104 protein-coding genes and 2 tRNA genes (2 of these 106 cut by a window edge) are annotated in these 112,069 nt (G+C 69.0%); 50 read left to right on the top strand and 56 right to left on the bottom strand.

The genetic code is table 11. The features are described 5' to 3' along the window. The 3 genes in view from egtB to HHL11_RS23820 are tightly spaced (at most 14 nt apart) and all read left to right on the top strand, a layout consistent with a single transcriptional unit that may run on beyond the window. On the top strand, window positions 1–1,024 hold the 3' portion of the coding sequence (egtB, locus tag HHL11_RS23830; protein ID WP_169421040.1) for an ergothioneine biosynthesis protein EgtB. The gene continues 239 nt to the left of window position 1, outside the view; 1,024 of the gene's 1,263 nt are visible here — the last part of the coding sequence; the start codon falls outside the window, past its left edge; it ends in the stop codon at window positions 1,022–1,024. Continuing rightward, window positions 1,018–2,001 (top strand): L-histidine N(alpha)-methyltransferase, encoded by a 984-nt coding sequence (gene egtD / locus HHL11_RS23825; protein ID WP_169421039.1) that lies wholly within the window; start codon window positions 1,018–1,020, stop codon window positions 1,999–2,001. Before egtB ends, egtD begins: the two co-directional genes overlap by 7 nt. 14 nt (window positions 2,002–2,015) lie before the next feature. After that, the gene (locus tag HHL11_RS23820) at window positions 2,016–2,294 is read left to right on the top strand and encodes a DUF427 domain-containing protein (protein WP_169421038.1); all 279 of its coding nucleotides are present in this window, start codon (window positions 2,016–2,018) and stop codon (window positions 2,292–2,294) included. On the opposite strand, the gene HHL11_RS23815 is transcribed toward HHL11_RS23820, so the two are convergent. Continuing rightward, on the bottom strand, window positions 2,291–2,761 hold the full coding sequence (locus HHL11_RS23815) for a bacteriohemerythrin (protein WP_169421037.1): 471 nt from the start codon (window positions 2,759–2,761) through the stop codon (window positions 2,291–2,293). The genes HHL11_RS23820 and HHL11_RS23815 overlap by 4 nt on opposite strands. A 96-nt stretch (window positions 2,762–2,857) precedes the next feature. On the opposite strand from HHL11_RS23815, the gene HHL11_RS23810 reads away from it, so the two are divergent. Beyond that, entirely contained in the window at window positions 2,858–3,586 is a 729-nt protein-coding gene (locus HHL11_RS23810; RefSeq protein ID WP_169421036.1) for a 2OG-Fe dioxygenase family protein, read from the top strand. Between the two features lie 5 nt (window positions 3,587–3,591). Here HHL11_RS23810 and HHL11_RS23805 read toward each other — a convergent pair whose 3' ends face one another. Both HHL11_RS23805 and HHL11_RS23800 read right to left on the bottom strand, forming a co-directional pair. Beyond that, on the bottom strand, window positions 3,592–4,350 hold the full coding sequence (locus HHL11_RS23805; RefSeq protein WP_169421035.1) for an SDR family NAD(P)-dependent oxidoreductase: 759 nt from the start codon (window positions 4,348–4,350) through the stop codon (window positions 3,592–3,594). 32 nt (window positions 4,351–4,382) lie between these two features. Then, window positions 4,383–5,021, bottom strand: coding sequence for an RluA family pseudouridine synthase (locus tag HHL11_RS23800; protein WP_169421034.1), 639 nt, complete (start codon window positions 5,019–5,021; stop codon window positions 4,383–4,385). On the opposite strand from HHL11_RS23800, the gene HHL11_RS23795 reads away from it, so the two are divergent. The 3 genes from HHL11_RS23795 to HHL11_RS23785 are packed head-to-tail and all read left to right on the top strand — an operon-like array spanning window position 5,020 to window position 7,102. Beyond that, window positions 5,020–5,382 carry a DMT family protein gene (locus tag HHL11_RS23795; RefSeq protein ID WP_169421033.1) on the top strand — a complete coding sequence of 121 codons (363 nt, stop codon included), beginning with the start codon at window positions 5,020–5,022 and terminating at the stop codon, window positions 5,380–5,382. The genes HHL11_RS23800 and HHL11_RS23795 overlap by 2 nt on opposite strands. A gap of 51 nt (window positions 5,383–5,433) precedes the next feature. Continuing rightward, window positions 5,434–6,081, top strand: a complete 648-nt coding sequence (locus HHL11_RS23790; RefSeq protein WP_169421032.1) for a DUF47 domain-containing protein — start codon at window positions 5,434–5,436, stop codon at window positions 6,079–6,081. Between the two features lie 10 nt (window positions 6,082–6,091). Next, entirely contained in the window at window positions 6,092–7,102 is a 1,011-nt protein-coding gene (locus tag HHL11_RS23785; RefSeq protein WP_169421031.1) for an inorganic phosphate transporter, read from the top strand. Between the two features lie 17 nt (window positions 7,103–7,119). Here HHL11_RS23785 and HHL11_RS23780 read toward each other — a convergent pair whose 3' ends face one another. The 4 genes from HHL11_RS23780 to HHL11_RS23765 form a co-directional block, all read right to left on the bottom strand. Continuing rightward, window positions 7,120–8,364 (bottom strand): hypothetical protein, encoded by a 1,245-nt coding sequence (locus tag HHL11_RS23780; RefSeq protein WP_169421030.1) that lies wholly within the window; start codon window positions 8,362–8,364, stop codon window positions 7,120–7,122. A gap of 108 nt (window positions 8,365–8,472) precedes the next feature. Then, on the bottom strand, window positions 8,473–10,752 hold the full coding sequence (locus tag HHL11_RS23775; RefSeq protein WP_169421029.1) for an SdiA-regulated domain-containing protein: 2,280 nt from the start codon (window positions 10,750–10,752) through the stop codon (window positions 8,473–8,475). A gap of 81 nt (window positions 10,753–10,833) precedes the next feature. Beyond that, window positions 10,834–11,280: an NINE protein gene (locus HHL11_RS23770; RefSeq protein WP_169421028.1), complete on the bottom strand. Its 447-nt coding sequence runs from the start codon at window positions 11,278–11,280 to the stop codon at window positions 10,834–10,836. Beyond that, window positions 11,277–11,801 (bottom strand): GNAT family N-acetyltransferase, encoded by a 525-nt coding sequence (locus HHL11_RS23765; RefSeq protein ID WP_169421027.1) that lies wholly within the window; start codon window positions 11,799–11,801, stop codon window positions 11,277–11,279. Before HHL11_RS23765 ends, HHL11_RS23770 begins: the two co-directional genes overlap by 4 nt. 131 nt (window positions 11,802–11,932) lie before the next feature. Here HHL11_RS23765 and rpsP point away from each other — a divergent pair, with 131 nt between their 5' ends. The 7 genes from rpsP to HHL11_RS23730 all read left to right on the top strand — a co-directional run bounded on the left by rpsP (window position 11,933) and on the right by HHL11_RS23730 (window position 16,982). Further along, complete coding sequence (gene rpsP, locus HHL11_RS23760; protein WP_169421026.1) at window positions 11,933–12,196, top strand: 30S ribosomal protein S16; 264 nt, start codon at window positions 11,933–11,935, stop codon at window positions 12,194–12,196. 5 nt (window positions 12,197–12,201) lie between these two features. Beyond that, window positions 12,202–12,798: a ribosome maturation factor RimM gene (gene rimM / locus HHL11_RS23755; protein ID WP_169421025.1), complete on the top strand. Its 597-nt coding sequence runs from the start codon at window positions 12,202–12,204 to the stop codon at window positions 12,796–12,798. Window positions 12,799–12,854: 56 nt separating this feature from the next. Further along, window positions 12,855–13,883 carry an acyltransferase family protein gene (locus tag HHL11_RS23750; RefSeq protein WP_169421024.1) on the top strand — a complete coding sequence of 343 codons (1,029 nt, stop codon included), beginning with the start codon at window positions 12,855–12,857 and terminating at the stop codon, window positions 13,881–13,883. A gap of 18 nt (window positions 13,884–13,901) precedes the next feature. Continuing rightward, entirely contained in the window at window positions 13,902–14,645 is a 744-nt protein-coding gene (gene trmD / locus HHL11_RS23745) for a tRNA (guanosine(37)-N1)-methyltransferase TrmD (protein ID WP_169421023.1), read from the top strand. Window positions 14,646–14,742: 97 nt separating this feature from the next. Continuing rightward, complete coding sequence (rplS, locus tag HHL11_RS23740; RefSeq protein ID WP_169421237.1) at window positions 14,743–15,123, top strand: 50S ribosomal protein L19; 381 nt, start codon at window positions 14,743–14,745, stop codon at window positions 15,121–15,123. 66 nt (window positions 15,124–15,189) lie between these two features. Continuing rightward, window positions 15,190–15,903, top strand: a complete 714-nt coding sequence (locus HHL11_RS23735; protein WP_169421022.1) for a CoA pyrophosphatase — start codon at window positions 15,190–15,192, stop codon at window positions 15,901–15,903. Window positions 15,904–15,980: 77 nt separating this feature from the next. Continuing rightward, window positions 15,981–16,982: a CobD/CbiB family protein gene (locus HHL11_RS23730; protein WP_169421021.1), complete on the top strand. Its 1,002-nt coding sequence runs from the start codon at window positions 15,981–15,983 to the stop codon at window positions 16,980–16,982. On the opposite strand, the gene trxC is transcribed toward HHL11_RS23730, so the two are convergent. The 4 genes from trxC to HHL11_RS23710 all read right to left on the bottom strand — a co-directional run bounded on the left by trxC (window position 16,979) and on the right by HHL11_RS23710 (window position 20,003). Further along, window positions 16,979–17,431, bottom strand: a complete 453-nt coding sequence (trxC, locus tag HHL11_RS23725) for a thioredoxin TrxC (protein ID WP_169421020.1) — start codon at window positions 17,429–17,431, stop codon at window positions 16,979–16,981. The two genes, HHL11_RS23730 and trxC, sit on opposite strands and share 4 nt — an antisense overlap. An 80-nt stretch (window positions 17,432–17,511) precedes the next feature. Beyond that, window positions 17,512–18,438, bottom strand: a complete 927-nt coding sequence (rsgA, locus tag HHL11_RS23720; protein ID WP_169421019.1) for a ribosome small subunit-dependent GTPase A — start codon at window positions 18,436–18,438, stop codon at window positions 17,512–17,514. A gap of 9 nt (window positions 18,439–18,447) precedes the next feature. Then, complete coding sequence (locus tag HHL11_RS23715; protein ID WP_169421018.1) at window positions 18,448–18,744, bottom strand: 4a-hydroxytetrahydrobiopterin dehydratase; 297 nt, start codon at window positions 18,742–18,744, stop codon at window positions 18,448–18,450. Beyond that, on the bottom strand, window positions 18,741–20,003 hold the full coding sequence (locus HHL11_RS23710; protein ID WP_169421017.1) for a M48 family metallopeptidase: 1,263 nt from the start codon (window positions 20,001–20,003) through the stop codon (window positions 18,741–18,743). The genes HHL11_RS23715 and HHL11_RS23710 overlap by 4 nt, the downstream gene beginning before the upstream one ends. A 34-nt stretch (window positions 20,004–20,037) precedes the next feature. Here HHL11_RS23710 and orn point away from each other — a divergent pair, with 34 nt between their 5' ends. The 3 genes from orn (at window position 20,038) to HHL11_RS23695 (ending at window position 24,559) form a co-directional block, all read left to right on the top strand. Continuing rightward, window positions 20,038–20,622 carry an oligoribonuclease gene (gene orn / locus HHL11_RS23705; RefSeq protein ID WP_169421016.1) on the top strand — a complete coding sequence of 195 codons (585 nt, stop codon included), beginning with the start codon at window positions 20,038–20,040 and terminating at the stop codon, window positions 20,620–20,622. Window positions 20,623–20,803: 181 nt separating this feature from the next. Beyond that, the gene (locus tag HHL11_RS23700) at window positions 20,804–22,429 is read left to right on the top strand and encodes a DEAD/DEAH box helicase (protein WP_169421015.1); all 1,626 of its coding nucleotides are present in this window, start codon (window positions 20,804–20,806) and stop codon (window positions 22,427–22,429) included. 117 nt (window positions 22,430–22,546) lie between these two features. Then, window positions 22,547–24,559 (top strand): PAS domain-containing hybrid sensor histidine kinase/response regulator, encoded by a 2,013-nt coding sequence (locus HHL11_RS23695; protein ID WP_169421014.1) that lies wholly within the window; start codon window positions 22,547–22,549, stop codon window positions 24,557–24,559. Window positions 24,560–24,568: 9 nt separating this feature from the next. Here the strand turns inward: HHL11_RS23695 and HHL11_RS23690 are convergent, their stop codons facing one another. The 3 genes from HHL11_RS23690 to glgC form a co-directional block, all read right to left on the bottom strand. Next, complete coding sequence (locus HHL11_RS23690) at window positions 24,569–25,798, bottom strand: multidrug effflux MFS transporter (protein ID WP_169421013.1); 1,230 nt, start codon at window positions 25,796–25,798, stop codon at window positions 24,569–24,571. Window positions 25,799–25,862: 64 nt separating this feature from the next. Continuing rightward, window positions 25,863–26,030: a hypothetical protein gene (locus tag HHL11_RS23685; RefSeq protein WP_169421012.1), complete on the bottom strand. Its 168-nt coding sequence runs from the start codon at window positions 26,028–26,030 to the stop codon at window positions 25,863–25,865. Between the two features lie 75 nt (window positions 26,031–26,105). Then, complete coding sequence (glgC, locus tag HHL11_RS23680; RefSeq protein WP_169421011.1) at window positions 26,106–27,422, bottom strand: glucose-1-phosphate adenylyltransferase; 1,317 nt, start codon at window positions 27,420–27,422, stop codon at window positions 26,106–26,108. Window positions 27,423–27,660: 238 nt separating this feature from the next. On the opposite strand from glgC, the gene HHL11_RS23675 reads away from it, so the two are divergent. Beyond that, window positions 27,661–28,827: a methyl-accepting chemotaxis protein gene (locus HHL11_RS23675; protein ID WP_169421010.1), complete on the top strand. Its 1,167-nt coding sequence runs from the start codon at window positions 27,661–27,663 to the stop codon at window positions 28,825–28,827. On the opposite strand, the gene selD is transcribed toward HHL11_RS23675, so the two are convergent. Together selD and senB are read right to left on the bottom strand one after the other, a co-directional pair. Further along, window positions 28,814–29,884: a selenide, water dikinase SelD gene (gene selD / locus HHL11_RS23670; protein WP_169421009.1), complete on the bottom strand. Its 1,071-nt coding sequence runs from the start codon at window positions 29,882–29,884 to the stop codon at window positions 28,814–28,816. The genes HHL11_RS23675 and selD overlap by 14 nt on opposite strands. Continuing rightward, window positions 29,881–30,858: a selenoneine biosynthesis selenosugar synthase SenB gene (gene senB / locus HHL11_RS23665; protein ID WP_169421008.1), complete on the bottom strand. Its 978-nt coding sequence runs from the start codon at window positions 30,856–30,858 to the stop codon at window positions 29,881–29,883. The genes selD and senB overlap by 4 nt, the downstream gene beginning before the upstream one ends. On the opposite strand from senB, the gene senA reads away from it, so the two are divergent. Then, window positions 30,846–32,084, top strand: coding sequence for a selenoneine synthase SenA (gene senA / locus HHL11_RS23660; protein ID WP_169421007.1), 1,239 nt, complete (start codon window positions 30,846–30,848; stop codon window positions 32,082–32,084). The genes senB and senA overlap by 13 nt on opposite strands. A gap of 68 nt (window positions 32,085–32,152) precedes the next feature. Here the strand turns inward: senA and HHL11_RS23655 are convergent, their stop codons facing one another. Together HHL11_RS23655 and HHL11_RS23650 are read right to left on the bottom strand one after the other, a co-directional pair. Next, entirely contained in the window at window positions 32,153–32,536 is a 384-nt protein-coding gene (locus tag HHL11_RS23655; protein WP_169421006.1) for a nitrate reductase associated protein, read from the bottom strand. A 70-nt stretch (window positions 32,537–32,606) separates the two neighbouring features. Then, on the bottom strand, window positions 32,607–33,509 hold the full coding sequence (locus HHL11_RS23650) for a LysR family transcriptional regulator (protein ID WP_169421005.1): 903 nt from the start codon (window positions 33,507–33,509) through the stop codon (window positions 32,607–32,609). A gap of 52 nt (window positions 33,510–33,561) precedes the next feature. On the opposite strand from HHL11_RS23650, the gene HHL11_RS23645 reads away from it, so the two are divergent. The 3 genes from HHL11_RS23645 to HHL11_RS23635 are packed head-to-tail and all read left to right on the top strand — an operon-like array spanning window position 33,562 to window position 38,149. Next, window positions 33,562–36,471 carry a molybdopterin oxidoreductase family protein gene (locus HHL11_RS23645; RefSeq protein WP_169421004.1) on the top strand — a complete coding sequence of 970 codons (2,910 nt, stop codon included), beginning with the start codon at window positions 33,562–33,564 and terminating at the stop codon, window positions 36,469–36,471. After that, a complete protein-coding gene (locus HHL11_RS23640; RefSeq protein ID WP_169421003.1) occupies window positions 36,468–37,226 on the top strand; it encodes a 4Fe-4S dicluster domain-containing protein in 759 nt (252 codons plus the stop codon). Before HHL11_RS23645 ends, HHL11_RS23640 begins: the two co-directional genes overlap by 4 nt. Further along, window positions 37,223–38,149: a dimethyl sulfoxide reductase anchor subunit family protein gene (locus tag HHL11_RS23635; protein ID WP_169421002.1), complete on the top strand. Its 927-nt coding sequence runs from the start codon at window positions 37,223–37,225 to the stop codon at window positions 38,147–38,149. The genes HHL11_RS23640 and HHL11_RS23635 overlap by 4 nt, the downstream gene beginning before the upstream one ends. Window positions 38,150–38,152: 3 nt before the next feature. Here HHL11_RS23635 and HHL11_RS34875 read toward each other — a convergent pair whose 3' ends face one another. Beyond that, entirely contained in the window at window positions 38,153–39,565 is a 1,413-nt protein-coding gene (locus HHL11_RS34875; RefSeq protein WP_169421001.1) for an AMP-binding protein, read from the bottom strand. A 170-nt stretch (window positions 39,566–39,735) separates the two neighbouring features. Here HHL11_RS34875 and HHL11_RS23625 point away from each other — a divergent pair, with 170 nt between their 5' ends. From HHL11_RS23625 to HHL11_RS23610, 4 genes are read left to right on the top strand one after another with little or no spacing between them, the layout of a single operon-like run. Next, a complete protein-coding gene (locus HHL11_RS23625; RefSeq protein ID WP_169421000.1) occupies window positions 39,736–40,698 on the top strand; it encodes a tripartite tricarboxylate transporter substrate binding protein in 963 nt (320 codons plus the stop codon). A gap of 8 nt (window positions 40,699–40,706) precedes the next feature. Beyond that, the gene (locus HHL11_RS23620) at window positions 40,707–41,708 is read left to right on the top strand and encodes an ABC transporter substrate-binding protein (RefSeq protein ID WP_169420999.1); all 1,002 of its coding nucleotides are present in this window, start codon (window positions 40,707–40,709) and stop codon (window positions 41,706–41,708) included. A 5-nt stretch (window positions 41,709–41,713) separates the two neighbouring features. After that, window positions 41,714–42,514: an ABC transporter ATP-binding protein gene (locus tag HHL11_RS23615; protein WP_169420998.1), complete on the top strand. Its 801-nt coding sequence runs from the start codon at window positions 41,714–41,716 to the stop codon at window positions 42,512–42,514. Further along, window positions 42,507–43,385, top strand: coding sequence for an ABC transporter permease (locus HHL11_RS23610; protein WP_169420997.1), 879 nt, complete (start codon window positions 42,507–42,509; stop codon window positions 43,383–43,385). Before HHL11_RS23615 ends, HHL11_RS23610 begins: the two co-directional genes overlap by 8 nt. An 8-nt stretch (window positions 43,386–43,393) precedes the next feature. On the opposite strand, the gene HHL11_RS23605 is transcribed toward HHL11_RS23610, so the two are convergent. From HHL11_RS23605 to HHL11_RS23580, 6 genes are all read right to left on the bottom strand, one after another. Continuing rightward, on the bottom strand, window positions 43,394–44,137 hold the full coding sequence (locus tag HHL11_RS23605) for an IclR family transcriptional regulator (protein ID WP_169420996.1): 744 nt from the start codon (window positions 44,135–44,137) through the stop codon (window positions 43,394–43,396). A gap of 68 nt (window positions 44,138–44,205) precedes the next feature. After that, window positions 44,206–45,222, bottom strand: coding sequence for a glycine/sarcosine/betaine reductase selenoprotein B family protein (locus tag HHL11_RS23600; protein ID WP_169420995.1), 1,017 nt, complete (start codon window positions 45,220–45,222; stop codon window positions 44,206–44,208). Further along, window positions 45,219–45,809, bottom strand: a complete 591-nt coding sequence (locus HHL11_RS23595) for a cysteine dioxygenase family protein (protein WP_169420994.1) — start codon at window positions 45,807–45,809, stop codon at window positions 45,219–45,221. Before HHL11_RS23595 ends, HHL11_RS23600 begins: the two co-directional genes overlap by 4 nt. Then, a complete protein-coding gene (locus tag HHL11_RS23590) occupies window positions 45,806–46,525 on the bottom strand; it encodes an enoyl-CoA hydratase/isomerase family protein (protein ID WP_169420993.1) in 720 nt (239 codons plus the stop codon). The genes HHL11_RS23595 and HHL11_RS23590 overlap by 4 nt, the downstream gene beginning before the upstream one ends. Continuing rightward, window positions 46,522–47,676, bottom strand: a complete 1,155-nt coding sequence (locus tag HHL11_RS23585; protein WP_169420992.1) for a CaiB/BaiF CoA transferase family protein — start codon at window positions 47,674–47,676, stop codon at window positions 46,522–46,524. The genes HHL11_RS23590 and HHL11_RS23585 overlap by 4 nt, the downstream gene beginning before the upstream one ends. Window positions 47,677–47,766: 90 nt before the next feature. Then, window positions 47,767–48,726: a Bug family tripartite tricarboxylate transporter substrate binding protein gene (locus HHL11_RS23580; protein WP_169420991.1), complete on the bottom strand. Its 960-nt coding sequence runs from the start codon at window positions 48,724–48,726 to the stop codon at window positions 47,767–47,769. Between the two features lie 188 nt (window positions 48,727–48,914). Here HHL11_RS23580 and HHL11_RS23575 point away from each other — a divergent pair, with 188 nt between their 5' ends. Then, window positions 48,915–50,138 carry a CaiB/BaiF CoA transferase family protein gene (locus HHL11_RS23575; RefSeq protein WP_169420990.1) on the top strand — a complete coding sequence of 408 codons (1,224 nt, stop codon included), beginning with the start codon at window positions 48,915–48,917 and terminating at the stop codon, window positions 50,136–50,138. A gap of 6 nt (window positions 50,139–50,144) precedes the next feature. After that, window positions 50,145–52,439: a molybdopterin-dependent oxidoreductase gene (locus tag HHL11_RS23570; protein ID WP_169420989.1), complete on the top strand. Its 2,295-nt coding sequence runs from the start codon at window positions 50,145–50,147 to the stop codon at window positions 52,437–52,439. Window positions 52,440–52,479: 40 nt separating this feature from the next. Here the strand turns inward: HHL11_RS23570 and HHL11_RS23565 are convergent, their stop codons facing one another. Both HHL11_RS23565 and HHL11_RS23560 read right to left on the bottom strand, forming a co-directional pair. Continuing rightward, window positions 52,480–53,460 (bottom strand): tripartite tricarboxylate transporter substrate binding protein, encoded by a 981-nt coding sequence (locus HHL11_RS23565; RefSeq protein WP_169420988.1) that lies wholly within the window; start codon window positions 53,458–53,460, stop codon window positions 52,480–52,482. A 25-nt stretch (window positions 53,461–53,485) separates the two neighbouring features. Further along, window positions 53,486–55,813, bottom strand: a complete 2,328-nt coding sequence (locus HHL11_RS23560) for a molybdopterin-dependent oxidoreductase (RefSeq protein ID WP_169420987.1) — start codon at window positions 55,811–55,813, stop codon at window positions 53,486–53,488. 182 nt (window positions 55,814–55,995) lie between these two features. Here HHL11_RS23560 and HHL11_RS23555 point away from each other — a divergent pair, with 182 nt between their 5' ends. Genes HHL11_RS23555 through HHL11_RS23545 form a run of 3 tightly spaced genes read left to right on the top strand, consistent with a single transcriptional unit; the run spans window position 55,996 to window position 59,074 of the window. Beyond that, entirely contained in the window at window positions 55,996–56,955 is a 960-nt protein-coding gene (locus HHL11_RS23555) for a tripartite tricarboxylate transporter substrate binding protein (RefSeq protein WP_169420986.1), read from the top strand. 14 nt (window positions 56,956–56,969) lie between these two features. Continuing rightward, window positions 56,970–58,334: a glutathione-disulfide reductase gene (gene gorA / locus HHL11_RS23550; protein ID WP_169420985.1), complete on the top strand. Its 1,365-nt coding sequence runs from the start codon at window positions 56,970–56,972 to the stop codon at window positions 58,332–58,334. Beyond that, window positions 58,331–59,074, top strand: a complete 744-nt coding sequence (locus HHL11_RS23545; protein WP_169420984.1) for a class II aldolase/adducin family protein — start codon at window positions 58,331–58,333, stop codon at window positions 59,072–59,074. The genes gorA and HHL11_RS23545 overlap by 4 nt, the downstream gene beginning before the upstream one ends. 8 nt (window positions 59,075–59,082) lie before the next feature. On the opposite strand, the gene HHL11_RS23540 is transcribed toward HHL11_RS23545, so the two are convergent. Beyond that, entirely contained in the window at window positions 59,083–60,480 is a 1,398-nt protein-coding gene (locus HHL11_RS23540; protein WP_169420983.1) for an MmgE/PrpD family protein, read from the bottom strand. Between the two features lie 140 nt (window positions 60,481–60,620). On the opposite strand from HHL11_RS23540, the gene HHL11_RS23535 reads away from it, so the two are divergent. Both HHL11_RS23535 and HHL11_RS23530 read left to right on the top strand, forming a co-directional pair. Continuing rightward, window positions 60,621–61,592 carry a tripartite tricarboxylate transporter substrate binding protein gene (locus HHL11_RS23535; protein WP_169420982.1) on the top strand — a complete coding sequence of 324 codons (972 nt, stop codon included), beginning with the start codon at window positions 60,621–60,623 and terminating at the stop codon, window positions 61,590–61,592. A gap of 22 nt (window positions 61,593–61,614) precedes the next feature. Further along, entirely contained in the window at window positions 61,615–62,658 is a 1,044-nt protein-coding gene (locus HHL11_RS23530; RefSeq protein ID WP_169420981.1) for a TauD/TfdA family dioxygenase, read from the top strand. Between the two features lie 19 nt (window positions 62,659–62,677). Here HHL11_RS23530 and HHL11_RS23525 read toward each other — a convergent pair whose 3' ends face one another. Continuing rightward, window positions 62,678–63,574: a LysR family transcriptional regulator gene (locus HHL11_RS23525; RefSeq protein WP_169420980.1), complete on the bottom strand. Its 897-nt coding sequence runs from the start codon at window positions 63,572–63,574 to the stop codon at window positions 62,678–62,680. A gap of 123 nt (window positions 63,575–63,697) precedes the next feature. Here HHL11_RS23525 and HHL11_RS23520 point away from each other — a divergent pair, with 123 nt between their 5' ends. Genes HHL11_RS23520 through HHL11_RS23505 form a run of 4 tightly spaced genes read left to right on the top strand, consistent with a single transcriptional unit; the run spans window position 63,698 to window position 67,653 of the window. Further along, entirely contained in the window at window positions 63,698–64,810 is a 1,113-nt protein-coding gene (locus tag HHL11_RS23520; protein WP_169420979.1) for a TauD/TfdA family dioxygenase, read from the top strand. A 26-nt stretch (window positions 64,811–64,836) separates the two neighbouring features. Then, window positions 64,837–65,793 carry a tripartite tricarboxylate transporter substrate binding protein gene (locus HHL11_RS23515; RefSeq protein WP_169420978.1) on the top strand — a complete coding sequence of 319 codons (957 nt, stop codon included), beginning with the start codon at window positions 64,837–64,839 and terminating at the stop codon, window positions 65,791–65,793. Window positions 65,794–65,805: 12 nt separating this feature from the next. Next, window positions 65,806–66,777: a tripartite tricarboxylate transporter substrate binding protein gene (locus HHL11_RS23510; RefSeq protein WP_169420977.1), complete on the top strand. Its 972-nt coding sequence runs from the start codon at window positions 65,806–65,808 to the stop codon at window positions 66,775–66,777. A 12-nt stretch (window positions 66,778–66,789) separates the two neighbouring features. Beyond that, entirely contained in the window at window positions 66,790–67,653 is an 864-nt protein-coding gene (locus HHL11_RS23505; RefSeq protein ID WP_169420976.1) for an isocitrate lyase/PEP mutase family protein, read from the top strand. Window positions 67,654–67,682: 29 nt separating this feature from the next. Here the strand turns inward: HHL11_RS23505 and HHL11_RS23500 are convergent, their stop codons facing one another. Then, window positions 67,683–69,278, bottom strand: a complete 1,596-nt coding sequence (locus HHL11_RS23500; protein WP_169420975.1) for an MFS transporter — start codon at window positions 69,276–69,278, stop codon at window positions 67,683–67,685. 142 nt (window positions 69,279–69,420) lie between these two features. Between HHL11_RS23500 and HHL11_RS23495 the strand changes: the two genes are divergently transcribed. Beyond that, window positions 69,421–69,714: a hypothetical protein gene (locus tag HHL11_RS23495; protein WP_169420974.1), complete on the top strand. Its 294-nt coding sequence runs from the start codon at window positions 69,421–69,423 to the stop codon at window positions 69,712–69,714. 418 nt (window positions 69,715–70,132) lie between these two features. Here the strand turns inward: HHL11_RS23495 and HHL11_RS23490 are convergent, their stop codons facing one another. Further along, window positions 70,133–71,158: a hypothetical protein gene (locus HHL11_RS23490; protein ID WP_169420973.1), complete on the bottom strand. Its 1,026-nt coding sequence runs from the start codon at window positions 71,156–71,158 to the stop codon at window positions 70,133–70,135. A 148-nt stretch (window positions 71,159–71,306) separates the two neighbouring features. Here HHL11_RS23490 and HHL11_RS23485 point away from each other — a divergent pair, with 148 nt between their 5' ends. The 5 genes from HHL11_RS23485 to HHL11_RS23465 all read left to right on the top strand — a co-directional run bounded on the left by HHL11_RS23485 (window position 71,307) and on the right by HHL11_RS23465 (window position 79,198). Continuing rightward, window positions 71,307–71,981 (top strand): heavy metal response regulator transcription factor, encoded by a 675-nt coding sequence (locus HHL11_RS23485; RefSeq protein WP_169420972.1) that lies wholly within the window; start codon window positions 71,307–71,309, stop codon window positions 71,979–71,981. Further along, window positions 71,978–73,483: a heavy metal sensor histidine kinase gene (locus HHL11_RS23480; RefSeq protein WP_169420971.1), complete on the top strand. Its 1,506-nt coding sequence runs from the start codon at window positions 71,978–71,980 to the stop codon at window positions 73,481–73,483. Before HHL11_RS23485 ends, HHL11_RS23480 begins: the two co-directional genes overlap by 4 nt. Window positions 73,484–73,557: 74 nt before the next feature. Further along, window positions 73,558–74,940 (top strand): efflux transporter outer membrane subunit, encoded by a 1,383-nt coding sequence (locus HHL11_RS23475; protein WP_169420970.1) that lies wholly within the window; start codon window positions 73,558–73,560, stop codon window positions 74,938–74,940. Continuing rightward, entirely contained in the window at window positions 74,937–76,106 is a 1,170-nt protein-coding gene (locus HHL11_RS23470) for an efflux RND transporter periplasmic adaptor subunit (RefSeq protein ID WP_205964537.1), read from the top strand. The genes HHL11_RS23475 and HHL11_RS23470 overlap by 4 nt, the downstream gene beginning before the upstream one ends. Then, window positions 76,103–79,198, top strand: coding sequence for an efflux RND transporter permease subunit (locus tag HHL11_RS23465; RefSeq protein ID WP_169420969.1), 3,096 nt, complete (start codon window positions 76,103–76,105; stop codon window positions 79,196–79,198). The genes HHL11_RS23470 and HHL11_RS23465 overlap by 4 nt, the downstream gene beginning before the upstream one ends. Before the next feature lie 47 nt (window positions 79,199–79,245). Here the strand turns inward: HHL11_RS23465 and HHL11_RS34185 are convergent, their stop codons facing one another. From HHL11_RS34185 to HHL11_RS23415, 11 genes are all read right to left on the bottom strand, one after another. After that, window positions 79,246–79,353, bottom strand: a complete 108-nt coding sequence (locus tag HHL11_RS34185) for a YfeK family protein (RefSeq protein ID WP_205964630.1) — start codon at window positions 79,351–79,353, stop codon at window positions 79,246–79,248. A 202-nt stretch (window positions 79,354–79,555) separates the two neighbouring features. Further along, on the bottom strand, window positions 79,556–80,521 hold the full coding sequence (locus HHL11_RS23455) for a Bug family tripartite tricarboxylate transporter substrate binding protein (protein WP_169420967.1): 966 nt from the start codon (window positions 80,519–80,521) through the stop codon (window positions 79,556–79,558). 45 nt (window positions 80,522–80,566) lie between these two features. Continuing rightward, a complete protein-coding gene (locus HHL11_RS23450) occupies window positions 80,567–81,475 on the bottom strand; it encodes a fumarylacetoacetate hydrolase family protein (RefSeq protein ID WP_169420966.1) in 909 nt (302 codons plus the stop codon). 229 nt (window positions 81,476–81,704) lie between these two features. Further along, entirely contained in the window at window positions 81,705–82,187 is a 483-nt protein-coding gene (locus tag HHL11_RS23445; protein WP_169420965.1) for a hypothetical protein, read from the bottom strand. Further along, a complete protein-coding gene (locus tag HHL11_RS23440) occupies window positions 82,175–82,993 on the bottom strand; it encodes an FAD:protein FMN transferase (RefSeq protein ID WP_169420964.1) in 819 nt (272 codons plus the stop codon). The genes HHL11_RS23445 and HHL11_RS23440 overlap by 13 nt, the downstream gene beginning before the upstream one ends. Beyond that, a complete protein-coding gene (locus tag HHL11_RS23435) occupies window positions 82,990–83,553 on the bottom strand; it encodes an FMN-binding protein (protein ID WP_169420963.1) in 564 nt (187 codons plus the stop codon). Before HHL11_RS23435 ends, HHL11_RS23440 begins: the two co-directional genes overlap by 4 nt. A gap of 4 nt (window positions 83,554–83,557) precedes the next feature. Continuing rightward, on the bottom strand, window positions 83,558–84,892 hold the full coding sequence (locus tag HHL11_RS23430; protein ID WP_169420962.1) for a hypothetical protein: 1,335 nt from the start codon (window positions 84,890–84,892) through the stop codon (window positions 83,558–83,560). Between the two features lie 33 nt (window positions 84,893–84,925). Then, entirely contained in the window at window positions 84,926–85,960 is a 1,035-nt protein-coding gene (locus HHL11_RS23425; protein WP_240980373.1) for a cytochrome-c peroxidase, read from the bottom strand. Between the two features lie 7 nt (window positions 85,961–85,967). Further along, a complete protein-coding gene (locus HHL11_RS34945; RefSeq protein ID WP_425355220.1) occupies window positions 85,968–86,426 on the bottom strand; it encodes a ChbG/HpnK family deacetylase in 459 nt (152 codons plus the stop codon). 13 nt (window positions 86,427–86,439) lie between these two features. Further along, the gene (locus tag HHL11_RS23420; protein WP_169420961.1) at window positions 86,440–89,526 is read right to left on the bottom strand and encodes an efflux RND transporter permease subunit; all 3,087 of its coding nucleotides are present in this window, start codon (window positions 89,524–89,526) and stop codon (window positions 86,440–86,442) included. Window positions 89,527–89,551: 25 nt separating this feature from the next. Further along, on the bottom strand, window positions 89,552–90,265 hold the full coding sequence (locus tag HHL11_RS23415; protein WP_169420960.1) for a COG4705 family protein: 714 nt from the start codon (window positions 90,263–90,265) through the stop codon (window positions 89,552–89,554). A 262-nt stretch (window positions 90,266–90,527) separates the two neighbouring features. Here HHL11_RS23415 and fur point away from each other — a divergent pair, with 262 nt between their 5' ends. Next, the gene (gene fur / locus HHL11_RS23410; protein WP_169420959.1) at window positions 90,528–90,983 is read left to right on the top strand and encodes a ferric iron uptake transcriptional regulator; all 456 of its coding nucleotides are present in this window, start codon (window positions 90,528–90,530) and stop codon (window positions 90,981–90,983) included. Between the two features lie 184 nt (window positions 90,984–91,167). Here the strand turns inward: fur and HHL11_RS23405 are convergent, their stop codons facing one another. From HHL11_RS23405 to HHL11_RS23375, 7 genes are all read right to left on the bottom strand, one after another. Then, complete coding sequence (locus HHL11_RS23405) at window positions 91,168–91,782, bottom strand: 1-acyl-sn-glycerol-3-phosphate acyltransferase (protein WP_169420958.1); 615 nt, start codon at window positions 91,780–91,782, stop codon at window positions 91,168–91,170. 274 nt (window positions 91,783–92,056) lie between these two features. Further along, entirely contained in the window at window positions 92,057–93,094 is a 1,038-nt protein-coding gene (gene pstS, locus HHL11_RS23400; RefSeq protein ID WP_342593263.1) for a phosphate ABC transporter substrate-binding protein PstS, read from the bottom strand. A 610-nt stretch (window positions 93,095–93,704) separates the two neighbouring features. Beyond that, a tRNA-Lys gene (locus HHL11_RS23395) sits at window positions 93,705–93,780 on the bottom strand. 414 nt (window positions 93,781–94,194) lie between these two features. Then, window positions 94,195–94,270 (bottom strand) — tRNA-Ala (locus HHL11_RS23390). A 47-nt stretch (window positions 94,271–94,317) separates the two neighbouring features. Continuing rightward, window positions 94,318–95,655 (bottom strand): NAD(P)H-dependent oxidoreductase, encoded by a 1,338-nt coding sequence (locus HHL11_RS23385; RefSeq protein ID WP_169420957.1) that lies wholly within the window; start codon window positions 95,653–95,655, stop codon window positions 94,318–94,320. A 2-nt stretch (window positions 95,656–95,657) separates the two neighbouring features. Continuing rightward, window positions 95,658–96,539 carry a phytanoyl-CoA dioxygenase family protein gene (locus HHL11_RS23380; protein WP_169420956.1) on the bottom strand — a complete coding sequence of 294 codons (882 nt, stop codon included), beginning with the start codon at window positions 96,537–96,539 and terminating at the stop codon, window positions 95,658–95,660. A 28-nt stretch (window positions 96,540–96,567) separates the two neighbouring features. Next, window positions 96,568–97,251 carry a GntR family transcriptional regulator gene (locus HHL11_RS23375; RefSeq protein WP_169420955.1) on the bottom strand — a complete coding sequence of 228 codons (684 nt, stop codon included), beginning with the start codon at window positions 97,249–97,251 and terminating at the stop codon, window positions 96,568–96,570. A gap of 105 nt (window positions 97,252–97,356) precedes the next feature. On the opposite strand from HHL11_RS23375, the gene HHL11_RS23370 reads away from it, so the two are divergent. Further along, window positions 97,357–98,208 (top strand): alpha/beta hydrolase, encoded by an 852-nt coding sequence (locus HHL11_RS23370; RefSeq protein WP_169420954.1) that lies wholly within the window; start codon window positions 97,357–97,359, stop codon window positions 98,206–98,208. Window positions 98,209–98,275: 67 nt separating this feature from the next. Here the strand turns inward: HHL11_RS23370 and HHL11_RS23365 are convergent, their stop codons facing one another. Then, on the bottom strand, window positions 98,276–99,253 hold the full coding sequence (locus tag HHL11_RS23365) for a GMP reductase (RefSeq protein ID WP_169420953.1): 978 nt from the start codon (window positions 99,251–99,253) through the stop codon (window positions 98,276–98,278). A 136-nt stretch (window positions 99,254–99,389) separates the two neighbouring features. Continuing rightward, window positions 99,390–100,043, bottom strand: a complete 654-nt coding sequence (locus HHL11_RS23360) for a hypothetical protein (protein WP_205964535.1) — start codon at window positions 100,041–100,043, stop codon at window positions 99,390–99,392. Window positions 100,044–100,071: 28 nt separating this feature from the next. Here HHL11_RS23360 and HHL11_RS23355 point away from each other — a divergent pair, with 28 nt between their 5' ends. Then, window positions 100,072–102,456, top strand: a complete 2,385-nt coding sequence (locus HHL11_RS23355) for a UvrD-helicase domain-containing protein (RefSeq protein WP_169420952.1) — start codon at window positions 100,072–100,074, stop codon at window positions 102,454–102,456. Between the two features lie 33 nt (window positions 102,457–102,489). On the opposite strand, the gene HHL11_RS23350 is transcribed toward HHL11_RS23355, so the two are convergent. The 5 genes from HHL11_RS23350 to HHL11_RS23330 form a co-directional block, all read right to left on the bottom strand. Then, window positions 102,490–102,948, bottom strand: coding sequence for a hypothetical protein (locus tag HHL11_RS23350; RefSeq protein ID WP_169420951.1), 459 nt, complete (start codon window positions 102,946–102,948; stop codon window positions 102,490–102,492). Between the two features lie 215 nt (window positions 102,949–103,163). Beyond that, entirely contained in the window at window positions 103,164–103,883 is a 720-nt protein-coding gene (locus tag HHL11_RS23345; protein WP_169420950.1) for a FecR family protein, read from the bottom strand. A 13-nt stretch (window positions 103,884–103,896) separates the two neighbouring features. Next, the gene (locus tag HHL11_RS23340; RefSeq protein WP_169420949.1) at window positions 103,897–104,661 is read right to left on the bottom strand and encodes a BPSS1780 family membrane protein; all 765 of its coding nucleotides are present in this window, start codon (window positions 104,659–104,661) and stop codon (window positions 103,897–103,899) included. A gap of 124 nt (window positions 104,662–104,785) precedes the next feature. Further along, a complete protein-coding gene (locus HHL11_RS23335) occupies window positions 104,786–105,760 on the bottom strand; it encodes a homoserine kinase (protein WP_169420948.1) in 975 nt (324 codons plus the stop codon). 1 nt (window position 105,761) lies between these two features. Next, complete coding sequence (locus HHL11_RS23330) at window positions 105,762–106,079, bottom strand: hypothetical protein (protein WP_169420947.1); 318 nt, start codon at window positions 106,077–106,079, stop codon at window positions 105,762–105,764. 60 nt (window positions 106,080–106,139) lie between these two features. On the opposite strand from HHL11_RS23330, the gene polA reads away from it, so the two are divergent. The 4 genes from polA to HHL11_RS23310 form a co-directional block, all read left to right on the top strand. Then, window positions 106,140–108,971 carry a DNA polymerase I gene (gene polA / locus HHL11_RS23325; RefSeq protein ID WP_169420946.1) on the top strand — a complete coding sequence of 944 codons (2,832 nt, stop codon included), beginning with the start codon at window positions 106,140–106,142 and terminating at the stop codon, window positions 108,969–108,971. 98 nt (window positions 108,972–109,069) lie between these two features. Continuing rightward, complete coding sequence (gene paoA, locus HHL11_RS23320) at window positions 109,070–109,723, top strand: aldehyde dehydrogenase iron-sulfur subunit PaoA (protein ID WP_240980372.1); 654 nt, start codon at window positions 109,070–109,072, stop codon at window positions 109,721–109,723. Then, window positions 109,720–110,703: an FAD binding domain-containing protein gene (locus tag HHL11_RS23315; protein WP_169420945.1), complete on the top strand. Its 984-nt coding sequence runs from the start codon at window positions 109,720–109,722 to the stop codon at window positions 110,701–110,703. The genes paoA and HHL11_RS23315 overlap by 4 nt, the downstream gene beginning before the upstream one ends. An 11-nt stretch (window positions 110,704–110,714) precedes the next feature. Then, window positions 110,715–112,069: the 5' portion of a xanthine dehydrogenase family protein molybdopterin-binding subunit gene (locus tag HHL11_RS23310; RefSeq protein WP_169420944.1), read on the top strand. The gene runs 874 nt beyond the window's last position; only the first 1,355 of its 2,229 coding nucleotides appear in the window; its start codon is at window positions 110,715–110,717; the stop codon falls past the right edge of the window.

Genomic DNA, 112,069 nt, shown 5'->3' with positions numbered 1-112,069 from the left:
CTTCGACGAGCGCTTCTTCTTCCTCTTCAACTCCTACTACGAGTCGCTGGGCCCGCGCCATCCGCGGCCGCAGCGCGGGCTGCTGACGCGCCCCGGGCTGGACGAGGTGCATCGCTATCGCGCGCACGTCGATGCCGCGATCGCGCAACTGATCGAACGCGCCGGCGCTGAACTCTGGGCTACGCTGCAGCCTTTGATGGAGCTCGGCCTGCAGCACGAGCAGCAGCACCAGGAGCTGATCCTCACCGACATCCTGCACGCGCTGTCCTGCAACCCGCTGTTGCCGGCCGCGCAGCCGCAAGCCGCGGCGCCGCTGCATCTTGCCGAGAGCGTGCCGGCGCTGGGCTGGCTGGAGCTGGCCGAGGGCGCGGTGGAGATCGGGCATGCGGGCGCGGACTTCGCCTTCGACAACGAGACGCCGCGCCATCGCGTGTGGCTGCAGCCCTGCCGCATCGCCGACCGCCTGGTGACTTGCGGCGAGTACGCGGAGTTCATCGCCGATGGCGGTTACCGGCAGCCGGGCCTGTGGCTGTCCGATGGCTGGGCGCAGGTGCAGGCGCAGGGCTGGCAGCACCCGGTCTACTGGCTCGCGCCGGACGACCCGCGCGCGCCGGCGCCGCACTGGCAGGTGTACGGCCTGCATGGCGTGCGGCCGCTCGACCCGGCCGCGCCGGTGGCGCAACTGAGCTTCTACGAGGCCGCCGCCTATGCGCAATGGGCCGGCGCCCGCCTGCCCACCGAAGCCGAGTGGGAAGCGGCCAGCGCGCTGCCCGGCATGCGCCAGGCGACCGGCCACGTGTGGCAGTGGACGCGCTCTTCCTACGACCCGTACCCGGGCTTCCAGCCCTGGAGCGGCGCCGTCGCCGAATACAACGGCAAGTTCATGGTGGGCCAGCTCGTGCTGCGCGGTGGCAGCGTGGCGACGCCGCCGGGCCATGCCCGCGCGACCTACCGCAATTTCTTCCCGCCGGCCGCGCGCTGGCAATTCACGGGCCTGCGCCTGGCCAGGGACGCTGCATGCTGATCTCCTCGTTCGTCCAACGCACCGGCGAAGCGCCGGTCGCGCCCACGCTGCGCCGCGCCGCCGACACGGCCTTCGGCCGCGACCTGGCGGGTGCGCTGGCGCACCGGCCCCGCACGATTTCGCCCAAGTACTTCTACGACGCGACCGGCTCGCACCTGTTCGACCGCATCTGCGAGTTGCCGGAGTACTACCCGACGCGCACCGAGTTGCGCATCCTGCAGCAGTGCGTGCCGGAGATCGCGCGGCTGGCCGGCCCGCGGGCGGAGATCGTGGAGTTCGGCGCCGGCTCGCTGCGCAAGGTGCGGCTGCTGCTGCAGGCCTTCGAGGCGCCGGCGCGCTACCTGCCCATCGACATCTCGGGCGAGCACCTGGCCGAGGCCGCCGTGCTGCTGCGCGCCGAATTCCCGAAGCTCGACGTGCAGCCGGTGGTGGCCGACTACACGCAGGGGCTGGCACTGCCCGCCTCGACGACGGGCCGGCGCATCGGTTTCTTCCCCGGTTCGACGCTGGGCAACTTCACGCCCGAAGAGGCGCTGGCCTTCCTGCAGGGCGCGGCCGAAGTGCTGCGCGGCGGCGCGCTGCTGCTGGGCGCGGACCTGGTGAAGGATCCGGGCGTATTGCACGCCGCCTACAACGACGCGCAGGGCGTGACGGCGGCCTTCAACCTGAACCTGCTGGCGCGCGCCAACCGCGAGCTCGGGGCCAGCTTCGACCTCGACCAGTTCGCGCACTACGCCTTCTACAACGCGCCGCAGCAACGCATCGAGATGCACCTGGTCAGCCGCGTGCGCCAGGCCGCCACGGTCTGCGGCGAGCGCTTCGAGTTCGACGAGGGCGAGAGCCTGCACACCGAGAACTCCTACAAGTTCACCATCGACGGCCTGCGCGAGCTGGCGCGCCGCGCCGGCTTCCGCCCGGGCCCGGTGTGGACCGATCCCGAACGCCTGTTCAGCGTGCACTGGCTGCACGCGCCCTGAACCGGAGAAAAGAGATGAAGGCAATGTGGAAAGGCAAGGTCATCGCCGAGAGCGACGACACCGTCGTGGTGGAAGGCAACCACTACTTCCCCGCGGCTGCGCTGAAGCGCGAGTACGTGAGCTTCAGCAACCACCACACGACCTGCCCGTGGAAGGGCGAGGCCAGCTACTACTCGCTGCTGGTCGATGGCGACCTGAACCAGGACGCGGTCTGGTACTACCCCGACCCGAAGCCGGAGGCGCAGATGGTGAAGGACCGCGTCGCGTTCTGGAAAGGTGTGCAGGTCGTCTAGCTGCAGGCCATGCTGCCGCAACCGGCGATGGCCTTCTCGGGCAGCGCATCCGGCGCCAGCACCTCGCCGCTTTCGATGTCGTAGCCGACGCCGCGCAGGTGCAGCGCCAGCGCCGCATCCATGGTCTGCGCATGGTGCGGGAACCAGACGGCGAGCTCCTGCACCATCTGGCGCACCGGCGCCAGGTCACCCGCCGCGGCGCGCACCGCGCCTTCGCGCAGCACCTGCAGCACCACCTTGTGCTGCATGCTGTGGCAGTTGCCGGTGGAAAAGCCGGTGGCCTTCATCCACTCGTCCTCGCGGCCGAAATGGTCCACGGTGTGGGCGACCAGCGCGTTCCACAACGCGGGCAGGGCGGCGTCGTCGCTGGCTTCGCAGAGCGCCAGCAGGTCCACGAATTCGCGGTGGGTGTCGTCCATGAAGGACAGGCCGAGTTCCAGGCCTTCGGTCCAGGTCAGTGCGGGCATCTTTGGTTCCTCTGCGCGCAGTCTCCGCACTTTGCCGCCGGAGGGTCTTGATGCAGGTCATGCTTTGGGCGCCCGCCGATTCGCTATGCTGGCGCGGTGCTACTCAGTCCCGCCTACAACGATCCCGGCCAGGTTCGCACGCTGCTGCGGCAGCAGGGCTATGCCGTGCTCTCGCCCGCCGGCGTCGCCGCCTGGAGCGGCTGCCCGCTGCCTGAACTCCAGCGCTTGTTCGATTCCTGGAACAGCCTGCCCCCCGACAACTACCTGAAGGACGGCGGCCACTACCGGCGCCGCCGCCATTCCTGCTACGTCGCCGGGGAAGGTCGTGTCGACCCGGTGCCGCATCGCGCGCACTGGCAGCCGGTGGAATACAACGCGCTGCATGGCGGCATGCAGCGCTGGTTCGAGCCGGTGGAACCGGCCGTGGCGGAGTCGGCCGGCTGGCAGTGCCTGCTGCGCGGCCTGGCGGCCACGGCGAGTGAACTGCGCGGGCCGCGGCCCTGGTCCATCGAGGCGCACCAGTTCCGCATCGACACCGAAGGCGGCATCGGCAGGCCGACGCCCGAAGGCGCGCACCGTGACGGCGTCGACCTGGTCGCCGTGTTCCTGGTGGGACGCGAGAACATCAAGGGCGGCGAGACGCGCGTGTTCCAGGCAGACGGCCCGAACGGCCAGCGCTTCACCTTGACCGAGCCCTGGAGCCTGCTGCTGCTGGACGACGAGCGCGTGATCCACGAGACCACGCCGATCCAGCCGGCCGGCGGGGCAGGGCACCGCGATACGCTGGTGCTGACCTGCCGCGCGGGCGGTTTCCAGGGCGACTGACAGCGTCAGTCGCGGACGTCGGCGACCGGCTTGCTGCCGAAGTCGGGGCGCGCCAGGTAAGCCAGCACGCGTGCCGCCGCGTCCTTGGGCGTGGCGAGCGCGCCCTTGTCCTTCATGCCCTGGAAGTTGGCGAGATTGGGGAAGTCGCGCGGCTCCGCGCTGCGCAGCTGCACCTGCATGTCGGTGTCGATCACGCCGGGCGCCAGTGAGCAGACGCGCGCGCCGTTGCGCTTCTGTTCTTCCTCCAGCGCGACGCAGCGGGTGAAGTGGTCCATGCCGGCCTTCGCCGCGCAGTAGGCGGCCTGCGAGGCCATGGCATTGCGGCCCATGCCCGAAGAAATGTTGAGGACCTTGCGCGCGGCGGACCAGCCCGCCGTGGCGCGCAGGAAGGCGCCCGTGAGCAGCATGGGCGCTTCCAGGCCCACCCGCAGCGCGTCCGCCAGGTCGGCCGCTGCGATGTCGCCCAGCGGCGCGATGCGCGGGATCAGCCCGGCGTTGTTGATCAGGGTGGCCGACGCGTAGCCTTCGCCCGCGCGCTCCTGCAGCCAGAACGCGAGGTTGGCCGCGGCCGTGTCGGCGCGCGCCAGGTCCTGCGCCCACTGCTCGCAGTGCAGGCCCGACGCCTTGGCCTGGGCCGCCAGGGCTTCGTTGGGCTTGCGCGAGATGCAAAGCAGGTCGTGGCCGGCGTCCAGCAGTTGCTGCGCCATGGCCAGGCCCATGCCGCGGGAAGCGCCGGTGAGGATGGTGAGGTGTCGGGTGCTCATCCCTCGATCCTAGCCTCTGCGGCCGCCGGCTCCTAGAACGGCGCCGCGCTCTCCAGCGCCAGCCGCTCGCCGCTGGCCGGATGCCGGAAGGCGAGGGCGCTGGCGTGCAGCAGCAGGCGCGCAGCGAGCGCCTGCACCTCCGGCGGCGCATAGAGCGGGTCGCCCAGGATCGGATGGCCGATGGCCTGCAGGTGCACCCGCAGCTGGTGGGTGCGGCCGGTGAGTGGCTCCAGGGCCACGCGGGTGCGGTCCGCCTCCTGCCCCAGCATGCGCCAACGGGTGCTGCTCGGGCGCCCCTGTTCCAGATCGACCTTCTGCAAGGGCCGGTTCGGCCAGTCGGCGCCCAGCGGCAGGTCGATTCGCCCCTCGCTGCCGACGGCTCCAAGCTGGCCGTGCACCACGGCCAGGTACTGCTTTTCCACCTCGCGCTGCTCGAAGGCGCGGCTCAGGAGCCGTTGCACGTGCAGCCCGCGCGCCATCAGGAACAGCCCGGAAGTGGCCATGTCCAGGCGGTGCACCACCCGGGCGTCGGGCCAGAGGGCCTGGGCGCGCGCGGACAGGCAGTCCTGCTTGTCCTCGCCCCGGCCCGGCACGGCCAGCAGGCCCGCGGGCTTGTCCAGGACCAGCAAATGCTCGTCGACATAGACCAGGCCTTCGCATAATTGCGGCATGTTCTCTTCCATCCCCTTCACGGCGCAGACCATCCTGCTGCTCATCGCCTCCAACGTCTTCATGACCATGGCCTGGTACGGGCACCTGAAATACCTGCACGACTCGCCCTGGCTCACCGCTGCCCTGGTGAGCTGGGGCATCGCCCTGTTCGAGTACCTGCTGCAGGTGCCGGGCAACCGGATCGGCGCGCAGCAGGCGAACATGAGTTTCGGCCAGCTCAAGATCATGCAGGAAGTGATCACGCTGGCCGTGTTCGCGCCGATCGCGGTCTACGTGCTGAAGCAGCCGCTGAAACTGGACTTCCTGTGGGCGGCCCTGTGCATGTGCGGCGCCGCGTATTTCATATTCCGCAATGGCTGACGGAGGCCGGCAGTTACACTCCACGCCGGCCCAGACATCTAGATCTCCCCCATGCTCTTCAAGAAACTGCTGCCGAAGGAGGGTAACTTCTTCGAAATGTTCAACCAGCATGCGGAGCGCATCGTGGAAGCCGCCCATGCGTTCTCGAACCTTGTGGCGAACTACGCCGACACGAACCTGCGCGAGCAGTACAACCGCGAGGTCGACCACGCCGAGCGCTCCGCCGACAAGGTGACGCAGGAAGTCAACCGCCTGATCCACTCCACCTTCATCACGCCGATCGACCGCGAGCAGATCCACACGCTGATCAACACGATGGACGACGTGGCCGACCTGATCCAGGATTCGGCCGAGACCATGGCGCTGTATGACGTGCGCCACATGACCGAGGAAATCACCCGCCTCACGGACGTCAGCGTCCGCTGCTGCGAGCGTGTGAAGGAAGCCGTGGCGCTCCTGAGCAAGCTGTCCGACAGCGACACCGCCGCGGCGGCGCTGAAGACCTGCGAGGAGATCGACAAGCTCGAATCGGACGCCGACCGCGTCATGCGCTCCGCCCTCAGCAAGCTGTTCCGCGAGGAGCCGGACGTGCGCGAGCTGATCAAGCTGAAGGCCATCTACGAGCTGCTGGAACGCATCACGGACAAGTGCGAAGACGTCGCCAACGTCGTCGAGGGCATCGTCCTCGAGAATTCCTGAGGCCTGGCGCATGGCCGTGACCCAAGCCAGTCTCTGGTTCGTCGTGCTGCTCGTGGTGGTGGCGCTGCTGTTCGACTTCATGAACGGTTTCCACGACGCCGCCAATTCCATCGCCACCGTCGTCTCCACCGGAGTGCTGAAGCCGGGGCAGGCGGTGGTGTTCGCCGCCTTCTTCAACGTGATGGCGATCTTCGTGTTTCACCTGAGCGTGGCGGCCACCGTCGGCAAGGGCATCGTCGACACGGGGGTGGTCGACGTGCACGTGGTGTTCGGGGCGCTGGCGGGAGCCATCGCCTGGAACTTCATCACCTGGTGGTACGGCATCCCCAGCAGCTCCTCGCACGCGCTGATCGGCGGCATCGCCGGTGCCGTGATCGTCAAGGCGGGCGCCGGCGCGCTGGTGGCCGAGGGCATCTGGAAGACGGTGATCTTCATCTTCGTCTCGCCGGTGCTGGGCTTCATCCTCGGCTCGCTGATGATGGTGGTGGTGTCCAACATCTTCCGGGCCAGCCGCCCGTCCAAGGTGGACAAGTGGTTCCGCCGGCTGCAGCTGGTTTCGGCCGGCGCCTACAGCCTGGGCCACGGCGGCAACGACTCGCAGAAGACCATCGGCATGATCTGGATGCTGCTGATCGCCACCGGCTACGTGGCCGCCGGCGACACGGCGCCGCCTATCTGGGTGATCGCCGCCTGCTACACCGCCATGGGCCTGGGCACCATGTTCGGCGGCTGGCGCATCGTCAAGACCATGGGCCAGAAGATCACCAAGCTGAAGCCGGTGGGCGGCTTCTGCGCCGAGACCGGTGGCGCGCTGACGCTGTTCCTGGCCACCGGGCTGGGCATCCCGGTGTCGACCACGCACACCATCACCGGCGCCATCGTCGGCGTCGGCTCCACGCACCGCATGAGCGCGGTGCGCTGGGGCGTGGCCGGCAACATCGTCTGGGCCTGGATCTTCACGATCCCGGCCAGCGCTTTCGTCGCGGCCATCGCCTACTGGGTGAGCCTGAAGATTTTCTGAAACCGGCCGGGGCGCGTTCAGTGCCCCGCCTTCCAGGTCATGCGCGCCTCCTGCCGCTGCCAGTCGTAGGCCCAGACCTGGGTGACGCGCCCGCCGGCGATCGCGACCAGCGCGAGCTGTTCACCGTGCGGCGCCAGCGTCAGGCGCGGCGGCTGCGCGTTGCCGCGGTCGTAGAGCGCGCCGTAGCCGCGCAGCAGCGGCAGCAGCTTGTGCTGGCCGAGCGCCTCGCCCTTGCGCGAGATCAGCAGCAGGCTGCCTTCGGAGGTCCACGCCACGTAGCGGTGCCCTACCGGGTCGAAGGCAAGCGCGTTGATGTCGATGTTGTTCAGCGAGCGCACGTCCAACCAGCGCTCGTTGCGCGTGTCGTAGCGGTACAGGAAGCCCTCGCCGCCCAGCGTGACGATCGTGAGCACGCCCAGTTGCGGGTCGAGCGCCAGGTCCATCGCCCACGAGAAGCTCGGGAAGTCGGGCGGCAAGGGGATGGCGCGCGCCGCCGTCTCGCCGCGCCGCAGCGCCTCCAGCCCGTCACCACGCAGGCGCCAGATGCGCTCGCCGTCCGGCGACAAGGCGACCTTTCCCTCCCCCAGGTACGGCCCGCCGCCCTCGACCGGCCCCGTCAGCGTCCACCTCACGGGTCGCAGGTCGCGGGCCAGCAGCGTGAATCCGAAGTTGCGCCGCGGCGCTTCCGGTTGTTCGCCGGCCAGCGTGAGCGGCGCCCGGGGCGGGTCGGGCTGGCGGAACTCGTTCTCGGCCGCCAGCGTATAGGCGCCGCGCACGCCGTCGATCCGTTCCACGCCGAACGCGGTGTTCAGTCCCGCCAGGAGCTGGCGAAAGTTCGCGTTGTCCACTTCGTAGGCGTAGGGCAGCTTCACGCCGAAGGCCGGGGTGCCGGGCGGCGCCTGCAGCGCGCCCTGGGCGGAATAGCTGGCGACCAGCACGCCGGCGAGCTCGGTGCCGGGCGTGGGCAGCACCTGCCAGAAGACCTTGTCGTAGCTCGTGAGCACCAGCAGTACGCGCTTGCCCGGCCGGTCGATCCGCACCGCGGTGCGCGGCGTCCCGGGTTCGTAGCCGGACACCAGGTACACCTCCGCGCCCTGGGCCAGTTCGCGTGGCGGCGGGGCATCGGACAGCGGCAGCGTGGGCACGGCCAGCGGCTCGCGCGACGCCCCGAATTCGACTTTGGGTTGCGCGAGCGCCCGTAGCGCCGCGGCCAGCGGCAGCATGAACAACAGGCGCCGCGGCGCTGAAGGGGAACGGACCATGCGACATACCTCCCTGCGCGGCACTCTAAACCAGACGGGTGTGGCGGAAGTGGAGGGGCAAAGAAGAAGCCCCCGGCAAGGCGCCGGGGGCTTCTCGCGCGGCGCGGTTTACTGGCCCGGCGAGCCGATCGACACGGCCTTGGACGGCTCGGACTTGCCGCCGTTGACGCCGACCACGGCCAGGACGTAGTTGGGCGTGGAGGTCGAAACGGTGTCCCACACCGCCGACGCCTTCGCGTTGCCGCCGGCGAAGACGGCGCCCGCGTGGTTGCTGGCGGCCACGAGGGTGGCATCGGCGCCCTTGGCCGTCGGGACCGCCACCAGCGTGCCGTCCCCCTGCGTGGCGTTGATCGTCGCGCCGTAGTTCATCGAAGCCACGACCTTGCCGTTGGCGTCGTAGACGATGACGGCGTCGCCCTTGCCCAGGCCGATCGGGTTCGCGGGATCGTTGTTGGCGTTCAGCATCGCGACCACCGGCACCGTGCCGGCCAGGCCCCAGGTCGCGCGGAAGGTGGCTTCGTCGGTGCCCGGCACGCCCGGAACGACGACCAGGTGCTCGCCCGGCGCCAGCATCGTGCCGGCCACGAAGCCCGCGCTGTTGTTGGCGTCGTTGACGTCGGCATGGTTGTCGCCCCACTTCCAGCCGGTCAGGTCGATCGCGGTGGGGCCGTAGTTATGGAGCTCGAAGAAGTCCTGGCCGCCGTCGGCATTGGAGTTCACCTCCGAGATCAGCACGGTCGGCGCCGGCGCCCCGGCGGCGGCAGTGGTGAAGCTTTGCGTCGTGCCGGCATAGGCGTTGCCGGACAGGTCGGTGATCACGCCGCTGGCCAGTTGCACCGTGTAGCGGGAGTTGTCCTGCAAGGCCGTCGCCAGGGTGATGCTCACGCGGCCGCCGTTGAACTTGACCTGCGTCGTATCGGCCGCCGACACATTGCGCACATCGGTGCCGTTGCTGATGACGATGTTGCCCGTGCCGGCCTGCACCACTTCGCTGAAGGACAGCGCGAGGTGGCTGCCGACGATGCCGGTGGCGCCATCGACCGGGGCCGTGGCCAGCAAGGTCGGGGCGGTCTTGTCGGCGGTGCCGATCGTCGTGAACGAGAAGGTCGTCGCATCGGACACGGCAGGGGTGGTGCCGCCCGCGACGGTCTTCACGACGCCGGCCGGGTACGTGATGTTGTAGGTGGTGTTGGGCACCAGGAAGAACTTCGGATGGATCTTCATCACGCTGCCGTTGAACGTCACCTGCGCGGTGTCGGCCACGGAAATCGTGCGCGTGTCGCCTGCGCCGTTGCTGAGGACGACGTTGCCCGCGCCAGCCGCCACCGCCTGGTCGAAGCTCAGGTACAGGTTGCTGCCGACGCCGACGTTGGCCTTGCCGGTGGTCGGCTTGAAGACGGTCAGGCCCGGCAGGCTCGCGCCCGCGGCCTGCTCGCCGACTGCATAGATGGTGCCGTCCGCGCCCATGGTCACGCCCTCGTTTTGGGCGGTGGCGCTCATGTACAGGCTGCTGACGACGCGGCCGCTGCGATCCGCCTTGACGATGCGCCCATCCGGCGCGCCGATGATGAGGACGTTGTCGTAGTCGGGCGCGCTGCTCGCCAGGATGTTCGACACCGAGAAAACATCGTTGAACGCGGACAGGCCGGTCTTGGCCGCATCGAACAGCACGGGCGGGTTGTCCGTCGTCGCCAGGATGGGCGTGCCGTCCGACGCCACTGCCGTGCCGCCCGCGAAATTGATCGCGGCCTGGAAGATGCTGGTCGGCTGCGACTGGCGCACGGCGATGTAGCCGCCCGTCCTGGCGTCGAAGGAAATGCCTTCGATGCCGACGTTGCCGACCGTCGTGCCCAGCTTGACGGCCTGCACGTCGGCCCGGCGCAGCGTGCCGCCGGCAACATAGGTGAACTGGCTCACCTGGCGCAGGCGCTCTTCGACCAGCACGAACTTGCCGCCGCCGGTGTAGGTGATGCCTTCGGTGTCGACGAAGTCGCCGGCATTGAGCGTCATCGAGTCGATGACATGGCCGTCGCTCCTGGCGACCTGGACGACCGCCGTGCCGCCGTCGCCGACGACGAACAGCGAATCGGTGTCCTTGTCGTACGCCACGCCGGAGGCTTCGGCGTTCAGCAGGTTGGTGCCGCTGGTGGCGTATTGCAGCGCGAAGCTGCCGACCTGCGTGTAGTTGTTCAGGTCGTAGGTGCTTTGCGGATCGGTGAATGCCAGCACGGGCAGCTTGCTGTCCGCCGGGTTGGTGCCGCTACCGCCGACGGTGCCGCCGCCGGTGCCGTCACTGCCGCCCCCGCCATCGTCGCCGCCGCCACAGGCGGCGAGGCTGGCAGCCAGGATCACGCAAAGCAGGAAGGAGTGAGGGCGGGAAGGGCGCATGGACGTCACGATGTTGTAGAGAAATGGAAGATCACGAAAGCCGCGACGCTATCGGCCTTCCATTTCAACTTCGTGACGCTGCTACTCGCTGATCTTCCGTCCTTCTTCCACCTGGTTCTGGAAGTAGCCCTGGAAGCTGATGGCGATGCTGGCCATGAGGACGATGGCGCCGATCATCAGCGCCAGCACGACCGCCCAGATCGTCGCCCAGTTCGTGCGGCCCGCGGCTGCGTCGGGCGCGGCCTGCGGGTTGAAGCGCGCGTTCCACTCCTCCGGCTTCTTCAGGCCATAGACGATGGCCGTCAGGCAGCAGCCGGCCACGGTGAAGCCCAGGATCGGGATCAGCACCCAGCTCAGGCCGTCGTCCTGGCCCAGCGACCACATGCGCAGCACGCCGTAGGCGCCGGCCAGCGTCGGCAGGGGCAGCAGCCAGCCGAGCCAGTCGCGCCAGCCGTGCAGGTAGAAACGATGCAGCCCCACCGGGCCGCCCAGGAAGGCCAGCCAGGCCGCGAAGGTCTTGCTTTTCATTCTTGCGGAGGCGTGCGGTCGCCCTGGCCGACGGACTTTTCCATCATCACGATGTCCAGCCACTTGCCGAACTTCCAGCCGCAGGAGGAGATGGTCCCCACGTGGCGGAAGCCCACTGCGCGGTGCACGCCGATGGAGCGCACGTTGCCGGAGTCGCCGATCACGGCGATGAGCTTGCGCACGCCGGCGGCCTCGGCCTGCTTTTCCAGTTCAGTCAGCAGCTTGTTGCCCAGGCGCTGGCCGGCGGCATCCGGGTGCAGGTAGATCGAGTCTTCGGCGGAAAAGCGGTAGGCGGGCCGCGGCTTGAACCACTGGCAGTAGGCGAAGCCGATCACCTTGCCGGCGTTCTCGGCCACCAGGTAGGGCAGGCCCTTGGCCAGCACGTCGGCGCGGCGGGCGGCCATCTCGGTTTCGGTGGGCGGCGTGGTCTCGAAAGTGCCGGTGCCATGGAGCACGTGGTGGCCGTAAATGGCGGCTATGGCAGGGACGTCCTGGTCCGAGCTGGCGCGGATGGTGAGCATAAGGTGAGAAAACGTTATAATCGTCGGCTTTTCAGCGTGTCGCTGGCCGGGTGGCCAGTCGCGTGTCTCAACGCCGGAAGAACAAATGCGCGTTCTGTGAACGTGCTTCATCCCCACCCGAAGGATAAATCATGGTCGTCATTCGACTCTCCCGCGGCGGTTCCAAGCACCGTCCTTTCTTCAACATCGTCGTCGCCGACAAGCGCGTGCGTCGCGACGGCCGCTTCATCGAGCGCCTGGGCTTCTACAACCCCCTGGCCAAGGACGGTGAAGAGAAACTGCGCATCGCGCAGGATCGCCTGACCTACTGGAAGGGCGTCGGCGCCCAGGCTTCCCCCACCGTGGAACGCCTGGTGAACTCCGCTCCCGCCGCCGGCGAAACCGCGCAGGCGTAAAAAGCATGGCTGCGCCCGGCCGCGCGGCAGCCCCCGCGCTGCCGGCAGGAATCGATGCCACGGAATTGCCCGCGGATGCCATCGAAATCGGGCGCATCGCCGATGCCTGGGGCATCAAGGGCTGGTTCAAGGTCCTGCCCCACAGCGCCGACCCGCAGGCGCTGTTTTCCTCCAAGCGCTGGTACCTGCAGCCGCCGGAAAGAGGCCCCAAGGCCTTCTCCGGCACGGTGCTGCTGAAGATCCGCGAAGCCAAGGACCACTCCGATTCCATCGTCGCCCGCTGCGACGAGGTGGATGACCGCGGTGGCGCCGAGGCGCTGAAGGGCGCGCGCGTGTTCGTGCCGCGCTCCTCCTTCCCCACCGCCTCCGACGACGAGTACTACTGGGTCGACCTGCTGGGCCTGGACGTCTTCAACCGCGAAGGCGTGCACCTGGGCAAGGTCAAGGACCTGCTTTCCACCGGCCCGCAGACGGTGCTGGTGCTGGAATACGAAGAGGACGGCAAGGCGCAGGAGCGCATGCTGCCTTTCGTCTCCGCCTACGTCGACGGCGTGGACCTCCCCGGCAAGCGCATCAACGTCGACTGGCAGCTGGATTACTAGCGCGGGCGCAACACCTGCCTCGACAGCTGCCGCCATCTTCGGCAGCATTCCCCGCAATGAATTACAACCCCGCGCTGGATGGCCTGCGGGCCGTGGCCGTCCTGGTGGTGATGCTGTTCCACGCCCGGGCGCCGCTGGCGCCGGCCGGCTACCTGGGCGTCGACGTGTTCTTCGTCCTGAGCGGCTTCCTCATCACCTCGCTGCTGCTGGCGGAAATGGATGCCAGTGGCCGCATCGACCTGGCGGGCTTCTGGCGCCGGCGCCTGCTGCGGCTCGCCCCGGCTTTGCTGGCGATGCTTGCGGCCTATGTGCTCATCGCGCCCTACCTCTGGCCGGAAGTCGCCGACCATGGAACGCAGGCGGCGCTGGCGGCCGTCTACCTCTCCGATTACGGCGTGGCGTTCTGGGGCACGCCGCACTTCCTGAGCCACACCTGGTCGCTGGCGGTGGAGATGCACTTCTACCTGCTCTGGCCGGTGCTGCTGTGGGCGGCCTGCCGGCGCTGGACGCGCGCTTCGCTGCCGGCCGTCCTGGCCTTCGCCTGGGTGCTTGCAACCCTCGTGCGCTGGGTCTGGCTGGTGCGCGGCCAGGACTGGATCGAGGTCTACTACCGCACCGACACGCGCCTGTCCGGCCTGCTGCTGGGGGCCTGCCTGGCCGCCGCGCTGCGCGACCCGCGCTGGCGCCTCGCGCTGCGCCGCTGGCTGCCCTGGGCCTTGTGGCTGCCGCTGCCGGCGCTGCTGCTCATCGCCCATTTCCATTGGGGCGACCTCTGGGTGCTGACCTGGGGCATGGGCCTGGTGGAGCTGGCCACCGCCGCGGTGATCTTCGGCGCGCGCGACCGCTCTTCCCAGCTGGCGAAGATGCTTTCGCGCCCGCTGCTGGCCTGGGTGGGGCGCATCTCCTACGGGCTGTACCTGTGGCACTATCCCGTGTTCTGCTGGCTGCGCGAAACGCGCCGCTGGGAAGACGTGCTCCTGGTGGGCATCCCGCTCAGCGTGGCGCTGGCCGCCGGCTCCTTCCATACCCTGGAGGCCTGGGCCACCCGCCGGCGCGCGGCCCGGGCGCCGGCGCTGGCGCGCTAGCCCTTCCTGGATTCCTGCATGCGCTTCGACGTCATCACGCTGTTCCCCGAGCTGTTCGCCCCCTTCCTCACGGCCGGCGTGACGCGCCGCGCCTACGAGACGAAGCAGGTCGACGTGCGCCTGTGGAACCTGCGCGATTTCGCCGAGGGCAATTACCGGCGCGTGGACGACCGGCCCTTCGGCGGCGGCCCCGGCATGGTGATGCTGGCCGAGCCGCTGGCGAAGTGCCTGGCGGCCATCAAGGCCGATCGCGATGACGACGCGCCGGTCGTGCTCTTTTCCCCGATCGGCCAGCGCCTGGACCACGGCCAGGTGGAACGCTGGTCCGCCAGCGAAGGCGCCGTCCTGCTGTGCGGCCGCTACGAAGGCATCGACCAGCGCTTCATCGATGCGCATGTCGACGTGCAGCTGAGCCTGGGCGACTTCGTGCTTTCGGGCGGCGAGATTGCCGCGATGGCGCTGCTGGACGCGGTGGCGCGGCTGCAGCCCGGCGTGCTGAACGACGCCGGCAGCCACCAGGAGGACAGCTTCAACCCCGCGCTGGACGGCCTGCTGGATTGCCCGCACTACACCCGGCCCGAGGAATGGGACGGCCGGAAGGTGCCGGAGGAACTGCTGTCCGGCCACCATGCCCGCATCGAGGCCTGGCGGCGCCAGCAGCGCCTGGCGCTGACGGCCCGCGAGCGGCCGGACCTGATCGCCGCGGCCCGCCAGGCCGGCCGGCTGACCCGGGCCGACGAGGCTTTCCTGGCCGGGTTATAATCTTCGGCTGTCCGATCCTCTGCCCGGCCGCTTCCGCCATTTCCGTGCGGCAGCCTTGCGTAGCTTGCGTAGCGCGGTCACGATCGACGAGGAAACCATGAACCTGATCCAGACCCTCGAGCAAGAGGAAATCGCCCGCCTGGGCAAGAACGTTCCCGAATTCGCCCCCGGCGACACCGTGATCGTTTCCGTGAACGTCGTCGAAGGCACCCGCAAGCGCGTGCAGGCCTACGAAGGCGTCGTGATCGCCAAGCGCAACCGCGGCCTGAACAGCGCGTTCACCGTGCGCAAGATCTCCAGCGGCGAAGGCGTCGAGCGGACCTTCCAGACCTACAGCCCGCTGATCGCCGGCGTCGAAGTCAAGCGCCGCGGCGACGTCCGCCGCGCCAAGCTGTACTACCTGCGCGAGCGTTCCGGCAAGTCGGCCCGCATCAAGGAAAAGCTGGCCCACCGCGTGAAGGACGTCGCCGCCGAATAAGCGGAGCGACACCTTCCGAACAAGCCGCCGCAAGCCCCGAGCTCGCGGCGGTTTTTCTTTTGCACCATGACATCCAACGCTTCCCACCTGCCCCCCGAAACTGCGCTGTCCAAGATCCCCGGCTTCGACCCGCGCCGGGCGCCGGTGGTCGGCATCGACAGCCAGCTGCCGGAAGTGCGGGCGGACCGCCTGCTGCCGGCCGCCCTGCGCGCCCGCTTCGCGGCGCCGCCGGCCTGGGAGCCGGAGATCGTCCTGGAGCGCCGCTTCACCGACCGCCAGCCGGCCCAGGCCTCGGTGCTGGTGCCCATCGTCACGCGCGAGCGCCCGATGGTGCTGCTGACGGAGCGCACGGCGCACCTCACCACGCATTCGGGCCAGGTGGCCTTCCCCGGCGGCAAGCGCGACGAGACCGACATCGACGCGGCCGACACGGCGCTGCGCGAGGCGCAGGAGGAGATCGGCCTGGCGCGCGAGGAGGCCGAGGTGCTGGGCATGTTGCCCACCTACACCACGGGCACGATGTTCATCGTCACGCCGGTGATCGCGCTGGTGCGCCCGGACTACCACGCGACGCTGAACGCGAACGAGGTTGCCGACGCCTTCGAGGTGCCGCTGGACTTCCTGATGAACCCGGCGCACCACCACCGCCACGCCATCGACATCGGCGGGGTGCGGCGCGAGTGGCTGTCGATGCCGTACTACGACGGCACCCGCGAGCGCTTCATCTGGGGCGCGACGGCGGCGATGCTGCGCAATTTCTACCGGTTCCTGGCTGCGTAAGGGCTTGTCATTGCGGCCTCGAGCCGCAATCCATGGCCCCGGGCAGGCCCGGGATGACATGCCTTTATGATCTCCCCATGAGTTTCTTCGCCATCCTGTTCGCGTTCTTGATCGAACAGGTGCGGCCGCTGGGCAGCCACAACCCGATCCACACCGGCCTGCGGGTGTGGGCGCGCTGGGTCAGCCGCAACTTCGACGCCGGCAAGCCGCACCACGGCTGGGTCGCGTGGTCGCTGGCCGTGGTCGGGCCCGCGCTGGTGGCGCTGGGCATCCACTGGCTGTTGATGGCCGCCATCGGCTGGCCGGCCGCGATGCTGTGGAACGTGGCCGTGCTTTACACGACGCTGGGCTTCCGCCAGTTCAGCCACCACTTCACCGAGATCCGCGACGCGCTCGATGCCGGCGACGAAACGCTGGCGCGCCAGCTGCTGGCGCAATGGCAGCGGGTGGATGCCAGCGAGCTTCCGCGCAGCGAAATCGTGCGGCACGTGATCGAGTATTCCGTGCTGGCCGCGCACCGCCATGTGTTCGGCGTGCTGGCCTGGTATTCGGTGCTGGCGGCCTTCGGCCTCGGGCCGGCGGGCGCGGTACTGTACCGCATGGGCGAATTCGTGGCGCGCTACTGGAAGTACCGCAACCGCATCCACGCGCAGCCGGCCAGCCAGGCGCTGCAGGATTCCGCGGGTCGGGCCTGGGGCGTGATCGACTGGGTGCCCGCGCGGCTGACCGCCATCGCCTTCGCAGTGGTCGGCAGCTTCGAGGAAGCCATCGACTGCTGGCGCAACTACGCGCAGCGCTTTCCCAACGACAACGACGGCGTGATCCTGGCCGCGACCTCCGGCGCCGTCAACGTGCGCCTGGGCGGCGAGGCCCTCAAGCCCGCTTTCGCGCCGAACAGCACGCAGCCTTTCGCCAGCACCGGCGGCCTGGGCCTGGAGCCGCCGCTGGACACCGCGTCGACGCCCGGCCGCGAAGCCGAGCCCCAGCACCTGCGCAGCATCGTGGGGCTGGTGTGGCGCTCGGTGGTGTTGTGGATGGTGTTGCTGGCGCTGTTGACGCTGGCGCGTTTGCTGGGCTAAGCCGCCGCCGGCACGCGGGCCAACTGCGCCTGCGTCCAGCGCACGATGTCATTGGCGCCCATCGCGCCGGCCTGCCGCGCGATTTCCTTGCCACCGGCGAACAGCGCCAGGGTCGGGATGCTGCGGATGTTGAGCCGCGCACCGAGGCCTTGCGCCTCGTCGGTATTGACCTTCACCACCTGCACCTTCGGCTCCAGCACGCTCGCGGCCTGCTCGAAGGCGGGCGCCATCATCCGGCACGGGCCGCACCACGGCGCCCAGAAATCCACCAGCACCGGCAGGTCGCCGCGCGTGATGTGGCGCTCGAAGTCGGTGGCGTTCAGGTTCTCCGGATGGCCGTTGAAAAGCGCCTGGTGGCAGCTGCCGCAATCGGGCGATTTGTCGAGGTCGGCGGACTGGATGCGGTTGGTGGTGTGGCAGTGCGGGCAGACGACGTGCAGCTGGCTCATGGTGGTCAAGTCTCCTGCCACCAAGATGAGGCCGAGGCGCCAGGTTCACAAGAGCCACGCCCCGGCTTTACCCATCCGCTTCAGTACTTTGGCTGAGACAGCTCTTCGAACAGCTGCCGGTAGATGCGGTAACGGTTGGGTTGGATGCGCTCCAAGCTCGGGTCGCCTTCCTCGGCCACGGCCGCACGCACGCCGCAGCTGGGCTCGTGCATGTGCGTGCAGTTGTAGAAGCGGCAATGCGCCACGTGCGGCTTCAGGTCGGGCATCAGCGCGGCGAGCTGGGTGGCTTCGATGTGGTGCAGGCCGAATTCCTGGAAGCCCGGCGAGTCGATGAGCGCCGTCGTGCGCTCGGGATCGACCCAGTACCACGTGGTGGCCGTGGTCGTGTGCTTGCCCGAGTTGAGCGCCTGCGAGATCTCGCCGGTGAGCACGCGCGCCTCGGGCACCAGCAGGTTGATCAGCGTGCTCTTGCCGGCGCCCGAGGGGCCCAGCACCAGCGTCGTCTTCGCCTGCAGGTGCTTGCGCAGGCTCTCGCGGTCCGCTTCCTTGGACACGCGCAGCGACAGCGGCAACACGCCGTAGCCCATGTGCTGGTAAGGCAGCAGCCGCCGCCAGGCGCGCTCGAAAGGCTCGACCAGGTCGCTCTTGTTCAGGGCCACCAGCGGCGTGATGTGCTGCGCTTCCGCGGCGATCAGCGCGCGCGCCAGTTGCGTCTCGGAGAACTCGGGCTCGGCCGCGATCAGCACCAGCACCGTGTCGAGGTTGGCGGCGAAGGACTTGGTGCGGATCTCGTCCTGCCGGTAGAACAGGTTGCGGCGCGGCTGCACCTTGCTCACCAGGCCTTCGTCGCCGGTGACGCGCCACTCCACGCGGTCGCCCACGACCGACTCGCTGCGCTTGCCGCGCGAATGGCAGATGCGGCGCGTGCCGTCCGCGGCCTCCACCAGGCAGTGGCGCCCGTGGCTGGCGACGACGAGCCCCGCCTGCGGCGGGCCCAGATCAGCCAAGATGGAACCTCATGCGAGCAGGGCGTCGGCGCGCGCGGCGCAGGCGAAATCGGTGTCGGAGATGCCCTGCACGTCGTGCGTGCTGAAGCGCACCACGCAGCGATTGAAGTGCACGGACAGGTCGGGGTGGTGGTCCGCCGCGTGGGCGATGAAGGCAAGCGCGTTCACGAAGGCGATGGTCTCGTAGTAGTTCGCGAAGGTGTAGGTGCGTTCGATGGCAACGTCGGCGCCGTCGCCACTGAGCTTCCAGCCCGGAAGCTCCGCGAGCCGCGTGACGATCTGCGTGGGCGTCAGCGCACGGCTCATGCCGCCGCCCCCAGCCGTGCGAGGCGTTCGGACGCCGGCGGATGCGAGTAGTAGAACTTCACGAACACCGGGTCGGGCGTCAGCGTGGAGGCGTTGTCCTCGTAGAGCTTCAGCAGCGCGTTGCCCAGGTCCTGGCCATTGGTCTGCTGCACGGCGAAGGCATCGGCTTCGAACTCGTGCCGGCGCGAGAACTGCGCCATCAACGGCGAGATGAAGTAGCTCACCAGCGGCACGGCCAGCAGGAACAGCAGCAGCGCCAGCGCGTCGTTGGGCGCGTTGAGGCTGGGCCGCACGCCGAGGCCCGTGTAGAACCAGAGCTGCGTCGCCAGCCAGCCGAGCAGCGCGAAGCCCGCCAGGCTGATCGCAAACATCGCCACGATGCGCTTGACGATGTGCTTGTGGCGGAAGTGGCCCAGTTCGTGCGCGAGCACGGCGTCCACTTCGCCCGGCGAGAGCTTGGCCAGCAGCGTGTCGTAGAACACCACGCGCTTGGCTGCGCCGAAGCCGGTGAAGTAGGCGTTGGCGTGGGCGCTGCGCTTGCTGCCGTCCATGACGAACAGGCCCTTGGCCGCGAAGCCGCAGCGCTGCATGAGGGCGGTCACGCGCGCCTTCAGCGCTTCGTCTTCCAGCGGCTGGAACTTGTTGAACAGCGGCGCGATGAAGGTGGGGTAGATCACCAGCAGCAGCAGGTTGAACCCCATCCAGACCGCCCAGGCCCACAGCCACCACCAGCTGCCGGCCGCGCCCATCAGCCACAGGATCAGCGCGGCGATCGGCAGGCCGATCAGCGCGCCCAGCACGATGCCCTTGATCGCATCGCCCAGCCACAGCTTCCACGTCATCTTGTTGAAGCCGAAATGCTCCTCGACGACGAAGGTGTGGTACAGCGAGAAGGGCAGTTCCAGCAGGCCGCCGATGGCGGCGAAGCAGGCCAGCAGCGCCAGCTGCTGCCACATGCCCGGGCCGAGCCAGGCGAGCAGCGCGTAGTTCAGGACGTCCAGGCCGCCCAGCAGGGTCCAGCCAAGCAGCACCGCGCTGGACCAGGCTATTTCGACCATGCCCAGGCGCGACTTGGCGACCGTGTAGTCGGCGGCCTTCTGGTGCGCTGCGAGCGACACGGTGCCGGCGAAAGCAGGCGGCACCTGCTCGCGGTTGCGGGCCACGTGGCGCAGCTGGCGGCTGGAGAGCCAGAACTTCACCACCAGGTTGGCCAGCAGGAAGGCGGCGAAGCCCAGCGTCAACGCTTCGGAAGGATTCATCCTCGAATGGTAGCCCTTCGGCGAAAATCGCTGCATGTCAGAACAAACCGTTCCCCTGGCCAAGAGCGACCAGAACCTCGTGTGGCTGGACTGCGAGATGACGGGGCTGGACCCCGAGCGCGACCGCCTGATCGAGATCGCGGTGGTGGTCACCGGCCCCAACCTGGAGCCGCGCATCGAAGGGCCCGTCCTCGCCATCCACCAGAGCGACGCCCAGCTGGACCTGATGGACAACTGGAACAAGGGCACGCACGGCAAGAGCGGCCTCACCGACCGGGTGCGCGCCAGCACCATGACCGAAGCCCAGGCCGAACAGCAGGTGCTGGCCTTCGTCCAGCAGTACGTGCCCAAGCAGTCCAGCCCCATGTGCGGCAACAGCATCAGCCAGGACCGCCGCTTCCTGGTGAAGTACATGCCCAAGCTGGAAGCCTGGTTCCACTACCGCAACCTGGACGTCAGCACCCTCAAGGAGCTGGCCAAGCGCTGGCGGCCCGAGGTCTATTCCTCGTTCAAGAAGCGGCAGCTGCACACGGCCCTGGCCGACGTCCATGAATCCATAGCCGAACTGGTGCACTACCGCGAGCATTTCCTGAAGGCGGAGCCCCCCTCCACCCCGTGATCTAGGGGCTTTGTGCGGGAAAACCCGAAACCTGCGATAATTCGACTTTCGCCGCATCGCCTTCTTGCACCGCTTCAAGAGAAGCACACGGGTTTCATCCGTGTAGTCGTTGGAATGGTTGATGTCTCCCAACCTTTCCAATGACGGCCGTCCCGCCTGGTGACGCGCCGGTGGATGATTCATGACCAACGAAACCTCTCAAACCGAGGTGGCCAACGGCTTTGCCGCGCTGGGCCTCGCCCCCGAACTCCTGGCCGCCGTGGCGGACCTGGGCTTCACCCAACCGACTTCCGTGCAGCAGCAGGCCATCGGCCTCGCGATGGCCGGTGAAGCGGGCTACAACGACCTGATGGTCTCCAGCCAGACCGGCAGCGGCAAGACCGCGGCCTTCCTGCTGCCCGTGCTGCACACGCTGATCGCGCAGAAGGCCGAAGAGGTCGCCGCCGAGAAGCAGGCTTACGAGCAGGCGCTCGCCTCCGGCGATGCGCCCGCGAAGAAGAAGCGCACCAACCCGCTGTCGGCTCGCAACTTCAAGGCCGCCGTGCCCGGCGCGCTGATCCTGTGCCCCACGCGCGAGCTGGCGCAGCAGGTGGCGCACGACGCCATCGACCTGGTGAAGCACACGCGCGGCCTGCGCATTGCCTGCGTGGTGGGCGGCATGCCTTACCAGATGCAGATCGCCCGCCTGCAGAACGCCGACCTCGTGGTCGCCACGCCCGGCCGCCTGCTGGACCTGCAGCGCTCGCTGCAGATCAAGCTGGACAAGGTGCAGTTCCTGGTCGTCGACGAAGCCGACCGCATGCTGGACCTGGGCTTCTCCGAAGACCTGGCCGAAGTGCACCAGCTGACGGCCAACCGCCACCAGACGATGATGTTCAGCGCCACGTTCGCGCCGCGCATCCAGCAACTGGCCACGCGCGTCATGCGCCAGCCGAAGCGCATCGAGGTCTCCTCGCCGCAGGAAAAGCACGCCAACATCGAGCAGAAGCTGTTCTGGGCCGACAACGCCTCGCACAAGCGCCAGCTGCTGGACCACTGGCTGCGCGACACCAAGATCGACCAGGCCATCGTGTTCGCTTCGACCAAGATCGAATGCGATGGGCTGGCCGAGGACCTGCAGCAGGCCGGCTTTGCCGCCGTTTCGCTGCACGGCGACCTGTCGCAAGGCCTGCGCAACCGCCGCCTGATGGCGCTGCGCCAGGGCCAGGTGCAATTCCTGGTGGCGACCGACGTGGCCGCGCGCGGCATCGACGTGCCGACGATCACGCACGTGTTCAACTATGGCCTGCCGATGAAGAGCGAGGACTACACGCACCGCATCGGCCGCACCGGCCGCGCGGGCCGCGACGGCCTCGCCGTGACTTTCGCCGAGTTCCGCGAGCGCCGCAAGATCGGCGACATCGAGCATTACAGCAAGCAGCGCTTCGACGCCGAGACCATTCCCGGCCTGGAGCCGAAGTCGCGCTTCGAACCGCGTCCGGCCCGCACGGGCTTCGGCGGCAAGCCGGGTCGCCCCGGCGAGCGCCGCGGCGGCGGCTTCGGTGACCGCAACGGCTACGGCAAGCACTCGGGCTTCGGCGCCAAGTCCTTCGGCCCGCGCGATGGCCGCGGTTTCGGCGGCCAGGCCGACGGCCGTGGCTTCAGCGGCCAGGGCGATGCCCGTGGCTTCGGTGGCCAGGGCGATGCCCGCGGCTTCGGTGGCCAGGCCGACCCGCGCGGCGCCGTTGGCGAGCGTGACCGCGGTTTCGGTTCGCGTGACCGCAGCTTCGGCTCCCGCGACGGCGGCCGCGGTCGGCCCTCGCGCTGATCTCCAGCTGACAGCAAAGCGGCCTCCGGGCCGCTTTTTTCTTGGCGGCACGCGAATTCCTGTACGCTCGTTCGCGTGACCCAGGCTGCCCCGTCAACGCCCCCGCATCCCCTGCTCATGGGCAGCAGCAACGCCGCCGGCGAAGCGGGGCGCCTGCTGCTCGCGACCGACTGGTCGGCCACGCCGCTGGGCCCCATGGATCGGTGGCCACAGGCGCTGCGCATCGCCGCCAGCATCTGCCTCAATTCGCGCTTCCCCATGTTCGTGTGGTGGGGCCCGGACGCGATCAACATCTACAACGACGCCTACATCCCCATGCTGGGCAAGCGGCATCCCGCGGCCTTCGGCAAGCCTGCCCACGACAGCTGGAGCGACATCTGGGCCGTCGTCGGGGCGCAGCACAAGGCCGTGATGGATACCGGCGAGCCCACCTGGAACGAGCGCGTGCTGCTCGTGATGGAGCGCAACGGCTTTCCCGAGGACACCTGGTTCACCTGGTCGTACAGCCCGATCCACGACGACGATGGCGGCATTGGCGGGATGTTCTGCGCCGTGACGGAGGAGACCGGCCGCGTGCTCGCCGAACGCGAACGCGACCGCCTCATGCGCGAGGCGCAGGACGCCGCGCGCACCCTGCGCACCTGGTTCGACAACGCGCCCGGCTTCGTCGGCCTGTTGCGTGGCCCGGACTTCGTCTTCGAGCTGGTGAACGAGGCCTACCGGCAACTGGTGGCGCATCGGAGGCTGGAAGGCCTGGCGCTGCTCGATGCCTTGCCCGAACTCACCAGCCAGGGCTATTTCGAACTGCTGCAGCAGGTCTACGAGTCCGGCGAGCCCTTCGTCGGCCGCGGCGCGCGCGTCGTCCTGCAGCAGGCGCCCGGCGCGGCGCCCGAAGAGCGCTTCGTCGACTTCCTCTACCAGCCGGTGCGCGATGGCAGCGGCGCGGTGGTCGGCATCTTCGTGCAGGGCCACGACGTCACCGACCAGGTGCAGGCGGCCGCGGCGCTGGAGGAGGCCAACCAGCGCAAGGACGAATTCCTGGCGACCCTGGCGCACGAGTTGCGCAACCCGCTGGCGCCGATCCGGCAGGCCGCGCGGCTCGCGCGCACCTCGCCCGACCCGCAGCAGCAGCAGTGGGCGCTGAACGTGGTGGAGCGCCAGGTGGGCCACATGGCGCTGCTGCTGGACGACCTGCTGGACGTGTCGCGCATCTCGCGCGGCAAGCTGGAACTGCGGCTCGCGGCGGTGGACCTGAAGGCTGTCGTCGATTCCGCCGTCGAAATGGCCGCGCCGCTGATCGAGTCCGGCGGCCACCGGCTGGACGTGCAGCTGCCGGACCATCCCGTGCAGTTGACGGTCGATCCGGTGCGGATTGCGCAGGTGCTGACCAACCTGCTGTCCAACGCCGCGAAGTACACGGACCCGGGCGGGCGCATCCGCCTGTCCGCCGAGGAAGACGGAGGCTGGCTGCGGCTGCGCGTGCGGGACAACGGCATCGGCCTGTCGCCCGAACACGTGGACGCGATCTTCGGCATGTTCTCGCAGGTCACGGCCGCGGCCGAACGCGCGCAGGGCGGCCTGGGCATCGGCCTCGCGCTGAGCCGCGGGCTGGCGGCCCTGCACGGCGGCAGCCTCGAAGCCCGCAGCGAAGGGCCGGGGCGGGGCTCGGAGTTCACGGTGTCGCTGCCGCTGCCGCTGCCGGCGCGCGCTTCCGAGCCTGCGGCGCCGGCCGGCGAAATGGCGCCGGCCGCCGCGAGCGACGCCGCGCACCCGCGCCGCATCCTGATCGCGGACGACAACGCCGACGCCCTCACCACCATGACGCTGCTGCTGGAGATGGAGGGCCACGAGGTGCATGGCGCGGCCGACGGCGAACAGGCGCTGGCCCGGGCCGAGGCGCTGCGGCCGGACATAGTCATCCTCGACATCGGCATGCCGCGCCTGAGCGGCCACGAGGTGGCGACGCGCATCCGCGCGACCGAGTGGGGCCAGCACGCGCGGCTGATCGCCCTCACGGGCTGGGGCCAGGCGCACGACCAGGAGCGGGCGCGCGCGGCGGGCTTCGACCACCATTGCACCAAGCCGGTGGACCTGGGCGAACTGCTGGCGCTGCTCGGCCCGCGGCCCTGAAAGCGCGCCTCAGGCGATGGCGCCGCGCCCGGTCTCGGGCCACATCCGGCGCAGGAACACCCAGGCCACGAGGCCCACGCTCATCATCAGCAGCGAGGACAGCGCGAGCGCCTGCGTCGAGTGCATCACCAGCGGCGCGATCGCGCCGGCCACGACGCCGTTGGCGGCCGAACCGACGCAGGCCTGCAGCGAGGACGCCATGCCGCGCCGCTGCGGATAGAGGTCCAGCACCAGCAGCGTGACCACCGGCACCATCAGCGCCCAGCCGAACGCGAACACCGCGATGGGCAGCAGCGCCCAGCTGGCGCGCGGCTCGAACAGGAAGTTGGCGATGACGTTGATGACGGAGATGGTCACCATCACCGCGAAGCCCCAGCGGATCTGCTGTTGCGGCTCGATCTTGCCGGCCAGCCGCCCGCTGGCGAAGGAGCCGGCCATGATGCCGCCGATGGACAGCAGGAAGAACCAGAAGAACTCGGTGGGCGCCAGGTGCAGGTGCTCGCCCAGGAAGGCCGGCGCCGACAGCACGTAGAGGAACATGCCGTTGAAGGGGATGCCGCTGGCCAGCGCCAGCAGCAGGAAGCGCGGGTTGGCGCCCAGCTGCCAGTAGCCGCGCAGCAGGTTGCGCAGGTTGAAGGGCTGGCGATGCGTAGGGTGCAGCGTCTCCGGCAGCAGCTTGTAGTTGGCGCTCCACAGCAGCACGCCCACGAGCACCAGGAACCAGAAGATCGAGTGCCAGCCCAGGTGCACCAGCAGCCAGCCGCCGACGATGGGCGCGACGGCCGGCGCCACGCCGAAGTAGATGGTGATCTGGCTCATCACCTTCTGCGCCTGGTCCGCCGGGAACATGTCGCGCACCACCGCGCGCGAAACCACGATGCCGGCGCCGGTGGACAGCCCCTGCAGCAGCCGGAAGAACACCAGCTGCGCGATGTTCTGCGACAGCGCGCAGCCGGCCGAGGCGAGCGTGAACACCGCGATGCCCCACAGCACCACGGGCCGGCGACCGAAGCTGTCCGCCAGCGCGCCGTGGATCAGGTTCATGAAGGCGAAGCCGAACAGGTAGGCCGACAGCGTCTGCTGCATCGCCGCCGGGCTGGCATCCAGCGCCTGGGCGATGCCGGAGAAGGCCGGGATGTAGGTGTCGATGGAGAACGGGCCCAGCATGCCCAGCAGGGCAAGCAGGGCGGCCAGCGCCCACCGGGGCGCGGTCCAGATTTCCTGGGCTTGGGGATTCATTGTTCTTCTGCGGGGAGCGTCGCCAGGCGTTTTACCAAAACGCCGCCCGCGAGGCCGAAAGAGTTCAGGTGGCGGAAGGCTTGTCGTCCTGCTCCGGCTGCAGCGGCCGCGAGCGCCGCTCCTCCCACTCGTGCAGCTGCTTAATGGCGCTGTCCGCGCCGTGGCCACTGTGGCCGCTCGGATGCGAGCTGCCCGTGTCCTCGTTTTCCGGTGAAGTTTCCTCGTTGTTCACGTTCCCGAGATTAACGGCCGAGCCAGTGCGGCCGCGTAGGACCCGCAGGAGCGCCGGCTGTAGGCGGCCGGCGCGTCAGGGCTTGGCCAGCATTTCCTTGGTGACCAGTACGACACCGCTCGGGCTGCGGTAGAAGCGCTGGCTGTCCGCCTCGGCGTCCTCGCCGATCACCGTGCCTTCGGCCAGCTCGACGCCGCGGTCGATGACCACCTTGGTCAGGCGGCAGCCGCGGTTGATGACGCAGTCCGGCATGATCACCGCTTCGTGGATGGTGCAGGACGACTGCACGCGCACGTTGGAGAACAGCACCGCGTGCCGGATGTTGGAGCCGACCACGACGCAGCCGCCGGAAATCAGCACGTTGGCCGTTTCGCCGTTCATGCCGCGCTCGTCCGGCACGAACTTCGCGGGCGGCAGCTGCTCCTGGTAAGTCCAGATCGGCCACTCGTTGTCGTACAGGTTCAGCTCCGGCATGTCGCCGGCCAGGTCCAGGTTGGCCGACCAGAAGGCGTCGACCGTGCCGACGTCGCGCCAGTACGGGTTCTCGCGGCTCGCGCGCGGCACGCTGGACAGGTTGAGCGGATGCGCGATGGCGCCGCCTTCCTTCACCACCAGCGGGATGATGTTCTTGCCGAAGTCGTGGTCGCCGTCGGCGCCCAGGTCGGCTTCCAGCAGCGAATACAGGTAGTCCGCATGGAACACGTAGATGCCCATGCTGGCGAGTGCGCGGTCCGGCTTGCCGGGCATCGGCGGCGGGTCGGCCGGCTTCTCCAGGAAGTCGGTGATGCGCCGGCCGCCGTCGACGTGCATCACGCCGAAGCCGGTGGCCTCCATGCGCGGCACCTCGATGCAGCCCACCGTGCACTTGGCGCCGCTGCGCACGTGGTCCAGCAGCATCAGCGAGTAGTCCTGCTTGTAGATGTGGTCGCCGGCCAGCACCAGGATGTACTCGGGGCCGTAGGCCTTCAGGATGTCCAGGTTCTGCGTGATCGCGTCGGCGGTGCCGCGGTACCAATAGGCCTCGTTCACGCGCTGCTGCGCCGGCAGCAGGTCGATGAACTCGTTGGCCTCGCCGCGCAGGAAGTTCCAGCCGCGCTGCAGGTGACGCAGCAGCGAGTGCGACTTGTACTGGGTGAGCACGCCGATGCGGCGGATGCCCGAGTTGATGCAGTTCGACAGCGCGAAGTCGATGATGCGGAACTTGCCGCCGAAGTACACGGCCGGCTTGGCGCGCCGGTCGGTCAGGTCCATCAGCCGCGAGCCGCGGCCGCCGGCCAGCACCAGCGCGATCGTGCGCTTGGGCAGCTGGCGGCTGAGGATCAAGCGGTCGGTCTGGGCGTCGTCCAGGGCGAGCCCTTCGACGGCGTCGAGCACGTGGTTCTGCTCCTTCATCTGGCACCCCCGGGTGGTCGTTGTCCGAATGCACTGTGGATTAACGCCGGGTTCGCCCCTGTAGGACCATTTCGATTTCCAGCCCGGCGGCCAGCGCCAGCCCCGCACGTCAACCCGACCTCGGCAGCGCTAACACGGCGTCCGTTTGAGGCGCCGGCGCGACGTGGCGGCCGCAGAACAGGGGCGCAGCTTGCCCACGGCCGGGCTGCGTGGCATTCTGCAACCGCCAGTCAGACGAATGGGTGCCACCACTGTGTTCCAGCGCTTCCACAAACTCCGTGTCCCCCACAAGCTCACGCTGCTGGTGGCCTTGCAGACCATCGCGCTGCTCCTGGCTTGCGGCTGGGGCCTGGCCGCGGTGCAGGCGCAGCCCGAGGCCTGGCAGCAGCTGGCCGGGGTCTATGCCGTGCTGGCGCCAGTCGCCATCCTGCTGGCTGTCGCGATCGCGATTTCTACCCAGCGCGGGCTGCTGAACGCCCTGCGGCACGCCGCCTCGGCGGCCCGCAGCGTCGCCGACGGCGACCTCGGCATCGAGGTGCGTGGGGGCGGCCAGGGCGAGATGGGCAAGATGCTGCGCGCGCAGGGCGAGATGCTCGGCCACCTGCGCACGCTGGTCGGCGACGTGATGGTGTCCGCGCACACGGTGGCCGACACCAGCGCGCAGCTGGCGCAAGGCAGCCAGCACCTGTCGGAGCGCACCGAGGAACAGGCCAGCACGCTGGAGGAAACGGCCGGCGCGCTGCAGGAACTGACCTCCACGGTGGCGCGCAACGCGCAGGACGCGCAGAAGGCCGCGCAGCTGGCCAGCGGCGCCTCGGACGTGGCGCGCCGCGGTGGCGGCGTGGTGGGCGAGGTGGTGAGCACCATGGACGGCATTTCCGCCGCGTCGCGCCGCATCGCCGACATCACCAGCGTGATCGATGGCATCGCCTTCCAGACCAACATCCTCGCGCTCAACGCCGCGGTCGAAGCGGCGCGTGCCGGCGACCAGGGCCGCGGCTTCGCGGTGGTCGCCGCCGAAGTGCGCAGCCTGGCGCAACGCAGCGCCACGGCCGCGCGCGAGATCAAGGAGCTGATCGCCGACTCCACGCAGAAGGTGGAAGCCGGCACGGCGCGCGTAGCCGCCGCCGGCCGCACGATGCACGAAGTGGTGGCCGCGGTGGCGCAGGTGAACGAACTGGTCGCCGGCATCGCCACCGCGAGCACGCAGCAGAGTGCGGGCATCGAGCAGGTCGGCGCGGCCGTCAGCCGCATGGACCAGGCCGTGCAGCACAACGCTTCGCTGGTGGAAGAGGCCGCGGCCGCCGCCGAGGCGATGCGGCAACAGGCCGCCGTGCTGGTGCGCTCGGTCAGCCGCTTCCGGCTGGGCGGCGGGACCCAGCCCGCTGCGCTCAGCGGATCGTGAGCGGCTTGCCGCCGGCCTGCGCCTGCACTTCGCCGATCACCGCGGCCTGGCCGAAGCCGTGGCGGCGGAAGATGGCCAGCACCTGGTCGACGCTTTCCTTCGTGCAGGACACCAGCAGGCCGCCGCTGGTCTGCGGATCGGCCAGCAGCGCCTGGTCGGCGTCGGCGAAGCCAGCGGGCAACGCCACCTCCGCACCATAGCCGGCCCAATTACGGCCGGATGCGCCGGTGATGAAGCCAGCCTGCGCCAGTTCACGCACGCCTTCCAGCACGGGCACCTTGGCCCAGTCGATGACGGCCGCCAGCCTGGCGCCGCGCGCGAGTTCGAGGCCGTGGCCGGCGAGGCCGAAGCCGGTGACGTCGGTCAGCGCATGCACGCCGTCCAACGCGGCCAGCTCGGGGCCGGGCGTGTTCAGGCGCGTGGTGGTGGCGATCATGCGCTCGTAGCCGGCGGCATCGAGCTTTTCCTTCTTCAGCGCGGCGGAGAGCACGCCGACGCCCAGCGGCTTGCCCAGCACCAGCACGTCGCCGGCGCGCGCGTCGGCATTGCGCTTGACGCGCTTCGGATGCACCAGGCCCAGCGCCACCAGGCCGTAGATCGGCTCGACCGAATCGATGGTGTGGCCGCCGGCGATGGGAATGCCTGCCGCGCGGCAGACCGACTCGCCGCCTTCGAGGATGCGGCCGATGGTGGCGGTGCTCAGCACGCTGATCGGCATGCCGACCAGGGCCAGCGCCATGATCGGCGTGCCGCCCATGGCGTAGACGTCGGAGATCGCGTTGGTGGCGGCGATGCGGCCGAAGTCGAAGGCGTCGTCGACGATCGGCATGAAGAAGTCGGTGGTGGCGATCAGCGCCTGTTCGTCGTTCAGCTGGTAGACGGCGGCATCGTCGGCGGTCTCGATGCCCACCAGCAGCTGCGGCGGGATCGGCATCTTGTTCGTGCCGCGGAGGATCTCGGACAGCACGCCGGGGGCGATCTTGCAGCCGCAGCCGCCGCCATGCGACAGCGAGGTGAGGCGGGGTTCGGCGGCAGTGGGTTTCAGCGGTGCGTTCATGGGGCTTCCAGCAGGTCTTGGGCCAGGCGCAGCACGGCGCTGCGCTCGGCGGCGGGCGCGAACAGGGGCGCGCGCAGGGCGCATTGTGCAGCCAGCCGCGCGAGCAGGCCGGATGCGGGGTCTTGGCAGGCGCGCAGCAGCGCAGCCAGCGCCGGCGCGTCGCCGGCAGGGAAGTAGCCGGCGTAATCCGCGCCCAGCATGCCGACGTTGCCCGGCACGCGCGAGGCCAGCACCGGCGTGCCGCAGTTGACGGCCTCCAGGATCGCGTGGGCGCCGCCTTCCAGCGTGCTGGTGTGGACCAGCACGTGGGCGGCGCGGATGCGCTCCAGCGTCTGCGCATGCGGCAGCGCGCCGAGCCAGCGGTAGTGCGGGCAATCGCGCGCAGTGGCCGTCGCTTCGTCGCGCAGCGTCGCGTCGCCGCTGGCGTCGCCGATGTGGGTGAACGTGATGCCTTCGCTGGTGCGCAGCAGGTGCGCGGCGGCCCACAGCGTCTGCGGCGCCTTCACCGGTCGCAGGTGGCCCACCATCACGGCCTGCAGCGCGCCGCCGGGCTTGGCCAGGGGCGGCTGCGCGGGGCTCGACTGGTAGATGGTGCGGGCCTTGGAGCGCTGCGCGGGCGGCAGCGCCTCGGCCCCGCATTCCTGCAGCGCCACCAGCTGCTGCGCGAATTCGAGCGAGCGCTGCGCGTCGGCGTCGACCGCGATGTCCTGGTAGAGGTCGGTGCCGGTCAGCACCACGGCCAGCCCGCGCCCCGGATGGGCCTGGGCCCAGGCGCGGATCGCCGGTGCGCTGCGGCGCGCATGCAGGGCGATCATGGCGGCGTCGCCCGCGGCCGCCTCGTCGGGCCAGCGCTGCACGATGCGCACGGCACAGCCGTCGGCGAGGAAGCCGGCCCAGCGCTCCGCCGTGCGCGCATTGCCGTTGTTGGCGTTGGCCGCCGCCGGGCTTACGATCACGAGCGATGGAAGCGACATGGCGCGGTTATAGCGCGGATGGACCTTCGCCTGCCCAGGCCCTGCGCCGCGGCCTGGCGGCGGATGTGCGCGCGGCCTTGCTGGCCGCGCGCGAGCGTACTTTGGCATTGGCCGACGACTGGCAGGCGGCCCTGGGCCGCAGCTGGCCGGGCGTGCCTTACGCGGCGGAACGCAATCCGCCGCTGTGGGAGCTGGGCCACCTGGCCTGGTTCCAGGAATACTGGATCGCGCGCAACCGGCAGCGCGCGCTGGGCACGCGTTGCGATCCGGCGCATGCGCGCGCGCCTTCGCTGTTGCCGCGCGCGGACCAGTGGTACGACTCGAGCCGGGTGGCGCACCGCACCCGCTGGGAGCTGGCGCTGCCCGATGCCGCGGGGACGCGCGACTACCTCGCGCGCACGCTGGAGCGCACGCTGGCGCTGCTGTCCGACCTGCCGCCCGACGCCGGCGACGACGCGCTGTACTTCTATCGCCTGGTCACGCTGCACGAACTGATGCACGCCGAAGCCTTCCAGTACATGGCCGAAGGCCTGGGGCTGGCGGTGCGTGCGCCCGCGGTGCCGGACGTCGATGAGGCGGTGGAGCTGGCCGTGCCTGCGCAGAGCTTCCGGCTGGGCCCGGAGCAGGGCGGCTTCGCCTTCGACAACGAGCTGCAGCCGCAGGCGCTGGAGGTGGACGCCTTCCGCATCGATGCACAGCCCCTGAGCTGGGCCCGCTACCTGCCCTTCGTGGAGGCGGGCGGCTACGAGGACCTCGCCTGGTGGAGCGAGGAAGGGCGGCGCTGGCTGGCGGCGCAGCGCGTGCGCTTCCCGCTGTACCTGCGCTGGGGGCCATCCGGCTGGGAGCAGGCCGCGGGCGGACGCTGGCAGCGGCTGCGCCTGCAGCAGGCCGCGCAGCACCTGAGCGCGCACGAGGCCGAGGCCTGGTGCCGCTGGGCCGGCCGGCGCCTGCCGACCGAGCCCGAATGGGAATGCGCCGCGCGCCACCAGCCCGGCTTCCTGTGGGGCCAGGCCTGGGAGTGGACGGCCAGCGTGTTCGCGCCGCATCCGGGCTTCGCGCCACATCCTTATCGCGACTACTCGGCGCCGTGGTTCGGCACGCGGCGCGTGCTGCGCGGGGCCTGCCAGGCGACTTCAGCCTTCCTGGCGCATGCGTGCTATCGCAATTTCTTCGAGCCGCACCGGCGGGATGTCTACGCCGGCTTGCGGTCCTGCGCGCTGCCCTGAGAGCGCAGGTCGAGCGTCGGCGCCCGCAGCGCGGCCACCGCGCGGCCGCAAAAAGGGAAGGAGCCCGTTCAGGCTGCTTGCTGATGTGCCAGCTTCTTGTGCACGAGCTTGCGCAGGACGTAGCGCGCGAAGGGCGTGGAGCGGGCCAGCCAGTCCTGGCTGGCGACCCCTTCGACGTTGCCGTCGGTGCGCTGTCCTCCCGCATCGTCGCCCGCGCCGCAGGCCCGGGCCAGCTGCTCGAAGCCGGTCGTGCCGGGAACGAGCGGCGTGCGCACCAAGGCGGCGCGCTCGGCGAGGGCCAGCTGCTGCCAGTCGCGCAGGGACAGCGTCAACCCGCATTCGTCGAGCTTGAAGCGCACCGCGTAGGGCAGCCAGGCCAGGTCGCGGGCCGACGCCGAGTCGACGTCCAGGCAGGCGGTGGGGGACAGGTCGGGACTCAGGTCGAACTGCATGCGGACAGCATAGGCGCGCGCGTGAACGGCCGATGCCCATAATTCCGATCGGCCTGAGCAGAAAAAGCGATCAGGCCGCAGTGCTCATGCAGTGCTCCAGGAAAGCCTGGGCCGCCGCGCCCAGCCGCTTGGCCCGGTGCGTCACGATGGACAGCGGGCGCTGCGTGGGCGGCAGCGCCGTGGCGATCTCCGCCAGCCAACCCTCCTGCACGGCATCGCGCACCGCCAGCCGCGACAGGCAGCCGAGCCCCATGCCGGCGGCCACGGCGCGCTTCACCGCCTCGTTGCTGCCAAGCTCCAGTTCCACGTCGATCTGCGGCAGGTGCCGGATCAGCCAGCGGTCGGCCGCTTCGCGCGTGCCGGAGCCTTCTTCGCGCAGCACCCAGGTGGCCTGCTGCAGCTGGCGCGCGGTCACGCGCCGGCGCGCCAGCGGGTGGTCCGGCGCCGCCACGATCGCCAGTTCGTCGCTGCGCCAGCGGCGCACCGTCACTTCCGGGTGGGTGTGCGTGCCTTCGATGAAGCCAAGGTCCGCGGTGTACGAGGCGACGGCATCGAACACGTCGTGGGTGTTGGCGATCTTGAGCTTGACGTTGCTGCGCGCATGCGTCGCCTTCCAGCCGGCGATCAGCCCGGGCAGCAGGTATTCGCCGATGGTGTAGCTGGAGGCCAGGCGCAGGGGCGCCGCGTGTGCCGTGGTGAACAGCAGTTCGGTCTCCAGCGCTTCATCGAGGATGCCGGCCGCCTTGGGCAGCAGCGCGCGCCCGTTCTCGTTGATGACCAGCTTCTTGCCGACGCGGTCGAACAGCTGGACGCCCAGCACCGTCTCCAGCTCGCCCAAGGCATTGCTGGCCGCCGACTGCGAGCGCGAGATCTCGTCGGCGGCCGCGCGGGTAGTGCCCCCGCGCGCCACGGCGGCAAACACCTCCAGCTGGCGCAGGGTGAGCTTGAGTCGTTGATCGGTTTTTCGGGTCACTGCAAACGGAATTATGCGACTGGACTCTTTAGATCGTCCTTAGCATGAGCATATGCTCAAGTTCCTCTCTGGCGAGCCCCTGCACGATCCCACCCGGAGTTCGCTGGCCGGGACCGAGGTCAAGACCACCACCTGCTACATGTGCGCCTGCCGCTGCGGCATCCGCGTGCACCTGAAGGACGGCCAGGTCCGCTACATCGACGGCAATCCGGACCACCCGATCAACAAGGGCGTGATCTGCGCCAAGGGCAGCTCGGGGATCATGAAGCAGGTGTCGCCCGCCCGCCTGACGCAGCCGCTGCTGCGCAAGCAGGGCGCCGACCGTGGCGACGGCGAGTTCGAAACCATCTCCTGGGAGCGCGCCTACTCCATCCTGGAAGAGCGGCTCGGCCACCTGCGCGCGACCGACCCGAAGAAGTTCGCGCTCTTCACCGGCCGCGACCAGATGCAGGCGCTCACGGGCCTGTTCGCGCGCCAGTTCGGCACGCCCAACTACGCGGCGCACGGCGGCTTCTGCTCGGTGAACATGGCCGCCGGCATGATCTATTCGGTGGGCGGCAGCTTCTGGGAATTCGGCGGCCCCGACCTGGACCACGCGAAGCTGTTCGTGATGATCGGCACGGCGGAGGACCATCACAGCAACCCGATGAAGATGGCGCTGGGCAAGTTCAAGCGCGAGGGCGGCCGCTTCATTTCCATCAACCCGGTGCGCACCGGCTATTCGGCGATCGCCGACGAATGGATCCCGATCCGCCCCGGCACCGACGGCGCGCTGTTCATGGCCCTGCTGCACGAGCTGCTGCGCACGGACCTGGTCGACCACGTCTTCCTCAAGCGCTTCACCAACGCGCCGCAGCTGGTGGTGCTGGACGAAGGCGAGCGCGAAGGCCTGTTCGCCTTCGACCCGGCCAACGGCCCGCCCGGCGACGGCCGCCACCCGCACAACAAGCTGGCCTGGGACAAGGCGAGCGGGCGCGTGGTGCAGGCCTATCCGCAAGGCGTGGAAGAAGGCCGCGACCTTGCGCTGGAAGGGCACTACCAGCTGGAAGACGGCACGCGCGTGGCGCCGGCCTTCCAGCTGCTGCGGGATCGCGTTGCCAGCTGCACCGCCGAATGGGCGGAAGAGATCACCGGCATCCCGGCGGCGCGCATCAAGCTGCTGGCGCGCGAAATGGGCGAGACCGCCTTGCACCAGGCCTTCGAACTGCCGATTCCCTGGACCGACGCCTGGGGCAGGAAACACGCCACCACGCAGGGCCGGCCGGTCGCCTTCCACGCCATGCGCGGGCTGGCGGCGCACTCCAACGGCTTCCAGACGATCCGCGCGCTGGCCGTCCTCATGAGCGTGCTGGGCACCATTGACGCCCCGGGCGGCTTCCGCCACAAGGCGCCGTACCCGCGGCACATCGTGCCCAACTACCGCGCCTTCAACGACCCGGCCATGATCAAGCCGAACACGCCGCTCAACGCGGCGCCGCTCGGCTTCCCGGCCAACCCGGAAGAACTGGCGGTGCATGCCGACGGCTCGCCGCTGCGCATCGACCACGCCTTCAGCTGGGAGCATCCGCTGTCGGCGCACGGGCTGATGCACAACGTGATCACCAACGCGGAGCGCGGCGACCCGTACACCATCGACACATTGCTGATCTTCATGGCGAACATGGCGTGGAACTCCACCATGAACACCATGGAGGTGCGCCAGAAGCTGAACGCGAAGGACGCGAACGGCGAATACAAGATCCCCTTCCTGGTCGTCTGCGACGCCTTCCAGAGCGAGATGGTGGCCTTCGCCGACCTCGTGCTGCCGGACACCACGTACCTCGAGCGGCACGACGTCATGAGCATGCTGGACCGGCCGATCTCCGAGTTCGACGGGCCGGTGGATTCAGTGCGCATCCCCGTCGTCGAGCCCACCGGCCAGTGCAAGCCCTTCCAGGAAGTGCTGATCGAACTGGCCTCGCGCCTCAAGTTCCCGGCCTTCACCAACGAGGACGGCTCGCGCAGGTTCAAGGACTATCCGGACTTCGTCGTCAACTACCAGGCGCAGCCCGGCGTGGGCTTCCTCATGGGCTGGCGCGGCAAGGACGGCACGCAGCACCTGCGCGGCGAGCCGAACCCGAAGCAGTGGGAGATGTACGCGCAGAACAACTGCGTCTTCCAGTACCACATGCCGGAAGACCAGCAGTACATGCGCAACTGGAACCAGCCTTACCTGGACTTCGCCAAGGACAAGGGCTGGCGCCAGCGCAACGACCCGGTGCAGCTGGCGATCTACTCGGACACGCTGCAAAGTTTCCGCCTGGCCGCGCAAGGCAAGACGCAGGGGCGGCAACCGCCGGACCACCTGCGCGAGCGCATCGCCACCTATTTCGACCCGCTGCCTTTCTGGTACGCGCCGCTGGAAAACGAGTGCGTGGACACGGAGGAGTTTCCGCTGTCCGCCATCACGCAGCGCCCGATGGCGATGTACCACTCCTGGGACTCGCAGAACGCCTGGCTGCGCCAGATCCACAGCCACAACTACCTGCACGTGAACCCGGTGACGGCGCAGGCGGCCGGCGTGGCGGACGGCGGTTGGGCCTGGGTTACCAGCAAGTGGGGCCAGGTGCGTTGCATGGTGCGCTACAGCGACGCCGTGGAGCCGGGCACCGTCTGGACCTGGAACGCCATCGGCAAGGGCAAGGGCGCCTGGCAGCTGGACCCGCGGGCCGACGAGTCGCGCAAGGGCTTCCTGCTGAACCACCTGATCACCGAGGAACTGCCTTTCGGCGAAAAGCGCATCAGCAACTCGGACCCCGTCACCGGCCAGGCCGGCTGGTACGACGTGCGCGTCAAGCTGCGGCCGGCGGCGCCGGAGGAAGCCGGCGAGAGCTATCCGCAGGTCGCCGCCATGCCCGCCACGCCCGGCGTGCTGGGCGGTGCCAGGAAAGTCCTCAGCTATTTCGTGAACCGCAAATCATGAGCCAAGCCCCACAAGCCGAAACGCTGGCCAAGCAGCTGGCGCTGGTCATCGACCTGAACGTCTGCGTGGGCTGCCATGCCTGCGTGACCTCCTGCAAGGAATGGAACACCTCGGGCGCGGCCGGCCCGCTGGCCGACCTGAACGCCTACGGCGCCAAGCCCACCGGCACCTTCTTCAACCGGGTGCAGACCTACGAGGCCGACAGCTTCCCGAACACGCAGACCATCCACTTCCCCAAAAGCTGCGTGCATTGCGAGGATCCGCCCTGCGTGCCGGTGTGCCCCACCGGCGCCAGCTACAAGCGGGCGGAAGACGGCATCGTGCTGGTGGACTACGACAAGTGCATCGGCTGCAAGTACTGCAGCTGGGCCTGCCCCTATGGCGCCCGCGAGTTCGACGAGGAGCGCAAGGTCATGACCAAGTGCACGCTGTGCGTGGACCGGATCTATGACGAGCACCTGGCGCCGGCGGACCGCAAGCCGGCCTGCGTCAAGGCCTGCCCCACCGGCGCGCGCCTGTTCGGCGACATCAAGGACCCGGACTCGGAAGTGTCCCAGGCGATCCGCGAGCGCGGCGGCTACCAGCTGATGCCGGAGTGGGAGACGCAGCCGGCCAACCACTACCTGCCGCGCAAGGTGACGCAGTCCACCTGCGAGAGCACGCAAGGCGAATTCAGCCTGCGCGACTACCTTCGCAGCAAGGTCACGCCGTCACGGGCCAAGCAGGCCGCGCCGGCGGAGGAGGGCGCCGCATGAAGCCCGCCGCGTCCATCATCCTGTTCACCACGATCGCCGGCGTCGCGCAGGGCCTGGCGGTTGCGCTGGCCGTGGCCACCTTGCTCGGCGTCGCGCCCGCGGCGGGCCTGGCTTCGGCCATCCTGTGGGTCGCCACCGGCCTGCTGCTGGTCGCGCTGGCTGCGTCCTTCTTCCACCTGGGGCATCCGCTGCGCGCCTGGCGCGCCGCCCTGATGTGGCGCACCTCGTGGATGTCGCGCGAAGTGATCGTGCTGCCGGTGTTCATCTGCCTCACCGGCGCCTGGGCAGTCCTCGCGTCGAACGGCGCCGCGGCCAGGCCGGTGCTGGCCTGGCTCACGATCGCCTTCGCCTTCCTGCTGTGGTACTGCACGGCGATGATCTATGCGTGCATCCGCTTCATTCAGGAATGGGCGCATCCGCTGACCATCGTCAACTACATGCTGCTGGGCCTGTCCTCCGGCCTGGTCGCCACCTGCGCGCTGGCGGTGCTGGCCGGCGAGACGCGCTTCGCGGTGGGCGTCGTGCCTTGGGCCATCGCCTTCACGGCGGCCGCGTGGATCACGCGCGGCCTCGCGCTGCGCCGCAATGCGCGCCTGAAGCCGAAGTCCACCACGCAGTCGGCCACGGGCATCCAGGCGCAGCGCGTCGTGCAGAAGTCCATGGGCATGACCGGCGGCTCGTTCAACACGCGCGAGTTCTTCCACGGCGCCACTGCGAGCGTGGTGCGCAACACCAAGCGGATATTCCTGGTGTTCACCTTCGCCTTGCCAATCGTGGTGCTCGCCATCGGCATCGCGGCGAACGCGCCGGCCGTGTGCCTGCTCGCCTTCCCGCTGCAGTTCGCCGGCCTGCTGGCGGAGCGCTGGTTCTTCTTCGCCCAGGCGCGCCACCCGCAGAACCTCTACTACCAGGTCGTCTCGTGAACCTCAGGGCTGGGCCGGCACCGGCTTGCCCGCGGGGACGACGTGCACGAGCCTGGTCTTCAGGTTGGAAGTGGCCAGTGAGCCGGCCGCCACCAGGGTGACCTTGGCGCGGATCTTCAGCGCCGCGTGCAGGCGCTGCTCGATCTTTTCCTGCAGGCCGGCCCAGTCCCCTTCGACCACGTTCGCCGCCGCCTCCACCGCGATCTTCAGCGGCGGCACCACCCGCGGCGGCGGCGCGTCCAGCAGGATCTGCATCTGGCCGCTGATGGCCGGCGCGAGGCTCTCCACCACTTCCTTCACCGCGGTGGGGTAGACCTTCACGCCGCCGATGTTCATCAGGTCGTCGGCGCGGCCGACGAAGCTGAAGCGCGCGCCGAAATGCCCGCAGTGCGGGCATTCGCCCACGGCCAGGCGCAGCACGTCGCCGCTGGCATAGCGCAGGGCCGGGGCGGCTTCGTATTCGAGACCGGTGTGGATGGCCTCGCCGACGGCGCCGTCCACCAGCGGCAGCGGCTTGCGGGTTTCGGGGTCCACCAGGTCGTAGCGGAAGCAGTAGTCCTCGCCCCAGACGTGCTGGCCCATGTGCTCGGGGCCGCCGCAGTCGCAGGCCGCGTTGGTCCAGGCGCCGCCGCTCATGTCGTACAGCTTTGCGCCGGAGCCTTCCTGCAGCCGCTTGCGCATTTCGGGAATCGCCAGGCCCGGCTCGCCACCGCACATCACGCGCTGGATGCCGAAGGCGGACAGCGGCTTGCCCAGCTGCTGCGGCGCGCGGTCCACGAGGTGCGACAGCATGGACGGCGTGCAGAACAGCGCGCTCGGGCGGCACATCTCGATGTACTGCAAGGCCTTGGTGACGCCGGCCTCGGCGCCCAGCGGGATGGGCCGCGCGCCCATGGACTCCGCCGCCTGGATCATCGTCGTGCCGGCCACCCACATGCTCAGGCCGTAGAGGTGCAGCACGGTGTCACCCCGCTTGAGCCCGCAGAACTTGAACATGCGGGTCAGGGTCAGGAAGCTGAGCTCCAGGTCCTTCTTCGTGAACAGGTAGAAGGTGGGCAGCCCCGTCGTGCCGGAGGTGCCGGCAACGTGCAGCACGTCCTCCAGCTTCGCGCACAGGTGCATGCCGAAGGGATGGCCGTAGCGGGCGAGCGATTCGGCCTGCGATTCGCGATGCCACGCCTTGTTCATGAAGGCGGGCAGGGCCCGGAACTGGCCGAGGCTGCGGATCTCCCGCGGGTCGGAGATGCCGGCTGCGCGCATCTTCGCGCCGTAGTACTCGTTGGCGAAGCACCAGGCGAGCTGCGGGCCCAGCTTGCGCATGCGGTGCTCGTCCAGCGCGGCCATGTAGGCGGCGGCGTCGCGGCGGGCCATGGCGTCGGCGACCGCCGGGCCGGTGTGGAAGGGTTCGGTGTTCACTGCTGCTCCATCGTTCCTAAATATGGAATATGTATTCCCAAAAACGAAATGCATCCTAAGGGTCATCCCGAGCAAGCTCAATTCGGGGTTGACACGATCGCCGCGAATCTCCACGATCGCATTCCAATAAGAAGAAACTGTGTTCCGTATTTGAGAACCAAGGAGACGCCATGCAACGCCGAACCCTTCTTGCCTGCGCGGCCGTGCTGGCCGCCGCGCTCGGTCCGCCTCCAGTCCACGCCGCCTGGCCTGAACGGCCCCTGCGGATCATCGTGCCCTTCCCGCCCGGCGGCGGCGTGGACGTGCTGGCCCGGCTGGTCGGCGCCAAGCTCGGCCCGCTGCTGGGCCAGGCCGTGGTGGTGGACAACAAGCCGGGCGCGGACACGCAGATCGGCACCGGCGCCGTCGCCCAGGCCGCGCCCGACGGCTACACCATCGGCCTGCTGACCTCGGGCTTCTCGGTCAACAAGGCGCTGTACCCGAACCTGCCGTATGATGCCGCGAAGGACTTCACGCCGATCTCCGGGCTGGCGACCTCGCCCTTCTACGTGGTGGCCTGGCCGCAGCACGAGGCCAAGGACCTGCCTGCGCTGATCCGCTGGGGCAAGGAGCACCCCGGCAAGCTGAACTACTCCACCTCCAGCGCCGACGCCTTCCTGGCCGGCGAACTGCTCAAGAAGCTCGGCGGCATCGACTCGGTCCACGTCCGCTACAAGGGCACGCCGCCATCGATGATGGCCGTGATGACGGGCGAGGTGGCCTACTCCTTCTTCACGCTGACCGGCATCAAGCCGCAGGTGGACAGCGGCAAGCTGCGCATCGTCGGCGTTACCTCGCCGCAGCGCACGCCGCAGATGCCCCAGGTGCCCACCGTGGCGGAGCAGGGCATGCCCGGCTACGCCATCGTCGGCTGGTTCGGCTTCATCGGCCCCGCCGGCATGCCGGAAGCGGTGACGCAGAAGCTCAATGCCGCCATCCAGCAGATCATCCAGATGCCCGACGTGCGCAACACGATCGACTCGCTTGGCGCCACGCCGCTGAAGCAGACGCCCGAAGAGTTCAACGCCTTCCTGCAGGCCGAGTTCGCCAAGTACGGCACGCTGGTCAAGGAAAACCGCTTGCAAGTCGACTGAGGAATGCCATGAAGAAATTGCTCTCCCCGTTGCTCGCGCTGGCGCTCGCCGCGGCGGTCGCGCCCTCCGTCGCCCGCGCCGAAACCCAGGAGGTGCGGGTCGCCGAACAGTTCGGCCTCGTCTACCTGCCGCTGACCGTGATGCGTGACCGCAAGCTGCTGGAAAAGCGCGCGGCCGAAGCGGGCCTGAAGGACCTGCAGGTCAAGTGGAGCCGCTTCTCCGGCAGCGCCCAGATGACCGATGCCATCCTCTCCGGCAGCCTGGACTTCGCGAGCGGCGCCTATGCCAACTTCAGCGTGCTCTGGGACAAGACGCATGGCGCCGTCAAGGGCGTCACGCAGGTGGGCATCGGGCCGGTCTGGCTGATGTCCGTGGACCCGCGCATCAAGTCGATCAAGGACTACGGCCCCAAGGACCGCATCGCCCTGCCGGCCGTGAAGGTGTCGACCCAGGCGCTGATCCTGCAGATGCAGGCGGCCAGGGACTTCGGCCTGGACAGCTACGCAAGGCTTGATGCGAACACGGTCGCCATGGGCCACCCGGACGCGGTGGCGATGCTTTCCTCCGGCAAGACCGAGGTCAAGAGCCACTTCTCCGCGCCGCCCTACCAGGCGATGGAGCTGAAGAACGGCGCGCACAAGGTCCTGGACAGCTACGACGTGTTCGGCGGCCCGCACGGCTCGTCCATCGTGTTCGCGCCGGTGAAGTTCCACGACGCCAACCCGAAGACCTTCAAGGCCTTCGTGCAGGCCTACAACGACGCGATCGAGCTGATCAACACCAGGCCGGCCGAGGCCGCCGAGATCTACAAGCGCACCAGCAACGACAAGGAGAGCATCGAGGAGATCGTGCGGCAGCTGAAGGACCCGCAGGTGGTGAGCTTCAAGATGGAGCCGCTGAACCTGACCAAGATCTCGGACTTCATGTACGCCACCAAGCGGCTGCAGGCCAAGCCGGCGCGCTGGCAGGACGTGTTCTTCCCCGAACTGCAGGACTACGTGAAGGAGTGAAAGCCATGCAGCGCGATCTGCCCGCGGCCGCCACGCCGCTCCTGCAGGTGCAGGGCGTCACCCTGCAGTACCGCACCGGCCGCCACCTCGTGACGGCCACGCAGCGCGTGAGCTTCGAGGTGCACCGCGGCGACCGCTTCGTGCTGCTCGGCCCCTCGGGCTGCGGCAAGTCGACGCTGCTCAAGGCGGTCGGCGGCTTCATGGCGCCCGTGGAGGGCCAGATCCGGCTGGACGGCCGCGAGGTGCGCGGCGCCGGCCCCGACCGCATGATGGTGTTCCAGGAATTCGACCAGCTGCTGCCCTGGAAGACGGTGCGGCAGAACGTGATGTTCCCGCTGCTGGCATCGCGCCGGGTGGCCCGCGCCGAGGCGGCGGCCCGCGCCGTGAAGTACATCGCCAAGGTGGGGCTGGACCAGTTCGCCGACCTGCATCCGCACATGCTCTCGGGCGGCATGAAGCAGCGCGTGGCGATCGCGCGCGCCATGGCGATGGAGCCGGCCATGCTGCTGATGGACGAACCCTACGCCGCGCTGGACGCGCTCACCCGCCGCAAGATGCAGCGGGAGCTGCTGCGCCTGTGGGACGACACCCGCTTCACGGCGCTGTTCGTCACCCATTCCATCGAGGAGGCGATCATCGTCGGCACCCGCATCCTCGTGCTGTCGCCGCACCCCGGGCGGGTGCGCGCGGAACTCGATTCGGTCACCGAAGGCCCGGGCAGCCCCGGGTTCGGCGCGCTGCAGGCGCGCATCGAGGAGATGCTGTTCGCCCCCGGCCAGGCGGCCCAGGAGCCGGTCCATGCATGACATCCAGCCGGCGGCCGCGCGCCGCCCCGAATACGTCCTGCCCGAGGCGCCGCCGGCCGCCGCGGGCGAAGTCCAGCGCGAGCTCTCGCCCTGGGAGAAGTTCTGGGGCAATGCGCTGGCGCGCCGCCTCGTGGTGCTGGCCGTGCTGGCCATCGCCTGGGAAAGCTACAGCCGGGTGGTGCAGAACCCGCTGCTGTTTCCCACCTTCACGGACACCTGCGTCGCCTTCTGGCGCGGCATGGCCAGCGGCGAGCTGCCCCAGCGCATCGCCAACTCGCTGGGCGTGCTGGCCATGGGCTACGGCATCGGCCTGGCCGTGGCGGCGCTGCTGACCACCTTCGCTGTCACCACGCGCATCGGCACCGACTTCCTGTCCACCGCCACGGCGATGCTCAACCCGCTGCCCGCCATCGCGCTGCTGCCGCTGGCGCTGCTGTGGTTCGGGCTCGGCACGCCCAGCACGCTGGTCGTGCTGCTGCACTCGGTGATCTGGCCAGTGGCGCTGAACACGCACTCGGGCTTCCTGTCGGTGAGCGATACCCTGCGCATGGCCGGCCAGAACTATGGGCTGCGCGGCGTGCGCTTCATCGTGCTGATCCTGGTGCCGGCGGCCTTCCCCTCCATCCTCACCGGCATGAAGATCGGCTGGGCCTTCGCCTGGCGCACGCTGATCGCCGCCGAACTGGTGTTCGGCAGCAATGGCGGCGGCGGCGGGCTGGGCTGGTACATCTTCGAGAACCGCAACCAGATGGAGACCGCCAACGTGTTCGCCGGCCTGCTGGCGGTGATCATCATCGGCCTGCTGGTCGAAAGCCTGGTGTTCCGCACCGTCGAAAACGCGACGGTGCGCAAGTGGGGGATGCAGCGCTAGGGAGGTTCCTAGCCGCGCGCGAGCTTGCCCGAGACGGTGTCGGCCGCCGCCATCACGTCGGCGGCGAGCCGCTTGATCAGCGTCGGCTTGATGCGCGCCGACGGGCCCGAGATGCCGATGGCGGCCAGCACGTTGCCCTCGGTGTTGAGGATGGGCGAGGCGACGCCCCACACCGTCTCGCGCCATTCGCCGCGGTTCACCGCATAGCCGGTGGTGCGGATGCGCTCGAGTTCGTGCAGGAATTCGGCCGGCTTGGTGATGGTCTTCTCGGTGTGGCGCGTCAGGCGGCGCGACAGCCCCTGCAGGTAGCCCTCGTCCTGCCAGGCCAGGATGGCCTTGCCGGTGGCCACGCAATAGGCGGGCGCGCGGCCGCCGATTTCCGAGTAGGCGCGCACGGGCTCGGGGCTGTCCAGCTTGTGGATGTAGACGACCTCGTCGCCATCGAGCACGGACAGGTGCACCGTCTCGCGCGTGTCCTTCAGCAACTGCTCCATCGCTTCGCGCGCCGCGCCCTTGATGGTCAGCCGCGCTTCCAGCGCCGTGCCCAGCTCCCACAGCTTCAGCGTCGCCTGGTAGGTGCCGCGCGCCTCGTTCTTCTGCACGTACCCGAGCTCCACGAGCGCCTGCAACAGCCGGTGCACGTTGCTCTTGCCCAGCTCCAGCCGGGTGGCGATCTCGGTCACGCCCAGCGCGCTGTCGCTGCGCGCCAGGTGTTCGAGCAGTTGGAGTCCCTTGACCAGTGTGTTGTTCATGTCGCGTCCCACCCCTCCGTCATGCGGGGCGGGACGATGATAGCAACCACCCTGGCCGCCCCTGCGGCTCAGGCCGCGGCAGGCTGCTTTTCCTTCGAGTCGCCCGTGAGCACGCCGTTGGCCTCCCGGATCGCCTTGCCCGTGGCCTTGGCCGCATCGGACTCGGCCCGCAGCCGGGCGATTTCTTCGGGGGACACGCGTTCGATGTTGGAGAAGTCCAGCTTCCAGGCCGCCGAGGCGCTCCAGCGCTGTGGCGACTGCACCGTCGTGCGCGGCGCGGGCGCCGTCTCCAGCACGCGCAGGGCGAGCTCCAGCGTGGCGGCCTGCGACTCGGGGTCCTTCGGCCTGCCGGCGGCATTGCCCAGGGGGAAATCGGAGAACAGGAAGCGCGGCACGCCCACGTGCTCCACGATGTCCTTGGCGCAGCCCATGATGACCGTGGGAATGCCGGCGGCCTCCAGTGCGCGCGCCGTCAGGCACATGGTCTGGTGGCAGATCGGGCAGTTCGGCACGAGCACGGCGACGTCGACGCCATCGGCCTTGCAGCGCTCCAGGATCATCGAGATGTCGATTTCCAGCGTGTGGCGCTGGCTGCGGTTGGTCGGCACGCCGTGGGCGTGCGCGGCCAGCTTGCCGATGCGGCCGGCGGCCGCCAGGCGGCGCAGCGCCGGTAGCGGGAACCAGCTGTTGCTGTCCTCCATGGAGGTGTGCTTGCGGTCGATGCCCACGTGCGAGACGCGCACGTCGTGGTCCCTGGACGTGTCCATGGTGTAGGGCACGTAGAACTTGGCGGCGGCGTTGTAGGGCGCGCCGGGGCCTTGCGGGCCCTTGTCCGGCTGGTAGGGCGACGCCGTCGTCAGCAGCGCCACGGTCGATTGCGACAGCGGCTTCTTCAGCGGCGTGAACGGCACCTCGAGGTAGTGGGCGTAGCGGTAGGGGTTGTTGTAGCCCAGGGCGAGGTACCAGTCGCGCGTGCGCTTCATGTAGGGCACGGGGCTGTCCTCGTCGGACGCGAATCCGAGCAGGGCATCCAGCTCGGACTGGGCAAGGGGCTTCTCGTCGGCGGCAGGGTTGATGTTGCTCATGGTCTCTTCGGGTCGAAAGGGTCGAGGGTGCGCGAATAGCCGGAGACGAAGGCCTTGGACTGGCCGGTCTCGGCGTCGAAGACGTGGCGGCTGGTGCGGCCGATGTTGCCGCCGTACAGGTGGATGCTGATGCTGACGCGGTCGTCGAAGGCATTGCGCACCAGGTGCACGTCGCCGTGGGTCGGCGACACGATCTCCACCTGGCCGGGTTCGAGGCGGCCTTCCGTGCCCAGCTTGCGCGGCGCGCCGGCGCCCAGCTCGTAGCGCTGGCCGAATTCGGCGCCGCGCAGCATGCCGATGACACCCCAGACCGTGTGGTCGTGGATCGGAGTCTTCTGCCCCGGGCCCCAGACGAAGCTCACCAGCGAAAAGCGGTCCTGCGGATCGGCGTAGAGCAGGTGCTGCTGGTAGAACTTCTCGTGCGGCTCGGCCATCGAGTCGGGCAGCCAGCCGTCGGTGGCGACGAGCTGGCGCATGCGCTCGGCCGCCTGTTCGGGCACCTTCTCGCCGCCCTTGGCGACGATGCGCTCGATGTCGCGGATGAATGCGCGCAGGGGTGCGAGGTCGTTCACTGCTTGCGTCCTCATGAGGCTGCCTTGGCGGCCAGGGTGCGGGCCCGGTGGGCCACGATGCGCTCTTTCAAGCCGGGGCGCGCCGCCGAGCGTACCAGCGCGGCGAGGTCGGCGTCCGAGCCGGCGTCGGCCGTCGCCGCGCGCAAGGCCGCGACCGTTGCGCGGTCCACCGCAGGCGCGGCGAGCCAGGGCGCGAGGCTGTCGGCGCCGGCTTCCGCGCCGGCGCTCGCCAGCCCGGTGCGCAGGGCCTGCGCCTGGTCCAGCGAACCGCCGTCGCAGGTGAGGCGGCGCGCTTCGTCGCGGCCCACGCGCACGGCCAGCCGGCGCGTGCCCAGTACAAGGCCGAAGCCCGCGCCCGGGAAACGGAAGGTGGCGTCGGGCGCGGCGAGGCGCACGTCGCAAGCGGCGAACAGGTCCGCGCCCGCGCCCCAGGTGCGGCCCTGCGCCAGCGCCACGGTGCGCACGGGGGCGCGCCAGACGGCGTCGAGCAGCAGTTCGATCTGGACGAAGCGCTGCAGCAGGTCGGCGTCGCTGGCGGTCTCGAGGTCCGACAGGTCGAAGCCGGTGCAAAAGTGGCGACCCTCGCCGCTGAACACGATGGTGTGCACGCGCGGGTCGGCCACCGCGTCCGCCACGTGTGCCGCCAGCGCGGCGACCAGCCGGGTGGAGAGCGCGTTGCCCTTCTCGGGCCGGTCCAGACGGATGCGCGCGATGCCTTCGCCCTGCGTCATGTCGTTTCCATCATCTTGTTGCGCAGCGCCTCGGTGTGTTCGCCCAGTGCCGGCAGCGAGTCGCGCAGGGGCACGGGCGCGCCGTCCAGCCGCACGGGGCAGGCGACCGTGCGCGTCGTCACGCCGCCCGGCAGGGTGATCTGCTGCACCAGCTCCAGGTGGCGCGCCTGCGGGTCCTGCAGCGCCTCGCCGTAGCCGTTGATGGGCGCGTGCGGAACGCCGGCCTCGGCGAAGCGCGCCAGCCAGTGCTGCACCGGCTGCTGCATGAAGCGCGGCTCGAGGATCGCCTTCAGTTCGGCCTGGTGCTGCGCCCGCGCGCTGGGCGTCGGGAAGCGCTGGTCCTGCGCGAGCTCGGGCAGGCCGACCACTTCGCACACCGACAGCCAGAGCTTGTTGTTGCCCGCGGCGATGACGAAGTGCCCGTCGGCGGCGCGGAAGGCCTCGTAGGGCGCGTTGCGCGGATGCGCGGAGCCGAGCTTGCGGGGGTTGTGGCCGGTACCGAAGTATTCGCTCGTCTGCAGCGCCGCGATGGCGAGCGTGGTGGAGAACATCGGCACGTCCACCTGGCCGCCGCGGCCGCCGGCGCGCACCTGCGCCAGCTTGGCGGCGATCGAGTAGGCGGCGTAGAGGCCGGCGGTGAAATCGGACACCGGCACGCCGCACTTGACCGGCGCGCCGTCCGCTTCGCCGGTCACGCTCATCACGCCGGCGGCGGCCTGCACGGTGACGTCGAAGCCGCCCTCGCCGCTGCGCGGCCCGCTCTGGCCGTAGGCCGAAATGGAGCAGTACACGAGCTTCGGGTGGTGCTCGCGGAACCAGGACCAGCCCAGGCCGAGACGCTCCATGACGCCGGGCCGGTTGTTTTCCACCAGCACGTCCGCCTGCAGCACCAGCGAGCGGGCGAACGCCAGGTCCGCCGGGTCCTTCAGGTTGAGCGCGACCGAGCGCTTGCCGCGGTTGAGCGAGGCGAAGTTCTCGCTGTAGCCCTGCGACAGCGGCGGCCACTGGCGCAGGCTGTCGCCCTCCAGCGGTTCGACCTTCACCACGTCGGCGCCGAAGTCGGCCAGCAGCATGCCGCAGAAGGGGCCGGCCGCCACCTGGCAGAACTCGACGACGGTGACGCCGTGGAGCGGGAGTTGCGGGGAGGACATCGAATGGTGTTCCAAAATATGGATTAAGTATTCTGTATTTGTGATTCTAGGGGCCGAGGCGCGCCAGCGCAAGCGCCGGCCCCGCAGCACTCAGTGGCCGGGCTCCAGCCCGACCGACTTGATGGTGTCGCCGTAGGAGTCCAGGTCGTGGCGGATCACCGCGGAGAACTTCTCCGAGTCGGCGTAGTTCGCCACCGCGCCCAGCGCCTCGAGCTTCTGGCGCATCTCCGCCGTGGTGAGGATCTTCGCCAGCGCCTTGTCCATCCGGCTTACCGCCGCGGCCGGCGTGCCCGCGGGCGCGACGATGCCCCACCAGCTGACGATGCTGAAGCCCTTCCAGGTCTCGCCGAGCGCCGGGATCTCGGGGAACGCGTTCACGCGCTGCGGCGCGGAGGTGCCCAGGATGCGCAGCTTGCCGGCGTCCACCAGCGGCCGCATCGCCAGGATCGTGTCGATGGTGTAAGTGAGCTCGCCGGCGGCCACCGCCGTCACGCTGGCCGCGCTTCCCTTGTAGGGGATGTGGCGGGCGTCGAGCTTCAGCGCGGCGCGCGTCTGCTCGCCGCTGAGGTAGCCGATGCTGCTGGCCGTGCCGTAGGTGAAGTTGGCGCCGGGCTTGCGGGACGCGTCGACCAGATCGGAGGCGGTCTTGTAGGGCGCCTGCGTGGCGACGGCCAGGTAGAAGGGGGTGGCGGCGACCAGGCTGACCGGCGCAAAGTCCTTGATCGGGTCGTACTGCGCCGTGGCGGCGTACAGCGTCTTGTTGATCGCCAGCGAGGGCGTCACCATGCCGATGGTGTAGCCGTCGGGCGCGGCCTTCGCCACCAGCGCGGTGCCGATCTGCGTGTCCGCGCCGGGCCGGTTGTCGATGACCACAGTCACGCCCAGTTCCTCGGACATCTTCTGCCCGATCAGGCGGCCCACCACGTCGGTGCCACCGCCGGGCGGGAAGGGGATGACGAGCCTGATGGGCTTGTCGGGCCAGGCGGCCAGCGCCTGGTGGGACACCGCCGCGAAGGCGAACGCGGCGAGGGTGGCGGCGATGCGGGTCATGGTGTGTTCCACAAATGAAAACGGAAATTCCATAATAGAACACGAATGGCGCGGCGTCGAGAAGGGCAGCCAAAGGTCTTTCCCGGGTTGACGGCGGCCGGCGCGGCTTCCTATACTGTCTCGCAAATACGGAATATGTGTTCCGTATTTGGGAACAACCTCGGCCTCACCCCATCCATACCCACGCCATGACCCGACCCTTCGAAGGCATCCGCATCCTGGACTTCACCCGTTTCCTGGCCGGCCCGTTCGGCTGCTACCAGCTGGCCCTGCAGGGCGCCGACGTGGTGAAGGTCGAATCCTTCGACGGCGACGACGCGCGCGTCTCCATCATCGACCCCAAGTCCCAGGTCGAGAAGATGGCCCCGTACTTCATGGCCGTGAACGCCAACAAGCGCAGCCTCACCGTGAACTTCCGTTCGCCCGAAGCCATCGAGGCCCTCAAGCGGATGGTCGCGCAGGTCGACGTGGTGTGGGAGAACTTCCGCCCCGGCGTGATGGAGGCCATGGGCCTGGGCTACGAGGCGCTGTCGGCCATCAACCCGCGCCTCATCTATTGCTCGGTCTCCGGCTTCGGCCACACCGGCCCCGAGGCCAGGCAGGCCTGCTTCGACGGCAAGATCCAGGCGATGTCCGGCATCATGAAGCTGACCGGCAAGGAAGAGGACGGCCCGATGCGCGCCGGTTTCGCCATCTGCGACGTCATGGCGGGCATGACCAGCGCCCTGGCCGTGTCCAGCGCGCTGTTCCAGCGCACGCACACCGGCAAGGGCCAGTTCGTCGACGTGGCGATGCTCGACTCGGCGCTGAACTACCTGGCGATCGAAGTGGCAGAGCACACGCTGACGGGCATCGTGCACAAGCAGCGCGGCAACATGACGATCAGCCGCAAGGTCACCGGCAACCGCTTCGACACCGGCGACGGCGCCATCGTGCTGGCCGCGCTCACCGAGAAGCAGTTCGCCGGCCTGCTGACCACCGTCGGCCGCGCGGACGCGCTGAAGGATCCGCGCTTCGCGGACTGGCTGACCCGCGCCGCCAACGAGCCGGCGCTGCGCGCCATCATCGAAGGCGGCCTGGCCAGCGCCGGCGCCCGCGAATGGGAGGACCGCCTGACGAAGGCCGACGTGCCCTGCGCCGCCGTGATCGGCATCGAGGAAGTCATCCGGCACCCGCAGCTGGAATCGCGCGATGTGCTGCAGAAGGTGGACACGCACCTCGGCGAGAAGGTGCTCGTGGGCTCCGGCTTCCGCCTCGCGCACGGCTCGCCCGCGATCGACCGGGCGCCGCCGCGGCTGGGCGAACACACGGCGGACGTGCTGCGCGACTTCGGCTTCAGCGAAGGCGAGATCGACAAGCTGCAATCGCACGAGGCTTTCGGCCGGGGTGTCGAAACCGCCGCCGCGCACTGAACGGCCATGACCGTCTACACCGCCACCCACTGGGGCATCTACGAAGTCGAGCAGGGCCCTTCCGGGCCGGTGCTCAAGGGCCACGCGAAGGACCCCGATCCTTCGCCGATCGGCCTGGCGATGGTGGACGCCGTGCGCGCGCGCAACCGCGTGATGCGGCCGGCGGTGCGGCGCAGCTGGGCCGAGAAAGGGCCTTGCGCGGCGCCTGAAAAGCGGGCGGCGGAGGCCTTCGTCGAAGTCCCCTGGGACGAGGCCCTGGACCTCGCCGCTGCCGCGACGAAGCAGCTGATCGCCGAGCATGGCAACGAGGCGGTGTTCGGCGGCAGCTACGGCTGGTCCAGCGCCGGCCGCTTCCACCATGCGCAGAGCCAGGTGCATCGCTACCTGAACTGCCTCGGCGGCTACGTGCGGCACAGCGAGTCCTACAGCCTCGGCGCGGCCAAGGTGGTGATGCCCCACATCCTGGGCAACATGGACAACCTGTTCGCGACCCACACCAGCTGGAACGTGCTGGAGCAGCACTGCAAGCTGTTCGTCGCCTTTGGCGGCTCGCCGGCGAAGAACGGCCAGGTGAATCCAGGCCTCGTGGGCCAGCACATGGTGCGCATCGGCCTGCAGAAGATGCAGCAGGCCGGCACGCGCTTCATCAACATCAGCCCCGAGAACACCAACCTGGAGACCGGCGGCGAGGTGGAGTGGATCCCGATCCGCCCCAACACCGACACGGCGATGCTGCTGGCCATCGCCCACACGCTCTACACCGAAGGCCTGCACGACAGCGGCTTCCTCGCCAGGTACAGCGTGGGTTTCGACCAGTTCCTGCCTTACCTGCTGGGCACCAGCGACGGCGTGGCCAAGACCGCCGAATGGGCGGAGCGCATCACCGGCGTGCCGGCGCAGCGCACCCGGCTGCTCGCACGCGAACTGGCCGGCACGCGTTCCGTCGTGACGATGACCTGGGCGCTGCAGCGCGCGCACCATGGCGAGCAGCCGCCCTGGGCGCTCATCACCGTGGCGGCCATGCTGGGGCAGATCGGCCTGCCCGGCGGCGGCTTCGGCTTCGGCTACGGTACGGCCAACGCGGTCGGCAACGTGAGCCCGCGCGTGTCCGGGCCCTCCTTCCCGCAGGGCCGCAACCCGGTCGATGCCTTCATTCCCTGCGCGCGCATCGCCGACATGCTGCTGCATCCCGGCGCGCCCTTCCGCTACAACGGCCGCGACCTCGTGTACCCCGACATCCAGCTGGTGTACTGGGCGGGCGGCAACCCCTTCCACCACCATCAGGACCTGAACAGACTGCTGCAGGCCTGGCGCAAGCCCAAGGCCGTCATCGCCAACGAGCAGTTCTGGACGCCGGCGGCCAAGGCGGCCGACATCGTCTTCCCGGTGAACACGACGCTGGAGCGCGAGGACATCGGCTATTCCGCGCACGAGCGCTACGTGGTCGCGATGCGCAAGGTGATGGAACCGGTGGGCGAATCGCGCAGCGACTACGACGTGTACTCGGCGCTGGCTGCGCGGCTGGGCGTGGAGGCGGCCTTTACCGACGGCCGGACCGAGGCGCAGTGGCAGCGCGAGATGTACGAGAACTTCCGCGCGAAGTACCCGCGGCTGGAATTCCCGGACTACGAAGGCTTCCTGCAGGCCGGCATGCTGGACCTGTTCCAGGGCGAGCCTTCGCACGTGATGCTGGCGGAATTCCGCGCCGACCCGGCCGGTTGCCCGCTGGAGACGAAGTCGGGCCGCATCGAGATCTTCTGCGAGACCATCGCCTCCTTCGGCTATGACGACTGCCCGGGCCATCCGACCTGGATGGAACCGGCCGAGTGGCTGGGCTCGCCCAAGGCGGAGCGCTTCCCGCTGCACATGGTGTCGGACCAGCCTTTCACCAAGCTGCACAGCCAGCTCGATCACAGCGCCTACAGCAAGGCCAACAAGATCCACGGGCGCGAACCGGTGCTGATCTCGCGCGAAGATGCGGGGGCGCGCGGCATCGAGGAGGGCGACGTGGTGCGCGTGTTCAACGACCGCGGCAGCTGCCTGGCCGGCGCGCGCGTCTCGCATCGCATTCGAGCCGGCGTGGTCAAGCTCTCCACCGGCGCCTGGTTCGATCCCTCGAGCTGGGGCGCGGACAAGACGCTGGAAAAGCACGGCAACCCGAACACGCTGACGCTGGACATCGGCGCCTCGAGCCTGTCGCAGGGTTGCGCGGCGCAGACCTGCCTGGTGCAGGTGGAGAAGTACGGCGGCGAACTGCCGGCGCTGACGGCGCACGAGCCGCCCCAGTTCGCGCGGCCCTGAACAAGGCAGGAAGGCGCCGGGGCGGGCCCGGCGCCTGCTCTCAATCCACGCGCAGGTTCAGCTTCTTGATCAGCTTCGCGTAGTAGTCCAGGTCGGCCGGGATCTCCTTCCTGAGTTCCTCGGTGCCGACGAAGGCGGGGTACTGGCTCACGGGCAGCAGCTTCGCCGCCGTGTCCGGCGCATTGGCCACCTTCTCCATCGCGGCCGCCACGCGCTTGATGATCGCAGGGTCGGTGCCGCCCGGCGCCATCAGGCCCACCCAGACCGCGTCGCTGATGTCCGGGTAGCCTTGTTCGGCGAAGGAGGGCACGTCCGGCAGTTCCGCCGTGAAGCGGCCGTTGCCCTTGCCGCGGGCGCCCAGGATCCGCATCTTGCCGGCCTTCACGTACTGCAGCGAGGAGGGATCGAACATCATGTCGACGCGCCCGCCCAGGATGTCCGTGGTGGCCTCCGACGAACCCTTGTAGTGCACGATCAGCAGCTTGGTGCCCAGCATCTCGGCGAGCAGCTCGCAGGCGATGTGCGAGCCGGAGCCCTGGCCGGCGGTGCCGCAGGTCACCGAATCCGGCTTCGCGGCGGCCAGCGCCTTGAGCTGCGCCATGTTGGAGGCGGGGAAGTCCTTGCGCGCGACCAGCAGCGTGAAGTTGGTCGAGAAGGCCGCGACCGGCGTCAGGTCCTTGCGCGGGTCGTAGTCGACCTTGCGCACCTGCGGCGTGAAGGACACCGAGGCGCGGTGTCCCAGCAGGAAGGTGTAGCCGTCCGGCTGCGCGTGCGCCACGGCGGCCGCGCCGATGGAGGCGCCGCCGCCGGGCTTGTTGTCGACGACGACGCTTTGCCCCAGCTCCCTGGACAGCCCATCGGCGATGAAGCGGCCGGCCGCGTCGGACGGGCCGCCGGCCGCGTAGGGCACCACCAGCCGGATGGTGTGGCTGGGCCATTTGTCCGCCGCCGCTGTGGCCATCGAGGCCACGGCCAGGCTGACCGCGAGCGCCACGCGGGCGCCAGGGTGGAAGGGTCGCATGCTTGTCTCCTGGTGGAAGCGCGGCTCAGGGCTGCGCGAATTCGGGCGGCTCGTAGGCGCGCATGGCGGGCACGGCGCCCCGGTACTTCTCCACCTGCACGAGGCAGGTCTGCGCGCTGCAGCCCTGCGACAGCCGCGAGGCGCCGGCGTCGCGGGTCAGCGTGTTGGGGTTGCCGTGGCGGTCGGGCAGGCTGGCGTCGCCGGCGCGCTCGGGGTCCCACCAGGCGCCGGTCGAGAGCTTGACGACGCCCGCCAGGATGCCGTCGCTGACCACGGCGCCGGCCAGGCAGGAGCCGCGGTCGTTGAACACGCGCACGATGTCGCCGTCGGCGATGCCGCGCGCCGCAGCGTCGGCAGTGGAGATCACGACCGGCTCGCGGCCGGCGATCTTCTTCGACCTGCTGTACGAGGAGAAGTCCAGCTGGCTGTGCAGCTTGGTCAGCGGCTGGTCGGACAGCATGTGCAGCGGGTACTGCTTCGCCTTCGCGGCGCCCAGCCACTCGGCCGGCTCGAACCACTTCGCGAAGCCGGGGCAGTCCTCGTAGCCGAAGGCGGCCACGCGCTCGCTGAACAACTCGATGCGCCCGCTGGGCGTCTTCAAGGGATGCGCCTGCGGGTCGGCGCGGAACTCGTGCAGCATCACGGCCGGCTTGGTGGACAGCGGCAGGCGCACGGCGCCGGCCTGCCAGAACGCGTCGTAGTCCGGCACCGCCTGGCCGCGCTCGCGCATCTTGTCGGCCCAGCTGCCGTAAATCTGCCGCAGCCATTGGGCCGAGGTGCGGCCCTCCGTGAACACCTCGGCGACACCCAGGCGCTGCGACAGGTCCGCGAAGATGTCGTAGTCGTCGCGCGCCTCGCCGGGAGCCTGCTCCAGCTTGCGCATGGCCACCAGCAGCGACTCACGCGAGGAGAAGCCGAGGTCGTCGCGCTCCAGCGTCGAGGTCGCCGGCAGCACGATGTCGGCCATCTTGGCGTGGAAGTTCCACACCTGTTCGTGGCAGATCACGACCTCGGGCCTGGCCCAGGCCTGCACCAGCCGGTGCAGGTCCTGGTGGTGGTGGAAAGGGTTGCCGCCGGCCCAGTACACCAGCCGGATGTCCGGATAGACGCGCGGGCTGCCGTTGTAGTCGAAGGTCTCGTTGGGGTGCAGCAGCAGGTCGGCGATGCGCGCGCAGGGGATGAAGGCACTCACTGCGTTGCGGCCCTGCGAAAACGTGGGTCCGGGAATCTTCTCGTAGGGGCTGCCCATGACGTTGGCCGGGCCGTAGCCGATGCCGAAGCCGCCGCCGGGCAGGCCGACCTGGCCGAGCAGCGCCGCCAGCGCGATGCAGGCCCAGAACGGCTGCTCGCCGTGGTCGGCGCGCTGCAGCGACCAGGACACGTTGACCAGGCTGCGGGTCGCGGCGAGCTCGCGCGCCAGGCTGGCGATGCGGGCCGCGGGCATGCCGGAAATGGCTTCGGCCCAGGCCGGGGTCTTCGCCACGCCGTCGCTGGCCCCCAGCACGTAGGGCTTCCACTTCTCGAGGCCGGTGGTGTACTTCTGCAGGAAGGCGTCGTCCTGCAGGTTGTGAACCAGGACCTCGTGGGCCAGTGCCAGCATCACCGCCGTGTCCGTGTTCGGGCGGATCGGCACCCATTCGACGCTGGCGTCGGGCAGCGGCAGGTCCGCGCGCACCGGGCCGATGTGCACGAACTTGCAGCCGTTGGCGCTCAGCGCCTCCAGCCCGCCCGGGGCGAAGTGCGTCATCGCGCCGCCGGCGTTCACCTGCGCGTTCTTGGTGACGACGCCGCCGAAGGTGACGAACAGGCGCGTATGGCGCGCCAGCACTTCCCAGCTGGTGTGCGAGTCCTTCAGCTCGTCGAGGTCGGCGACGATGTGCGGCGTCACGACGCGGCCGGCCCCGAGGCTGTAGGAATCCGTGTGCCGCACGTAGCCTCCCAGCGCGTTGAGGAAGCGGTGCACCTGGCTCTGCGCGTGGTGGAAGCGCCCGGCGCTGGACCAGCCGTATGAGCCGCCGAAGATGGCCTGGTTGCCGTGCGCGGCGGTGACCCGGCGCAGTTCGCCGGCGACGAGCTCCAGCGCCGTTTCCCAGCTGACTTCCACAAAGGGCTCTTCGCCGCGCCCGCTGCGCCGGCGGCCGTCCAGCCAGCCCTTGCGCACCGCCGGACGCTGGATGCGCAGCGGCGAGCGGTAGGCGTCCAGCATGGACAGGCCGATCGGCGACGGATCGCGGTCTTCGCGCCAGGGCGCCAGCGCGGGGGCGGGGCCGCCGCGGCTGATCTCGTAGGCGCCCCAGTGCGCCACGGCGAGGTCGCAGTCGACGGTGGTGAAGGGTTGGGCTGGTGCCGACATGTTATTCCAAAATGCAGAACGGCAATTCCGTATTTGGTCATCCTAGCGGCCAGCCCCGGACGGGTCAACCGGGCAACTGCGGACAGGCCCCGTTGACAGGCCCGTGGATGCCGATTTAAATTCTATTTTGAGAAATACGTGTTTCCATATATGGAACAACACTGGCTGCCGAGGAGAGCCCCATGAAGCAATTGCACATCGCCCGCCGCGCGCTGCTGGGCTGCGCGCTGGCCCTGGCCCTGCCGGCCATCGCCCAGACGTACCCGAGCAAGCCGATCCGCTTCGTCATTCCCTATCCGGCGGGCGGAACGTCCGACGTGGTGGGCCGCCTGCTCGCCAATGGCCTGGCGGAAAGGCTGAAGCAGCCCGTCGTCGTCGACAACCGCGCCGGCGCCGCCACCGTGATCGGCACCGACATCGTGGCCAAGAGCCCTGCGGACGGCTACACGCTGCTGCTCGCCTCGCCGGGGCTCGCGATCAACGCAGCCATGAAGAAGGGCATCCTGCCCTACGACACCGAAGCCGACCTCGAGGCGGTCTGCACCGTCGCCGAGCTGCAGATGGTGATCTATGCGTCCGCGTCCAGCGGCTTCAGGACGCTGGGCGAGCTGCTTGCCGCCGCCAAGGCCAGGCCCGGCGCCATCAGCTTCGGGACGGCCGGCGAAGGATCCACCGGCCACCTGGGCATGAAGCTGGTGGAGCAGGCCGCGGGCGTGAAGCTCACGCACATCCCCTTCCAGGGCTCGGCGCCTTCGATGAACGCACCGCTGGGCGGCCACGTGAACCTGATCGTCGACACCTCCTTCCTCGGCGCGCCGAACGTGGCGTCGGGAAAGATCAAGGGGCTCGCCGCGCTCGCGTCCCGGCGTTCGCCGCTGCTGCCCGAAGTGCCCACGGCCACGGAGCTCGGCGTCAAGGTCGATGCCTCGGCCTGGTACGCGATCTTCACGCGGCGCGGCACGCCGCCGGCCGTCGTCGAGAAGATCAACGCCGCCCTGCGCTCCGTGCTGCAGGACCCGAAGTCGCGCGAGATCCTGGACAAGAGCGGGTTCAGCGTCATTGCCGACAGCCCGGCGCAGTCGCAGGCCTTCTTCCAGGGCGAGCTGGCCAAGATGGCCGCCGCCGTGCGCGAATCGAATTGAGGCGGAGCAGCGCCATGACCGGTTCCTTCGACCTCCTCGTCATCGGTGGCGGCAGCGGCGGCGTGCGCGCCGCGCGCATGGCGGCGCAAGCCGGCGCCCGCGTCGTGCTGGTGGAAGGCGCGCCGCTGGGCGGCACCTGCGTCAACCTCGGCTGCATCCCGAAGAAGCTGTATGCCTACGCCGCCGAGTACGCCTCGCATTTCGAGCAGGCCCGCGGCTTCGGCTGGTGGGTGGACGGCGCCACCTTCAACTGGCACGCACTGCGGACCGCGCGCGCAGCGGAGATCGCGCGCCTGAACGGCGTGTACGAACGCATGCTGCTGGCCGCCGGCGTGCACATCGTCCGGGGCTGGGCCAGCTTCGAGGACCCGCACAGCGTGCGCGTGGCCTCGGCCGAGGGCGAGCAGGTGCTGCACGCCTCGAACATCCTCGTTGCGACCGGCAGCGAAGCGCAGGTCCCCGCCTACCCGGGACAGGAACATGCGCTCGTCTCCGATGCCATGTTCGACCTGCCGCAGCTGCCGCGCCGGCTGGCGGTAGTCGGCGGCGGCTACATCGCCTGCGAGTTCGCGTCGATCTTCCGTGGCTTCGGCTGCGAGGTCACCCAGCTCGTGCGGGCCGGCGGCGTGCTGCGCGGTTTCGACGAGGACGTGCGCGAAGTGCTGGCGCGGGAGATGCGCGCGCAAGGCGTGGACCAGCGCTTCGGCGTCCAGGTCGCGTCGATCGAACGCGCCAGGGGCGAGCTGCAGCTGCGGCTGGCCGACGGTGCGCTCGTCACGGCCGATGCCGTGCTGTCCGCCACCGGGCGCAAGCCGCGCACCGCCAGCCTGCGGCTGGAGCGCGCCGGGCTCAAGGCCACGCCCAATGGCGCGTTGGAGGTCGACGACGTGATGCGCACTTCGGTTCCGCACATTTTCGCCGTCGGCGACGTCACCGACCGCATGCAGCTCACGCCGGTGGCGCTCGGCGAGGCGATGGTCGTCGTCGACACGCTGTTCGGCCAGGGTCGGCGCCGCATGTCCTACGAGTACGTGCCCACGGCAGTCTTCACCCATCCCAACGTGGCGACCGTCGGTTACTCCGAGCACGAGGCGCGCTCGCGCTTCGGTGACGTGCGCGTCTTCCGCAGCGATTTCCGCGCGCTGAAGCACACGCTCTCGGGCAGCGCCGAGAAGACCATGATGAAGCTGCTGGTCGACGCGGCAACGGACCGCGTGGTCGGCCTGCACGTGGTCGGCGCCGAGGCCGGCGAGATCGTGCAGGGCTTCGCCGTCGCCATGAAGGCGGGGGCGACCAAGGAACTGTTCGACAGCACGGTCGGCATCCATCCGACGGCGGCGGAAGAATTCGTCACGATGCGCCAACAAGTCCAAGCATGAACGACCCCACCCAGGAAGAACACCGCGCCCGCATCGAGCTCGCAGCCGCCTACCGCGTCGCTGCTCGCCTGCGCTTCACCGACCACCTGGCCACGCACTTCTCCGTGCGCGTGCCGGGGCCCGACGAACACTTCCTGATCAACCCATACGGGCTCACCTTCGACGAGGTGCGCGCGTCCAACCTGGTCAAGGTCGATGTCGGCGGCGAGGTGGTGGACGACCCGACCGGCCTCGGCATCAACCGCGCCGGCTTCGTCATCCACAGCGCGTTGCACCGGGCCCGGCCGGACGTGCACTGCGTGCTGCACACCCACACGGCGGCCGGCATCGGCGTGGCGGCGCAGGAAGACGGGCTGCTGATGGCCTCGCAGCACGCGATGCTGTTCCACGGCCACCTGGCCTACCACGAGTACGAGGGCGTGGCCACGGACCTCGACGAGCAGCAACGCCTGGTGCGCGATCTCGGCGCCAACGACGCGATGATCCTGCGCAACCACGGGCTGCTGACCTGCGGGCCCACGGTCGCCCATGCCTTCACGCTGCTCTATTACCTGGAGCGCGCGTGCGCCGCGCAGATCGCGGCCCAGTCCGGCGGCGCGCGGCTGCACACCGTTCCGCCGGCCGTGGCGGAGAAGGTCGGCGCGGTGAGGGACAGCGCCCGCTGGCCGGACCTCGCGCAGCGCAACTGGGACGCCTTCGTGCGCGAGCAGGATCGCGTCGACGCCTCGTACAAGGCTTGAGCGGCGGCTCAGCCGCCGCGCAGCTGCGCGATCCAGGAGGCGTCCCGGGCCGAGGGCAGGGCATGCAGCACTTCGAGCAGCGCCTCGGACCGGCGCGCGCCCAGGCCGGCGCAGTTCGCATGGAACTTCTCCAGCAGGTGGGCCTCGCTCAAAGGCCTGTGCACGCTGCCGTACACGTCGTCGACGCGGCCTTCCCAGAGCACCGAGCCACCGGCGTCCAGGAAGCGCAGCGCGCCCATCACGTGGTGGGGGAACACGCCGTCCATCTCCGGACGGGGCACGAACTGCACCTTGCGCGCGAGTGCGCGGATGCCGTCGTCGAGCACGTAGTCCTGCTGGAAGTCGCGCAGGAACAGGTGCCCGGTGCCTGCCTTGGTCAGGGCCCGCGCGATGCAGTAGGGCGCGCTGATGAGGGCCATGAAGCGATCCGGCGGCGAGGCCTTCAGCTCCTGCGGCTGGAACAGCGTGGCGAAGCGGGACGTGACGCTGGATTCGATGCGCGCGATGGCGGCCAGCCGCTGCGCCAGCGCCGGCCGGGCCTGGTTGGCCAGTTCGACCAGGGGGTGGATGATGTATTCGAGCGGGTAGTACTTGAAGGACATCTCCTCGCAGATCCAGGGCTGGCCCTCGGCGCGCTGCAAGGCTTCGGCACGGTAGTTGTTGCCGGTGAAGGCTTCGAAGAAGCCCTGGCGCGTCTCCAGGACGGAGTCCGGACCCGTGAAGCCTTCGCGCGCCAGCAGCGCCGCGGCCAGGCCGGCTTGCGCGGCCCAGCCGGCCTGCGTGCGCTTGGTGGAGTTGTCGCCGCGCGAGATGCCGGCCAGGCCGGCCGCATAGCTGGCCGCGATCGCCAGCGCTTGGGCGGATTGCGCTTCGTCCAGCTGCAGCAGTTTCGCGGTGGCCGCCGCCGCTGCCAGGGTGCCCAGGATGGCCGTCGGGAAGAAGCCGTGGCTTCGCACCGCCGAGCCGCCCCATTCCGGCGCACAGGCCGCCCAGCCGATGCGGCCGCCGACCTCGTCGCCGGCGAGCACGGCCTCCAGGAAGGCGAGGCCGTTCGCATTCACCAGTTCGGACGCGGCGAGCGCCGCCGGGATGACGGCGGTCGAAAGATGCCCGACCGACGGCAGATGGGCGTCGTCGAAGTCGTAGCCATGGATCAGCGTTCCGTTGAGCATCGCCGCACCGGCCGGCGAGAGCCGTTCGGCGCGTCCGATGACGCTGCAAGCTCCGCTGCCGCCGAGGGCGGTGCTGGCCCGGACCGCGTCCGCTGCGAAGTCGTCGGCGGCCGACGCCGCGGCGCAGCCGACGCTGTCGACGATGGTCGCGAGCAGCGCGCGCCGCGTTGCTTCGCGCACCGATTCGAAGTTCGTCCGCACGACGAGCCTGGCAAGGTCTTGATGGAGGGCCATGGCACCGGATGCTATCGGCGCGATCCGGGGCTGTCAAAGAGTGTTCCACATATGCGAACACATATGCTTGATATTGGAACTCCCATTGACGCCGTAGCGGCGGCTCGCTAAATTGGCCTGCGCCTGTTCCAGGAGACCCGATGAAACCTGCAGCCTCCCTTCGTGTGGCCTTCGCCGGCCTGCTGCTGCTCTGCGCGGGCCTCTGCGCCCACGCCGAGGGCTATCCCGACAAGGCGGTGCGCGTGATCGTGCCTTTCCCGCCGGGCGGCGGCTCCGACATCGTCGCGCGCCTGCTGGGCCAGCGCCTGTCGGAGCTGTGGAAGGTGCCGGTGATGATCGACAACAAGCCGGGCGCGGACACGCAGATCGGCACCTCGCTGCTCGCGCGGGCCGCGCCGGACGGCTACACGCTAGGCGTCATCTCGCCGTCCTTCGCCACCAGCAAGGCGCTCTATGCGAACCTTCCGTACGACGTGGTGAAGGACTTCACGCCGGTCGGCATGGTCGCGAGCACGCCCGTGCTGGTCGCAGTGAACTCGGAGGTGCCGGCAGCGACGGTGAAGGAGCTGGCGGACCTGTCGCGGCGCAAGGCCGGCAAGCTCAACTACTCGGTCTCCAGCACCACCACGCTGCTGTTCGGGGAACTGTTCCGGGCCGCGGCCGGGGTCGATGCGCAAGCGGTCCCCTACAAGGGCAGCGGTCCCTCCGTCACCGCCACGGCCGCCGGCGAGACCGCGTTCACCGTGGACACTTACGGCGTGATGAAGCCGCTTGCGGACGCCAGGCGCATCCGCCTGATCGCGGTCGCCTCGAAGGAGCGCTTCTTCCCGGTGCCCGATGTCCCGACCTTGGACGAACTCGGCATCCCGGACGTGGCGCTGGATTCGTACTGGGGCGTGATCGCGCCGGCCGGCGTGCCACCCGCCGTGGTGGCGCGCCTGGGCGCCTCGCTCAAGGAAGTGCTGGCGATGCCCGACGTGCAGCAGCAGCTGAAGTCCGCGGGCAACGTGGCGGCCTATTCGACGTCCGAGGACTTCGGCCGCTTTCTCGCGGCGGAATTCGTCCGTTACGAACGCATCGCCAAGGCGCGCGGCATCAAGCCCGTGAATTGACGGCAACCAGGAAAGACAAGCGATGGACCTCCCTACCTTCGACAATGCGCAGGCCTGGACCGGCCGCGACATGGCGGCCCGCGATGACTGGATCCACACCCTGGCCGCCGGCGAGATCGCCGAAATCGACGCAGCCGTGCGGCACGCCGAAGCCAGCGGGCGCGACATCCTCGAATTGCGGCGCGAAGACTTCCCGCTGGACCGCCTGCTGCCCGTGCTCGCCGCGGTGCGGCGCGAGACGCTGGCCGGACGCGGCTTCTTCCTGATCCGTGGCATTCCGGTGGAGCGCTACACGTTGCGCCAATCCGCGATCGCGTACTGGGGCGTCGGCCTGTATCTGGGCGAAGGCGTCTCGCAGAACGCGAAAGGCCACGTGCTGGGCCACGTGGCGAATCTCGGGCTGGACTACGCGGACCCGCATGTGCGCGGCTACCAGACGACCGTGCGCCTGCCTTACCACTCGGACATGTCGGATCTCGTGCTGCTGCTGTGCCTGAAGGCCTCGCGCAGCGGCGGCTTGTCCTCCGTCGTGAGTTCGACGACGCTGTGGAACGAACTGGTGCGCGCGCGCCCCGACCACGCGCGCGCGTTGATGGAGCCGGTCTACTTCACGCGCTGGAACGAAATCCCCGAGGGCCGCGAAGCGCATGCGCGCGTGTTCCCGTTCGTGCCTTGCGAAGGCCGCATGATCGCGACCTACGTTCGCGCCGCCGTCGTCAAGGGCCAGAAATTGCCCGGCGTGCCGGCCCTGGCGCCGGCGCAGGTCGAGGCCATGGACTACCTCGATGCACTCGCGGCGGACCCTCGCCTGCATCTTGACATGGCCTTCCAGCCCGGCGACATCCAGGTGCTGTGCAACCATTTCACGCTGCACTCGCGCACCTCCTTCGAAGACTGGCCGGAACGCGAACGGCGCCGCCACCTGATGCGGCTCTGGCTGGCGTGTGACGATGGTCCCACGCTGCCTGCTTTCCTGACCCAGGACTACCAATGCGCGACCGCGGGTGGCCGCCCGAACGGCGTGCGCGTGCCGGGCGCCAGCCTGGTGGCGCCGATCGAGCCCTAGCGCGGCGCACGCGAACGCCCTAGCGCCGGTGCCGCCGCGCGGCGCGGCGCAGTTCGTCGGCCAGGGCCTGCGCCTGCGGCGTCAGGGGCCGGCTGGCCGGCGTCAGCAGCGACAGGACCGTCGTCCCCGGCTTGGTGGCCAGGTTCACGCGCGCCAGCAGGCCGGGGCGGCAGAAGGGCGCCACCGCCTTCTCCGTCGCCAGCGCCAGGTAATCCGACTGCATCAGCAGGAAGAGCAATGCACTGAAGGAATCCCGCTGCACCGCGAAGCGCGGTGGCGGCAGCCTGGCTTTGCGGAAGGCCTCGACGAGGGCCGGCCCGAATTCGTGGCGGGTGCCGTGCACCCATTCGCAACCGGCCAGCTCGGAGATGTCGCGGGCCTTGGCGAGCGGATGGCCGTCGCGCGCCACGACCACGAAATCCGTGCTCAGGAGGCGCTCCGCCTCGACGCCGGCATCGGCCGCGGCCTGGCCCAGCGAAGCCACGGCGACGTCGAGCGCGCCTTCACGCAGCCGCACCATGAGGGCATGGACGGTGCCCCCACTGACTTCGACCTCGGTTTCGGGGTACTGCTTGCGGAACTTCTGGATGGCGGGCGCCATCAGCAGCGCCTCCGCCGTGGGGGACAGCCCCACGTGCACGGCCTCCGGCGCCTGCCCGACCAGCAGGTCGATCTCCTCGCGCGCCTTGCGCATCTCGCCGTCGGCCGCGCGAGCGCGGCGCAGCAGCACGCGGCCGGCTTCCGTCGGCTCCACGCCGCGCGTGGTCCGATGCAGCAAGGCCACGCCGAAGTCGCGCTCCAGCGCCTGCAGGTTCTTGCTGACCGCCCCCTGGGTCAGCTTGAGCCTGCGCGCGGCCGCGCGCACGCTGCCGGTGTCGGCCACGGCAATGAAGTCGCGCAGGTGGGCTTCGCGCATGATGACCTTTGGTAGACGCCTATACCGTTGGTGCATCTTACCGGCCCGCAGGCGCCTCGCTACATTGGTCCTGGCCAGGCGTCTACCTGTGCTAATCAACCTTGCGGAACCGGGACGAGCACCATGAATCGACTTGCAGCCCCCCATGCCTGGACCAGCGACGACCTGCGGCGCGATGCGTCGTGGATCCAGCCGCTGCCGGCGCAGGCCGTGGACGGCATCGAAGCCGCCTTGCAGCACGCCCGGCGCAGCGGCCTCGGCATGCTGCAGATGCGGCCGCAGGATTTTCCGCTGGGTGAAGCCGCGCTCGCCGCCATCCGCCAGGCCGTGTCGGCCACGCAGGCGGCCTACGGCCTGTGCCTGCTGAAGGGGCTGCCGGTCCACCGCTGGTCGCAGGAGGATGCGGAACTCGTGATCTGGGGCATCGGCCTGTACAGCGGCGTCGCGCGCACCCAAGGCAAGCAGAGCAACATCCTTTCGCACGTGCGGGACGAGCTGGGGGAGGGCGCCTACCGCGTGCGCGGCGGACGGGGCTACAACACCAACGCGGAGCTCGACTTCCATTGCGACTTCTGCGACCTGGTCGGCCTGCTGTGCATCAACAAGGCCATGAAGGGCGGTTCGAGCTACGTCGTCAGCTCGATGGCCATCCACGACGAGATCAAGCGCCGCCGTCCCGACCTGCTCGAGGTGCTGCTGCAGCCCTTCCACTACAGCTTCCAGGGCGCCCAGGCCCCCGGCGATGTCGAGTGGTTCCAGTGCCCGGTGTTCGGCTTCCGCGACGGTGTCTTCGCATCGCGCCACAACCGCAAGAACGTGGATGCCGCGCATCGCGATTTCGCCGAGCACATCGGCCAGCTCGACGCGGTGCAGCGCGAGGCGCTCGACCTGTACGAGGAGGTCGTGCGCGACCCGCGCCTGTGCTTCTCGATGGATCTCGAGCCCGGCGACATGCAACTGCTGAACAACCACCTGACCGTGCATTCGCGCACGGCCTTCGAGGACTGGCCCGAACCGCAGCGCCGCCGCCACCTGGTGCGCTTCTGGCTGAGCCTGCCGCAGGCGCAGGCGCTGCCCGCGGGCTGGTTGCCAGGCTACAAGTCGGTCGAAGCGGGCTCGGTACGGGGCGGCTTGCGCGGCAGCGCGATCACGCAGGAGTTCCTCGACTACGAGCAGCGCCAGGCCGCGCTGTGCGGCATGACGGTGCCGGCGGTGCTGCGCGCGGCCACGGCCTGATCGCTACGACAAGGCAGGAGACAAACATGACGTACAAGCACCTGCGCACCTTCTTCCTCGCGCTCGCCGCAGTGGCCGCGACGGGCCAGGCCTATGCGCTGCAGGCGTGGCCGGCGCGCCCGGTCACCATCGTCGTTCCCTACACGGCCGGGGGCGGCACCGATGCCGTCGCGCGGGTCCTCGCGCAGTTCCTGCAGAAGCACTGGAACCAGAGCGTGATCGTGGAGAACATCGCCGGCGCCGACGGCATCATCGGCACCGAGCGCGCGCTCGCGCGTCCGGCCGACGGCTACACGCTGGTGCTGCAACTGGGCACCATGCTGCTGTGGAAGCCGGCCGAGACCGGCGGCCGCGACCTGGTGAGCGAGATGAAGCTGCTGTCGCTGATCCAGAAGGCGCCGATGTCCTTCGCGGTGTCTTCCAAATTCCCGGGCAGCACCCTCGCCGACTACGTGCAGTACTGCAAGGCGCATCCCTGCGGCATCGGCTCGGCCACGCGCTACGCGCAGTTGATCGGGACGCACTTCGCCGACACTGCCGGCCTGAAGGACACCGTGCAGGTCAGCTACAAGGGCGGCAGCCAGATGACGACCGACCTGCTGGGCGGCCATCTGTCCATGGCGATCATCTCGGTGGCCTCGGGCGCGAAGTTCGTCGAGGCCGGGCAGATGAAGATGCTGGCCGTCAGTTCGGCCCAGCGCTTCCCGCAGGCGCCGGCCCTTCCCACGCTGGCCGAGTCCGGCTACCAGGTCTTCGGCGAATCCTGGTACGGGCTGATGACGAACAAGGAGGTGCCGGCGCCGGCGCTCGCCGCCATCGAGGCGGCCCTGGCTGCGGCGGGCCGCGACCCCGCGCTGCGCAGCTTCATCGAGCGCGCCGGTGGCGTGGCGGTCTTCAACTCGCCGGCGGAGTTCGAGGCGATCGCCGCGCGCGAGCGCGCCTACCTGGGGCCGCTGCTCGCGAAGTATCCGGCGATCAACTGAAGGAGTTCCGCGATGTCCAGAAGACAAGTGCTCGCTGCTGCCACGCTGCTCGTGGGAACCGCTTTCCTCTTACCGGCCGCCCTGGCGCAGGCGACTGCGCCGGCCTGGAAACCCGACCGCCCGGTCACCATCGTCGTGCCCTACAGCCCTGGGGGCGGCACGGACATCGCCACGCGCGCCGTAGCCAGCTGGCTGGGCCAGTACTGGCGCCAGCCGGTCACGGTGGAGAACCTGGCGGGCGCCGACGGCCTGATCGGCACGCGGCGCGTCATGGAGGCCAAGCCCGATGGCTCGACCTTGCTGACGCAGCAGAACGGCCTGCTGCTCACCAAGTTCACGCCGGGCTTCAAGGGCGCGGACCCGATGGTGCGGCTCGAGCCCGTGGTGCAGATGTCGGAATCGCCGAACACGCTGGTGGTCCGCAAGGGCATCACGGCGCAAAACTTCCCGCAGCTGTTCAAGCACTGCGCCGAGAACAAGTGCTCGTTCGCCACCGCATCGAACGCAGGGCGCCTGCAAGGCTACATGCTGCAGGCGGGGCACATGCCCAGCCTCGCCATCGTCGGCTACAAGGGCGCGTCGGGCCCGATCACCGATCTCGTCGCCGGCAACGTCGACATGGCGCTGCTGGGGGCGAGCACGGTCGCGGCCATGCACAAGGCGGGGAGCCTGCGTGTCTTCGCCACGCTCGGCGACCAGCGGCCGCCGGGCCTGCCCGACGTGCCGACCTCCAGGGAAGCCGGCCTGGCCGAGCTCTACTCGGTGAGCTGGTACGGCATGTTCGCGCCGAAGGGCACGCCGGGCGATATCGTCAACGGCATCGCGGACGCGGTGCGCCAGGCCCTCGCCGACCCGGCCGTCGGCAAGGCGATCGTCGCGGCCGGCGCGCAGCCGGTCGGCGGCACGCCGGAGCAGTTCCGCAAGCGGCTCGACGAAGAGACCGCGCGCTTCGCGCCGCTGGCCGAGCGCTACAAGTTCGAATAAGGGAGCTTCCCCATGCATGCAGCGCAGCAGCTCCGCACGCTTCTCTCCGGCCGTGACATGGTCGTCGCCCCGGGCGCCTACGACTGCATCTCGGCGCGCACCATCGAGCAGGCCGGCTTCCGCTGTGCCTACATGACCGGCTCCGGGACCGCCGCCGCGCGCGGGTTCCCCGACCTGGGCCTGCTGACGATGAGCGAGATGGTCGACAACGCGGCGGCGATCGCCCGCACCGTCGCCATCCCGCTGGTGGCCGACGCGGACACGGGCTACGGCAACGAGCTGAACGTGCACCGCACCGTGCGCGAATACGAGTCGCGCAATGTCGCGGGCATCCATATCGAGGACCAGGTGGCGCCCAAGCGCTGCGGCCACCTGGATGGCAAGGAGGTCGTCCCGCGGGCGGAGTTCATCACCAAGATCCGCGCCGCGGTGCAGGCCAGGACGCAGCCCGCCTTCCTGGTCATCGCTCGGACCGACGCGCGCGCCGTGCTCGGCTTCGACGAAGCCATAGAACGCGCCAACGCCGCCCTGGCGGCCGGCGCGGACATGGCCTTTGTCGAAGCCACCGAGAGCCTGGAGGAGATGGCGCAGGTTCCGCGCCGCGTCACCGGCCCCTGCCTGTTGAACATCGCCGCGGGCGGCCGGACGCCCCTGGTGCCGCTGGCCGATGCCGCGGAGATGGGCTACCGGCTCGCGATCCTGCCGGGGATGTTGATGCGCAATGCGGTGGCCGCCTTCGACGAAGTCCTGCAGGACCTGGCGCGCACGGGCGTGCCCAAGCCGGTGCGCAACATGGGCAGCATCGCCGCCGGCCATCAGCGCTTCGGGGCGGATGCGTGGAGGAAGATCCAGGAGCAGGCGCAGGTCCGCACGTAGCGGGCCCTGGAGCTACGTGCCCGGGATGTCTACGCCGGCTTGCGGTCCTGCGCGCTGCCCTGGGAGCGCAGATCGAGCGTCGGCGCCCGCAGCGCGGCCACCGCACCCAGCGCCGCCAGCACAGCCAGCGCGGCGAAGACGATGTGGAAGGCATGGTTCGCGCGCGCGGCGTCGATCGCATCCAGCCGTAGCGGCTCGCCTTCGCCACCGGCCGCTTGCGCGCCGAGCAGCACGAACGCCAGGCCGCCGAAGCCCGCGGTGCCGACCGACGCGCCGATCGAGCGCGCGAGCGCCAGCAGCGCGGACGAGGCGCCGAGGCGCTCGCGGCCGCCGAGGATCTGCGTGGCCAGTTGCGCGTTCGGCATCACGGTCCCGAAGCCGATGCCGCACACCGCGGCCGCCGCCCCGATGGCGAGCTGCGTCGGCGGAAACAGCGCAAGCGCCAGCAAGGCCAGCGCCGCGGCACCGAGGCCGAAAGGCGGCAGCCGGCCACTGGTGCCGGTCCACGCGCTGTAGCGGCCGTTGAGCGTGGAGCCGACCACGATGCCCGCCGTCAGCGGCAGCAACTGCAGGCCCGATGCAACCGCGTTCGCGTGGTGCGCCACGCTGAGGTAGATCGGCAGCAGGAACAGCAGCGCGAACATCGTCGCGGCGAATGCGATCACCGTCATGCAGATCCAGCCCACGCCGGGCAGGCGCAGGATGTCCAGCGGCAGGAAGGCATTGGGATGGCGCCGCTGCTGCCGCCACAGCGTGGCGCCGGTCGTGATCGCCACCACGACGAGCAGCGCGCTGGTGGCCGACGCCAGGTCGAAGCGATGCCCGACCTGCCCGAACCAGAGCAGGGCGCTGCAGGCGCAGGCCACGAACAGCCCGAAGCCCAGCGGGTCGTAGGCCGCATGCCGGTGTGGCGATTGCGGCGCGCGCGGCAGGCGCGACACGCGCCACAACGCCAGCAGGCCCAGCGGCAGGTTGGCCAGGAACAGCCAGCGCCAGTTGCCGTGGTTGACGACCAGGCCGCCGATCAGCGGCCCGCCCACGCTGGACACCGTGAACACGATGGCGAAGTAGCCCTGGTAGCGCGGCCGCTCCCAGGGCGGCACCAGTTCGCCGATCAGCGCCTGCGACAGCACCATCAGCCCGCCGCCGCCCAGGCCCTGCAGCACGCGCGCCGCGATCAGCGACTGCATGCCGGGCGCATAGCCGCAGGCCAGGGAGCCGGCCATGAAGACCACGAGCGCGCTGAGCATCACGCTGCGGCGGCCGAAGCGGTCGCCCAGGCGCCCGTAGAGCGGCGCCATGATCGTGGCGGCCAGCAGGTAGCCGACCGCGATCCAGGAGGTGTCGGTCAGGCCGCCGAGTTCGCGCGCGATGCGCGGCGTGGCCGTGGCCAGCAGCGTCTGGTCCACCGCGGCCATGAACATGGGCAGCATCACGGCGCTGAACAGCGCGAGGAAGCTGGCGCGCGAGGTGCCGGCCCGCGGCGGCGGCTCGCCGTCTTCGCGGCCGGTCGTGGAGGAGGGGAGGCTGCCTTCGGTCAGCAGCGGGGCGGCGGATTCGGCGTCCGCTTCGGCTTGGTCGCGCTGTTGCGCCATCTTGGGGGTGTTTTCGGCGAAAGAGGGCATGTTAGGCGCAAGCCGCCGTTGCGGGCGCGCGTCGGCCGCGGCCGCCGCCCGGACGGCCGGGGCCACCGGCTGGCCGGGCCTGGCTGCCGGCCGCAGGGCAGCCGGTGTAATGTCGGTGCCGGAAATGGCACTTGGAGGAAGCATGAACAAACTCTTCGCCGCAGCCGCGCTGGCGCTCGCCGTGACGGCGGTGCATGCGGATACCGCCACGTCGGGCCGCCAGGCCCTGGTCAAGCGCTGCCAGGCGGACGCCACGGCGCAGGCCAGGAAGGGCATCGCCTGGCAGGAGCAGGTGAACGCCTGCGTGAAGCAGGGCAAGGCGGCCCAGGAAGCCGCGGCACAGGCTTGCTCGTCGCAGGCCCAGGGCCGCAACGACGCGCAGTTCCTGCAGTCGCAGAAGGACTGCCTGGCCCGCGCCGGCCAATCGCCGGAATAAGCGCGCACCAAAGCAAAGAGGCCAGCCGCTGGCGCGACTGGCCTCTTTGTTCTTGTCCTTGGCCGCAGTCAAGCAGGCGATATCGGCGGCGTGCGACACGGGCGAAAGCGATCAGCGACAGGGCAGCGTGGCCAACCGCACTACCTGACGGTGCGCAGGCGCAGGGCCTTGCTGGAGCCTTCAGCAGGCGGCGAACCTGCGGTGCTGGGGATAGTCGGCGCCCTTGCTGCGCGCGGCAGGTGCAATCTCACCAACCGGACTTCGGCGACCCCCGCTTGGGAGCGTTCATGCACCCGATTTTTCCCCTGTCTTGCCAGTAGAGCCAAGTCCAGGTCGAGTGATTGCGGCCGTCAGAATCCGGTACGCAGCGGGGCAGCGACGGTGTCGTGTTTACCGAAGCCTCCACACAGCGAGAGCTTCAGACGAGGCTCGCCTTCGGTGCGCGTGGCGCAGCCGCGCGCCGCCAGGCACTTCCGGCCAGCACTGCAACCAGTCCCGCGACGATCAGAACTCCCATGGCTGTGGACGAAGCTGCGCCCCGCGCCTGGACCACGCCCAGCACTGCGATCCACCCAACCGTGCCCAGCGCCAGTGGAAGGTCGTCGATGAACAGTCCCAGCAGTTCCCCTCCGATCTCCATCAGGACGCCACTGCGCGCCTTGGCGGGCGAGGGCGAGCCCGCCGACGAAGCGTCCTTCACGGGAGCGTTTGCCGCGGCACGGCGGCACAGCTGGGTCAGCCCCGAGGCGACGGCCAGGAACACGGCAATCAGGGCCAGAATCGTCGCGTCGCTCCACGGCCAGCCGATGCCGATGCCTTCGCCCACCCAGTAGCTGCCAAACGCGGTGAGCAGCAGGCCGACGCCGAATTTCAGCGTGTTCTCGGGCACGCGCGTCAATGGCTTGTGCAGCAGGACACCGAGCGCGACGACCAGCAGCAGCGCGAGCAAGGCGCCGGCGGCGGCTGGCAGGAGCAGGCCGCCACGGACACCGAAAGCCAGCACGACGAAGACCACTTCCACGCCCTCCAGCACCACGGCCTTGAAGGCGGACAGGAAGGCAATCGAGTCCAGCGTGCCTTTCCCGGTCGGCTGGGACCCGCGCAGGGACGCGGACTGCTGCGTGAACACCTGCGACTCGTCGTGCAAGGGGATCACCCCCGCGGAGCGGAGGATGGCCTTGCGGAGCCAGCGCAGGCCGAACAGCAGCAGCAACACGCCCACCGCCAATTGCAGGACCGGGAGCGGGATGGCGGACAGCGAAGGGCCGAGGACCAGCAACAGCGCGCCGAGGACGGCGAGCCCGGAGGCGGTTCCGGCCAGTGCAGGTTTCCAGCCGCGGGTCAGGCCGACCGCGAGGACGATGGTCAGCGCCTCGACGAATTCGACCATGGAGGCAAGGAAGGAAGCCAGGACGGTGGGAGCAGAGGAGGACCAGAGCGACATGGAAGCAGTGAAAGCCAGCGAGGTCCGCACGATAAGATGGCGGCTCGGACAGCACCTTGACCGCCAGATTGCAGTTCTGCAATGTGGCCGTCATGCCCGTGTGGGGCGGCGTCGCGATACTGGGCGGTTGTGTCTACTGGCGAATCCGATGCGCATCCTCATTGTCGAAGACGAGGCCAAGACTGCCGCGTACGTCCGCAAGGGCCTGGCGGAGCAGGGCTACGTCGTCGACGTGGCGAGCGATGGCTTCGACGGCCTGCACCTGGCCAGCACCGGCAACTATGACCTGGTGCTGCTGGACGTCATGCTGCCGGGGCTGGACGGCTGGGAAATCCTGCGCAGCATCCGCCAGCAGAAGCAGACGCCCGTGCTGTTCCTGAGCGCACGCGACGAGGTCGAAGACCGGGTGAAGGGCCTGAGGCTGGGCGCGGACGACTACCTGGTGAAGCCCTTCGCGTTCTCCGAACTGCTCGCGCGCGTGCAGAACATCCTGCGGCGCGGCGCGGCACAGCGCGAGCCATCGAAGCGCTTTGCCGACGTCGAAATCGATCCGGCGCGGCGCCGCGTGACGCGCGCTGGCCAACGCATCGAGCTGACCACGAAGGAATACGCGCTGCTGGACTATTTCGTGCGGCACGCGGGAGAAATCTGCTCGCGCACGCTGATCGCGGAGAACGTCTGGGACATGAACTTCGACAGCGACACCAACGTCGTAGACGTCGCGGTGCGGCGCCTGCGCGCCAAGCTGGACGACCCGTTCCCCGACAAGCTGATCCACACCATCCGCGGCGTCGGTTACGTGTTCGACGCGCGCAGCGAATGAAGCTGGCACGCGCGCGCCGGTCGATGACGGCGCAGATCAGCCTTGCCATCGCCATCGTCGCCGTGCTGGCGATCCTGTTCTTCGGCAATCTCAGCGACCGCGTCCTGGCCCATGAACTGCGGGAAGAGAATGAGCTCGTGCTGCTGTCCAACCTGGCGTTCCTGCGTGACGACCTGGCCGCGGCGGGCGGAGATGCGGCGGCAATCCCGGCACTCGTGCAGCGGACATTGCGGCGGACCCGGCGTCTTGAATTGGCGGTCCGAGAGGAGGGGGGCAGGGCGATCGTCCACTCGCCGGGGCCAGAGCTGCCGAAGGCCGGCCCGGGTGTCCGGCTGCTCGATGCCGCGGTCCTGCCGGCCGACGCATCGATGGGCCAGCTCGAGGCGCTGCGCCTGCAACTGGGAGACGCGGCGAGCTTCCTGTGGAGCGCGCCGAACGGCACGCGCTACCGCGTCCTCGAAGGCCGCATCGCCGCCGGCCTGGCCCGACCTGTGCTGGTCAGCCTGGCGATCGAGACGACGCCGACGCGGGAACTGCGCGAGCGCAACCGCCAGGGCGTCATGATCGCCATGCTGACGGCGGCTGCACTGGCGACGCTCCTGGGCATCTGGATCGCCCGCCACATCCTCGTGAACCTGCGGCGCTTCGGCGCCACGGCGAGCCGCGTCGGCGTGCGGGACCTGCACGAGCGCCTGCCGCTGGAGGGCACGCCCACCGAACTGCTGGAGTCGGCGGTCGCCTTCAACCACATGATGGACCGGCTGCAGGCGGCGTTCGAGCGGCTGTCGGCGTTTTCCTCGGACCTGGCACACGACCTGCGCACGCCCATCAGCAACCTGCTGGGCGAGGCGCAGGTGGCGCTCTCGCGTCCGCGCAGCGCCGAGGAGTACCGCGCGGTGCTCGAGTCGGCGGTCGAGGAGTACGAGCGCCTGTCCCGCATGATCGCCAACATGCTGTTCCTGGCGCGCGCGGACAACCAGCCCGGCGTGACGGCGTCCTGGACCGACCTGCAGGCGGCGCTGGAGCGCCTGGTGGGCTACTTCGAGCTGCTGGCGGAAGAGCGCGGGGTGGGGCTCCAGATGGAGGTGCACGCCGCCACCGGTGGCCCGGCCCGCGTATGGGCCGATGAGACCATGCTGGTCCGCGCTGTGAGCAACCTCGTGTCCAACGCGCTGCAACATGCGGCACGCGGCAGCGTCATCCGCATGGTCGCCGAGACGGTGACCGACGGCTCCTGCGTGCTGACGGTGAGCAACGATGGGCCACCGATCCCGCCCGAGCACCTGGACCGCATCTTCGAGCGCTTCTTCCGCGTCGACGCCTCGCGCCAGGGCTCCGCCGCCGGGTCGGGGCTGGGCCTGGCGATCGTCCGCTCGATCATGGAGATGCACGGCGGCTCGGTCGCTGTCAGCAGCGCGCCGGGACGGCCGACGGCCTTCACGCTGCGCTTCCCGGGCGAGCCCGCAGCGGTGGGGCTGCGGGATGGCATGACAAAACCGTAATCCAGCGGACACGCTCGGGTGGGGGGCGCCTGGATATCGTCCGGCTTCCTTGTTGGCATCCACGTCCCTGACCCATGCGACTCGCTTCCCTGTCGGCCGCCACGGCCGCAGCGCTATTTCTCCTGGCCGGCTGCGCGACGACCCAGCCCCCAGCCATCACCGCCGGCCAGCTGCCGGCCCGCTGGGACGCTCCGCACACTGACACCGAGGCCGCGCCTGCGCCGGATTGGTGGATGGCCTTCGGCAGCTCCCAGCTCGACGCCCTGATCACGCGCGGCGTGCGCGATGGTTTCGATCTGGCGATCGCGCGGCAGCGTCTCGAGCAGGCGCGCGGACAGTCCGCGATCGCGCGAGCGGGCCTGCTGCCTGCGCTCGATGCAGCGGCAGCGGCCGCGCGCGGGACGAGCAGCGTGGCCAGGACGGCGAGCCTGCAGGCGTCCATGGACCTCGACTTCGCCGGTGGCAATGCGGCGCTGCGTGACTCCGCCGCCGCCCTGGTCGATGCCGCCGTGTCCGATGTCGATGCGGCGCGCTCCACCGTGGCTGCGGCCATCGCCAACGGCTACTTCCAGGTCCTCTGCCTGGACGAACGCATCCGCCTGGCGCGCCTGATCGCGGACAGCTCGCGCCAGACGCTGCAACTGGTCGAAACCCAGGCCCGCCTCGGTGCGACCTCGCAACTGGAGGTGGAGCAGCAGCGCAACGCCTTGCAGACGGTGGAAGCGACCGTTCCGGCGCTGGCGCAGCAACGAGCCCAGGCCGTGGGCGATCTCGCCGTGCTGCTGGGCGCGATGCCCGAGGGCTTCGGCGTCGACCCCGAAGGCTTGCAGGCACTGCAGGTGCCCGACGTGCCGGCCACTTCGCCCGCCGACGCGATCGCGCGCCTGCCCCAGGTGCGGACGGCGGAGGCGCAGCTGCGCTCGGCCAACTTCGACGTCGCCGTCGCGCGCGCGGCCTTCCTGCCCAAGCTCACGGTCAGCGCGACGCTGGGCGCGGCCTTCAACCCGGCGCAGGCGATCTGGTCGCTCGCCGGATCGGCGCTGCAGCCCTTGTTCGACGGCGGCCAGCGCGCCGGGCAACTGGACGTCGACCGCGCACGCGCCGAAGAACTCGTCCTGGCTTACCGCAAGGCGATCGCCCAGGGCCTGCAGACCGCGGAGACTCAGATGCATGCGGTGGCGGCGACGCGCGATACCGAGCGCATCGAGGAGGCGGCGGTCGTCTCCGCGCGCCGCGCCCTGGAGCTGTCCCGCGTGCGCCTGCAATACGGCACCACCGACTTCCTGAACGTCCTGCTGGGCCAGCGGACCCTGTACCAGGCCGAGGACGCCGTCCTGCAGACCCGCCTGCAGCGCTTGCAGGCCGCCGTGAGCCTGTACGTCGCGCTCGGTGCCGGCCAGCCGGCCGGCGCTTCCCTGGCCCGGACCGAATCCCCGACAACGAAGCAATCCTCATGAAGAACCTTGTTACCCGCGGCTTCGCCGCAATGCGGCGCCGGCGGCTGTGGCTGGTGCTGCCGGTGGTGGCGCTGGCCGTCCTCGGTTTCCAGCTGCACGGGCTGACGCCGGCAGCGTCGGCCAGCCTGCCCGTGGCGCCCGCGGCCGTGCCGGTGCAGATCGGCCATGCCCAGCGCCGCACGCTGCCGTTGTGGGTGGACGCGATCGGCACCGTGACCTCGCTCAACACGGTGAGCGTGCGCGCGCGTGTGGACGGCCAGCTGCTCGGCATCCACTTCAAGGAGGGCCAGACCGTGAAGGCGGGCGACCTGCTCGCGACCATCGACCCGCGGCCGCTGCAGGTGCAGCTCGCGCAGGCCCAGGCCGTTCAGGCCCAGGAAGAGGCGAAGCTGGCCAGCAACAAAGTCGACCTGGACCGCGCCGACAGCCTGGCTCGCGCCGGCGCGGGCCCGGTGCAGACGGTGGACACCCTGCGCGCGCAGGTCGCAACGCAGGCGGCCACCGTGCAGGCCGCGCGCGCGGCCGTGGAATCGGCCCGCCTGCAACTGAGCTTCACGCAGGTGACCGCGCCCGCGGCCGGCCGGGTCGGCCAGCAGCTCGCCCCGAGCGGTTCGATGGTGCACACGGCCGATGCGACCGGCATCGTCGCCATCACGCAGATGAACCCGATCTGGGTGAGCTTCTCGGTGCCGCAGGACCTGCTGCCGCAGGTGCTGCAGGAATCGCGCAGCCACCCGCTGCAGGTGGTCGCGCTCTCTCGCGACCGTTCGCGGCGGCTCGCGAGCGGCGAGCTGGTGTTCGTCGACAGCCAGGTGGCCACGACCAGCGGGCAGGTGCAGCTCAAGGCGCGCTTCGACAACGCGCCGGGCAGCTTGTGGCCTGGCGAGCTGGTGGCGGCGCAGCTGCTGGTGCGCACACAGGCTGACGCCACCGTGGTGCCGAAGGATGCAGTGCAGCAGGGGCCGGACAGCGCGTACGTGTATCTCGTGGATGCACAGGGCGCGGCGCAGCCGCGCAAGGTCGTCGCCGGCGCCGTCGTCGACGGCGTGCAATGGATCCAGTCCGGGCTGCAGGCGGGAGATGCGGTCGTGACGCAGGGCCAGTACCGCCTGGCGCCCGGTGTCAAGGTCGTGGCGCGGGCCGAGGCCGGGGGAGCCGCGCGATGAACCTCTCATCCCCCTTCATCCGGCGGCCGGTGACCACCTGCCTCGCGGCGCTGAGCCTGCTGCTGCTGGGCGCGCTGGCCTACTTCAACCTGCAGGTCGCGCCGCTGCCGCAGGTGGACTTCCCGACCATCTCGATCGCGGCCGCCTTGCCCGGGGCCAGCGCCGAGACGATGGCCACCTCGGTCGCGACGCCGCTGGAGCGCGCGCTTTCGCAGGTGCCGCAGGTCACGTCGATGACCTCGTCGAGCTCGCTTGGCAAGACCTCGATCGTCCTGCAGTTCGACCTCGCGCGCAACATCGACGGCGCGGCGCAGGACGTGCAGAGCGCGCTGGCGCAGGCCGGCCGCTCGCTGCCCAAGACGATGACCACGCCGCCCTCGTACCACAAGGTGAATCCGGCGCAGCAGACGGTGCTGTCGCTGGCGATCACCTCGCCGGTGCGGCCCCTGACGGAGCTCAATCGCTATGCCGACAACTTCCTGGCGCAGAAGCTGTCGCAGGTGCCGGGCGTCGGCCTGGTGGACTTCCACGGGCAGCAGCGCCCCGCGGTGCGCATCCGGGTCGACCCGGACCGGCTCGCCCAGCGCGGCCTGACCTTGGCCGACGTCCGCAACATCGTCGGCATCAGCACAGTGAGCGCGCCCAAGGGCAGCCTGAACGGCGCCGACAAGACCGTCGCCCTCGAAGCGACGGACCAGATCGCGGGCACGGCCGGCTTCCGCGATATCGTCGTCGCCTACAAGGACGGCGCGCCGATCCGCCTGGGCGACCTGGGTGAGGTGGTCGACGCGGCGGAAGACGTGCGCCAGGCGGCGAAGCTGGGCAAGGACGACGCGATCATCATCGACGTGCACCAGCAACCCGGGTCCAACGTCGTGCAGACGACGCGGACCATCAAGGAGCAGCTGGCCTCGATGACCGCAGGGCTGCCGGCCGACACGAAGGTGACCGTGGTCGGCGACCGCACCCAGACCATCAACGCCTCGGTGGCGGACGTACAGTTCACGCTGCTGCTGTCGGTGGCGCTGGTGGTCATGGTGATCTTCCTGTTCCTGCGCAACGTCGCCAGCACGGTGGTCGCGAGCATCACCATTCCGCTCTCGCTGCTGGGCACCTTTGCGACGATGTACCTGCTGGGCTACACGCTGGACAACCTGTCGATCATGGGCCTGTCGATCGCCGTGGGCTTCGTGGTCGACGACGCGATCGTCGTGCTGGAGAACATCGCCCGGCACCGCGAATTGGGAAAGACGCCGCTGCAGGCAGCCCTGGACGGCACGCGCGAGATCGGCTTCACCGTGCTGTCGATGACCGTCTCGCTGGTGGCAGTGTTCATCCCCATCCTGCTGATGGGAGGGATGGTCGGGCGCCTGTTCCGCGAGTTCGCCGTCACCGTCAGCATCGCGATCGGCATCTCCGGCCTGGTCTCGCTCACCATCGCTCCGATGCTGGCGGCTCGCCTCGGGGGCAGCGCCCATGCCATGCAGGGACGCTTCAGCGCCTGGGCCGAGCGCGTGTTTGAGGCGATGCAGGCCGCCTACGCGCGCAGCCTGGATGCCGCTCTGCGCCACCAGCGGCTGCTGCTGGCCATCATGGTGGCGACCATCGCCTGCACCGCGCTGCTGTATGCGCGCATCCCCAAAGGCTTCTTCCCGCTGCAGGATACCGGGATGATTTCCGCCACCGTCGAGGGCGCGGCCGACGCCTCGTTCGCCGCCATGCAGGACAACATAGCCCGCACCGCCGCGGTGGTGCAGGCCGACCCGGACGTGCAGACCGTGTACTACTGGATCGGCCCGAATCCGACGCTGGATCAGGGCCGCATGATGATCCAGCTGCAACCCTTCGGGCAGCGCGCCGGCGCCGCCGACGTGATGCTGCGCCTGAAGAAGGCCGCCCTGCAGGTGCCTGGCGTCAAGCTGTCGCTGCAGGCGATGCAGGACATCCAGGTGGGGGGTCGCAGCAGCAAAGCGCAGTACCAATACACGCTGCAGGCCCCCGACACCGCGGAGCTCGTGCGCTGGAGCAGCGCGCTGCAGAAGGCGCTGAAGGCGGCGCCGGAGCTGACGGACCTCGGCTCCGACCAGCAGCCCTCGGCGGCGCAGGCCACGCTGCGGATCGACCGCGATACCGCTTCACGCCTCGGCGTGACGGTGCAGGCGATCGATGACGCCCTGTACGATGCCTTCGGCCAGCGGCAGGTCGCGACACTCTTCACGCAGCTGGACCAGTACAGCGTGATCCTCGAGCTCGAGCCACGCTGGCAGCTGGACGCGCAGGCGCTGTCGCACCTGTTCGTGCGCTCCACGTCGAGCAACGAGCTGGTGCCGCTGAGCCTGCTCGCGACCGTGGAGAACGGCACTGCGCCGGTCACGATCAACCACCAGGGCCTGTTCCCCGCCGTCACGCTGTCGTTCAACCTCGCGCCTGGCCATGCGCTGGGCGATGCGGTCGCGGCGATCGACGCCGCTTCGCAGAAGGTCGGCATCCCGGACACCGTCGTCGGAAGTTTCCAGGGGACCGCGCAGGCTTTCCAGGATTCGCTGCGCACCCAGCCCTGGCTGCTGCTGGCGGCGGTCCTCACGGTGTACGTGGTGCTTGGGGTGCTCTACGAGCATCCCGTGCACCCGCTGACGATCATCTCGACGCTGCCCTCGGCCGGCGTGGGCGCGCTGGCGGCGCTGTGGCTGTCGGGAGAAGGGCTCACGATCCTGGGCATGATCGGCATCGTGCTGCTGATCGGCATCGTGAAGAAGAACGCGATCATGATGATCGACTTCGCGCTGCAGGCCGAGCGGCAGGACGGCCTGTCGCCCTTCGAGGCGATCCGCCGGGGCTGCGTTCTGCGATTCCGGCCGATCATGATGACGACGATGGCGGCCCTGCTCGGTGCGCTCCCGCTGGCCCTGGGCCACGGGGTTGGCGCGGAGCTGCGCCGGCCGCTGGGCATCGCCATCGTCGGTGGGCTGGTGGTCTCGCAACTGCTCACGCTCTATACGACGCCAGTGGTGTACCTGGCGCTGGGACGTCTCTTCCACCACCTGCGGACAGGCTCCAATGCGGCGCCCGACGCCGGCACCCAAGGAGCCTGAGGCGCCAGCCGCAAGAGCTCGCCAAGGTCTTGCTTTGGCTTGCCCTCTCAAGGACGAGCCGCTGCCCGATACCGACCGAGCTCTGCCCGAAGCCACGCACCGGACTGCACAGGCGCATTCGTTCCGCACCGCACCAGGTAGGGCGTCCCGCTCATGCTGCTTTCCTGCAGTTCCCGCTTGAGCACCTTGCCGATGGCGCTGCATGGCAACTCCCGCAACAGGTGCACTTGCGAGATGCGCGGGGTCTTGCCAAGCCTGCTGTTGGCCCAGGCCCGCAACGCCTCCGGTGCGAGCTTGCTGGCCGGAGTGCACTCCGTGGAGGACGCCGAGAGCCTGGCCCGAGGGCCAGGCGATTTCTCATTCAACCTTGATGGCCGCGTCCTTGATCAGCTGTGACCAGGTCTTGGCTTCCTGGTCCAGCCATGCCTTGTACTGCGCCGGGGTCTCCTGTCTGGGCGAGACTTTCAGCTGCTGCATGCGCTGGGCCATCTCCTTGCCCGCCATCAGCTGGTTGATCGCAGCGTTGATCTGGGCAACTGTCGCGGCCGGAGTTCCCGCAGGAGCGAACAGGCCCTGCGAGATCGAGGATTCGAAGCCGGCGACACCTGCCTCACCGAAGGTCGGCACCTCGGGGGCGAATTCGGACCGGCTTGCGGAAGCGATGGCCAGGACCTTCAACTTCCCGCTCGCCACGAATTCGCTCACGCTGGGCAGCCCGGTGAACATCATCTGGACCTGTCCGCCCATCGTGTCCGCGATCGCCGGGCCCGCGCCCTTGTAGGCCACATGGACCAGCTTGATCTGGGCGGCGCGCTGGAACTTCTCGGCGGTCAGGTGCGGGCTGCTGCCGTTGCCAGCCGACGCGATCGTCAGCGTATCGGGGTCCTTGCGCGCTGCCTTCAGCAGGTCCGCGAGATTGTTGAAGGGCGAACTGCCCGGCACCACCAGCACGTTGGGGAAGCGGGCAAGCTCCACAACTGGCTGAAAGTCCTTCGCCGCATACGGAAGCCTGGGATACAGCGACGGGCTGATCGAATAGACGCCGAAGTCGGAGACCAGCAGCGTGTTTCCATCCGGCTTGGCCTTGGCGACGGCGTCTGCGCCGATGACGCCGCCCGCGCCCGCCTTGTTCTCCACGATGACGGTGCGTTTGAGGGCGCTGGCCAGGCCGGGAGAGACCGTCCGGGCGAACAGGTCCGAACCACCGCCAGGATTGAACGGAACGATGATGCGAACCGTGGGGTCTCCCTGGGCATGCGCCGCAAGGGAGAACAGCGCGGCGCAAAGAGCGCCTGCCAGCCTGCGGACGATTCTTCTTTTCAAGTCTTGTCTCCTTGTTTGTAGTAGGGGCCGGGCAAGCTCGGCGAGCTAGCCCTCGACGATGACGTTGCTCAGCTCGCCGATGCCCTTGATACGCGCATTCACCGTCTGACCGACCTCCATGCACCGCGGCGGCTTCTGGGCGAAGCCCACGCCCTTGGGTGTCCCGGTGGCAATGACGTCGCCGCACTCCAGCGTCATGCCGGCGGAGAGCTGCTCGATGATCGACGCGACGTCGAAGAGCATGTCGGACGTGTTGTCGCTCTGGCGCAAGTCACCGTCGATATCGAGTTCCAGATCGAGCTTGTCCGGATCGGCGATGGCACTCGCATGCACCACCACCGGGCCGAGCGGGCAGCTGGTGTCCAGCGCCTTGCCCTTGAACCATTGCCCGTGCTTCTTCTGGAGGTCGCGGGCCGTGATGTCGTTGAGGATGGTGTAGCCGAAGACGTGCCCACGGGCGTCCTCGCGCTTGATGTCGCGGCCTCCCTTGCCGATGACGATCGCAAGCTCCACTTCGTAATCGAGGCTGTTGGTCAGCTTGCCATGGCGCAGAACGCTTCCACGGTGCCCCACCAGTGCCGTCCGGGGCTTGGTGAAGAACTCGATGGCCTCGGGAAAGGCGTTCGCCGGCCTGCCGTTGGCGATGTTCCCCTCGATGATGTGATCGCGGTAGTTGCGGCCCACGTTGAAGATGTTGCGTCCGGTGCTCGCCACGGGCGGCAGGATGATTGCCCTGTCGTAGGCGACCATCGGCATACCGGGCTGCTGCGCCTCTGCCCGCGCGATGAGCCGGGACGCCGTTTCCAGCGCCTGCGGGCCGGCGCGCATGAGATCGTCGACGCAGCGCGGGACACCCGCCTGGTCCCAGGCGGACGAGAGATCCAGGATGCGCCCGTCCGAGATGAGTGCGCCGAGGGACGGCGCGTCGCCGTGGACAAAGTTCAGGAATTTCATTTCGTGGTGCTTGGTTCGAGAGTCGAGGCTGCTACCGGACGGGATGTTCTCCGTCCTCGACCACTCGCGCCAATGCTTATTTCTAACTCTTCCATGCCTAGGAAGAATCAGCCTCGGCGTCGCGTCCAGCGGCAATCCGCGATGCTCTCCGCGTCCGCTGGACGCGACGCCGCGGGCTGCGGCCAAAGCGCCTGACGCGCCACTTGCGCTCCTCTTGGGCGCCGACCAGCTATTGGCCAGGACCTCGGGGCCCGTGATGCCGGCGCGGGCCAAAGCGCCGCCAGCCATGCGCTGCAAACAGCAGCGGCAGGCCCACAGCCACCCACCAGTGCAGGGCGCTCGCTCCGTCATGGCTGTCGGCGGGCCCATACAGCAGCAGCATCCCGGTGGCGGCGACGGCTAACAGCATGCTGGCCATGGCGATGCCCAGCACCCAGGTACCGGTGCGCTTGCGCCGCCACACGATCTGCGCATGGGGCCAGATCCAGCGTCCCGCGAACATGCACAAGAGCCATACGCCGGTGCCGTGCACGAGCAGCGCGACGCGCCGCAGCAGCACCTGGGCCGGCGCCAGTTCCATCAGAGCCTCGGCGGGCCACAGGTACAGAAGCAGGCCGCTGGCCCACAGCAGGGCGAGCAGCGTGGCGGTCCAGGCCAGTGCGGTGCCGCTCCAGCCAGTGCGCCGCGCGTGCGGGTGGATCAGTCGCGCCACAGGCGGGCTCCAGCCGAGCGCAGGGCCGCGCGCAAGCGCAAGGACGGTTCCCGCTCCTGCAGCACCCACTTGGTGAGCGCGTCGGCGGTGGCGCAATCGGGTGCCAGCACGGTACCGCGCTGCCAGGCGGGCGCACGCCGGCGCGTGGCGACGAAATCGGCGTTGTGGGCGGCGCCAGTCGAAGTTGCGACGGCACCTTCGTGCAGCCGCAGCAGCTTCCGGGTGCGCGCGGTGACGGCGGCGTGCTGGACCTCGATGCTCCAGGTGCGCGGTCCGAAGGCGCGCAGGTCGCCGCCGGCATTGACCAGCCCGCTGCGCAAACCGGCCGCTTGCAGCACTTCGACGGCGCGGTCGACGGCATAGCCCTTGGCGATCCCGCCCAGGTCCAGCGGCAGGGGGCCGTCCTCGCTGACGACGGTGCGCTCGTCGAGGATGTGCAGTCGCGCGAGTCGGCCCATGCCATGTTGCGCGGCTGCGATGCCGGGACGCCGGCCCGCAAGGCGGCGAGCCGCCATCTCCGGATCGAAGGCGCCGCGGCTCGCTGCGCGCCAGTGCTGCGCGATCCGCAGCACGGCGACAGTGTCCGGGTCCAGGGCCAGCGGCACGCCGGCAGCGGCGCGGGCGAGCCGGGCCAGGTCCGAGTCTGCGGAATGCGCGCTCATGAGCGCGTGCACTCGCGCGACGCGGGCGAAAGCTGCGTCGATGGCACGACGGGCCGTAACCTCGTCTCCTGCCGCAGCCTCGGTCTGGATCGTCACCAGCGTGCCCAGCCAGGGCTGTGCGCGCCGCAGGATCGCTTCGCTCACTTGTGAGGGCCTTGGAGCGCCACCAGCGCGCTCAGGCGTTGCACGCCTTCGGTGACGTGCTGGCAGGACAGCGTGGCACCGGAGATGCTGCGAATGTCCTCGCCGAAGCGCAACTGCGCCGGCCCCTTATGACCCACGAACTGCCGGCGCCAGGCGAGGTTGCGGATCTCCGAGCCGTGCGACTCGCGGTAGGCGAGCACCTCGACCCCGGTGATCGCGCCGTCGGGTGCGAAGCCCACGGCATAGTCGATCAGTTCGTACTTGCCGGTGACGCGGTCGGCCAGCACCCAGCCGGCCGGCTTGCCCTGGGCGTCGAGGCCGGTCCAGCCGGCCGGCGCGAAGCCCGGCGGCACGCGGGTGTGGCTGTCCTGCGCGATGGCCGCGAGCGCCGCGCCATCCAGGGCCAGCGGCCAGGACTGGAAGGAGGCCGCCTCGGGCAGCAGCAGCTTGCGCGCCTGCTCGATGTCCAGATACACGGCGGCGAACGCGGCGCTGTTCCAGAGGCCGGCTCCGAGCCCTAGCGCGGCGCCGCGGCGCAAGGTGTGTCGGCGGGTGGGCATGGCGTCAGAACTCGAACCCGACGCCGAGATTGAAGCGGTCACGCGAGGAATCGTCGAAGAAGCGCATGTAGTCCGCCTTCAGAACAACCTGGGGATGCAGATAATAGTTGGCGCCGATGGTGACCGTGCGCGTGTCCGGTTGCGCCGTCGGGGCCAGGCCCTGCGGCAGTCCCGAATAGCCTTCGGCGGTATTCAGGCGCTCGTAGCGGGCAAACGGCCACAGCGCCTGCTCGCCGGCGGACCAGACCTTGTACGCCGCCTGCGCATACCAGCCGCCGAAGCGGTCGGGCACCGGCGTGGGCTGGCCGGCAAAGGTGGCATTGAGCGCGTCGACACCGGAGAAGCGTCCCCGCGCGGCCAGCGCTGAGAGGTCCCAGCGCCCGGGCTGCCAGCGCGCATGCGCCTCGGCGAGCGTGACTGTGGCATCGGGGGCGGCGAAGCCCGTCTGCTTCTGCCCGGCGCCGCCGTAGTAGACACTGCCGCCGATGTTGAAGCCCGGAATGCCGCTGTAGTTGAGGGCCAGGTAGGTCGCGAGCGTGCGGGCTTTCGCGAGCTGGCCTTCCTGGTGGATCGAGCCGAGCGGCGAATCACGGCCGTCGCTGCTGGTCGGGTCCCACTTCGTCAGGTCGAAGCCGGTGACGATGCCGGTGTTCCAGCGCAGGCCCTGGTCGGTCGTGCCTTGCAGGCCAACGCCCAGCTCGCGCCAGGTGGTGGGGATGATCGCCGTCTCCACCTGGTTGCGGAACACGCCGAAGTAGCGCGTGGGCTCGTGCGATTCGTTCAGGATGCCCGCCGGCATGAGGAACAGGCCAGCCTTGGCTGTGAGGTTGGAGTTGAGGTCGTGCTCCACGTACATCTGCTCGATGGCGGCTTCGCCGCTGTCGCTGGACGAGGCGATGGCGTTCTCGATCTCCAGCTCGGCGGCCATGCGCGTGCGCTCGTTGAAGCGATAGCCCCATCCGAGCACGGCGCGCCCGACGTTCGCGACCGAGTTGGCCGTATCGTGGGTCGGGCGGCTGTAGCTGAGCTCGCCATAACCGAAGAGGCTGAGGCCGGCATTCGCTTGGGGCGCCACGGCCGCCACCGGGGCGGCTGCAGGCGCGGGGACAACGGCAGGCGCGGGGCTGCCACTCCACGAGGGCGCAGCGGGCGTGCTGGCGACCGGAGCGGCCTGCTTCTTCATGGCATCGAGTTCCTGCCGCACTTGCTGCAGTTCGGCGCGCAACTGGCGCACCTGCTCGGCGAGCTCCGCGTCGGCGGACTGCGCCTGCGCCGGGGCGCAGAGGGCGAGGGTGGCGAGCGCGAGGGCGCCCGGGACGGCTGCAAGTTTCTGGTTCACGTTGTAGGTCTTCTTCGTTTCGGGGCTGGAGGGTCAGGGCGTGTAGCCGTCGCTCAAGGTGCGCAGGAAGGCGACCAGGTCGGCGACCTCGCTGTCGCTGAGCGCCGGCTGTTCGCCGGGACGGCGGTTGTAGGGCACCTCGGTGGTATTCACGTTGCCGCGCAGCGCCGCCGGCAGGTCGTTGTACGAAGTGACGTTGCCCTGCGCGTCGACGGGGTACCAGAGCTGCGGGTCGGTGTCGCGGCGCACGTAGAAGCGCACCACGTCCTCCAGCGAGCTGAAGGCGCCGTTGTGGAAGAAGTGCTTGCGCAGGGCGACGTTGCGCAGGCTCGGCACCTTGAATGCGCCACACAGGTCGGTGCGCGTCGCAAGGTCCGGACGCTTGCTGCCGCACAAGCCCCCGTCCCAATAGCTGCTGTCGGCGTTGGCCGGAATCGCCATGTTGCGCGGCACGCCGAGGTTGTCGTAGGTGAAGTCGGTGAACAGCGGGCCGGGGGCGTTGGCCGGCTTGGTGCTCACGTGGCAGCCGGCGCAGTTGCCCTTGTCACCACGGTTGAACAGCGCCAGGCCGTTCAGCTCCTGCGCCGTGAGCGTTGCGCGGCCGGCGAGGAAGGCGTCGTACTTGCTGCTGAAGGCGGCGAAGTCCGAATCCTCCTGCTGGTATCGCTGCAGCGCAAAGGTCATGCGATCGAAAGCCACGTCCGGCGTGTTCAGGATGGCGTCACCGAAGACCTGGCGGAACTGCGCCGCGTAGGGCGCTGCGGCGAGCTTGGCCACGACCGCCGCCGTGTCGGGGTTGGCCATCTCGATCGGGTTGAGGAAAGGCTCGCGCGCCTGGTCCTGCAGGGTGGCCGCACGGCCGTCCCAGAAGAAACCTCCAGTCGGGGTTCCGTCTGCCGCGAAGCCGAACGAGGTGTTGAAGCGCAGGTAGCCCAGCGCCGGCGGGTTGCGCACCCCGGGCTGATCCAGGTTGGGGCCGCCCATGGCGACCGGCGTGTCGAAGGGCGAGCCGTGCCCGAAGGCCTGGTCGTGGCAGCTCGCGCACGACATCCGGCCCGAGGCGGACAAGGAAGGGTCATGAAAGATTTGTCGGCCCAGGTCGGCGACGGCACTCAGCCCGGAGTCGGACACGGCAGGAGCCTCGGAACTGCCACCCCCGCCGCCGCCGCAGGCAGTCAGGGCGCACGCGATGAGGAAGGCCGAGATCGCGGCCAGTGTTCGCGAGGAGGGGAGCCTGGCGGCGATGGGGGGGAAGCAGGGCGTCACGGCGCGAAGTGGCTGGGTTGCAAATGAGAGAGATTCGCATTCTAGGCAAGCCACCCGGAAATGGAAGAGGTTGAGCGCCAGCCAGGGCGGATCTGCCGCGCTTAAGCCACAGCGGGCCGCGCCAGGATGGCGCCCCCACCATGCAGCTGATCGCACTGACGCGACCCATGCGCGCAAGATCAAGCGCGGCCGCGTTGATCGCTGGATCCGTGCCGAAGTGGTCGGCGCACACAACGATGGACGGACCATCCTGGTTCGTCACCAACATCACGATCTGCTTCTTAGTCGCTCGCGGACTGCAGCGCGAGGCGTGCCCTGGACAGGCCGGCGCGCGCTATCCGGTCGACGTAGAGATAGACCACTGGGGTCGTGAACAAGGTGAGGATCTGGGATACCAGCAGCCCGCCGACCAGGGCGATGCCGACCGGACTGCGGAGTTCGGATCCGGCGCCGGTGCTCAGGGCCAGGGGGAGCGCGCCCAGGAGCGCGGCACCCGTCGTCATCATGATCGGCCGGAACCGCAGCAGGCACGCCTGCCGAATGGCTTCGTGCGCGCTGGATCCGTGATGGCGCAGCTCCTGCGCCACGTCAACCATCATGATTGCATTCTTCTTGACGATGCCGATGAGGAGGATGATGCCGATCACGGAGATCACGCTGAGGTCCTGGTGCATCAGCCACAGCGCGACCAGGGCGCCCAGGCCAGCCGAAGGCAAGGTGCTCAGGATCGTGATCGGATGGGCGAAGCTTTCGTACAGCATGCCCAGGACGATGTACACCGCAACAATGGCGGCGGCCACCAGCCAGGGCTCGCTGCTGTTGGACGCCTGGAAGGCCTTGGCATTGCCCTGGAACGTGCCATGCAGGGTAGGTGGCAGCCCCGCGCCCTGCAGGAGTCTTTCGACCGCGTCCACCGCATCGCCCAGGGCCGCTCCCTTGGCCAGGTTGAAGGACAGCGTCGCAGCGGGAAACTGGCTCTCGTGGTTCACCTGTGTCGCGGCCCAGGCCGGCTCCATGTGCGTGAACGCGCTGAGCGGGACCAGGGCGCCGTTCGAGGACGGTATGCGCAGCAGATCCAGGCCGGCCTCGTCGGACTTCTGTTCGGGCAGGACCTCCAGCACCACCTTGTACTGGTCGCTCTGCGTGAAGATGGTGCCGACGATCCGCTGGCCGAAGGCGTCATACAGGGTGTCGTCCAGCATCTGCGGCGTGATGCCGAAAGCGGCGGCGCGCTCGCGGTCGATCACCAGCGAGGCGTGCTGGACGCCGGCGTCCAGGTCGGTCGTCACGTCATCGAGTTGCGGCAGCTTCTTCAAGGCGGCCAAGAGCTTCGGGGTCCATGCGGTCAATTCCGCCAGGTCGGTGTCCTGCAAGGTGTACTGGAACTGGGTGGCGCTCGCGCGCCCGCCGATCTGCAACTCCTGGCGGGTCCGGAAATGCACGTCCACGTCGGAAATGTCTGCGACCGACCGGCGCAGGCGGTCCATCACGGCCAGCGCCGAATCGCTGCGCTGCGAGAACGGCGTGAGGTTGATGACCAGCCGCCCCTGGTTGAGGGGAGAGGGATTGATCCAGCTGTAGACGTTTGCCACGTCCGGGTCGGTGACGAGGCGCCGGACCACCCGGAGTTGCCGCCGGCTCATTTCCTGGAAGGAAATGTCCGTCCGGGCTTCCGTGGAGCCGAGGATCTGGCCGGTATCCTGCTGCGGGAAGAAGCCCTTGGGGATGGCGATGTACAGGGCGACGGTCGCCACGAGCACACCAACGGTGGCGGTCAGCGCCAGTGACGGCCGGCGCAGCACCTGATCCAGGCCTTTCGCATAGCCCGCGGCCAGGCGCGCGTAACCTGCTTCCAGCACCTGTGTCAGCCGACCGGGGCGGCGGCCCCGCTCAAGTCCCAGGAACATGCGGCACAGCATGGGTGTGACCGTCAGCGACACCAGCGCCGACACCAGCAGCGCCACGCACAGCGTGACCGAGAACTCCCGGAACATCCGGCCGACGATGTCGCCCATGAAGAGGAGCGGGATCAGTGCCGCAATCAGGGACACCGTCATGGAGACGACGGTGAAAGCCACCTCGCCGGCGCCGGTGAGCGCCGCCTGCAGCACCGGTTTGCCCATCTCGACATGCCGGATGATGTTTTCGATGACGACGATGGCGTCGTCGATGACAAAGCCGACCGCGATCGTCAGGCTCATGAGCGACAGGTTGTCGAGCGTGTAGCCGAGAAAGGCGAGAACGCCCAGGGTGCCGGCGATCGACAGCGGGATCGAGAGCACCGGAATCAGCGTGGACCACAGGCCGTGCACGAAGACGAACACCACCAGCACGACCAGCATCACCGTGAAGAGCAAGGTCCGCTGGACGTCGGAGAGGCTGGCGCGGATGGTCTGGGTGCGGTCGTTGACGACTTTCAGGTCGACCGAGCCGGGCAGCGTGCGCTGCAGCGCGGGCAGGGCCTGCCGGATCGCGTCGACGGTCTGGACCACGTTGCTGCCTGGCTGCTTGTGGATGTCGACGATGATCGCGCGATGGTCGCCCAGCCAGGCGGATGAATTCACGTCCTGCGGCCCGGCGATGGCGCGGCCGACATCGCGCACGTGGATGGGTGCGCCGTTGCGCCAGGCCAGCACCGCGTCCTCGTACTGGGTGGCGCTGACGAGCTGGTCCGAGGCATCGATGGTCGTCGACTTGCGCGGTCCGTCGAGGGTGCCCTTGGGCGCATTCACCGACAGGGTCCCCAGGGCGGCACGCACCTGCTCCAGGCTCAGGCCCAGCCCATTGAGCTTGTTGGCGTCCACCTGCACGCGCACCGCGGGTTTCTGCTCCCCGTGCAGGTCGATCAAGCCCACGCCCGGAATGCGCGAGAGCTGCTGCGCGATGTAGGTGTCCGCGTACCGGTCCAGTTCGGGCAAGGGCAAGGCGTCGGAGCTCACCGCGATGGACATGATCTGGAAGTCGGCGGGATTGGCCTTCTCCCAGCTCGGGGGACTGGGAAGGGTCTTCGGCAGCATCGGCGCAGCCGCGGCGATGGCGGACTGCACATCCTGGGCCGCAGCGTCGATGCTTCGGCTGGGGTCGAACTGCAGCGTGATCGAGGTCGCGCCTGTGGCGCTGCTGGAACTCATCTCGGTCATGCCCTGGATCAGCGTGAACTGGCGCTCCAGGGGCGTGGCGACCGAGGTGGCCATGATCTCGGCGCTTGCGCCCGGCAGGGCCGCCGAGACCTGGATCGTCGGCAGTTCCACCTGCGGGAGCGCGGCCAGGGGAAGCAGCGCATAGCCTGCCGCGCCGGCGAGCAGGATCAGCACGATCAGCAGGGTGGTGGCTACGGGACGTTGGATGAATGGCGCTGATGGATTCATGGGCGAGTCGCTGGCCTTTGGACGGTCAGCAGGTTTGGTTCGATCCTGCCATGGTCCTGAGGCGAGCCCAGCGCCGCAGCACGCCGCCATGGGCCGGCGACAACGGGACCCTCAGCGCGCTGGCCAGCACGGCGGTTGCGGCCATACGTGCGTGACGACCTGGGCGATGCCCACGGCGATCAAGGTCGCCAGTACCACTTCGAGCAATCTCCGCCCCACACGGACCCTGGAAACCGAGTCCGAGCGCCTCCGTCGCGAGATCGCCAGCCGCCGTGCCGAGCGCAAAGGTGACCAGCACGGCGCCCCAGTAGAACAGCTCCCGCGAGCGCGTCTCGATCGCATTGATGGCCAGCGTTCCTTCAGCCCGATGCCAGATCCAGAAGCAAGCCGCCAGCAGCACGCTGAAGACAACGGTGCTCACATAGAGGCTCACGTTCAGGGTGTCCGCCAGGATGTCGGTGATCTGGGTGCTGACGACGCTCAGGAGCACCACCGTCAGCCAGTAGATCCAGGGCACGTAGCGGTGCCGGGTCAGTTGCAGCAGCAGGGCCGCCACGAGCAGAGCGCTCATGAGCCCGGTGGTGAGGGCCGCGCCGAGGCCGACGTGCACGGCCAGATAGTCGGCGCCCGTCTCGCCCACAGTCGTCGCGAGGACCTTGATCACCCAGAAGCTCAAGGTGATGGCCGGGACCTTGTTCCAGAAGGCCGGGGCAAGGATGGCGGGACGAGCGGCCTCCATCACTTCTCCTGGGCTTCCTTGGTGGCTTCGGAGGCTTCCTGTGCGGGGCTTTCCTTCTTCTGCGATCCGAAGCTGGCATCTCGCGGGTAGTGCGAGGTGGCCGTGAAGGAACCCGCCAACTCCGGATAGGCCCGCGAGCGGACCTACTGATCGCGTTGCTATGTATCGCCGAGCTAGGGGTAAGAAGGCCGGTTCCGAGCAATTACCATTGAATGGAATTTCGGAGGCGCATGCCGCAAGCCACTCTGGAGAACTTGAGCCCATGCCCCACCGCACCATCGAAGCCCCCCATGCCGAACCCGAGCTGAAAAGCGCGGGCCTCAAGTCGACGCTGCCGCGCGTCCTCGTGCTGGACATCATTCGGCACAGCGAGTCGCGCCACCTCGGCGCCGAAGACATCTACCGGCGGGTGGTGGAGCAGGGCGCGGACGTCGGACTGGCGACGGTCTACCGGGTCTTGTCGCAGCTCGAGGCCGCGGGCCTGCTGCTGCGGAACGTCTTCGACGGCGGCAAGGCAGTCTTCGAGATCAACGAAGGCGAACACCACGACCACCTCATCTGCCTCGCGTGCGGCAGGGTGGACGAATTCAGCGACGAACTGATCGAGGCCCGTCAGCGCGAAACCGCCAAGGCGCGCGGCTTCGAACTCGCGGACCACCGGCTGGCCTTGTACGGCCATTGCGAGACCTGCGTCCGGTTGCGCGGCGCAGGCGGCTGAAGGTTTTTACACCTTCCATGAAATCTGTTGCGCGACCTTGCGCGATCGAGCAAGGCCGAAGCCGGACTGCGAGTCCGGCGCGCGATCAGGCATTGGACACCAGCCCCTTGGTCGGGCCCGATACGGACGTGCCAGATCCAACCATGGTGATCCACTTCGAACCGCGGCGAGGCCCCGAGGCGGCTCAACTGGCGCGCAACTCCTCCACTTGCGAGTGCAGCGACAGAGCAAGGCTGCGCCGGTTCTGTCCATCCGTGTCCAACGCCGGCCCGAAGGCGATCCGAACCGTCACTCGCGCGGACACGGTGCGCCAGATGGATTCGAGCAGCCCGTCGCTGCCGGTGTATGAAGCACGCCGGCAAATCAGTCCGGTGTCGGACTCTCGATAGATGAGCGCAACAGGCTGCACCCTGGCCTGCGCATCGATCGGTGCCTGCAGGAGGCTGCCCCGGAACGGTTGCACTCCGGTGCCGTCGGTCGTGGTGCCTTCGGGGAAGAGGACGACTATCTCACCCGCGCGCAAATGCGCGGCGACCGAACCCACCGCCGCCGCGGCGCTACGCGAGCTCTGTCGATCGATGTAGATGGTGCCCAGCCGGCTGGCGATCGCGCCAATCACCGGCCACGCACGGACCTCGGACTTGGCGATGAAGCGCGTGGGGCAGAGACACTGGATCGCGATCATGTCCAGCCACGAAACATGGTTGGAAACGAGCATCACCGGGCCGACAGCGCGCCGCCCTGTTTCCTCGATGGAAACGCCGGCCATCCTCAGCAACTTCGAGCACCACGATTGCACGAGCGCTCTCCTGCGGACGTGTGAAACTCTCGGCAGCACCAGCACGGCTTGCACCCATCCCCAAGCGAAGTGGCCTGCCAATCGAAGAACGCGCCATCCCGTTTGAAGAAACAGGGCGGTTCGAACGGCAGGGTTAGCGTGCATGCAGGAACACGGCGCGCGGCCGCCACTATGCGATGGACGAAGGATGACGAACTGCCGTGGCACGACGGTGACAAGGCACCCTCCGGTCCGCGTCAGACTCCGCGCTTGCTGCGCGGACAGGTTCTCCGGTTCAGAGCGCGCCGAGACCCAGCGCCTTGCCCTGCTTGTCTTTCACCGATGCGATCGCCTTGAACGCGCTGGCCTGCACCCGATCGGGTAGCCGGACGAAATTCGCCTGCTGCACGAGCGCATCGCCGTGGTTGAAAGCCCACAGGAAGAACTTCAAGGCCGCTGCCGTCTGTTCGGGGCGGTTGCTGACCCGCGGCACAACGACGAAGGTACCCATGGTGATCGGCCAAGTGGCCTTGCCACGCTGCGAGGTGAGGGTGGACGTGAACGAGCCAGTGGCGGACCAATCGCTGGCGGCCAGCGCCGCCCGGAAGCCGGGCACGCTCGCGCGCACGAACTCGCCGTCCGCGTTGCGCACCTGCGCCGAGGCCAGCTTGTAGTCGGAGACGTAGCCGAAATCGGCATAGCCGATCGCGCCTGCATGTTCCTTGACGTCCTTCACGACGCCCTCGCTTCCAGTCATCGCGACCGCACCTGCGGGCCAAGCGACCAGCGTCTTGGCCCCGTAGCGCTGCTTCCACGCGGGACTCTCCTTCGAGAGGTAGTCGGTGAAGTTGAAAGTGGTGCCCGATCCGTCGGCACGCACCACGACGCGAATGGCAAGGTCAGGCAGCGAGACTCCGGGGTTGAGCTGTCGCAGTTCCGGCGCGGACCAGTTCCGGATCTCGCCCATGAAGATGCGTGCGAGCACCTCGCCGCTCAGGCGCAACTCCCCGTCCGCCACATGCGGCAGGTTCACCACCGGGGCGATCCCGGTGATCGCCACCGGGAACAGCACCAGCCCGTCCTTCGCGAGTTCGGACTCCGTAGGGGCCACGTCGGAGGCGCCAAAACCCGTTTCGCCTCCCCGTATCTTCTTCAGGCCGGCCGAGGAGCCGACGGACTCATAAGCAAATGCGGTGCCGGTAACCTTGCCGTACTCGCGTGCCCACACCTGATAAATCGGTGCTGCGGCCGTGGACCCTGCACCCGAGATCGTTTCCGCGCCTGCCTGCGCGCTGATGCTGCACGCCGCTGCGAGCAAGAAAAAAGCGGCCACGCCGCTGAGACTCTGTCTGAACACTGGCACTCCGTGCGATTTGCTTCGGGGAACCCCTGATTGTGACGCCGTGCTGGCGGAAGCCTGTCTGGACCGTCAGCCGCGGGACATGCCGCAGCAGTTCCTGCGGCGTTCCCGGGAAATTGCGACCGAGATCCATCCTTCCGCGCGGCAGGCCCTCCAGGTGGCGGGGATGAGTCCGGTCACTCACGTTCCCCGTAGCTGGGCGTCTGTCCTCCGGGGTTCGCGACGGAAGGTCGTGGCAAGGACTGGTCGCGAGGAGGGCCGCCAAGCATCGATTGACGACTTCCTCCGCCTGGGGCATCCCGGCGAAGGAGTCGGTTCTCGTTGCACTTGTGCCAGGCGTGGCTGTGGACCTGCAAAGCACGGCGACCTGATGGCGCGCGCTAGCGCCCAGGGCCAGCGCTGGCCGACCGTGCGGCGGATGACGCGACCACGCAGACCGTGTGCTCGTGATGAGACGCTGCGAATAGCTGGATCCGCATCCAACCGCACCCAAAGTGAGCGGTTCGGACTGTCACCGGCGCCCAAAAGAAAACGGGCCGCTACATCTTCTGTAGCGGCCCGCCTTTGGCCGAAGCCTTGTGAGTGGTGGGTCCTGTAGGATTCGAACCTACGACCTACGGATTAAGAGTCCGCTGCTCTACCAACTGAGCTAAGAACCCACTGCTGAAACTGGGTTGGCCGACCGGAGGGTTTGTGCAACTCGTCCGCAACGTCGACAACGGCATGAAGTGTAGCACACACGAGCGAGCCCTTCCCGCGAGTCCCCACTGAGAACTGAGCGAAGCTGACGCCAGCGGCCGCCGCGAGCTCGCCGCCAAATGTCCTGTCGACAGGACGTCCGTCGCTCAAATGTTCCATTGATAGTACAGATCGGCCGCGCGCAGTATTTCCGGTCGCGTGCGCCGACCTCAAGGTGGGCAACCTCGACGCCGCGCAGGCCGGGCCCGCGGAGATCACCCGTTCCACGCTCGTGGCCTCGACTTCCGCCATGCCGGAACACTGCCGCGTCGGCCAGTGAGCCGGCAAAGAAAAAAGGCCTTGAACAGTGTTCAAGGCCTTTTCGGATTGGGTTGTGGTGGAGAGGAGGAGGATCGAACTCCCGACCTTCGCATTGCGAACGCGACGCTCTCCCAGCTGAGCTACCCCCCCACAACAGGCGCTATTGTAGCAAAAGCCGAGGGCGCCTCGCGCCGCTTTCAGGCGAAGGTGGTTTCGAGCTCCTTGCGGATCCGATAGGCGTGCGTGCCCTGGTCGACGGCGACGTCGTTCCAGCTCAGGCTCTGCCCTTTCTTCACCGGGCGCAGCACCTTGATGTCGTGGGCCAGCCCCAGCGGCAAGCCGCCCATGCGGATCGAGGTTTGCGCGGGCAGCAGCTTGCCCCAAATCGTGTAGCCGCCTTCGCCGTCCAGCATTTCGCCCGGCGCGAGATCGCGCTTTGCCGTGGCGACGACGTCAGCATTCCAACAGCTTGCGACGCCTGTCGCTTCGCCGCGCAGCGCGACGCTCGCAACCGACAGGCCCACTTCCAGGCCGATCAGGTGCCAGCGCTTGTACAGGGTGAAGTAGCGGCCGCTCGGGTCGGTGTGCGCGTTGTATTCCTCGAAGCAGTTCCTGACGTACTCGGTTTCCGCTTCGACGGTGACCCACACGCCCATGCGGATGTCGTAGGGGATCACGCGGCCATCCGGCTCCAGCGAGGAGACCACTTCGACCATGCCCTTGCGTTCCAGCACGCCACCTTCGCTTTTCGGCCGGGTCACGAAGGGGATGTCGGCGACGCTGGCCGGCGGATACAGCAGGCCGTTGCCGGGCACCGTCAGGCCCGTGGCGTTGGCGACCGCGGTGCTCTCGATCGAAGGCTTGGAGCCATCGAGGAAGCTGTTGAACATCTTCGGGTTGAGGCCGCCGCGCTGCGCCTGTTCGGGCGTGAGGCCGTAGTTGCCCCACACCGTCTCCGGCGTCGATTCGCAGAAATGCGGCAGCCACTTGTGGCCGCGTCCCGCCGCCACCACCGGGAAGCCGCAGGTGCGGGCCCAGTCGACCAGGTCGCAGATCAGCGCCGGCTGGTCGCCGAAGGCGAGCGAATAGACCACGCCGGCCTGCTGCGCCTTGCGCGCGAGCAGCGGGCCACAGAAGGCATCCGCTTCCACCGTGACGTTGACGACATGCTTGCCATGGGCGAAGGCCTCCAGGCAGTGGTCGACCGCGGCGATCGGGTGACCGGTGCATTCCACCACCACGTCGATGGCGGGATGGCGCACCAGCGCCTGCCAGTCCTCGCCGACGTGGGTGGCGCCGGTCTTCAGCGCGTCGTCGATGGACGCGGCTTGCGCGCGTTCCGGCTTCCAGCCTACCCGCGCCAGGTTGGCGCGCGCGTTGGTGGGTGACAGGTCCGCGATCGCGGCCAGGTGCACGCCGGGCGTGCGCGGCACCTGTGCGAGATACATCGAGCCGAACTTGCCGGCGCCGATCAGGCCGACGCGGATCGGCCGGCCTTCGGCGGCGCGCTTCTGCAGTTGCGCATGCAGCGACATCGTCAGGCCGCCTTCCTCAGTTGTTCGAACGGTTCCGGGGAGGTGACGAGCGCGCTTGCCGGCATGCCGTTGCGCCACGGCAGGTCCACCGGGTAGGGCGCGGTCAGGCAGTCGTCCGGCAGGCAGGCAATGGGCGTGAAGTCGCGGTGCGCGATGTATTCCGGCCGCTTGAAGCGGCGGATGTGGTTGGAGACCGCGCACAGCGACAGGTAGACGCTGACGCGGTTCCACGGCGACAGGTTGCTGCTGGAGGCGTGCACCAGGCAGCTGTGGAACAGGATCATCGAACCCGCGGGGCCCTTCGGCGAAACGATGCCGCCGTCCTTGCCGCCGGCGCGCTCGACCAGCTGCGCGATCAAGGCGTTGTCCACGGTCCACAGCGGGTAGCTGGTGGTGGTGAGGTCGTGCTTCGCCTCCACCACGCCCTTCCTGTGGCTGCCCGGGATGAACATCAGCGGGCCGTTGTACTCGTTGACGTCGTCCAGGAAGATGGCCACGTTCATCGCGCGCTCGGTGGGCATCTGGTCGTCGTTGAGCCAGGTGCCGTAGTCCTGGTGCCATTGCCAGACGTCGCCCTCGAAGGCCATCTTGCCGTTGATCTTGAACTGGTGCATGTACACGTCTTCGCCGAACAGCTCCCGCACCGGTTCCACCATGCGCGGATGCCGCGCCAACTTGGCGAAAGGCTCGCTGACCATGTGCGCGGCGAAGTTGGTCCGCACCGCGTCGCTGTCCTTTTCGCGCACGTTGAAGGCCTCGCGGCGGGCGTACAGGCCGGGCACGGCCCCGGTCAGCGCGCGCGTCTCCGCCGGCGTGAAGTGGCCGGGGAAGAACAGGTAGCCGTCGCGGTCGAATTGCGCGAGCTGCTCCTTGGTCAGATGCATGGCGTGTGTCTCCTGGTTGGATGTGGCTTCAGGACTGCTGGGGATTGCGGTTCTTGAGCACCCGTTCGAGCTGCTCGGCGAGGTTGACGCTCGCGTTCAGGCTGTGTTCCTCGATCAGGCGGGCGGCGGTGGAACCGTTGCCCGCGGCGATGGCGGTGGCGATGGCCTCGTGTTCGTCCCGCACCGCTTCGCGCTGGCCGGTCTGCTGCAGCACGGCGCCCATCACGCGCTTCAGGTGGCGCCAGTGCAGCTGCGCGCTCTGCTCGATCAGCGGGTTGTCGGCAGCTGCGTAGATGGCGGCGTGGAAGGCGAGGTCGGCCTCGATCATCGCGGCCACGTCCTCGCCGCGCGCCGCCTTGCGGCCTTGCTGCAGCAGCCGCGCCGGCACGCGGAAGCGGCGCTGCGCGGCCAGCCGCGCGGCCAGCGCGTCGAGCGCACCGCGCACCTGGTAGACCTTTTGCATCCATTGCGCATCCAGCGGCGCCACCTGCAGGCCGCGGCCCGGCGCGTCCTGCACGAAGCCATCCTTCTTGAGGAGGCGCAAGGCCTGTAAAACCGGTTGACGCGACACGGCCAGCTGCTGCGCAATCTCTTCCTGGGTGAAGCGCTGGCCCGGCGCCAGCGAGCCGTCGCTGATGGCGTCGAGCAGGCTGCGGTAGACGCGATCCACGAGGTCGGGGGCGGCTTCGAGTTGGACCAGTTGCGCAGGCATGCCGGATTCTGTATACCGAATACGGTATCGTCAAAGACCTGGAAGTTGCAAAATGTCTGTACTTGTGTCCAAATGTTGCGGAAGAATCAGGGGCGAGAGGGGTCTATGCAGTTGCAGGACGGAGCGTGGTACGACCGCATGTACAACAACCGTGCGCTCGTGCCCGACCATGGGGAGTACTTCGCCCGGTGGGCGAGCGAGTCGGACCGGGCACGGCGGGAGAACCCCTGTGAACTGGACCTGGCCTACGGCGAGGCCCCGGGCGAGAAACTGGACGTGTTCCCGGCGGTGCAGCCCAACGCGCCGGTGCTCGTCTTCATCCACGGCGGCTGGTGGCGCGCGATGGACAAGGCGGACCACTCCTTCATCGCGCCGTCCTTCACGCGCGACGGCGCCTGCGTCGTCGTGCCGAACTACACGCTCTGTCCCGCGGTGACGGTGCCGCAGATCGCGGTGCAGATGGTGAAGGCGCTGGCCTGGTGCCATCGCAACATCGCGCGCTTCGGTGGCGACCCGCGCCGCATCAAGCTGGCGGGCCACTCGGCCGGGGGCCAGCTGGTGACGCTGATGCTGCTGTGCCTGTGGCAGCAGCACCACCCGTCCTTGCCGCGCGACCTGGCGTGCCATGCGCTGGCGATCTCGCCGCTGCACGACCTCGAACCGATCATGTGCACGCCGCACCTGCAGCAGACGCTGGCGCTGACGCCGCAGCAGGTCGCCCAGGCCAGCCCGGCGCGGCTGCCGGCGCCGCGCCAAGGGACGCTGTATTCGGTGGTGGGTGGCGGCGAGAGCGAGGAGTTCCTGCGCCAGAACCGGCTGATCCAGGAAGCCTGGGGCCCGCGCCGCGTGCCGGTGTGCGAGGCGCTGCCGGGGCTGAACCACTTCAGCGTGCTGGAAGCGCTGGCGACGCCGAGCCATCGGCTGCACCAGCTGGCGCTGGATATCCTGCGGGCGTGAAAAAGCCGCGCAATGCGCGGCTCTTCAGGACGCCCTGGGTCCCCACCTGCGCGGGGATGGCGAGGAATTACATCAACAGGTGCTCGCCGGCATTCTCGCCGCCGAGGATCACGTAGTTGACGCGCCGCAGGTCCGACAGCCTGGTGCCACCCGCATACGAGATGGACGACTGCAGGTCTTCCTGCATCTCGCGCAGCGTGTCGGGCAGCTTGCCCTTGACCGGCTCTAGGATGCGCTTGCCTTCCACGTGCTTGTACTCGCCCTTGTTGAAGTCGGAGGCGCTGCCGTAGTACTCCTTGTACAGGCGGCCGTCGACTTCCACCGTGGAGCCCGGCGACTCCTCGTGGCCGGCCAGCATGGAGCCGATCATCACCATGGTCGCGCCGAAGCGGATGCTCTTGGCGATGTCGCCGTGCTCGCGGATGCCGCCGTCGGCGATGATGGGCTTGGTCGCCACGCGGGCGCACCACTTCAGCGCCGACAGCTGCCAGCCGCCGGTGCCGAAGCCGGTCTTCATGCGGGTGATGCAGACCTTGCCCGGGCCGATGCCCACCTTGGTCGCGTCGGCGCCCCAGTTCTCCAGGTCGATCACCGCTTCCGGCGTGCCCACGTTGCCGGCGATCACGAACGAGCCGGGCAGCTTCGCCTTCAGGTGCTCGATCATGTTCTTCACGGTATCGGCATGGCCGTGCGCGATGTCGATGGTCACGTACTCGGGCACCAGGCCTTCGGCGGCCAGCTGGTTCACCGCCTCGTAGTCGGCGGGCTTCACGCCCACGGAGATCGACGCGAACGCGCCCGCCTGCTTCATCTTGCGGACGAACTTCACGTTGTCCAGGTCGAAGCGGTGCATGACGTAGAAGTAGCCGTTCTGGGCCAGCCAGAGGCAGATCTTTTCGTCCACCACGGTCTTCATGTTGGCCGGCATCACCGGCAGCTTGAACTTGCGCCCGCCGAACTCGAGCGAAGGGTCGCATTCCGAGCGGCTCTCCACGCGGCACTTGCGCGGCAGCAGCAGCACGTTGTCGTAGTCGAAGATTTCCATTTGATTCCAGGCTCCGGAGGTCTGTTGTTGAACAGGTGGACGCTTGGACTGGGACCCGGCCGTTCGTGGGGAGCCCGCAAACGAAAAACCGGACCACATATGCTTGGGCCCGGTGACTGATTCTACTGCGGCCGGTCTACTCGGGACATCCGGTTTCCGTGATAGCCCTTATTTCGCCATGCCCATCTTGAAGCACGGCCACCAGGCGCAGCCGTTCCGGCCGGACGCCTTCGGCCACCCGCATGGCGCGCGTCTCTTCCAGCACGGAAGCCGGGCGCGACCAGTCGGGCCGGAACACGCCACGGACCAGGTTGCGCGGCACCGGGCTGCCCTCGACGCCGGCGGGCAACTGCTCCACCAGTAGCAGCCAGGCGTTCCAGCGCGCCTGGCCCGGCATTTTCAGTTCCATCGACACGCCGACGTAGTCGTTGAAGGCATCGCCCAGGGCGATGCGCAGCGGCGCTCCCTTGCCGGCGCGGCGGCTGGCTACGCTGGTGGCGCGCTCGGGCGGGGTCTTCTTGAGGAAGGCGAGCCGCTCGGCCGCCTCGTCGACCGCCACCGTCGCCAGCGGCGCGTTCTCGCCCTGGGCGCCGGGCAGCACCCAGTCCAGCGCCAAGGTGCCCGCGGGCGCCTGGGGCGTGGCCGGGTCGCGCCAGCAGGCTTCGCAGTCGGCATTGATGAAGCGCTCCAGCAGCGCCTGCGCTTGCGGCACCTTGTCGCTGGTGCACAGGGCGTGCGCGCTGGCGGCGGCCAGCCCGAGCAGGGCGGCGATAAGCGGAATGCGGACCATCGTTGATGCTGAGTTTCTACAATGCTTCATGTTCCCAGAAGTCGCCGCCGAGTCCCCGCTGCTGCAAAGCCTGAATCCCGAGCAGCGCGCCGCAGTCACCCTGCCCAACGAACACGCCCTGATCCTCGCGGGCGCCGGTTCCGGCAAGACCCGCGTGCTGACCACCCGCATCGCCTGGCTGCTGGCCACCGGCCAGATCGGCCCCGGCAACGTGATGGCCGTGACCTTTACCAACAAGGCGGCCAAGGAAATGATGACACGGCTGGCGGCGATGCTGCCGGTCAACGTGCGCGGCATGTGGATCGGCACCTTCCACGGCCTGTGCAACCGCTTCCTGCGCGCGCACTACAAGCTGGCCAACCTGCCGCAGAGCTTCCAGATCCTCGACACGCAGGACCAGCTGTCCGCCATCAAGCGGCTGATGAAGCAGAACAACGTCGACGAGGAGCGTTTCCCGGCCAAGGAAACGCAGTGGTACATCGCCGGCCTGAAGGAAGAGGGCCTGCGCCCGAACGCCGTCGACGTGCGCACCGAGGAAGACCGCCGCAAGGTGGAGATCTACCAGCTGTACGAAGAGCAGTGCCAGCGCGAAGGCGTGGTGGATTTCGCGGAGCTGATGCTGCGCAGCTACGAGGTGCTGCGCGACAACGACCCGATCCGCGAGCACTACCAACGCCGCTTCCACCACATCCTGATCGACGAGTTCCAGGACACCAACAAGCTGCAGTACGCCTGGATCAAGATGTTCGCCGGCGCGCAGAACTCGGTGCTCGCCGTCGGTGACGACGACCAGAGCATCTATGCCTTCCGCGGCGCGCGCGTGGGCAACATGTCCGATTTCGTCAGCGAGTTCAGCGTGCGGCACCAGATCAAGCTGGAGCAGAACTATCGCAGCTACAGCAACATCCTCGACTCGGCCAACGAGCTGATCGCGCACAACAAGACGCGCCTGGGCAAGAACCTGCGCACCGACCAGGGCGCCGGCGAGCCGGTGCGCATCTACGAAGCGCCCACCGACATGGCGGAAGCGCAGTGGATGGTGGAGGAGGTGCGCAACCTGGTGCGCGATGACAACCGCCGCAACGAGATCGCCATCCTCTATCGCAGCAACGCGCAGAGCCGGGTGGTCGAAACCGCGCTGTTCAACGCCGCGGTTCCGTATCGCGTGTACGGTGGCCTGCGCTTCTTCGAGCGGGCCGAAATCAAGCACGCGCTGGCTTACCTGCGGCTGCTCGAGAACCCGAGCGACGACACCAGCTTCCTGCGTGTCGTCAATTTCCCGGCGCGCGGCATCGGCGCGCGCAGCATCGAGCAGTTGCAGGATGCCGCGCGCACTGCCGGCAGCTCGCTGCACGACGCGGTGGCGCAGACCACGGGCAAGGCCGGCGCCAACCTGGCGGCCTTCGTGGCGAAGGTCGAGGCCATGCGCAAGGAGACCGAAGGCCTCACCTTGCGCGAGATCATCGAGGTGATGTTGCAGCAGAGCGGCCTCATCGACCACTACCGGGCCGAGCGCGATGGCGCCGACCGCATCGAGAACCTGGAAGAACTGGTCAACGCGGCCGAGAGCTTCGTCACCCAGGAAGGCTTCGGGCGCGATGCCGTGGCGCTGCCGGTCGACGAACTGGGCAAGACGGTGCTGCGCCAGTCCCCGGCCAGCCAGGGCCTGGACCCGAGCCTGCCGGAAGTGAACGAGCCGGCGCCCGACTACGTGCCGCCCGATGCCGAGACCGGCGAGACGCTGTCGCCGCTGGCCGCTTTCCTCACGCATGCGGCGCTGGAGTCGGGCGACAACCAGGCGCAAGCCGGCCAGGACGCGGTGCAGCTGATGACGGTGCACGCGGCCAAGGGCCTGGAATTCGACTGCGTGTTCGTGAGCGGCCTGGAAGAGGGCCTGTTCCCCAGCGAGCGCTCGCTGGCCGACTACGGCGGCCTGGAAGAAGAACGGCGCCTGATGTACGTGGCGATCACGCGCGCGCGCAAGCGCCTGTACCTGAGCCACTCGCAGACGCGGCTGCTGCATGGCCAGACGCGCTACAACGTGCGCAGCCGCTTTTTCGACGAACTGCCGGAACACGCGCTGAAGTGGCTGACGCCCAAGAACCAGAGCTTCGGCGGCTCCGCCTTCGGCTTCGGCATGGGCTACCCGACTTCGCGCTCGGGCAACTCCTCCGCCACCGGCTATGGCCGCGGCAGCAGCGAGACTTTCGCCAGCCCGCCGGTGCCGCCGCAGAAATCCGAACCCGCACACGGCCTGAAGGCGGGCATGAAGGTGTTCCACACCAAGTTCGGGGAAGGGACCGTGCTGACGCTGGAAGGCTCAGGCCAGGACGCGCGGGCGCACATCAACTTCCCGCGCCACGGCGCGAAGTGGCTGGCGCTTTCGGTGGCGAAGCTGACGCCGGTGACTTGATGCAAGCCGGGGCGGAGGCCCCGGCTCCCGCGCTCAGTGCGCGTACTGCCAGTCGCTCTTGGGCAGCGCCGACAGGAACTCGTGCGCCTTGGTGATCAGCCCGCGCTTCACCACCCATTCCGCCTGCTCGACGAAGCACTGGCGCTTGGCGGAATCGGGGGTGGCGGCCCAGGCGGAGCCGGTCAGCGGGGGCGCGGGCAGCGGGTCGCGGCCGGCCGCGTCCTGCAGGATGCGATAGAACTCCAGCCAGCGCGTGGGCAGCGGGCAGACCCGGTTCTCCTTGCGCAGTTCGGCCATCAGCTCGTATTCGCCGGCCTCGATGGGCGCCAGCGACAGGCTCAGTTCGGGAATGGCGGGCTTGGCGGCCTGCGCGGAGGCGGGCAGCGGCATGGGTTGCGTAGGCGCGTCGAAATCCGCGTCACCCGCGAGGTGCAGCGGAATGGTCGACGCCGGCTCGGTATCGGCGAACGACGGCTTGTTGGACTTGATCATGGCGACCCCCTCCTCACGCAGGTCTGGAATTCGGAGTGTAACAAGTTCTTACATGGACTGCTTAGGTTGATCACCTAGGCATGCCGTGGCATCGACGGCTGCTGGAGCGTCGCGGAGCGCACGAATATATCGGAGAAGCCGGCCCATCCCCGCGGCAGGCCACGCCAAGGCGAGGAACTCCTCACGGCCGCCGCGCTTTTGCGCCGGAGCTTGCCTCAGCGGAGGTAGCCCGAGCCGTCCTTCACGCCCTTGTGGCCGGCGATCTGCCAGGCCGTCTGCTGGCCGACCAGGCCGGCCAGGAACTCCACTTCCTCGTCGGTGTGGTTGATCGCCTTGGCCGGCGTGAGGATGCGGCCTTCGGCATTGGGCTGCGGTTCGGCCCAGAAGGACTGGTGGTATTCGGCCTGCGAGGTCGTGCTGTCCCGGCCGGCCGACAGGTCCACCGTGCCGTAGCAGTTGCAGAAGTAGCTGCGGTAGGACTGCTCGGAAAAGATCTCGGTGTAGGTGCCGGTGCCGCGGATGCCGGCGGTCAGCGTGGGCGTGACGATCTGCCGGCTGCTGCCGCGCCCCCACACGCTCACCACCGCGCCGGTCAGCATGCGCAGGATGGCGATGGTGTTCAGCGTCTGCCCGCGCTCCACGGTGATGCGCGAGTTCTCGCGCACGTGCAGCGCGGCATTGCCGATCACGAAGGACAGGTTGGAGCCCGGCCCGGTCTGGATGCTGTCGCCGGTCTGGATCACCTGTTCGCGCCGCAGCGGCGCGCCATTGAGCAGCGCGTCGCCCTGCATGGCCACGATGTTGCTGCGCTGCTGGGCCTGGGCGGCGCCGAAGCCGCCCATCGCCGCCCAGGCCGCCGCGGCCTGCAGCACGCCACGGCGCCGGAACCAGAGCACCTCGTCCTCGGTGCGGCCAAGCAGGGTGTGCGTGCTCATGGGGTCATGCTCCTCAGGAAGTTTCCGGCGGTGGGGTAGCGACGAAGGTGTCGCGGAACGAGAAATACAGGGACGTGAACAGCATCCCCAGGAACACCAGGCTGAAGGGCGCCAGGAACTGCACCATCACCATGCGGTTGCCCGCGGACACGAGCAGCAGCAGCAGCAGCAGCGCCGACAGCAGCAGCACCCAGGCCGCCGCATAGACGAAGAAGGCGCGCAAGTTGCGCCAGAAGGCGATGGCGCTGAAGAACAGGCTCTTCACCGGCGCGACGCCGTGCCAGTAGACCAGCGCCGGCGCGAAGGCGAACAGCACCAGCAGCGGCAGCTGCAGCGCCGAAGCGACGAACAGCATCGGCGACACCTGCACCTGGGCCGGCGTGCTGCCGGTGGCTTCGGTGATCTCGATCGGCGCGCCGGGGAAGAACAGCGTCAGCGCGCCCAGCAGCACGACCAGCACGCCGACGTGGATGGCGCCCAGGATCAACATGGAGCGCGAGCACTGCGAGCCCGAGCGGAAGCCGGCGAGGAACACCGAAGGCATGGGGAAAGTGCCGTTGGACACGCGCTCGGTGGCGACGAACATGCCCAGCGTCGCCGCCGGCGTCAGCACCGCCAGCGCCACCACGCCCACCAGCGGGATCGCGGCGAGCAGCGCGTAGACCGCGCCATACATGAAGACCAGCCCGGTCAGCCCCAGGGGCTGGCGGAAGAAGGCCTGGACACCGAGCTTGACCCATTGGATGCCGGTACGCGCGGGGACGATGTTCAGTTTCACGAACGGGGACTGCTGGTGGGGGTTCGGGGGCTCGCGCAGGGTAGCCTATCCGCAGCGGCGGCGGGACTGCGTGACAAATTTAACGCCAAGCCCCCGCAAGCGATACCTGCGCGGGCCGGCACGTTCAGCCGAGGGCGGCGGCCGTGACCGGCTGCGCGATGCGCTGCCGCAGCACGCGCTCGAAGTGGGTGGGGTCGTGCGGCTTCAGCAGCGAAGCCTCGCGCGGCAGGTGGAAGTCCCACAGGCGCGAGATCCAGAAGCGCAGCGCGCCGGCGCGCAGCATCGCCGGCAGCAGCTGGCGCTCCGCCGCCGTCAACGGCCGCACCGAGGCATAGGCCGCGACGAAGGCGCGGGCCCGCTCGGGGTCGTGCCGGCCGGTGGGCAGGTCGATCGCCCAGTCGTTCAGGCAGACGGCCAGGTCGAACAGCCAGGCGTCGATGCCGGCGAAGTAGAAGTCGAAGAAGCCGGTCAGCTGGCCGCCGTCGAACATCACGTTGTCGCGGAACAGGTCGGCGTGCACCGGGCCGCGCGGCAGCGCCTGCCAGGCGGAGCTGCCGGCCACGTGGTTCTGGAAGGCCAGCTCGCTGCGCAGCAGGGCCGCCTGTTCCGGCTCCAGGAAGGGCAGCACCACCGGCACCGTCTCGTTCCACCAGGCCAGGCTGCGCAGGTTGGGCTGGTGGCGCTTGTAGTCGCGGCCGGCCAGGTGCATGCGCGCCAGCATGGCGCCCACCTGGCTGCAATGGTCCGGGCCGGGAGCGAGCTCGTGGCCGCCGGCCAGCTTGTTCACCAGGGCGGCGGGCTTGCCGGCCACAGTGTGCAGGATGTCGCCGTCCTTGTCCGCCGCCGGGTCCGGCACCGGGATGCCGTGCTGCGCCAGGTGCTTCATCAGGTGCAGGTAGAACGGCAGCTGTTCTGCGGTGAGGCGCTCGAACAGGGTCAGGACGTATTCGGTGGCGCCGAACATGTCTTCGGCGGTGACGAAATAGTTGGTGTTCTCGATGCCGCTCTGGATGCCGCGCAATTCGCGCAGCTCGCCCAGTTTCAAGGCGCGCAGCAGCGCGCGCGCCTCGTCGGCCGAGACTTCGGTGAATACAGCCATCTCAGAATTTCAGCACGTTCCAGACGCGCTGGCTCTTGCCGAGGTCGCCCTGGCGGTCTTCGCTGGGCCGGCTGCGCGCGCCGTCGCTGGGTTGCATCTCGTAGGCCGGCGCGTTGCCGGACGGCTTGACGGTGACGTTCTGGCTTTGCCCGCCGACGCGGAGTTCGTCGATGGTGGCGCCGCCGTCGTCGATGTGGATGCGCTCGATCTTCTGGTCCGGCCGTTCTTTCTTGACCGGCTTGTCCTCGGCCGGCGCCTGGCCGGTCTGGGCGAGCACGGCCAGCGGAAAAACGGCTGCCACGAACAGGATCTTGCGCATGGGCACAATTGTAGGCTGGCGCCACAGGCCCGCTTGAAGGCCATACTGCCCGAATCCCCTATGAGCAACACGGACGATCACGTTCCCCAACCCGAACCGAAAACCCTTCTGCTGGTGGACGGTTCCAGCTACCTGTACCGCGCATTCCACGCCATGCCGGACCTGCGCGCGGTGCCGGGCGACCCCGCCAGCGCGGCGACGGGCGCCATCCGCGGCATGATCAACATGATGCAGAAGCTGCGCAAGGACGTGCGCGCCGACTACGCGGCCTGCATCTTCGACGCGCCCGGCGGCACCTTCCGCGACGAGCTCTACCCCGAGTACAAGGCGACCCGTTCGCCGATGCCGCCCGACCTGCGCACGCAGATCGACCCGATCCACGAAGTGGTTCGCCTCCTGGGCTGGAAGGTGCTGAACGTGCCCGGCGTGGAAGCCGACGACGTCATCGGCACGCTGGCCTGCCTGGGCACCCGGCATGGCATGCGCACCATCATCTCCAGCGGCGACAAGGACCTGTCGCAGCTGGTGAACGAGAGCGTGACCGTCATCGACACGATGAACGACCGCCGCCGCGACGTCGCCGGCGTCGAGGCCGAGTTCGGCGTGCCGCCGCGGCTGATGGTGGACTACCAGACGCTGGTGGGCGACACGGTCGACAACGTGCCGGGCGTGAACAAGGTCGGCCCCAAGACGGCGGTGAAGCTGCTGCAGGAATGGGGCTCGGTCGACAACCTGGTCGCCAACGCCGACAAGGTGAAGGGCGCCGTCGGCGAGAACCTGCGCAAGGCGCTGGACTGGCTGCCCAAGGGCCGCGCGCTGGTCACCATCCGCACCGACTGCGACCTGAAGGACCACATCCCCGGCTTCCCGGCGCTGGAAGACATCGTCATCAACGGCCAGGACAGCGAGAAGCTCAAGGAGTTCTACGAGCGCTACGGCTTCAAGGGCCTGGTGAAGCAGCTCGAGACGCACGACGTGCCGCCTGAGCTGCTGGAGGAACACCAGAGCCGCAAGAAGGTCGGCCCCGGCGAGCGCCAGCCCGCCGGCCTGTTCGACGAGCCGGACCTGAGTGGCCCGTCGCAGGTGACCAACCTGCAGTACGACACGGTGTTCACCTGGGAAGCCTTCGACACCTGGCTCGCGCGCATCGAGGCCGCGCCGCTGGTGGCGCTGGACACCGAGACGAATTCGCTGGACGAGATGCGGGCAGACATCGTCGGCCTGTCCTTCAGCACCGAGCCGGGCGTGGCCTGCTACATCCCGCTGGGCCACAACTATCCGGACGCGCCCGAGCAGCTGCCGCTGGAAGAAGTGCTGGCGAAGCTGAAGCCCTGGCTGGAGAACCCCGAAAAGCACAAGCTCGGCCAGCACGTGAAGTACGACCGCCACGTGTTCGCCAACCACGGCATCGAGGTGCGCGGCTACGTGCATGACACGATGCTGCAAAGCTACGTGCTGGAAGTGCACAAGCCGCACGGCCTGGCGAGCCTCGCCGAGCGGCACCTGGGCCGCACTGGCATCGACTACGAGACGATCGCCGGCAAGGGCGTGCACCAGATCACCTTCAACCAGGTGAGCATCGACAAGGCGGCCGAATATTCCTGCGAGGACTCGGACCAGACCATCGACGTGCATCGCGTGCTGTGGCCGCGGCTGGAGCAGGACAGCAAGCTGAAGTTCATCTACGACCTGGAGATCCGGAGCAGCGAGGCGCTGTACCGCATCGAGCGCAATGGCGTGCTGATCGACGGCACGGAGCTCGAGCGGCAAAGCAAGGACCTGGGCCACCGCATCGTGCAGCTGGAACGCGATGCGCACGAGCTTGCGGGCCAGCCGTTCAACCTGGGCAGCCCCAAGCAGCTGGGCGAGATCCTGTTCGTCAAGCTGGGCCTGCCGGTGGTGAAGAAGACCGCCAGCGGCGCGCCGAGCACCGACGAAGAGGTGCTGGAGAAGCTGGCGGACGACTACCCGCTGCCGGCCAAGGTGCTGGAGCATCGCAGCCTGGCCAAGCTGAAGGGAACCTACACTGACAAGCTGGCGCAGCTGGCGCACCCCAGGACCGGCCGCGTGCACACGCACTACGCGCAGGCGGTGGCGGTCACGGGGCGGCTTTCCAGCAACGACCCCAACCTGCAGAACATCCCGGTCCGCACGGCCGAAGGCCGGCGCGTGCGCGAGGCCTTCATCGCGCCGGCCGGGCACCGCATCGCCAGCGCCGACTACAGCCAGATCGAGCTGCGGATCATGGCGCACATCAGCGAGGACGAGGCGCTGCTGCGCGCCTTTCGCGAGAACATCGACGTGCACCGCGCGACGGCCTCGGAAGTGTTCGGCGTGCCGGTGGAGCAGGTGTCGAGCGAGCAGCGCCGCTACGCCAAGGTCATCAACTTCGGCCTGATCTACGGCATGAGCAGCTTCGGACTGGCGCGCAACCTCGGCATCGAGAATGCCGCGGCGAAGAGCTACATCGACCGCTACTTCCAGCGCTACCCGGGCGTGAAGACCTACATGGACGAGACGCGCCTGGCGGCCAAGAGCCGCGGCTACGTCGAGACCGTGTTCGGCCGGCGCCTGTACCTGCCGGAGATCAACTCGCCCAACGGCCCGCGCCGCGGCAGCGCCGAGCGCCAGGCCATCAACGCGCCGATGCAGGGCACGGCGGCCGACCTGATCAAGCTGTCGATGGTCAAGGTGCAGGAGACGCTAGACCGCGAGCAGCGCCGCACGAAGATGATCATGCAGGTGCACGACGAACTGGTGTTCGAAGTGCCGGAAGACGAAGTCGACTGGCTGAAGGCCGAGATCCCGCGCCTGATGGCCAGCGTCGCCGAATTGCAGGTGCCGCTGCTGGCGGAGATCGGCGTGGGGGCGAACTGGGAAGAAGCGCACTGAGCCCGGCGTAGGCGCAGTCGCACGCCCATGCGCGCGACTGCGCTCCGTCGCGGCCGCATTCGCCTTCCTAGACTGGCTGCTTCCCATCGGGAGCATCCATGGCAGAGAAAGACGGTCCCGACGGGGACATGACGCGCCGCGACGTGCTGCGCGTGGCGGGCGCGTTGGCGGCCGCATCGAGTTCACTGGGCGCCGAGGCCCAGCAAGCGCAGGCAGCGCCTCGCGTGGCCGAGCCGCAACCGCAATACGTGCCCGTGCGGCTGTTCGTCAACGGCCAGTCGCGCGACCTGAACGTCGACACCCGCACCACGCTGCTCGACTTGCTGCGCGAGAACCTGCAGCTCACCGGCACCAAGAAGGGCTGCGACCACGGCCAGTGCGGCGCTTGCACGGTGCTGGTGGATGGCCGCCGCATCAACAGCTGCCTCACCTTGGCGCTGATGCACGACGGCCAACAGGTCACCACCATCGAAGGCCTGGCGCAGGGCAACCAGCTGCATCCGCTGCAGGCCGCCTTCATCAAGCACGACGGCTTCCAGTGCGGCTATTGCACGCCGGGGCAGATCTGCTCCGGTGTCGCCATGCTGGGCGAAGTACGCGCCGGCATGCCCAGCTTCGTGACGGCGGACCTGCACGCGGTGCCGCGCCTCACGCCGGAGGAGATCCGCGAGCGCATGAGCGGCAACATCTGCCGCTGCAGTTGCTACCCGAACATCGTCGCGGCGATCGAGGAAGTGGGAGGCGGCACATGAAGGCCTTCACTTACGAGCGGGCCGCCAGCCCCGAAGCGGCGGCGCAGGCGGCGGCGCAGCACCCGGGCGCGAAGTTCATCGCCGGCGGCACCAACCTGCTGGACCTGATGAAGCTGCAGGTCGAGACGCCCGTCCACCTGGTCGACATCAACCGCATCGGGCTGGACCGCATCGAGGACCTGCCAGGCGGCGGCCTGCGCATCGGCACGATGGTGCGCAACAGCGACCTTGCCGCCGACCCGCGCGTGCGCCAGCGCTATCCGGTGTTGAGCCGCGCGCTGCTGGCCGGCGCGTCGGCGCAGTTGCGCAACAAGGCCACCACCGGCGGCAACCTGCTGCAACGCACGCGCTGCTACTACTTCTACGACACCAGCAAGCCGTGCAACAAGCGCACGCCCGGCTCGGGCTGTTCCGCCATCGGCGGCTTCAACCGCATCCACGCCATCGTCGGGGCCAGCGACCAGTGCATCGCGGTGCATCCCTCGGACATGGCGGTGGCGATGCGCGCGCTCGACGCGCAGGTGGAGACGGTTTCGCCGCAGGGGCAGCGGCGAGTGATCCCGATTGCCGACTTCCACCGGCTGCCGGGCAGCACGCCCAACGTCGAGACCGAGCTGCAGCCCGGCGATTTCATTACCGCCGTGAGCCTGCCGCCGCCGCCGCCCGGCGTGCAGCTGTATCGCAAGGTGCGTGACCGCGCGTCCTATGCCTTCGCGCTGGTGTCGGTGGCCGCCATCGTCGATGCGCAGGGCGGCACGGTGCGCAATGCGCGGCTCGCCTTCGGCGGCCTCGCCCACAAGCCCTGGCGCGTGCCGCAGGCCGAACAGGCGCTGGCCAACGTGCCTGCCGCACCGCAGTCCTACGACGCCGCGGCGAGCGCGGTGCTCGCCGGCGCGCGTGGCCAGGGCCACAACGATTTCAAGATCCCGCTGCTGCGCCGCGTGCTGGCCGGCGTGCTGGGCGAAGCGACACGTACCTGAGGGCCGCCACGATGGAGATGAAGCAGCCCGCAGGGCACAACGCCCTGGACGACAACCGGCAAGGCCTGGTGGGCCGGCCGCTGGACCGCGTGGATGGCGTGCCGAAGGTGACGGGCCGCGCGCCCTATGCCTACGAAGTGCGCGCACCGGCACGCCCCGCCTACGGCTACCTGGTGGAGGCGAGCATCGCCAAGGGCCGCGTGGCCGGCGTCGACACGAGCGCGGCCGAACGCGCGCCCGGCGTCGTGCTGGTCTGGACCCACCGCAATGCGCCGAAGCAGGCGCCTTTCGGGCCGATGAACCTGGAGGACCGCTTCGCCCGCGCCAAGCCGCAGTTGAACGACGACCGGGTGCAGTACTACGGCGAGCCGGTGGCTTTCGTCGTTGCCGAGAGCTTCGAGCAGGCGCGGGCGGCGGCGCAGCTGGTGCGCGTCACTTATGCGCCGGAGCGCGGCGACTACGAGCTGCAGAAGAACCTGGCGCAGGCGCAGAAGCCCAAGCCTTCCAACGGCCGCGAGCCGGACTCCGCCAGCGGCGACTTCGATGCCGCCTTCGCCGCCGCGCCGGTGCAGGTGGACGCGCGCTACACCACGCCGGTGCACATCCACGCGCAAATGGAGCCGCACGCCAGCACCGCCTGGTGGGAAGGCGACCGGGTGGTCGTCAACTGCTCCTCGCAGCTGCTGGAAAGCGCGCAGAAGTGCGTGGCCAACACCTTGCAGATCCCCAACGAGAAGGTGCGCATCCTGAGCCGCTACATCGGCGGCGGCTTCGGCGGCAAGCTGCCGATCTACGGCGATGCGATCCTGGCGGCGCTCGCTTCGCGGCAGTTGAACCGGCCGGTGAAGACGGCGCTGACGCGCCAGCAGATGTTCCACCTCACCACGCACCGCAGCGACACCGTGCAGCGGCTGCGCCTGGGCGCCACGCGCGACGGCGTGCTGACGGCCTTCGGGCATGAGGCCTGGTCGCACACGGCGCGCTTCGACGACTTCTACGAATCGGCGGCGATGGTGGGGCGGTCGCTCTATGCGGCGCCGAATCGCATGACGAAGAACCGCGTCGCACACCTGGACCTGCCGGTGTCGGACTCGTGCCGCGCGCCGGGCGAAGCCGTCGGCATGCCGGCGCTCGAATGCGCCATGGACGAACTGGCGGTGCAACTGGGCATGGACCCGATCGCACTGCGCCTGCGCAACGAGCCGAAGCAGGATCCGGAGAAGCACATCCCGTTCTCCTCGCGCCAGCTGGTGGCGTGCATGCACGAAGGCGCGAAGCGTTTCGGCTGGGACCTGCGCCACACGCAGCCGGGCCAGCAGCGCGAAGGCCGCTGGCTGGTGGGCATGGGCATGGCCGCGGCCTCGCG

It is taken from the genome of Ramlibacter agri (assembly GCF_012927085.1).
GTDB classification, from domain to species: Bacteria; Pseudomonadota; Gammaproteobacteria; order Burkholderiales; family Burkholderiaceae_C; genus Ramlibacter; species Ramlibacter agri.
The sequence above is the reverse complement of the archived record's forward strand: the minus strand, read 5'-3'. Positions and strand labels throughout refer to the sequence as shown.

Coding starts and splice junctions, on each gene's coding strand:
- HHL11_RS23710 (WP_169421017.1), bottom strand. CDS start 20,003: ATGAATCCTTCCGAAGCGTTGACGCTGGGCTTCGCCGCCTTCCTGCTG.
- HHL11_RS23625 (WP_169421000.1), top strand. CDS start 39,736: ATGCAACGCCGAACCCTTCTTGCCTGCGCGGCCGTGCTGGCCGCCGCG.
- HHL11_RS23715 (WP_169421018.1), bottom strand. CDS start 18,744: ATGAGCCGTGCGCTGACGCCCACGCAGATCGTCACGCGGCTCGCGGAG.
- HHL11_RS23490 (WP_169420973.1), bottom strand. CDS start 71,158: ATGTCGCTCTGGTCCTCCTCTGCTCCCACCGTCCTGGCTTCCTTCCTT.
- HHL11_RS34945 (WP_425355220.1), bottom strand. CDS start 86,426: ATGTTGGTGACGAACCAGGATGGTCCGTCCATCGTTGTGTGCGCCGAC.
- HHL11_RS23765 (WP_169421027.1), bottom strand. CDS start 11,801: ATGCTCACCATCCGCGCCAGCTCGGACCAGGACGTCCCTGCCATAGCC.
- rpsP (WP_169421026.1), top strand. CDS start 11,933: ATGGTCGTCATTCGACTCTCCCGCGGCGGTTCCAAGCACCGTCCTTTC.
- HHL11_RS23615 (WP_169420998.1), top strand. CDS start 41,714: ATGCAGCGCGATCTGCCCGCGGCCGCCACGCCGCTCCTGCAGGTGCAG.
- HHL11_RS23770 (WP_169421028.1), bottom strand. CDS start 11,280: ATGAAAAGCAAGACCTTCGCGGCCTGGCTGGCCTTCCTGGGCGGCCCG.
- HHL11_RS23385 (WP_169420957.1), bottom strand. CDS start 95,655: ATGTCGCTGCATGCGCAACTGCAGAAGCGCGCCGCCGAAGGCCGGCCG.
- HHL11_RS23815 (WP_169421037.1), bottom strand. CDS start 2,761: ATGCCCGCACTGACCTGGACCGAAGGCCTGGAACTCGGCCTGTCCTTC.
- HHL11_RS23335 (WP_169420948.1), bottom strand. CDS start 105,760: ATGGCTGTATTCACCGAAGTCTCGGCCGACGAGGCGCGCGCGCTGCTG.
- HHL11_RS23415 (WP_169420960.1), bottom strand. CDS start 90,265: ATGGAGGCCGCTCGTCCCGCCATCCTTGCCCCGGCCTTCTGGAACAAG.
- HHL11_RS23575 (WP_169420990.1), top strand. CDS start 48,915: ATGACCCGACCCTTCGAAGGCATCCGCATCCTGGACTTCACCCGTTTC.
- HHL11_RS23520 (WP_169420979.1), top strand. CDS start 63,698: ATGAATCGACTTGCAGCCCCCCATGCCTGGACCAGCGACGACCTGCGG.
- HHL11_RS34185 (WP_205964630.1), bottom strand. CDS start 79,353: ATGAGCGGGACGCCCTACCTGGTGCGGTGCGGAACGAATGCGCCTGTG.
- HHL11_RS23540 (WP_169420983.1), bottom strand. CDS start 60,480: ATGGCCCTCCATCAAGACCTTGCCAGGCTCGTCGTGCGGACGAACTTC.
- HHL11_RS23790 (WP_169421032.1), top strand. CDS start 5,434: ATGCTCTTCAAGAAACTGCTGCCGAAGGAGGGTAACTTCTTCGAAATG.
- HHL11_RS23690 (WP_169421013.1), bottom strand. CDS start 25,798: ATGAATCCCCAAGCCCAGGAAATCTGGACCGCGCCCCGGTGGGCGCTG.
- HHL11_RS23470 (WP_205964537.1), top strand. CDS start 74,937: ATGAAGAACCTTGTTACCCGCGGCTTCGCCGCAATGCGGCGCCGGCGG.
- HHL11_RS23640 (WP_169421003.1), top strand. CDS start 36,468: ATGAGCCAAGCCCCACAAGCCGAAACGCTGGCCAAGCAGCTGGCGCTG.
- HHL11_RS23595 (WP_169420994.1), bottom strand. CDS start 45,809: ATGAGGACGCAAGCAGTGAACGACCTCGCACCCCTGCGCGCATTCATC.
- HHL11_RS23525 (WP_169420980.1), bottom strand. CDS start 63,574: ATGCGCGAAGCCCACCTGCGCGACTTCATTGCCGTGGCCGACACCGGC.
- HHL11_RS23565 (WP_169420988.1), bottom strand. CDS start 53,460: ATGCGACCCTTCCACCCTGGCGCCCGCGTGGCGCTCGCGGTCAGCCTG.
- HHL11_RS23570 (WP_169420989.1), top strand. CDS start 50,145: ATGACCGTCTACACCGCCACCCACTGGGGCATCTACGAAGTCGAGCAG.
- HHL11_RS23315 (WP_169420945.1), top strand. CDS start 109,720: ATGAAGGCCTTCACTTACGAGCGGGCCGCCAGCCCCGAAGCGGCGGCG.
- HHL11_RS23330 (WP_169420947.1), bottom strand. CDS start 106,079: ATGCGCAAGATCCTGTTCGTGGCAGCCGTTTTTCCGCTGGCCGTGCTC.
- HHL11_RS23370 (WP_169420954.1), top strand. CDS start 97,357: ATGCAGTTGCAGGACGGAGCGTGGTACGACCGCATGTACAACAACCGT.
- HHL11_RS23515 (WP_169420978.1), top strand. CDS start 64,837: ATGACGTACAAGCACCTGCGCACCTTCTTCCTCGCGCTCGCCGCAGTG.
- HHL11_RS23645 (WP_169421004.1), top strand. CDS start 33,562: ATGCTCAAGTTCCTCTCTGGCGAGCCCCTGCACGATCCCACCCGGAGT.
- HHL11_RS23345 (WP_169420950.1), bottom strand. CDS start 103,883: ATGAGCACGCACACCCTGCTTGGCCGCACCGAGGACGAGGTGCTCTGG.
- HHL11_RS23820 (WP_169421038.1), top strand. CDS start 2,016: ATGAAGGCAATGTGGAAAGGCAAGGTCATCGCCGAGAGCGACGACACC.
- senB (WP_169421008.1), bottom strand. CDS start 30,858: ATGTCGCTTCCATCGCTCGTGATCGTAAGCCCGGCGGCGGCCAACGCC.
- HHL11_RS23735 (WP_169421022.1), top strand. CDS start 15,190: ATGACATCCAACGCTTCCCACCTGCCCCCCGAAACTGCGCTGTCCAAG.
- HHL11_RS23805 (WP_169421035.1), bottom strand. CDS start 4,350: ATGAGCACCCGACACCTCACCATCCTCACCGGCGCTTCCCGCGGCATG.
- HHL11_RS23605 (WP_169420996.1), bottom strand. CDS start 44,137: ATGAACAACACACTGGTCAAGGGACTCCAACTGCTCGAACACCTGGCG.
- rplS (WP_169421237.1), top strand. CDS start 14,743: ATGAACCTGATCCAGACCCTCGAGCAAGAGGAAATCGCCCGCCTGGGC.
- HHL11_RS23355 (WP_169420952.1), top strand. CDS start 100,072: ATGTTCCCAGAAGTCGCCGCCGAGTCCCCGCTGCTGCAAAGCCTGAAT.
- HHL11_RS23480 (WP_169420971.1), top strand. CDS start 71,978: ATGAAGCTGGCACGCGCGCGCCGGTCGATGACGGCGCAGATCAGCCTT.
- HHL11_RS23435 (WP_169420963.1), bottom strand. CDS start 83,553: ATGCCCACCCGCCGACACACCTTGCGCCGCGGCGCCGCGCTAGGGCTC.
- HHL11_RS23360 (WP_205964535.1), bottom strand. CDS start 100,043: ATGGTCCGCATTCCGCTTATCGCCGCCCTGCTCGGGCTGGCCGCCGCC.
- orn (WP_169421016.1), top strand. CDS start 20,038: ATGTCAGAACAAACCGTTCCCCTGGCCAAGAGCGACCAGAACCTCGTG.
- egtD (WP_169421039.1), top strand. CDS start 1,018: ATGCTGATCTCCTCGTTCGTCCAACGCACCGGCGAAGCGCCGGTCGCG.
- rimM (WP_169421025.1), top strand. CDS start 12,202: ATGGCTGCGCCCGGCCGCGCGGCAGCCCCCGCGCTGCCGGCAGGAATC.
- trmD (WP_169421023.1), top strand. CDS start 13,902: ATGCGCTTCGACGTCATCACGCTGTTCCCCGAGCTGTTCGCCCCCTTC.
- HHL11_RS23600 (WP_169420995.1), bottom strand. CDS start 45,222: ATGAGCAACATCAACCCTGCCGCCGACGAGAAGCCCCTTGCCCAGTCC.
- HHL11_RS23475 (WP_169420970.1), top strand. CDS start 73,558: ATGCGACTCGCTTCCCTGTCGGCCGCCACGGCCGCAGCGCTATTTCTC.
- HHL11_RS23750 (WP_169421024.1), top strand. CDS start 12,855: ATGAATTACAACCCCGCGCTGGATGGCCTGCGGGCCGTGGCCGTCCTG.
- gorA (WP_169420985.1), top strand. CDS start 56,970: ATGACCGGTTCCTTCGACCTCCTCGTCATCGGTGGCGGCAGCGGCGGC.
- HHL11_RS23580 (WP_169420991.1), bottom strand. CDS start 48,726: ATGACCCGCATCGCCGCCACCCTCGCCGCGTTCGCCTTCGCGGCGGTG.
- HHL11_RS23780 (WP_169421030.1), bottom strand. CDS start 8,364: ATGGTCCGTTCCCCTTCAGCGCCGCGGCGCCTGTTGTTCATGCTGCCG.
- glgC (WP_169421011.1), bottom strand. CDS start 27,422: ATGAAGGAGCAGAACCACGTGCTCGACGCCGTCGAAGGGCTCGCCCTG.
- polA (WP_169420946.1), top strand. CDS start 106,140: ATGAGCAACACGGACGATCACGTTCCCCAACCCGAACCGAAAACCCTT.
- trxC (WP_169421020.1), bottom strand. CDS start 17,431: ATGAGCCAGCTGCACGTCGTCTGCCCGCACTGCCACACCACCAACCGC.
- HHL11_RS23545 (WP_169420984.1), top strand. CDS start 58,331: ATGAACGACCCCACCCAGGAAGAACACCGCGCCCGCATCGAGCTCGCA.
- HHL11_RS23375 (WP_169420955.1), bottom strand. CDS start 97,251: ATGCCTGCGCAACTGGTCCAACTCGAAGCCGCCCCCGACCTCGTGGAT.
- HHL11_RS23485 (WP_169420972.1), top strand. CDS start 71,307: ATGCGCATCCTCATTGTCGAAGACGAGGCCAAGACTGCCGCGTACGTC.
- HHL11_RS23530 (WP_169420981.1), top strand. CDS start 61,615: ATGGACCTCCCTACCTTCGACAATGCGCAGGCCTGGACCGGCCGCGAC.
- HHL11_RS23775 (WP_169421029.1), bottom strand. CDS start 10,752: ATGCGCCCTTCCCGCCCTCACTCCTTCCTGCTTTGCGTGATCCTGGCT.
- HHL11_RS23785 (WP_169421031.1), top strand. CDS start 6,092: ATGGCCGTGACCCAAGCCAGTCTCTGGTTCGTCGTGCTGCTCGTGGTG.
- HHL11_RS23675 (WP_169421010.1), top strand. CDS start 27,661: ATGGGTGCCACCACTGTGTTCCAGCGCTTCCACAAACTCCGTGTCCCC.
- selD (WP_169421009.1), bottom strand. CDS start 29,884: ATGAACGCACCGCTGAAACCCACTGCCGCCGAACCCCGCCTCACCTCG.
- HHL11_RS23450 (WP_169420966.1), bottom strand. CDS start 81,475: ATGAAATTCCTGAACTTTGTCCACGGCGACGCGCCGTCCCTCGGCGCA.
- senA (WP_169421007.1), top strand. CDS start 30,846: ATGGAAGCGACATGGCGCGGTTATAGCGCGGATGGACCTTCGCCTGCC.
- paoA (WP_240980372.1), top strand. CDS start 109,070: ATGGCAGAGAAAGACGGTCCCGACGGGGACATGACGCGCCGCGACGTG.
- HHL11_RS23465 (WP_169420969.1), top strand. CDS start 76,103: ATGAACCTCTCATCCCCCTTCATCCGGCGGCCGGTGACCACCTGCCTC.
- HHL11_RS23380 (WP_169420956.1), bottom strand. CDS start 96,539: ATGCATCTGACCAAGGAGCAGCTCGCGCAATTCGACCGCGACGGCTAC.
- HHL11_RS23700 (WP_169421015.1), top strand. CDS start 20,804: ATGACCAACGAAACCTCTCAAACCGAGGTGGCCAACGGCTTTGCCGCG.
- HHL11_RS23610 (WP_169420997.1), top strand. CDS start 42,507: ATGCATGACATCCAGCCGGCGGCCGCGCGCCGCCCCGAATACGTCCTG.
- HHL11_RS23510 (WP_169420977.1), top strand. CDS start 65,806: ATGTCCAGAAGACAAGTGCTCGCTGCTGCCACGCTGCTCGTGGGAACC.
- HHL11_RS23655 (WP_169421006.1), bottom strand. CDS start 32,536: ATGCAGTTCGACCTGAGTCCCGACCTGTCCCCCACCGCCTGCCTGGAC.
- HHL11_RS23555 (WP_169420986.1), top strand. CDS start 55,996: ATGAAGCAATTGCACATCGCCCGCCGCGCGCTGCTGGGCTGCGCGCTG.
- HHL11_RS23350 (WP_169420951.1), bottom strand. CDS start 102,948: ATGATCAAGTCCAACAAGCCGTCGTTCGCCGATACCGAGCCGGCGTCG.
- HHL11_RS23535 (WP_169420982.1), top strand. CDS start 60,621: ATGAAACCTGCAGCCTCCCTTCGTGTGGCCTTCGCCGGCCTGCTGCTG.
- HHL11_RS23420 (WP_169420961.1), bottom strand. CDS start 89,526: ATGAATCCATCAGCGCCATTCATCCAACGTCCCGTAGCCACCACCCTG.
- HHL11_RS23635 (WP_169421002.1), top strand. CDS start 37,223: ATGAAGCCCGCCGCGTCCATCATCCTGTTCACCACGATCGCCGGCGTC.
- HHL11_RS23560 (WP_169420987.1), bottom strand. CDS start 55,813: ATGTCGGCACCAGCCCAACCCTTCACCACCGTCGACTGCGACCTCGCC.
- HHL11_RS23365 (WP_169420953.1), bottom strand. CDS start 99,253: ATGGAAATCTTCGACTACGACAACGTGCTGCTGCTGCCGCGCAAGTGC.
- HHL11_RS23795 (WP_169421033.1), top strand. CDS start 5,020: ATGTTCTCTTCCATCCCCTTCACGGCGCAGACCATCCTGCTGCTCATC.
- HHL11_RS23505 (WP_169420976.1), top strand. CDS start 66,790: ATGCATGCAGCGCAGCAGCTCCGCACGCTTCTCTCCGGCCGTGACATG.
- HHL11_RS23800 (WP_169421034.1), bottom strand. CDS start 5,021: ATGCCGCAATTATGCGAAGGCCTGGTCTATGTCGACGAGCATTTGCTG.
- HHL11_RS23585 (WP_169420992.1), bottom strand. CDS start 47,676: ATGTCCTCCCCGCAACTCCCGCTCCACGGCGTCACCGTCGTCGAGTTC.
- HHL11_RS23495 (WP_169420974.1), top strand. CDS start 69,421: ATGAACAAACTCTTCGCCGCAGCCGCGCTGGCGCTCGCCGTGACGGCG.
- HHL11_RS23590 (WP_169420993.1), bottom strand. CDS start 46,525: ATGACGCAGGGCGAAGGCATCGCGCGCATCCGTCTGGACCGGCCCGAG.
- fur (WP_169420959.1), top strand. CDS start 90,528: ATGCCCCACCGCACCATCGAAGCCCCCCATGCCGAACCCGAGCTGAAA.
- HHL11_RS23620 (WP_169420999.1), top strand. CDS start 40,707: ATGAAGAAATTGCTCTCCCCGTTGCTCGCGCTGGCGCTCGCCGCGGCG.
- HHL11_RS23500 (WP_169420975.1), bottom strand. CDS start 69,278: ATGCCCTCTTTCGCCGAAAACACCCCCAAGATGGCGCAACAGCGCGAC.
- HHL11_RS23695 (WP_169421014.1), top strand. CDS start 22,547: ATGGGCAGCAGCAACGCCGCCGGCGAAGCGGGGCGCCTGCTGCTCGCG.
- HHL11_RS23730 (WP_169421021.1), top strand. CDS start 15,981: ATGAGTTTCTTCGCCATCCTGTTCGCGTTCTTGATCGAACAGGTGCGG.